The organism is Paenibacillus sp. FSL P4-0184 (assembly GCF_038004625.1).
In the GTDB taxonomy this organism is placed as follows: domain Bacteria; phylum Bacillota; class Bacilli; order Paenibacillales; family Paenibacillaceae; genus Paenibacillus_AQ.
The window spans coordinates 806,905-922,247 of the sequence record NZ_JBBORN010000002.1; the positions used below are offsets into that span (position 1 = coordinate 806,905).

At 43.6% G+C, this 115,343-nt stretch carries 123 protein-coding genes and 2 pseudogenes (2 of these 125 only partly in view); 101 read left to right on the forward strand and 24 right to left on the reverse strand.

Annotated elements, in window-relative coordinates; translation table 11 throughout:
• The 6 genes in view from MKY52_RS25370 to mnhG are tightly spaced (at most 5 nt apart) and all read left to right on the forward strand, a layout consistent with a single transcriptional unit that may run on beyond the window.
• Positions 1–414: the 3' end of a Na+/H+ antiporter subunit A gene (locus tag MKY52_RS25370; protein WP_341055629.1), read on the forward strand. Its footprint begins 2,451 nt before the window's first position; the window shows 414 of its 2,865 coding nt (coding positions 2,452–2,865); its start codon lies beyond the left edge, outside the window; its stop codon occupies positions 412–414.
• Entirely contained in the window at positions 414–752 is a 339-nt protein-coding gene (locus MKY52_RS25375; protein WP_341054307.1) for a Na(+)/H(+) antiporter subunit C, read from the forward strand. The genes MKY52_RS25370 and MKY52_RS25375 overlap by 1 nt, the downstream gene beginning before the upstream one ends.
• Positions 749–2,227, forward strand: coding sequence for a Na+/H+ antiporter subunit D (locus MKY52_RS25380; protein ID WP_341054309.1), 1,479 nt, complete (start codon positions 749–751; stop codon positions 2,225–2,227). The genes MKY52_RS25375 and MKY52_RS25380 overlap by 4 nt, the downstream gene beginning before the upstream one ends.
• Before the next feature lie 5 nt (positions 2,228–2,232).
• Complete coding sequence (locus tag MKY52_RS25385; RefSeq protein ID WP_042187625.1) at positions 2,233–2,706, forward strand: Na+/H+ antiporter subunit E; 474 nt, start codon at positions 2,233–2,235, stop codon at positions 2,704–2,706.
• Positions 2,706–2,999, forward strand: a complete 294-nt coding sequence (locus MKY52_RS25390) for a Na(+)/H(+) antiporter subunit F1 (RefSeq protein WP_042187626.1) — start codon at positions 2,706–2,708, stop codon at positions 2,997–2,999. The genes MKY52_RS25385 and MKY52_RS25390 overlap by 1 nt, the downstream gene beginning before the upstream one ends.
• On the forward strand, positions 2,974–3,378 hold the full coding sequence (mnhG, locus tag MKY52_RS25395) for a monovalent cation/H(+) antiporter subunit G (RefSeq protein WP_076282804.1): 405 nt from the start codon (positions 2,974–2,976) through the stop codon (positions 3,376–3,378). The genes MKY52_RS25390 and mnhG overlap by 26 nt, the downstream gene beginning before the upstream one ends.
• Before the next feature lie 112 nt (positions 3,379–3,490).
• Here mnhG and MKY52_RS25400 read toward each other — a convergent pair whose 3' ends face one another.
• Positions 3,491–3,868 (reverse strand): PilZ domain-containing protein, encoded by a 378-nt coding sequence (locus MKY52_RS25400; RefSeq protein ID WP_042187629.1) that lies wholly within the window; start codon positions 3,866–3,868, stop codon positions 3,491–3,493.
• 119 nt (positions 3,869–3,987) lie between these two features.
• Entirely contained in the window at positions 3,988–4,569 is a 582-nt protein-coding gene (locus MKY52_RS25405; RefSeq protein ID WP_341054311.1) for a TetR/AcrR family transcriptional regulator, read from the reverse strand.
• Positions 4,570–4,798: 229 nt separating this feature from the next.
• Between MKY52_RS25405 and MKY52_RS25410 the strand changes: the two genes are divergently transcribed.
• Positions 4,799–6,058 carry an MFS transporter gene (locus MKY52_RS25410; RefSeq protein WP_445671033.1) on the forward strand — a complete coding sequence of 420 codons (1,260 nt, stop codon included), beginning with the start codon at positions 4,799–4,801 and terminating at the stop codon, positions 6,056–6,058.
• Positions 6,059–6,223: 165 nt separating this feature from the next.
• Here the strand turns inward: MKY52_RS25410 and MKY52_RS25415 are convergent, their stop codons facing one another.
• Together MKY52_RS25415 and MKY52_RS25420 are read right to left on the reverse strand one after the other, a co-directional pair.
• Entirely contained in the window at positions 6,224–7,714 is a 1,491-nt protein-coding gene (locus tag MKY52_RS25415) for a 4-hydroxyphenylacetate 3-hydroxylase family protein (protein ID WP_445671034.1), read from the reverse strand.
• Positions 7,715–7,914: 200 nt separating this feature from the next.
• Positions 7,915–8,694, reverse strand: a complete 780-nt coding sequence (locus MKY52_RS25420; RefSeq protein ID WP_341054315.1) for a ChbG/HpnK family deacetylase — start codon at positions 8,692–8,694, stop codon at positions 7,915–7,917.
• Positions 8,695–8,829: 135 nt separating this feature from the next.
• On the opposite strand from MKY52_RS25420, the gene MKY52_RS25425 reads away from it, so the two are divergent.
• The 11 genes from MKY52_RS25425 (at position 8,830) to MKY52_RS25475 (ending at position 20,092) form a co-directional block, all read left to right on the forward strand.
• On the forward strand, positions 8,830–9,855 hold the full coding sequence (locus MKY52_RS25425; protein WP_341054317.1) for a LacI family DNA-binding transcriptional regulator: 1,026 nt from the start codon (positions 8,830–8,832) through the stop codon (positions 9,853–9,855).
• Positions 9,856–9,974: 119 nt separating this feature from the next.
• A complete protein-coding gene (locus tag MKY52_RS25430) occupies positions 9,975–11,351 on the forward strand; it encodes an ABC transporter substrate-binding protein (protein WP_341054318.1) in 1,377 nt (458 codons plus the stop codon).
• 63 nt (positions 11,352–11,414) lie between these two features.
• The gene (locus MKY52_RS25435; protein WP_341054319.1) at positions 11,415–12,290 is read left to right on the forward strand and encodes a carbohydrate ABC transporter permease; all 876 of its coding nucleotides are present in this window, start codon (positions 11,415–11,417) and stop codon (positions 12,288–12,290) included.
• A 13-nt stretch (positions 12,291–12,303) separates the two neighbouring features.
• Positions 12,304–13,140, forward strand: coding sequence for a carbohydrate ABC transporter permease (locus MKY52_RS25440; RefSeq protein ID WP_341054321.1), 837 nt, complete (start codon positions 12,304–12,306; stop codon positions 13,138–13,140).
• Positions 13,141–13,164: 24 nt separating this feature from the next.
• Positions 13,165–15,282, forward strand: coding sequence for an amylo-alpha-1,6-glucosidase (locus MKY52_RS25445; protein ID WP_341054323.1), 2,118 nt, complete (start codon positions 13,165–13,167; stop codon positions 15,280–15,282).
• A gap of 629 nt (positions 15,283–15,911) precedes the next feature.
• Positions 15,912–16,241, forward strand: coding sequence for a PadR family transcriptional regulator (locus MKY52_RS25450; protein ID WP_042187640.1), 330 nt, complete (start codon positions 15,912–15,914; stop codon positions 16,239–16,241).
• Positions 16,234–16,587, forward strand: a complete 354-nt coding sequence (locus tag MKY52_RS25455; RefSeq protein ID WP_052404266.1) for a DUF1048 domain-containing protein — start codon at positions 16,234–16,236, stop codon at positions 16,585–16,587. The genes MKY52_RS25450 and MKY52_RS25455 overlap by 8 nt, the downstream gene beginning before the upstream one ends.
• An 11-nt stretch (positions 16,588–16,598) precedes the next feature.
• Positions 16,599–17,543, forward strand: a complete 945-nt coding sequence (locus MKY52_RS25460; protein WP_341054325.1) for an ATP-binding cassette domain-containing protein — start codon at positions 16,599–16,601, stop codon at positions 17,541–17,543.
• The gene (locus MKY52_RS25465; protein WP_042187644.1) at positions 17,540–18,304 is read left to right on the forward strand and encodes an ABC transporter permease; all 765 of its coding nucleotides are present in this window, start codon (positions 17,540–17,542) and stop codon (positions 18,302–18,304) included. Before MKY52_RS25460 ends, MKY52_RS25465 begins: the two co-directional genes overlap by 4 nt.
• 233 nt (positions 18,305–18,537) lie before the next feature.
• On the forward strand, positions 18,538–19,791 hold the full coding sequence (locus MKY52_RS25470) for an MFS transporter (protein ID WP_341054329.1): 1,254 nt from the start codon (positions 18,538–18,540) through the stop codon (positions 19,789–19,791).
• 115 nt (positions 19,792–19,906) lie between these two features.
• A complete protein-coding gene (locus tag MKY52_RS25475) occupies positions 19,907–20,092 on the forward strand; it encodes a hypothetical protein (protein ID WP_042187647.1) in 186 nt (61 codons plus the stop codon).
• 23 nt (positions 20,093–20,115) lie between these two features.
• On the opposite strand, the gene MKY52_RS25480 is transcribed toward MKY52_RS25475, so the two are convergent.
• A complete protein-coding gene (locus MKY52_RS25480; protein WP_341054331.1) occupies positions 20,116–22,392 on the reverse strand; it encodes a preprotein translocase subunit SecA in 2,277 nt (758 codons plus the stop codon).
• 538 nt (positions 22,393–22,930) lie between these two features.
• Between MKY52_RS25480 and MKY52_RS25485 the strand changes: the two genes are divergently transcribed.
• Complete coding sequence (locus MKY52_RS25485; RefSeq protein ID WP_341054333.1) at positions 22,931–23,941, forward strand: phosphotransferase enzyme family protein; 1,011 nt, start codon at positions 22,931–22,933, stop codon at positions 23,939–23,941.
• On the opposite strand, the gene MKY52_RS25490 is transcribed toward MKY52_RS25485, so the two are convergent.
• Positions 23,936–25,324 (reverse strand): cryptochrome/photolyase family protein, encoded by a 1,389-nt coding sequence (locus MKY52_RS25490; RefSeq protein ID WP_341054335.1) that lies wholly within the window; start codon positions 25,322–25,324, stop codon positions 23,936–23,938. The two genes, MKY52_RS25485 and MKY52_RS25490, sit on opposite strands and share 6 nt — an antisense overlap.
• 118 nt (positions 25,325–25,442) lie before the next feature.
• Between MKY52_RS25490 and MKY52_RS25495 the strand changes: the two genes are divergently transcribed.
• Positions 25,443–25,589: a hypothetical protein gene (locus MKY52_RS25495; RefSeq protein ID WP_156114792.1), complete on the forward strand. Its 147-nt coding sequence runs from the start codon at positions 25,443–25,445 to the stop codon at positions 25,587–25,589.
• Here the strand turns inward: MKY52_RS25495 and MKY52_RS25500 are convergent.
• Positions 25,586–25,675: pseudogene (locus MKY52_RS25500) on the reverse strand (sulfurtransferase); the annotation flags it as partial. The gene MKY52_RS25495 and the pseudogene MKY52_RS25500 overlap by 4 nt on opposite strands.
• Before the next feature lie 480 nt (positions 25,676–26,155).
• On the opposite strand from MKY52_RS25500, the gene MKY52_RS25505 reads away from it, so the two are divergent.
• Positions 26,156–27,220, forward strand: a complete 1,065-nt coding sequence (locus MKY52_RS25505) for an S-layer homology domain-containing protein (protein ID WP_341054337.1) — start codon at positions 26,156–26,158, stop codon at positions 27,218–27,220.
• 707 nt (positions 27,221–27,927) lie between these two features.
• On the opposite strand, the pseudogene MKY52_RS25510 reads toward MKY52_RS25505, so the two are convergent.
• The 5 genes and pseudogenes from MKY52_RS25510 to MKY52_RS25530 all read right to left on the reverse strand — a co-directional run.
• Positions 27,928–28,068: pseudogene (locus MKY52_RS25510) on the reverse strand (sulfurtransferase); the annotation flags it as partial.
• A gap of 31 nt (positions 28,069–28,099) precedes the next feature.
• The gene (locus tag MKY52_RS25515) at positions 28,100–29,182 is read right to left on the reverse strand and encodes a hypothetical protein (RefSeq protein ID WP_341054339.1); all 1,083 of its coding nucleotides are present in this window, start codon (positions 29,180–29,182) and stop codon (positions 28,100–28,102) included.
• 61 nt (positions 29,183–29,243) lie between these two features.
• Positions 29,244–30,647 carry a sensor histidine kinase gene (locus MKY52_RS25520; RefSeq protein ID WP_341054341.1) on the reverse strand — a complete coding sequence of 468 codons (1,404 nt, stop codon included), beginning with the start codon at positions 30,645–30,647 and terminating at the stop codon, positions 29,244–29,246.
• A gap of 2 nt (positions 30,648–30,649) precedes the next feature.
• Positions 30,650–31,309, reverse strand: a complete 660-nt coding sequence (locus MKY52_RS25525) for a response regulator transcription factor (RefSeq protein WP_341054344.1) — start codon at positions 31,307–31,309, stop codon at positions 30,650–30,652.
• Between the two features lie 503 nt (positions 31,310–31,812).
• Positions 31,813–32,070, reverse strand: coding sequence for a hypothetical protein (locus tag MKY52_RS25530; protein WP_341054346.1), 258 nt, complete (start codon positions 32,068–32,070; stop codon positions 31,813–31,815).
• A 752-nt stretch (positions 32,071–32,822) separates the two neighbouring features.
• Here MKY52_RS25530 and MKY52_RS25535 point away from each other — a divergent pair.
• Positions 32,823–33,506, forward strand: a complete 684-nt coding sequence (locus MKY52_RS25535; RefSeq protein WP_341054349.1) for a hypothetical protein — start codon at positions 32,823–32,825, stop codon at positions 33,504–33,506.
• A 386-nt stretch (positions 33,507–33,892) separates the two neighbouring features.
• A complete protein-coding gene (locus tag MKY52_RS25540) occupies positions 33,893–34,033 on the forward strand; it encodes a hypothetical protein (RefSeq protein ID WP_341054352.1) in 141 nt (46 codons plus the stop codon).
• Positions 34,034–34,239: 206 nt separating this feature from the next.
• Here the strand turns inward: MKY52_RS25540 and MKY52_RS25545 are convergent, their stop codons facing one another.
• From MKY52_RS25545 to MKY52_RS25555, 3 genes are all read right to left on the reverse strand, one after another.
• Positions 34,240–35,076, reverse strand: coding sequence for a sulfurtransferase (locus MKY52_RS25545; RefSeq protein ID WP_341054354.1), 837 nt, complete (start codon positions 35,074–35,076; stop codon positions 34,240–34,242).
• A gap of 99 nt (positions 35,077–35,175) precedes the next feature.
• Positions 35,176–35,547 (reverse strand): hypothetical protein, encoded by a 372-nt coding sequence (locus MKY52_RS25550; RefSeq protein WP_341054356.1) that lies wholly within the window; start codon positions 35,545–35,547, stop codon positions 35,176–35,178.
• A gap of 131 nt (positions 35,548–35,678) precedes the next feature.
• Entirely contained in the window at positions 35,679–36,050 is a 372-nt protein-coding gene (locus MKY52_RS25555) for a hypothetical protein (RefSeq protein WP_076282789.1), read from the reverse strand.
• A 198-nt stretch (positions 36,051–36,248) separates the two neighbouring features.
• Here MKY52_RS25555 and MKY52_RS25560 point away from each other — a divergent pair, with 198 nt between their 5' ends.
• From MKY52_RS25560 to MKY52_RS25580, 5 genes are read left to right on the forward strand one after another with little or no spacing between them, the layout of a single operon-like run.
• A complete protein-coding gene (locus tag MKY52_RS25560) occupies positions 36,249–37,205 on the forward strand; it encodes an ABC transporter ATP-binding protein (protein ID WP_341054359.1) in 957 nt (318 codons plus the stop codon).
• Positions 37,198–37,944 (forward strand): ABC transporter permease, encoded by a 747-nt coding sequence (locus MKY52_RS25565; protein ID WP_341054361.1) that lies wholly within the window; start codon positions 37,198–37,200, stop codon positions 37,942–37,944. Before MKY52_RS25560 ends, MKY52_RS25565 begins: the two co-directional genes overlap by 8 nt.
• Before the next feature lie 2 nt (positions 37,945–37,946).
• On the forward strand, positions 37,947–38,321 hold the full coding sequence (locus MKY52_RS25570) for a GntR family transcriptional regulator (protein WP_341054362.1): 375 nt from the start codon (positions 37,947–37,949) through the stop codon (positions 38,319–38,321).
• A gap of 14 nt (positions 38,322–38,335) precedes the next feature.
• A complete protein-coding gene (locus tag MKY52_RS25575) occupies positions 38,336–39,037 on the forward strand; it encodes an ABC transporter ATP-binding protein (protein WP_341054364.1) in 702 nt (233 codons plus the stop codon).
• Complete coding sequence (locus MKY52_RS25580) at positions 39,031–39,759, forward strand: hypothetical protein (RefSeq protein ID WP_341054367.1); 729 nt, start codon at positions 39,031–39,033, stop codon at positions 39,757–39,759. Before MKY52_RS25575 ends, MKY52_RS25580 begins: the two co-directional genes overlap by 7 nt.
• Before the next feature lie 113 nt (positions 39,760–39,872).
• On the opposite strand, the gene MKY52_RS25585 is transcribed toward MKY52_RS25580, so the two are convergent.
• Entirely contained in the window at positions 39,873–40,253 is a 381-nt protein-coding gene (locus tag MKY52_RS25585; protein WP_042187677.1) for a PilZ domain-containing protein, read from the reverse strand.
• Positions 40,254–40,375: 122 nt separating this feature from the next.
• On the opposite strand from MKY52_RS25585, the gene MKY52_RS25590 reads away from it, so the two are divergent.
• The 8 genes from MKY52_RS25590 to coaD all read left to right on the forward strand — a co-directional run bounded on the left by MKY52_RS25590 (position 40,376) and on the right by coaD (position 45,860).
• Entirely contained in the window at positions 40,376–40,984 is a 609-nt protein-coding gene (locus MKY52_RS25590) for a pentapeptide repeat-containing protein (RefSeq protein ID WP_341054370.1), read from the forward strand.
• A gap of 579 nt (positions 40,985–41,563) precedes the next feature.
• Complete coding sequence (locus MKY52_RS25595; protein ID WP_341054372.1) at positions 41,564–42,373, forward strand: glycoside hydrolase family 73 protein; 810 nt, start codon at positions 41,564–41,566, stop codon at positions 42,371–42,373.
• Positions 42,374–42,393: 20 nt separating this feature from the next.
• Positions 42,394–42,678, forward strand: coding sequence for a holin (locus MKY52_RS25600; RefSeq protein WP_076282784.1), 285 nt, complete (start codon positions 42,394–42,396; stop codon positions 42,676–42,678).
• Between the two features lie 112 nt (positions 42,679–42,790).
• Complete coding sequence (locus tag MKY52_RS25605; protein WP_076282783.1) at positions 42,791–43,213, forward strand: hypothetical protein; 423 nt, start codon at positions 42,791–42,793, stop codon at positions 43,211–43,213.
• 119 nt (positions 43,214–43,332) lie between these two features.
• Positions 43,333–43,437, forward strand: coding sequence for a sporulation protein YjcZ (locus MKY52_RS25610; protein WP_081389784.1), 105 nt, complete (start codon positions 43,333–43,335; stop codon positions 43,435–43,437).
• A gap of 355 nt (positions 43,438–43,792) precedes the next feature.
• The gene (locus tag MKY52_RS25615; protein ID WP_341054373.1) at positions 43,793–44,248 is read left to right on the forward strand and encodes a DUF6773 family protein; all 456 of its coding nucleotides are present in this window, start codon (positions 43,793–43,795) and stop codon (positions 44,246–44,248) included.
• A gap of 501 nt (positions 44,249–44,749) precedes the next feature.
• The gene (rsmD, locus tag MKY52_RS25620) at positions 44,750–45,358 is read left to right on the forward strand and encodes a 16S rRNA (guanine(966)-N(2))-methyltransferase RsmD (RefSeq protein WP_060624086.1); all 609 of its coding nucleotides are present in this window, start codon (positions 44,750–44,752) and stop codon (positions 45,356–45,358) included.
• Positions 45,342–45,860 (forward strand): pantetheine-phosphate adenylyltransferase, encoded by a 519-nt coding sequence (gene coaD / locus MKY52_RS25625; RefSeq protein WP_076282781.1) that lies wholly within the window; start codon positions 45,342–45,344, stop codon positions 45,858–45,860. Before rsmD ends, coaD begins: the two co-directional genes overlap by 17 nt.
• Here the strand turns inward: coaD and MKY52_RS25630 are convergent.
• Positions 45,832–47,058: a nucleoside recognition domain-containing protein gene (locus MKY52_RS25630; protein ID WP_341054376.1), complete on the reverse strand. Its 1,227-nt coding sequence runs from the start codon at positions 47,056–47,058 to the stop codon at positions 45,832–45,834. The genes coaD and MKY52_RS25630 overlap by 29 nt on opposite strands.
• 152 nt (positions 47,059–47,210) lie before the next feature.
• Between MKY52_RS25630 and MKY52_RS25635 the strand changes: the two genes are divergently transcribed.
• A complete protein-coding gene (locus MKY52_RS25635; RefSeq protein ID WP_341054377.1) occupies positions 47,211–48,248 on the forward strand; it encodes a SepM family pheromone-processing serine protease in 1,038 nt (345 codons plus the stop codon).
• On the opposite strand, the gene MKY52_RS25640 is transcribed toward MKY52_RS25635, so the two are convergent.
• Entirely contained in the window at positions 48,238–49,476 is a 1,239-nt protein-coding gene (locus tag MKY52_RS25640) for a nucleotidyltransferase (protein WP_341054379.1), read from the reverse strand. The two genes, MKY52_RS25635 and MKY52_RS25640, sit on opposite strands and share 11 nt — an antisense overlap.
• A 310-nt stretch (positions 49,477–49,786) precedes the next feature.
• Here MKY52_RS25640 and MKY52_RS25645 point away from each other — a divergent pair, with 310 nt between their 5' ends.
• The 12 genes from MKY52_RS25645 to ftsY all read left to right on the forward strand — a co-directional run bounded on the left by MKY52_RS25645 (position 49,787) and on the right by ftsY (position 62,773).
• Positions 49,787–50,299, forward strand: coding sequence for a YceD family protein (locus MKY52_RS25645; RefSeq protein WP_042187699.1), 513 nt, complete (start codon positions 49,787–49,789; stop codon positions 50,297–50,299).
• Between the two features lie 69 nt (positions 50,300–50,368).
• The gene (rpmF, locus tag MKY52_RS25650) at positions 50,369–50,542 is read left to right on the forward strand and encodes a 50S ribosomal protein L32 (RefSeq protein WP_019911234.1); all 174 of its coding nucleotides are present in this window, start codon (positions 50,369–50,371) and stop codon (positions 50,540–50,542) included.
• A gap of 423 nt (positions 50,543–50,965) precedes the next feature.
• Entirely contained in the window at positions 50,966–51,562 is a 597-nt protein-coding gene (gene fapR / locus MKY52_RS25655; RefSeq protein ID WP_042127208.1) for a transcription factor FapR, read from the forward strand.
• Positions 51,546–52,535, forward strand: a complete 990-nt coding sequence (plsX, locus tag MKY52_RS25660) for a phosphate acyltransferase PlsX (protein ID WP_042187701.1) — start codon at positions 51,546–51,548, stop codon at positions 52,533–52,535. The genes fapR and plsX overlap by 17 nt, the downstream gene beginning before the upstream one ends.
• Before the next feature lie 8 nt (positions 52,536–52,543).
• Positions 52,544–53,533 carry a beta-ketoacyl-ACP synthase III gene (locus MKY52_RS25665; protein WP_139328492.1) on the forward strand — a complete coding sequence of 330 codons (990 nt, stop codon included), beginning with the start codon at positions 52,544–52,546 and terminating at the stop codon, positions 53,531–53,533.
• A gap of 37 nt (positions 53,534–53,570) precedes the next feature.
• Positions 53,571–54,494 (forward strand): ACP S-malonyltransferase, encoded by a 924-nt coding sequence (gene fabD, locus MKY52_RS25670; protein ID WP_341054380.1) that lies wholly within the window; start codon positions 53,571–53,573, stop codon positions 54,492–54,494.
• Between the two features lie 52 nt (positions 54,495–54,546).
• Positions 54,547–55,296 (forward strand): 3-oxoacyl-[acyl-carrier-protein] reductase, encoded by a 750-nt coding sequence (gene fabG, locus MKY52_RS25675; RefSeq protein WP_042187706.1) that lies wholly within the window; start codon positions 54,547–54,549, stop codon positions 55,294–55,296.
• A 224-nt stretch (positions 55,297–55,520) separates the two neighbouring features.
• Positions 55,521–55,754, forward strand: coding sequence for an acyl carrier protein (locus MKY52_RS25680; RefSeq protein WP_036686493.1), 234 nt, complete (start codon positions 55,521–55,523; stop codon positions 55,752–55,754).
• A gap of 218 nt (positions 55,755–55,972) precedes the next feature.
• Entirely contained in the window at positions 55,973–57,211 is a 1,239-nt protein-coding gene (fabF, locus tag MKY52_RS25685) for a beta-ketoacyl-ACP synthase II (protein ID WP_341054382.1), read from the forward strand.
• Positions 57,212–57,223: 12 nt separating this feature from the next.
• Entirely contained in the window at positions 57,224–57,928 is a 705-nt protein-coding gene (gene rnc, locus MKY52_RS25690; protein WP_042127220.1) for a ribonuclease III, read from the forward strand.
• Positions 57,929–58,099: 171 nt separating this feature from the next.
• The gene (smc, locus tag MKY52_RS25695; protein ID WP_341054383.1) at positions 58,100–61,669 is read left to right on the forward strand and encodes a chromosome segregation protein SMC; all 3,570 of its coding nucleotides are present in this window, start codon (positions 58,100–58,102) and stop codon (positions 61,667–61,669) included.
• A gap of 105 nt (positions 61,670–61,774) precedes the next feature.
• Positions 61,775–62,773, forward strand: a complete 999-nt coding sequence (gene ftsY, locus MKY52_RS25700; protein WP_341054385.1) for a signal recognition particle-docking protein FtsY — start codon at positions 61,775–61,777, stop codon at positions 62,771–62,773.
• A gap of 127 nt (positions 62,774–62,900) precedes the next feature.
• Here ftsY and MKY52_RS25705 read toward each other — a convergent pair whose 3' ends face one another.
• On the reverse strand, positions 62,901–63,788 hold the full coding sequence (locus MKY52_RS25705) for a DUF1835 domain-containing protein (RefSeq protein WP_341054387.1): 888 nt from the start codon (positions 63,786–63,788) through the stop codon (positions 62,901–62,903).
• Between the two features lie 353 nt (positions 63,789–64,141).
• Between MKY52_RS25705 and MKY52_RS25710 the strand changes: the two genes are divergently transcribed.
• The 4 genes from MKY52_RS25710 to MKY52_RS25725 all read left to right on the forward strand — a co-directional run bounded on the left by MKY52_RS25710 (position 64,142) and on the right by MKY52_RS25725 (position 68,442).
• The gene (locus tag MKY52_RS25710; RefSeq protein WP_042127226.1) at positions 64,142–65,605 is read left to right on the forward strand and encodes a circularly permuted type 2 ATP-grasp protein; all 1,464 of its coding nucleotides are present in this window, start codon (positions 64,142–64,144) and stop codon (positions 65,603–65,605) included.
• 72 nt (positions 65,606–65,677) lie between these two features.
• Positions 65,678–66,631, forward strand: a complete 954-nt coding sequence (locus MKY52_RS25715; RefSeq protein WP_234541173.1) for an alpha-E domain-containing protein — start codon at positions 65,678–65,680, stop codon at positions 66,629–66,631.
• Positions 66,628–67,494 (forward strand): transglutaminase family protein, encoded by an 867-nt coding sequence (locus MKY52_RS25720; RefSeq protein ID WP_042187715.1) that lies wholly within the window; start codon positions 66,628–66,630, stop codon positions 67,492–67,494. Before MKY52_RS25715 ends, MKY52_RS25720 begins: the two co-directional genes overlap by 4 nt.
• Positions 67,495–67,632: 138 nt before the next feature.
• A complete protein-coding gene (locus MKY52_RS25725; RefSeq protein ID WP_042187718.1) occupies positions 67,633–68,442 on the forward strand; it encodes an SDR family oxidoreductase in 810 nt (269 codons plus the stop codon).
• On the opposite strand, the gene MKY52_RS25730 is transcribed toward MKY52_RS25725, so the two are convergent.
• On the reverse strand, positions 68,431–68,910 hold the full coding sequence (locus MKY52_RS25730) for an SRPBCC family protein (RefSeq protein WP_339270909.1): 480 nt from the start codon (positions 68,908–68,910) through the stop codon (positions 68,431–68,433). The genes MKY52_RS25725 and MKY52_RS25730 overlap by 12 nt on opposite strands.
• A 1,208-nt stretch (positions 68,911–70,118) precedes the next feature.
• On the opposite strand from MKY52_RS25730, the gene MKY52_RS25735 reads away from it, so the two are divergent.
• Entirely contained in the window at positions 70,119–70,517 is a 399-nt protein-coding gene (locus tag MKY52_RS25735; RefSeq protein ID WP_341054391.1) for a DnaJ family domain-containing protein, read from the forward strand.
• 115 nt (positions 70,518–70,632) lie between these two features.
• Here the strand turns inward: MKY52_RS25735 and MKY52_RS25740 are convergent, their stop codons facing one another.
• Complete coding sequence (locus MKY52_RS25740) at positions 70,633–71,052, reverse strand: GNAT family N-acetyltransferase (RefSeq protein WP_341054392.1); 420 nt, start codon at positions 71,050–71,052, stop codon at positions 70,633–70,635.
• Positions 71,053–71,208: 156 nt separating this feature from the next.
• On the opposite strand from MKY52_RS25740, the gene hrpB reads away from it, so the two are divergent.
• The 7 genes from hrpB (at position 71,209) to MKY52_RS25775 (ending at position 77,448) form a co-directional block, all read left to right on the forward strand.
• Positions 71,209–73,701 carry an ATP-dependent helicase HrpB gene (gene hrpB / locus MKY52_RS25745; protein ID WP_341054393.1) on the forward strand — a complete coding sequence of 831 codons (2,493 nt, stop codon included), beginning with the start codon at positions 71,209–71,211 and terminating at the stop codon, positions 73,699–73,701.
• Between the two features lie 96 nt (positions 73,702–73,797).
• Positions 73,798–74,382 carry a general stress protein gene (locus tag MKY52_RS25750; protein ID WP_042187728.1) on the forward strand — a complete coding sequence of 195 codons (585 nt, stop codon included), beginning with the start codon at positions 73,798–73,800 and terminating at the stop codon, positions 74,380–74,382.
• 233 nt (positions 74,383–74,615) lie between these two features.
• On the forward strand, positions 74,616–75,482 hold the full coding sequence (locus MKY52_RS25755; protein WP_341054396.1) for an NAD-dependent epimerase/dehydratase family protein: 867 nt from the start codon (positions 74,616–74,618) through the stop codon (positions 75,480–75,482).
• A gap of 26 nt (positions 75,483–75,508) precedes the next feature.
• Positions 75,509–75,637, forward strand: coding sequence for a hypothetical protein (locus MKY52_RS25760; RefSeq protein ID WP_256716254.1), 129 nt, complete (start codon positions 75,509–75,511; stop codon positions 75,635–75,637).
• Positions 75,638–75,661: 24 nt separating this feature from the next.
• Positions 75,662–75,856, forward strand: a complete 195-nt coding sequence (locus MKY52_RS25765) for a hypothetical protein (RefSeq protein WP_341054399.1) — start codon at positions 75,662–75,664, stop codon at positions 75,854–75,856.
• A 188-nt stretch (positions 75,857–76,044) separates the two neighbouring features.
• Positions 76,045–76,983 (forward strand): GNAT family N-acetyltransferase, encoded by a 939-nt coding sequence (locus tag MKY52_RS25770; RefSeq protein ID WP_341054400.1) that lies wholly within the window; start codon positions 76,045–76,047, stop codon positions 76,981–76,983.
• A gap of 102 nt (positions 76,984–77,085) precedes the next feature.
• Positions 77,086–77,448, forward strand: a complete 363-nt coding sequence (locus tag MKY52_RS25775; RefSeq protein ID WP_060624061.1) for a YmaF family protein — start codon at positions 77,086–77,088, stop codon at positions 77,446–77,448.
• Positions 77,449–77,535: 87 nt separating this feature from the next.
• Here the strand turns inward: MKY52_RS25775 and MKY52_RS25780 are convergent, their stop codons facing one another.
• Complete coding sequence (locus MKY52_RS25780; protein WP_341054402.1) at positions 77,536–78,426, reverse strand: GNAT family N-acetyltransferase; 891 nt, start codon at positions 78,424–78,426, stop codon at positions 77,536–77,538.
• 121 nt (positions 78,427–78,547) lie between these two features.
• Here MKY52_RS25780 and MKY52_RS25785 point away from each other — a divergent pair, with 121 nt between their 5' ends.
• The 18 genes from MKY52_RS25785 (at position 78,548) to MKY52_RS25870 (ending at position 95,806) form a co-directional block, all read left to right on the forward strand.
• On the forward strand, positions 78,548–79,123 hold the full coding sequence (locus tag MKY52_RS25785) for a GNAT family N-acetyltransferase (protein ID WP_076298888.1): 576 nt from the start codon (positions 78,548–78,550) through the stop codon (positions 79,121–79,123).
• Positions 79,124–79,393: 270 nt separating this feature from the next.
• Positions 79,394–80,059, forward strand: a complete 666-nt coding sequence (locus MKY52_RS25790; protein ID WP_341054404.1) for a response regulator transcription factor — start codon at positions 79,394–79,396, stop codon at positions 80,057–80,059.
• Positions 80,060–80,062: 3 nt separating this feature from the next.
• Positions 80,063–81,478, forward strand: coding sequence for a sensor histidine kinase (locus tag MKY52_RS25795; RefSeq protein WP_341054406.1), 1,416 nt, complete (start codon positions 80,063–80,065; stop codon positions 81,476–81,478).
• Positions 81,479–81,539: 61 nt separating this feature from the next.
• Complete coding sequence (locus MKY52_RS25800; RefSeq protein WP_042187743.1) at positions 81,540–82,328, forward strand: DUF3919 family protein; 789 nt, start codon at positions 81,540–81,542, stop codon at positions 82,326–82,328.
• A gap of 22 nt (positions 82,329–82,350) precedes the next feature.
• Positions 82,351–83,388, forward strand: a complete 1,038-nt coding sequence (locus MKY52_RS25805) for an ABC transporter substrate-binding protein (RefSeq protein ID WP_341054407.1) — start codon at positions 82,351–82,353, stop codon at positions 83,386–83,388.
• 91 nt (positions 83,389–83,479) lie between these two features.
• Positions 83,480–85,135, forward strand: coding sequence for an ABC transporter permease (locus tag MKY52_RS25810; protein WP_076286420.1), 1,656 nt, complete (start codon positions 83,480–83,482; stop codon positions 85,133–85,135).
• A 23-nt stretch (positions 85,136–85,158) separates the two neighbouring features.
• Positions 85,159–86,241, forward strand: a complete 1,083-nt coding sequence (locus MKY52_RS25815; protein WP_341054408.1) for an ABC transporter ATP-binding protein — start codon at positions 85,159–85,161, stop codon at positions 86,239–86,241.
• A gap of 109 nt (positions 86,242–86,350) precedes the next feature.
• Positions 86,351–87,367, forward strand: coding sequence for an extracellular solute-binding protein (locus MKY52_RS25820; RefSeq protein WP_341054409.1), 1,017 nt, complete (start codon positions 86,351–86,353; stop codon positions 87,365–87,367).
• Between the two features lie 309 nt (positions 87,368–87,676).
• Positions 87,677–88,036, forward strand: coding sequence for a helix-turn-helix transcriptional regulator (locus tag MKY52_RS25825; protein ID WP_042127258.1), 360 nt, complete (start codon positions 87,677–87,679; stop codon positions 88,034–88,036).
• 93 nt (positions 88,037–88,129) lie between these two features.
• Positions 88,130–88,516, forward strand: a complete 387-nt coding sequence (locus MKY52_RS25830) for a DivIVA domain-containing protein (RefSeq protein WP_042187755.1) — start codon at positions 88,130–88,132, stop codon at positions 88,514–88,516.
• A 214-nt stretch (positions 88,517–88,730) separates the two neighbouring features.
• On the forward strand, positions 88,731–89,603 hold the full coding sequence (locus MKY52_RS25835; RefSeq protein ID WP_042187757.1) for a PRD domain-containing protein: 873 nt from the start codon (positions 88,731–88,733) through the stop codon (positions 89,601–89,603).
• Between the two features lie 22 nt (positions 89,604–89,625).
• Positions 89,626–90,132, forward strand: a complete 507-nt coding sequence (locus MKY52_RS25840; RefSeq protein ID WP_042187759.1) for a PTS sugar transporter subunit IIA — start codon at positions 89,626–89,628, stop codon at positions 90,130–90,132.
• Positions 90,133–90,180: 48 nt separating this feature from the next.
• Positions 90,181–91,635 (forward strand): N-acetylglucosamine-specific PTS transporter subunit IIBC, encoded by a 1,455-nt coding sequence (gene nagE, locus MKY52_RS25845; protein ID WP_341054412.1) that lies wholly within the window; start codon positions 90,181–90,183, stop codon positions 91,633–91,635.
• Positions 91,636–91,781: 146 nt separating this feature from the next.
• Positions 91,782–92,099: a hypothetical protein gene (locus MKY52_RS25850; RefSeq protein WP_042187762.1), complete on the forward strand. Its 318-nt coding sequence runs from the start codon at positions 91,782–91,784 to the stop codon at positions 92,097–92,099.
• A 173-nt stretch (positions 92,100–92,272) separates the two neighbouring features.
• Positions 92,273–92,791 (forward strand): sigma-70 family RNA polymerase sigma factor, encoded by a 519-nt coding sequence (locus MKY52_RS25855; RefSeq protein WP_076286416.1) that lies wholly within the window; start codon positions 92,273–92,275, stop codon positions 92,789–92,791.
• Between the two features lie 53 nt (positions 92,792–92,844).
• Positions 92,845–93,966, forward strand: a complete 1,122-nt coding sequence (locus MKY52_RS25860; RefSeq protein ID WP_341054414.1) for a hypothetical protein — start codon at positions 92,845–92,847, stop codon at positions 93,964–93,966.
• Positions 93,963–94,925 carry an ABC transporter ATP-binding protein gene (locus tag MKY52_RS25865; protein ID WP_341054417.1) on the forward strand — a complete coding sequence of 321 codons (963 nt, stop codon included), beginning with the start codon at positions 93,963–93,965 and terminating at the stop codon, positions 94,923–94,925. Before MKY52_RS25860 ends, MKY52_RS25865 begins: the two co-directional genes overlap by 4 nt.
• On the forward strand, positions 94,922–95,806 hold the full coding sequence (locus MKY52_RS25870; RefSeq protein WP_341054419.1) for an ABC transporter permease subunit: 885 nt from the start codon (positions 94,922–94,924) through the stop codon (positions 95,804–95,806). Before MKY52_RS25865 ends, MKY52_RS25870 begins: the two co-directional genes overlap by 4 nt.
• A 91-nt stretch (positions 95,807–95,897) precedes the next feature.
• Here MKY52_RS25870 and MKY52_RS25875 read toward each other — a convergent pair whose 3' ends face one another.
• Positions 95,898–96,224: a winged helix-turn-helix transcriptional regulator gene (locus tag MKY52_RS25875; protein WP_042127276.1), complete on the reverse strand. Its 327-nt coding sequence runs from the start codon at positions 96,222–96,224 to the stop codon at positions 95,898–95,900.
• A 194-nt stretch (positions 96,225–96,418) separates the two neighbouring features.
• Here MKY52_RS25875 and MKY52_RS25880 point away from each other — a divergent pair, with 194 nt between their 5' ends.
• The 20 genes from MKY52_RS25880 to MKY52_RS25975 all read left to right on the forward strand — a co-directional run bounded on the left by MKY52_RS25880 (position 96,419) and on the right by MKY52_RS25975 (position 113,226).
• Entirely contained in the window at positions 96,419–97,198 is a 780-nt protein-coding gene (locus MKY52_RS25880; protein WP_076286411.1) for a GTP cyclohydrolase II, read from the forward strand.
• A 78-nt stretch (positions 97,199–97,276) separates the two neighbouring features.
• Complete coding sequence (locus MKY52_RS25885) at positions 97,277–98,332, forward strand: ABC transporter ATP-binding protein (protein WP_042187774.1); 1,056 nt, start codon at positions 97,277–97,279, stop codon at positions 98,330–98,332.
• A gap of 127 nt (positions 98,333–98,459) precedes the next feature.
• Complete coding sequence (locus MKY52_RS25890) at positions 98,460–99,209, forward strand: ABC transporter permease (RefSeq protein ID WP_042193809.1); 750 nt, start codon at positions 98,460–98,462, stop codon at positions 99,207–99,209.
• 48 nt (positions 99,210–99,257) lie between these two features.
• Complete coding sequence (locus MKY52_RS25895; RefSeq protein ID WP_179085851.1) at positions 99,258–100,001, forward strand: ABC transporter permease; 744 nt, start codon at positions 99,258–99,260, stop codon at positions 99,999–100,001.
• A gap of 114 nt (positions 100,002–100,115) precedes the next feature.
• Positions 100,116–100,745: a hypothetical protein gene (locus tag MKY52_RS25900; protein WP_341054421.1), complete on the forward strand. Its 630-nt coding sequence runs from the start codon at positions 100,116–100,118 to the stop codon at positions 100,743–100,745.
• Between the two features lie 321 nt (positions 100,746–101,066).
• On the forward strand, positions 101,067–102,020 hold the full coding sequence (gene mraY / locus MKY52_RS25905; RefSeq protein ID WP_341054423.1) for a phospho-N-acetylmuramoyl-pentapeptide-transferase: 954 nt from the start codon (positions 101,067–101,069) through the stop codon (positions 102,018–102,020).
• Between the two features lie 47 nt (positions 102,021–102,067).
• Complete coding sequence (locus MKY52_RS25910; protein WP_060624147.1) at positions 102,068–102,379, forward strand: ArsR/SmtB family transcription factor; 312 nt, start codon at positions 102,068–102,070, stop codon at positions 102,377–102,379.
• A gap of 82 nt (positions 102,380–102,461) precedes the next feature.
• Positions 102,462–103,640, forward strand: coding sequence for an MFS transporter (locus tag MKY52_RS25915; protein ID WP_341054424.1), 1,179 nt, complete (start codon positions 102,462–102,464; stop codon positions 103,638–103,640).
• 171 nt (positions 103,641–103,811) lie between these two features.
• Entirely contained in the window at positions 103,812–104,432 is a 621-nt protein-coding gene (locus MKY52_RS25920) for a thermonuclease family protein (RefSeq protein WP_341054426.1), read from the forward strand.
• Between the two features lie 160 nt (positions 104,433–104,592).
• Positions 104,593–105,360, forward strand: a complete 768-nt coding sequence (locus MKY52_RS25925) for a (S)-benzoin forming benzil reductase (protein ID WP_341054427.1) — start codon at positions 104,593–104,595, stop codon at positions 105,358–105,360.
• A 154-nt stretch (positions 105,361–105,514) separates the two neighbouring features.
• Positions 105,515–105,970, forward strand: a complete 456-nt coding sequence (locus MKY52_RS25930) for an NUDIX hydrolase (RefSeq protein ID WP_341054430.1) — start codon at positions 105,515–105,517, stop codon at positions 105,968–105,970.
• A gap of 91 nt (positions 105,971–106,061) precedes the next feature.
• Positions 106,062–107,165: a PRK06851 family protein gene (locus tag MKY52_RS25935; RefSeq protein ID WP_149644340.1), complete on the forward strand. Its 1,104-nt coding sequence runs from the start codon at positions 106,062–106,064 to the stop codon at positions 107,163–107,165.
• A 147-nt stretch (positions 107,166–107,312) separates the two neighbouring features.
• A complete protein-coding gene (locus MKY52_RS25940; protein WP_341054434.1) occupies positions 107,313–108,056 on the forward strand; it encodes an AzlC family ABC transporter permease in 744 nt (247 codons plus the stop codon).
• Positions 108,053–108,364, forward strand: a complete 312-nt coding sequence (locus MKY52_RS25945; RefSeq protein WP_042187788.1) for an AzlD domain-containing protein — start codon at positions 108,053–108,055, stop codon at positions 108,362–108,364. Before MKY52_RS25940 ends, MKY52_RS25945 begins: the two co-directional genes overlap by 4 nt.
• A 33-nt stretch (positions 108,365–108,397) precedes the next feature.
• Complete coding sequence (pdxR, locus tag MKY52_RS25950; RefSeq protein ID WP_341054438.1) at positions 108,398–109,906, forward strand: MocR-like pyridoxine biosynthesis transcription factor PdxR; 1,509 nt, start codon at positions 108,398–108,400, stop codon at positions 109,904–109,906.
• A 106-nt stretch (positions 109,907–110,012) separates the two neighbouring features.
• Positions 110,013–110,987: an ROK family protein gene (locus tag MKY52_RS25955; protein WP_341054441.1), complete on the forward strand. Its 975-nt coding sequence runs from the start codon at positions 110,013–110,015 to the stop codon at positions 110,985–110,987.
• Between the two features lie 87 nt (positions 110,988–111,074).
• A complete protein-coding gene (locus MKY52_RS25960; protein ID WP_341054443.1) occupies positions 111,075–111,344 on the forward strand; it encodes a PQ-loop domain-containing transporter in 270 nt (89 codons plus the stop codon).
• 89 nt (positions 111,345–111,433) lie between these two features.
• Entirely contained in the window at positions 111,434–111,691 is a 258-nt protein-coding gene (locus MKY52_RS25965; RefSeq protein ID WP_341054444.1) for a GNAT family N-acetyltransferase, read from the forward strand.
• A 22-nt stretch (positions 111,692–111,713) separates the two neighbouring features.
• Complete coding sequence (locus MKY52_RS25970) at positions 111,714–112,589, forward strand: serine/threonine protein kinase (RefSeq protein WP_341054447.1); 876 nt, start codon at positions 111,714–111,716, stop codon at positions 112,587–112,589.
• A 103-nt stretch (positions 112,590–112,692) separates the two neighbouring features.
• Positions 112,693–113,226, forward strand: a complete 534-nt coding sequence (locus MKY52_RS25975; protein ID WP_042187799.1) for a hypothetical protein — start codon at positions 112,693–112,695, stop codon at positions 113,224–113,226.
• 3 nt (positions 113,227–113,229) lie between these two features.
• Here MKY52_RS25975 and MKY52_RS25980 read toward each other — a convergent pair whose 3' ends face one another.
• A complete protein-coding gene (locus tag MKY52_RS25980; RefSeq protein WP_076286396.1) occupies positions 113,230–113,664 on the reverse strand; it encodes a DUF4395 domain-containing protein in 435 nt (144 codons plus the stop codon).
• A 162-nt stretch (positions 113,665–113,826) separates the two neighbouring features.
• Between MKY52_RS25980 and MKY52_RS25985 the strand changes: the two genes are divergently transcribed.
• Positions 113,827–114,396 carry a TetR/AcrR family transcriptional regulator gene (locus MKY52_RS25985; RefSeq protein WP_341054449.1) on the forward strand — a complete coding sequence of 190 codons (570 nt, stop codon included), beginning with the start codon at positions 113,827–113,829 and terminating at the stop codon, positions 114,394–114,396.
• A gap of 49 nt (positions 114,397–114,445) precedes the next feature.
• Positions 114,446–115,343, forward strand: partial view of a DHA2 family efflux MFS transporter permease subunit gene (locus MKY52_RS25990; protein WP_341055635.1) — the 5' portion only. 557 nt of this gene lie beyond the right edge of the window; the window shows 898 of its 1,455 coding nt (coding positions 1–898); it begins with the start codon at positions 114,446–114,448; its stop codon lies off the right edge, out of view.

Genomic DNA, 115,343 nt, shown 5'->3' on the forward strand with positions numbered 1-115,343 from the left:
GATGATGTGTTACTGCAAGCGGTAGCTAAAGTAGCATTCGTTATCATTCTGATATTTTCGTTGTTTTTGTTTTTTGCCGGTCATAATAATCCGGGAGGCGGATTTATTGGGGCTTTGATGGCATCTGCAGGTTTGGTGCTACTAGCTATTACTTTTGGGATGGATATGGTTGAGAAGGTGCTGCCTATTAATTATCGTAAGTTAATTGCGATCGGGATTTCGATTGCTTTTCTTACCGGGGTTGGCTCATTTATATTCGACGTACCCTTCCTGAGCCAAACGTTTGGATATTTCCAATTGCCGCTTATGGGCAAAACAGAACTAACCACTGCAATGTTCTTTGATCTTGGTGTTTATCTAGCTGTGATAGGTGTCACTATGAATATCATACTTACGATCGGGAGGGATAGCTAATGGAGCTTGTTGTTGCCTTGGCGATCGGCGTATTGTTTTCCGTAGGTGTTTATCTAATCCTTTCCAAAAGCTTGCTACGCATCCTGCTGGGTACTAATTTAATTACCCATGGTGTTCATTTACTGCTACTGACAATGTCGGGTCTCAAGACAGGTGCTCCACCTTTACTAGGTGAAAAAGCGGAGGCGTATGTAGATCCGTTACCGCAGGCGCTCATTTTGACCTCTATTGTAATTAGTTTTGGAGTAACAGCATTCTTCATTGTTTTGGCATACCGGACTTACCGTTCGACGGGCACGGATGATGTGGAAGGAACCAAGGAGGAGAGACAACAATGAACAACTTGCTAGTGCTGCCTCTGCTGATTCCGGCCTTTACGGCAGTCATACTGATTTTTCTAAAAGAACGAGTGGATCTGCAACGTATTATCAGTGCCGTCAGTGTGTTTTTAAATATCTTGGTTGCTGGAATCATTGTGTACCAGGTAAGTACAAAGGGCATCCAGACCCTATATATGGGTGGATGGCTTCCACCTTATGGCATTGTGTTTGTTGCCGATATGTTTGCGGCCTTACTTGTGCTAATCGGTGCTATTGTTGGTGCGGCTTGTCTATTTTTTTCCTTCGCCAGCATTGGGGAAGAAAGAGAACGGTTTTATTACTATCCGTTTTTCCATTTTCTATTAACTGGGGTGTTTGGCTCTTTTCTCACCGGAGATCTGTTTAACTTGTTCGTCTGCTTTGAGGTCCTGTTAGTTGCCTCGTACGCTTTAATTGTACTTGGTGGCTCCAAAGGTCAACTGAGAGAGACGTTAAAATATGTATTAGTTAACGTGATTTCCTCTTCCTTATTTGTAGCAACGCTTGCTTATTTATATGCCGCGACAGGAACACTGAATATGGCACATCTATCTATGCGTGTAGCAGAGGCGGGACAAGGCGGTGTAATGAACGTCATTGCGGTCCTGCTGCTGATCGTATTTTCGATAAAGGCAGGTTTGCTGCTCTTTTTCTGGCTTCCGGATTCTTATAGTGCACCACCTGTGGCTGTTAGAGCACTGTTTGGAGCATTGTTAACGAAAGTGGGATTGTATGCCATTACACGTACCTTTACATTGATTTTTATTCAAGAACCGGGACTCACCCATTCACTGATTGCTTGGATGGCGGGAGCGACGATGATCCTTGGTGCAATCGGTGCACTGGCTTACAACGATCTGGGGCGGATTTTTAATTATAATATCATCATCAGTGTTGGATTTATTGCTTTTGGGATTTCTGTCGCGACTCAGGATTCATTAAATGGTGTAGTGTTTTATTTAATGCATGACATGGTTGCCAAAGCATTATTATTTTTCCTGGGCGGGATGATTATCTCAGCATCGGGCACCGACCGCTTAAAAGAAATGGGTGGTTTAATCCGACGCTATCCGTGGACCGGCTGGATGTTCTTCGTACTGACTTTGGCGTTGGTTGGTGTTCCACCACTTAGTGGTTTCGCTGGAAAAGTGATGATGGTGCGTAGCGGATTTGGACAGAATCATGTGGCTCTGGCACTAATTGCACTTGCATCAAGCTTCATAGTGTTATATTCCTTGATCAAGGTATTCCAGCAGGTATTCTGGGGTGGCGAGAAAAGGGAAGAACAAGTCAAACCGCTTCATTATAAAGCTATGATGGCACCGGCAGCTGTTCTGTTCGCGATTGTAATTCTGATGGGTGTAGGTGCTGAGACGGTAAACGGATATGTCAGCCAAGCCGGAGCCGTACTGGCCGATCCAGCATTATACATTAACGCTGTCATGAAGGAGTAGATACTATGGCTTTTCAACTATTATTGAATTTCATGATAGCATTCCTGTGGATGTTTCTGCACAATGATTGGACTGGGCCACGTTTCGTCATTGGTTTCCTGCTCGGTATACTCATTCTGCTCGGAATGCGACGCTTTTGGCCCAGATTATATCTTGGAAAAGTGTGGGCGATCATTAAACTAATCCTGTTGCTGCTGCGGGAGCTAGTCGTTTCTAGTTATGTAGTGGTAAAAGCCGTTCTAAGACCGGAGCTTAATATACGTCCAGCTATTCTCAAATATACTACAGAGCTGAAATCGGATTGGGAAGTGGCAACGTTAATCACGATGCTCTGCCTCACTCCTGGATCGGTGGTGCTTGAAGTGTCGGATGATAATCGGACATTGTATATTCACGCTATGGATGTTGATGACCCTGCACAGTTCAGAGCAAATATCCGTGATACCTTTGAGCGAGCGATACTGGAGGTGACCCGCTAATGATTCATTTTATTCTTATGCTATCCATTACGATCATGGCTTTAGCTATAGGCGTATGTGCTTGGCGTTTGGTGAAAGGACCTTCTTTACCTGACCGAGTCGCTGCACTAGATACGATTGGAATTAATCTGCTAGCAATGGTGGCCGTGTTATCTGTCTTTCTCCAAACGCAGGCTTTTATAGAAATTATTTTGTTGATTGGAATTCTTTCCTTTATTGGAACGACAGCCTTTGCCAGATATATCGAAAAGGGAGTGGTGCTAGAAAATGGAAATGATCAAGACTACAGGTGAGTTGCTGTTTGCCTTGTTAATTCTTATAGGGGCATTGCTTAGCGCCGTTAGTGCTATTGGTTTGATACGGCTACCTGATGTTTATCTAAGATCACATGCTGCCGCGAAGAGTGCCACTCTCGGTGTTTTATGTGTCTTGGTTGGGGCATTTCTATATTTTGCATTTTTTCAGAATCATATTAGTGCAAAGCTATTACTAGGAATTGTCTTTGTATTTATAACTGCACCTTTATCCGCCCACCTAACAGGCAGAGCGGCATATCGCTCCGGTGTTCCTCATTGGGATCGAAGAATTCAGGATGATTTAAAAGAGGTCCTGGAGAAAGAACAAGTTATACCGGTAACCCCTGAACGAGATATACCTCAAGAACAAAGGTAGAAGTGTTAGGAATTATCTTGATTTTCAATAACAGCAGCAAAAACTGTAACAAACCCGCGTCTACACGCGGGTTTGTTTTTTATTAATGGAGTACTATTTTTTTGTTAACATCTCAACGAACCAATATTTTGCCTTCTCCAGCGAGCCTGCGTAGCACCCTCGGAAGACACTCAATGTCTGCTTCAGGTATGTCTAATTGAATACCGTAATGGAAACAGTCCTGCTGTTCTCTATTCCATTTTAGAATTCCTTCTAAGTAAATAGATTCATCCGTAAGATTCATTTCCATACCAATCCGTACTAGGTTATTTTCTGGATTGATGTTGAGGGGTAACGATAAGTGGCAGCCTGTTCGACTGATGTTGAACAGAACAGCTCTTACAGGCTTAGAAGGGACCTGGATTCCGTTAATACTAAGAATATGAAGATCAAGGGTTACAGGTTCTTTAAGGGTATATCGAAAAGGTTCAGTTCTGCGATTAGTGTTCATATGCTCCTCCATACTTTTCCATCTACTATAAATTATCGACAGGAAAACAGGATTAGTGAAGAGTTATTAAACATATTAAAGTTTCGGAGTTACAAAAGCTGCATACCTAATTTTTGATTTTATCGTAATAATGTAAGTATTTCTTTTACAGAATTATCTACAAATGATCTTTCAGGACGGGATTTCATGATCACAGTAAGTCCAATTAATGATATGACTAGTGTCTGCGCTAAACTTTTTGCGTTAATAGTTGAATCAAGCTCACCTGAGCGCAAACCTCGATCAATCGTTTCTTGAAATATTACCGAGAGATACATCTGGTGTTCTCTTGTCAGGAGCTCAAATTTCTCATCGTGGGGTGAAAGTTCAACCATCGAATTAATGCAAAAGCATCCCCAGTTCGGATGTTGTCCATATTCTTTTGTTACTATATTTTCGAAAAAGTCACGGAATGCCTCTTTAACAGAAGAATTGTTTTGAAGCTTGTTACGAACATAAGCAGCATGAGAGCTCGTATATTTCCGCAACGCAGCTTCAAATAGTCCTTTTTTATCTCCGAAGGCAGAGTAGATGCTAGGCCGCTGAATACCCATTCTTGTTGTCAGGTCGCTTAAAGAGGTAGCCTCGAACCCTTTTTCCCAAAAAACTTGCATAGCTGCATCCAATGCTTTCTCCTCATCAAATTCACGTGGTCGAGCCATAGTAACTCCCTCTTTTCATATCGAACGGTATGATATTATTTTATGGTTTGAATATTATTATGTCAATAAGAAATGAACGTATAAATAGTCGGATTCTAATCTTTGGTTGTTCTATAAGCTAATCTCTTGACAGTTATCTTTTTTTAGAGTTATATTTGTCAAACGTATTTACGTACTGATTGGTATGTAATGTATGAATTTGATAAAAGTTAATCAGGAGGCGTTATCTTTGGGGGAATCTGTTGAGGAATCGAAAGCTATTATAGCGGATCAAACAGTCAAAAAAGCTGAAAAAGTAAAAGGAGGGCTTAGAGCGTCGGAACCAGTGCCTGTATCAATAATATCTCGAAATGTGGCAGTTTTATTTTCCATCGCCTGCGGAATAGTAGTTGCTAACATATATTATGCGCAACCTTTACTGGACGCTATTTCGAACGAGTTTGGTATTTCTCATTCATTCGTTGGACTTGTTATTACAATCACTCAAATTTTTTATGCACTTGGACTGTTATTACTAGTGCCTCTTGGTGATCTATTAAATCGGCGTTGGCTGATCGCTGGACAGATGCTCCTATCCGTATTGGCTTTAATTGTCGTTGGTACTGCCACCAGCAGTATAGTGTTATTCGTAGGTATAGCAGCGGTTGGGTTTCTTGCCGTAGTGACACAGACGCTCGTTGCATTCGCGGCAACTTTGGCTGCTCCAGCCGAACGTGGGCGTATCGTTGGTGTTGTGACAAGTGGAATCGTAATTGGTATTCTACTGGCGCGAACTTTCGCTGGCGTATTAATGGATTTAGCAGGTTGGCGTTCTGTCTACCTTGTTTCCGCGGTATTAACACTAATCATGGCATGTGTATTGTTTCGGGTGTTGCCACATTATGAGCACAAAAGAGAATCATTATCTTACCTACAGTTGATTCGTTCAATGTTCACGTTGTTTGCTCAGGAACGAACTCTTAGAATCCGTGCTGCACTAGGCATGATGATTTTTACCGCTTTCAGTATATTATGGACGTCTCTAGTATTACCTCTCAGCGCCCCACCGTTTTCTCTTTCACATACAGCGATTGGAGCATTTGGTCTCGCAGGTGTTGCAGGCGCGTTAGCAGCAGCGCGAGCAGGTCGCCTTGCCGATCGAGGTTTAGGGCAGAAGACCACAGGTGTAGCCTTGATTCTTTTGCTCATATCATGGTTGCCAATAAGTTATGTTCAACATTCACTTATTGCATTAATCGTTGGTATTATCCTTCTTGATCTTGCAGTACAAGCCGTACATGTCACCAATCAGAGCATGATCCTTACTTTGCGACCTGAGGCACGCAGTAGGCTTACTGCCGGTTACATGATTTTTTATTCCATTGGCAGCGCCACTGGGTCGATCGCATCTACCAGTATCTATGTTTACTTTGGCTGGAATGGAGTGAGTTTGTTAGGTGCAATTGTGAGTGCTCTGGCTCTTCTTTTTTGGTTATTAACAAAGGAGTAACTGAAGGGATGAGTATTCGTGCTGAAAAAATTGTAATACTGATCTCGCATAATTAGGTGCGATTTCTAAGTCTTAACGCTCCAGCCAGGGCTATAGTATTTCATGTCACCTGGCCTTGGGAGCAATTCGAAAAGTTCAATTCAACATGAAAAATAAACAAAAAGCTCAATTAGAAACTACATCTGTTGTTGAATTAGGGAGGGGATCTTTTGGTGAAATAAATTCGTGAATGATTTGACGGAAGTATTCGTGATTATCATAGCTATTGTACATACGCCAGGCCATTGTTTCTGAATTCCCAAAAAATAACCGCTCAAATTGGGTTTGGCGGCTACCGAATGCACCCGCTCCCAGTTCCCATGCGACCCGGAATAAGGCATTTCGGTACCAAGCATCCGAGACATTACCCTTCAAATACTGATGGAGGTATGAACCGGCACTTGAACTGAAGTCCGATTCAGAGATGATCATGATAAGCCCGCTTGAACTGAGATTTTGAACCATTTCAACCATCTTCGGATAAAACTCTGAAAAGTGAATGGTTGAAGCTAAAAGGGGGCCTTTATCAGGAACAAGAAATCCAAATTTATCGTGGGATGCTCCTACTTCAGAAGCGAGTCTTAACGCTTTGAATGTTTCTAGAAACGTCAGTATTCTTGAAATCGGCAGAATGGTGAAGGGCTCGAGCTCAGCATTTTGTTCTTCTGCCACAGATTCTAGCACACCGAGAAAGAACTCAGTCTTAGCAATATAGCGGGTGATGATTTGGTGACCCATATGGGTATGAAAGTGACTCTCACCGAACAATCGGGCACAGTAGATCTCATCTCCGTAATAAAATATTCGATCATGTGGGATGAGTACGCGGTCAAATATAACAAGCGTATCCATTTCTTCATATCTAGAACTTAAGGGATGGTCGTAAGTAGATGTGGCTGAGTAACTTTCACGGCAAAAAAAAGTCATCCCAGGCAGATCATTAGGTACTGCAAAGGCAAATGCGAAGGGATTATCATCATCTACAAGGGATGGTGAAGGCGTAGGGAATACTAGCATTTCATCGCATGTAGCCCCTTGTGTTGCCATCATAAAAGCACCGGTCACAACCATCCCTTCGTCCTTGATTTCTACGACTTTAGCAGCGATAGAATCCTCTGTGGCATCAACCTGACCGGATATTTTACTTGCTTGTGGCTGAATGAATGCATGGGATAAAGTAATGTCATGATCTCGGCAGTAGGCATAGTATTTCCTGAGGTTCTCGGCATATTTCGGATGAAGGTCCTCAAGGATATCGGCAGCAGTAAACAGGGACATGATTGCCGTATTCATATAATCTGGGGAGCGTCCTAAAAAACCGTGATGTCTGTTTGACCAGAGTTCAATCATTTTTCTTCGACGTTCTAAATCATCAACACTTTTGGGTGGGAGAAAAGATAGACCAACAAGCTCTCCGGTATCAGGTGAAGGGTAGGTCATCTGCGCTAAATAACGCTCATCACACTGCATGTCGTACATTTCGGCTTGTGTTTGTATGAGGCCTTGAAATGCGGGATGTTTGGATAAGGGCCCTTGTATACGCGTTCCTTTGTACCAGATATTGATATTTTGCCGTTCGATTCGTTCGATGTATTGATTACCATTTTTAATAGGCAAAAGTTCCACCTCTTTGAATGCATGTTGTACTAATAAAACATTGTTATTGTTTTAATGTACGTAACCATGATTCCCCTTGTACATTGTCCACATTTGGTGGATATCCTATTATTCATTACATGTAAATTAAACCAAGGATTAGAAAAAACTATTGAAAGGAATCTCATAGTTTGAAGGTTATTAACTGGGTTTTTATGCGATTAGCAATATTTCCAGAGCTCGTCGTAACGAATGGTGCGAATTCCGTTCTGGGCAATATACCGCTTGAGTCGTTCGTCTTGGAACAGTCTGCGGTCGGCGTCTCTCTCCCTAGCGATATGTTCGCCGGTATGCTGCGCGTTTCCGAAATTAAGGATCTCCTCATCCATAAATGTAGGGTGCGTGACTAGGCGATAAATGCCGGAGGGGACGGATTCCAATGCTTGAATGACGTTCAATACGGGATCTTTTCTTTGGCCTGTTCGGTTATAACTAATATTCATGCAAACGTTTCGGTAGGACATTAACCCTTCGCTTTCACACCAATTATCGAATAGGTGAGTGAGCCGTTCGTCGATTCGCTCGAAACCCATATGCGTATCAGCGTAATAAGGTTTGAAGCCCAGCTTTCTGACTGCTTCCAGTTGAGCTTGTAATTCGGCCATCACCTCCGAAATTTCAAATCCCGACGTTTTCCAGTCTGCAGGAGACCGGTGAAAAGTGCCGTCTTCGAGTACTAAGCTCGGAACCTGTTTTGGTGACAACACCGGACCCCAGCGAACACGGTCCCACTCTGCATGCAGGGTGCAATGAAGGCCAATGCAAAATCCATCCTCCTGAGCAAATAGCTTCGCAGCGTCCTGTACCGCTATGCCATTTGCCATTAATGAACCATTGCGGAGCACGCCGTTACGCCACGCCTCGTGGATGGCCTTGTTGGCGGAATAGCTTCCCCCCAAATCGTCGCCTTGCGTGATCAAGTAAATTTCCAGTTTCGGCAATTCATTCAACCTCCGGTTATTTTGTCGTAAATGCGTCCATCCAAAAAGTGCCAATAAAAGATTGCAATCGCTTACATGTGATGCTATATTGATTGTAGCATTACCAAAACGTTTTGGAAAGTTTGAGGTTTTTATATGTCACCTACAATCAAAGATATCGCTAAAGCGGCAGGCGTATCCATTACTACTGTATCCCGCGCGTTGAACGGCTACTCCGACGTCAATGAAAAAACGAGAAACCGGATCAAGAAGCTGGCCGAAAAAATGTCCTACCGGCCGAACGCTCAGGCACAAAGTCTAGTACTGAAAAAAACGAATACGATCGGCGTTATCATTTCGGAGCTTACGCGCGACAGCGTCAAAGCTGCTTTTTCGTTCGAGGTGTTGTGCGGCATTAGCGACCGGTCCAGCGAGCTGAATTACGATATCATTTTGTTCAGTACGAACCCGAACAAACAAATGAATAAAACCTATTCGGACCTTTGTCGGGAGCGCAATGTTGACGGGGTTATCCTGAAGGGGCTAAAGACAACTGATCCCTATTTAAGAGAGGTCACCGATCAATCTATGTTCCCTTCCGTGTTAATCGACATTCCTGTCGCCGGCGAGCGGGTCGGCCACGTCACGACTGATAATGTAAGTGGAGTCAGGGATGCCGTCCGTCATTTGATCCAGCAGGGACACCGCAATATTGCTTTCATAAATGGTTATAAAGAAGCGGCTATCTGCGCAGATCGCTTGTCAGGATACATGCTGGGCTTGCAGGAGGCTGACATCGCCTACGATGTTAGCAGGGTTGAAGACGGCCGCTTTTCGGAAGAGGGGGGGGCGGATGCCATTGGCAAAATCCTGTCGCGCCACCCCGAAACTACAGCTGTCGTATGCTCCAGCGATATTATGGCGCTGGGCGTGATGAAAGAATTGGAGCAGATGGGAAGGGCAATACCTGATTCCATTTCAGTGATCGGCTTTGACGACATCTCGATAGCCTCCTACAGCACGCCCAAACTGACCACTGTACGTCAGGAAAAATACGAGATGGGCTATCAAGCAGCGCAGATGCTCATCGACATGATAGAAGGGCGCAATGTCAAGCATAAAATCGTGCTTGAAAATCGGCTCATTATCCGTGAGAGTACGGATCGGTTGCAAAAAGGCTAATGGCTTTTTTGCATCCTTTTTCCGAAACGTTTTGGAAATCTCCGTCAGACACCGTTTTAAGGATTTCCTTCGGAAATCTTTAAATAAAAACTACTGACTAAAAGGGGAGAAATGGGCTTATGAAGAGATTCAAAATCGTATCGATGCTGTGTTTGACCATGGCACTGGGTTTAACAGGATGCAGGTCCAACAACGAAGGAGGGAACGCATCGGGTACGCCAAGCTCGTCGGGGGAAAGCACCGACAAACCGGCGGAAACCGCCGTACAAGAAAAAGTTGTACTTAAAATTCCACATTATAAGTCAGGTCAGAACGTAGGGGCAAAATTTTTCCTACCGCAAGTAGAGCGCTTCAACACAAAGTATACCGACAAATATGAAATTCAAATCGAAGAAGTGCCGAACGATGACTATAATGACAAAATCAAGCTTCTTTGGCAGCAAAAAGAGCTGCCCGCACTTATCGAAAAAGGAGCCAATGAGCTTGTCGAGACTCTAATCGAAAAAGACGAGATTTACGACCTGAAGCCATTTTTGGATTCAAAGCCGGAATTGAAAGCGACTCTGATCGAGGATTCCGTCGCATTCAATACTAGAGATGGTAAGATTTACACCATGCCGTCTTCCGTAGTTCGTCCGATCGGCTTGTTCTACAATAAAGAAATGTTTGCAGACGCGGGAATTACAAAACCAATCGCGCAAATGAATTTCGAAGAATTCGATCAGGCGCTTCAAGCACTTAAGGACAAAGGGATCACACCGCTTTCACTGATGACAGGGGAAAACGCCTGGACCACGATGCTTCTTGCATCCGCTTTCATGGCCAACGAGCCAGGAGCTGAAGAAGTGCTGAAGAGCAACCGCGCAGACAAGGAATTCGATTATACGAGTCAGATGTGGGTCAAGGCATTTGGTGAAGTACAAAAGTGGCTCAAGGAATACACGACGGACAATGCGCTCGGCGCCGCTTACGCGGATTCCGCCAACAACTTCCTGAACGAAAAAACGGCGATTATCGCGAACGGGACTTGGATGGTCGGTGACTTCTCGGATACGACGAAAGCGCCGGAAGGCTTTGACAAGAAGGTCGGCGTTTCTCTCTATCCCGGCGGCATTGGGCTGGCTACGACAGCCGAGTATTCTTGGTGGATTCCGAAGGGGCTAAAGCAGGAGGAGACGGAAGCGGCACTTGCGTTCATCGAATTTATCCGTTCTCCCGAGGAAATCGAAGCATATATGGTTGCCGAAGGCGGGCAAGCTCCAAATATTCAGACTTCCGCCGAGTTCACCTCCAAGCTGAATCCGATTTTGGCTGAGATGAATCGGTCCGTGACCAGCGATTTGAAGATGATCGCTCAATCCATGGCGGATGTGTGGCCGGATCAGATTTCGTCCAAAGAGTTTAGCGGCTATCTACCGCTGCTGGCACAAGACAAAATGACGCCGGAGGAATTCGCCGAGCATTTAACGAAGAAAGCGCAACAATTCAAAAAATAAGCCACAACGGATGAGCCCTCTCCTCGCAGTGAGAGGGCTCATTGCAGAAAAAGAGGTGAAAAAATGAAAATCAAGTGGTTGAATGTATGGATTGCGGCGTTCTTGGCGCCAACGGTTCTTGTGCTGGCTTTGTTTTATATCGTCCCGATCGGAACGGTGCTAGTGACGGGATTTATGGAGTGGGACGGTCTGCGCGCCCCCGAATTTAACGGTGTAAATAATTACATTCATCTTATTACGTATGACAACACCTTTTTCATTGCCTTGCGTAATATCCTGCTATGGTCGCTTATTGCGGCTACGATGCACGTCGGATTCGGCACACTGGTTGCGTTCGTTTTGTACAAGAAACATATCGGATGGAGATTCGTTCGGGGCGTGTTTATGGTGCCGATGGTTATCTCCGCCGCTGCTTGGGCGATCATTTATAAACTGTTCTTCAACGATGAAATCGGCATTTTGAACCATATAATCAGGAGCATTGGCTTTTCGGATTTTCATGTCAACTGGTTTTTCGATTCCCCTGCCTCTTTTTTCGCAATTACGCTCACTTGGTTATTTTATGCGGTGTACGTTACCTTGATCGTCTATAACGATTTGATGGCCATTCCCAAGGAAGTACATGAAGCTGCGCTGTTGGACGGAGCGAGCGAGTGGGGGATGATCCGGCACATAAACCTGCCGCTTGTCAAAAAAGCGATCGGAACAGGCATCATATTGTCTGTCACTGCGCGGATCGCCGGATTCGAGGAAGTGGCACTTACCTCCCGAGGTGGGCCGGGCAACGATACCTATAACATAACGCTGATGCTCTATGACGGCATCGTTAATTACAACTATGGTTACGCCAACGCGGCAGCAACGATCATGATTCTGCTTGGCATCCTGGTCCTTCTGCTGATCAACAGGCTGTTCAAGATGAACGAGAGTACTTATTGAGGGGGGTGTGAAAGTGATAATAAACATCCGAAAATGGCCTGAACTCATCGTCTCTTACAGTGTCATGACGTTTACGGTCTTGGTGTCGATATTCCCGATTTTATGGATTCTGTTTTCTTCCTTCAAATCAAACAAAGAAATATTGAATGATCCTTTTTCACTGCCGAAAAAAATTGATTTTCAAGCATACATGGATGTTTTCACACAGTACAACTTTTTGGGGTACTTTATGAATTCCATGTTCATTGCGATAGCCTCGACTTTGATTGCGCTGTTCATTTACACGATGGCTGGTTATATTTTCGGGAAATTCAATTTTCGCGGTAAATCGTTCTTATTTATCCTTTGTACCATTACGTTGCTGATCCCGGGATACGCCCGCGCGCAGCCTATCTTCACGATCATCATGAGCCTCGATCTCTATGATACGAAGGCCGCATTGATCCTAGTCTATGCGTCGTTCGGCATGGCGCTGGCATTGTTCATCCTGCGGTTATCGTTTATCGCAATTCCCAAAGATCTTGACGAATCAGCTTTAATCGACGGCGCGGGCTTCTGGAGAATCTTTTGGAACGTAAATATGCCGTTGGCCAAATCGGGCATCTCGACAGCCGGCATTTTAATGTTCTTGAACAATTGGAATGAATACTTCTACGCGCTGATATTGACTACCAGTGAGAAGAACAGAACATTGCCGGTGGCACTGGAATTTTTTAATGAAGCATTCTCCTACAATTATACAAGAATGTTCGCTGCGCTAATGATGGTGATTCTCCCGGGGATTGTGATTTACGTGCTTGTTCAGGAGCAAGTGCAGCAAAGCGTAGCTTCTTCCGGGGTTAAGGGATAATAAACATACGAACGAGGTGCAGAAGTGGCATATAGCGTCATAAAAGAAAACGATTTGTTTCTCGTTACGGATTTATCCGGCGATATATCGACTGATTCTACGGAAGGCTTCGGTTTATATACGAAAGATACGCGGTTTCTCAGCCATTTGAAGTTGACCGTTAATGGGGCAAAGCCGATTGTCCTTGCATCTGAGTCTGACCGGAACTATGTCTCGAATATTGTGCTTACGAATCCGGATATCAAAGATGGAGAAAAGCTATGGCGTGAATCCGTCGAGATTAAGCGGACGCGATTTATCTATAAGGGCATTCTCTATGAAACGATTCGCGCAACCAACTTCAACCCACATCTTCAACGTTTCAGCATTGAGCTGGAGATTGATGCCGATTTCCAAGATATGTTTGTCATTCGCGGATTTCAAGAGGGCCACTTCGGACAGAAGACAGGGGTCCGACAACTGGCGTCGGGGTTTTCTATCGATTACGGTGGGGTTGACGACGTAAAGCGGTCGCTACTCGTCGAGTGGATGGAAGCGCCGGGCCAAGTCACTGTTTCGAATGACGGAGCGAGGATCGCTTATTATATGGATTTGGAAGCGGGGCAATCGGCATCGATCGATCTGTTCTTTGTTCCGGTCATCGATGAAACCTACCCCGAGCGCCATTCGCATGCTGATGCTATACAAGAGCTACAGCGCATGTATGCGGATTGGGAGCAAAGATCGACAGGGGTGGCCAGTAATCATCCGGTTTTCGATAGCCTCTATCGGCGCGGTTTGTCGGATATCAGGGCGTTGCTCACGGATCTCGGTTTTGGCTTGTTTCCTGTGGCCGGCTTGCCTTGGTATGCTGTACCGTTCGGACGCGACAGCCTGATCACGGCGTTGCAGTTACTACCTGTTCATCCCGAAATCGCCAAGGGCACCATTATGACGATGGCTCGCTATCAAGGTGAAAAGTCGGATAGCTGGCGCGACGAGCAGCCGGGAAAAATTATGCACGAGATACGCGATGGCGAGCTAGCGAATACGAACCAGGTGCCGTTTAAACCGTATTATGGTACGGTAGACGCAACGCCACTGTTTCTGATCCTGATCGGTGAATATGTCAAATGGACCGACGATATACCATTGTTTGAAGAGATGATGCCCAACATCAGGCGGGCGCTGGAATGGATCGATACATGTGGCGATTTGGATGAAAGCAGCTTTGTGACATATAACAAAGAATCCGCCAAAGGGATTAAGAATCAGGGGTGGAAGGACTCGTCCAATTCCGTAGTACATCGCAACGGAGAATATGCGCAAGCTCCAATCGCTCTCGCCGAAGTGCAAGGATATGTCTATCAGGCTAAGACGACGATTGCGGAGCTTCTCCGCACGATGAAGCCGTATTCGAACGATAACAAAATGATCGCCTGGTCCAGCAATCTTATCGCCGAAGCTGAGGAGCTGTCGAAGCTGTTCGAGAAGGAATTCTGGGTGGAAAGCGACCGATTTTATGCGCTGGCACTCGATTGCGGCAGAGAACAGGTTGAAACTGTTACTTCGAATCCTGGACACGTGCTCATGTCCGGCATGTTGAATCCGGATAGGGCAGCAGCAGTCGCCGACAAACTACTATCAAAGGAAATGTTCAGCGGTTACGGAATTCGGACGATGGCAGAGGGCGAAAAGGGCTACAATCCGATCAGCTATCATAACGGAAGCGTTTGGCCGCACGATAACTCACTGTGTCTAATGGGACTGAATCACGAAGGCTTCCATAAGGAAGCGGTGACCGTTATAGAGGGCTTACTTGCCGCCAGTTCTAGCTTTGAAAATCATCGCCTGCCGGAACTGTTCTGCGGTTATTCCGCGGATAAGGGCACGCCGATTCACTATCCTGTCGCATGCTCCCCTCAGGCGTGGGCAGCCGCTACACCTTTCGTGTTTATTGAAGTTATGCTCGGTATGCAGCTTGATTATATGACGCGACAAATATCGCTTCATCCCATGTTGCCTGTGGGAATGGACTGGCTCTCCGTCCGCAGGCTTCGTCTTGGTAGCGGTGTACTGGATGTGGACGTTAAACGGCGCAAGGAAACATGTGATTATCACATTTTGGAAAATACGACAGGTTGGACTGTCGTTTCGCATTAAAGAACGAAGTGTTGCAGGCATGCAGATCGTCTACCAGCGTTTGAAGTACACCCTGTCAAATTGATAATACAAATAATATAAGACGGTTAAGCGGCCTTGGTCCATGGGACTGAGGCCGCTTATTTTTTGCCTGAAGTCACTCATTTTTGTGAAAATTGATGTAAGTATCCTACAACCCAAATAACTACAAGAGCCGGTAAAACCTACCCCAAGCGCGTCCGTTCCTGTTTCAGCTAACGTCTTCTCCGCTGAAATGATGCTGCCGCTATACGACGTGACGAAGGTCAAACCAAGAGCCAATACTATAGACCTGTAAAGAGATTTGTTGTTCATAATCATTACAACCTGCCTTTTTAAATTATTTTTTGTCATTTACTAAATGTCTTTCTAAACATAGCATTATTTAGATGTTCAAATATTAATGGATATATACAATGTCACTATCACTTGTTGACTACCCGTTGATATCATATTCCTCGATCGTAAACCAATCACGATGTAAGCGATCCAGTCACCTCAACGGTCATAATATTATGAAAAAACTCCCTTTTCTCCCTATTTACAATTCCACTACTCGGTGTTACTATATAGTGGTACTAAGCAATACAGAGTAGCATTGGAGGATTTAAATGGATAACCTAACAGAAATGCTGAAAGGAGTTTTGGAAGGCTGTGTACTTGAAATCATCAGCCGGAAAGAAACCTATGGGTATGAAATCGTAAAAACGCTAAATGCGCTCGGTTTCGAAGATGTTGTTGAAGGAACGGTCTACACCATCTTGATACGGTTAGAAAAAAATAAACTCGTCGATATCGAGAAAAAACCGTCCGAAATAGGACCACCAAGGAAATTTTATAGTTTAAATGAGGAGGGATGGCGGGAACTGTCCATGTTTTGGGAGAAATGGGGATATGTTTCGTCAAGACTTACCCAACTGAAGGAGGATAGCCGTGTATAAGAACATGCTCGCTAAATTTAAAGATTTACGTGAACAAAAAAAGGCTTATAAAGAATGCGTGAAACGTTCAAAAGCGCTTCCGAACGATTACCGAGAAGTTTACAATATCGCATCGCGCTACATGCTGAACTTCTCAACTAACGATTCTAGCGTCATCAACCTGTTTCCCGAAATGCTTGACATGTTTGAGATGGGAGCTGCTGAAGGTCGAGATGTTCTGGAGATCGTAGGGAATGACGTAATGGCGTTCTGTGACGGGCTGCTCGAGGACGTTTCCGCTCAGACTTGGACAGGGAAAATGCGAGCCAAAATGAACGAGTCCATTCACAAAAAACTTGGAAGATAGGGGGGATTAGGATGACATCGAACAATTGGGCGATTGAAGTAATAGGCCTCAAAAAATCCTATAAAAACGTGGAAGTGTTGCGGGGGGTGGACTTCACTGTTCAGAAGGGTTCAACTTTTGCGCTTCTAGGGTCCAACGGCGCGGGTAAAACTACTATGATCAAAATTCTTGCCACCCTGCTCCAGCCCGACAACGGAAGTGCAAAGATTAATGGAGAAGATGTAACTAAGCAACCAGAGCAAGTACGTAAGGAAATCAGCCTGACAGGACAAAGCGTCACCGCAGACTATATCCTGACCGGACGCGAGAATCTGCGAATGATGGCCAAACTCCGCCATTTGCCCGATCCTGACAAACAAGCCGAGGAGTTATTACGTCGTTTTGACTTGCTCGATGCCGCCGATCGCCGAATCTCCACGTATTCCGGAGGGATGTGTCGGCGCTTGGATTTGGCCATGAGCTTACTGGGTAACCCTTCGGTCATTTTTCTTGATGAGCCGACCACCGGACTTGACCCGCAAGCGCGTCTTGCTATGTGGGATATGATCAAGGATTTAGCGAGATCAGGTGTCACTGTTTTTTTAACTACGCAGTATTTAGAGGAAGCTGACCATCTAGCTGATCAAATCGCGATCTTACACGAAGGTCATATCGTGGCAAGCGGCAGTCCCGCGGAGCTAAAAAATAGATTGCCTAAGGGTCATATCGAGCTTCGATTCGACAATGAAACAACGCTAAATCAAGCACAAGATCTGTTAAAGGAATTTAACGCGACTGCAGATTCGAACAATCTCACGCTCTCCGTCATTACAGACGGAAGTACGAGACAGATGATGCGTCTGCTAACGAAAGCTGCGGAAGCTGACATAGAAATTGCCGAGTTTGCGCAGAAACTGCCCTCGCTTGAGGATGTTTTTCTCGCGATCGTCACAAGCAAAAAGGAGGACTCCCGATGAAATTCATTCATTTTCTAGGCGATACCGCCGTTATGAGTGGGCGTGTCATTCGCCATTCCACACGTAGCATCGACACGATTATTACCGTCATCGCCATGCCGATCATGATCATGCTGCTCTTTGTTTACATCTTTGGCGGAGCGATGAACACCGGTGATGTAAGCTATATCAATTATATTGTGCCCGGAATATTGCTCTTTTGCATTGCCAGTGGCGTGGCTTATTCTTCTCTTCGTATCAATAACGATCTCACGAAAGGCATATTCGAGCGTTTCCATTCCATGCCGATTGCAAAAGCCTCTATTCTAGGCGGTCATGTGGTTGCTTCATTAGTTTTTAACGTCATTTCCTTGCTTGCCATTTTCCTTGTTGCCTTCGGAATGGGATTTCGGCCGAAAGCAGATGTGCTCGGTTGGGTATTAGCCATTGGTATTTTGTTGCTTAGCGTACTTGCGTTTACTTGGATTGCCGTCACCTTCGGCTTGCTTGCTAAATCATTCGAAGGAGCAGGAGTATTTTCTTACATTTTGATGTTACTTTTATTCGTTAGTTCTGCCTTTGCGCCGACCGACAGCATGCCTTCGGCTATACGCGTATTCGCAGAATATCAGCCCATGACACCGCTTATCGAGAGTATTCGTTCTCTTTTACTCGGAGGAACGGCAGATAAAACTACGCTTGTGGCGGTATTATGGAGTTTAGCAATACTTGCGTTTTTCTGGGCTTCCGCAATGCGAGTGTATAAACGGAGAATGAAATAGACGTAAAAAAGAGCCGGTGGCTTCTCGAAAGAGGGGGATACCGGCTCTTTGTGTGCACAGGCTAATTTTAAGATGCTGGCTGAATGGTGGGGTGAATATTTCTGTGCTATTCTAGAAATGTGATTTATATAAAATTTTTGTACATAGAATTAGAAGTACCGGTTTTGGTAATTAATTTTAATAGGCGAATGGGGAATGAATGATATTTTTTTAAAATGGGGGAGTAAGTTATAGTGATACCAAACGAAGCACAAAACAAAAAACATTGGAAACGGGATATAATTATCTTTCTAAGTAGTCAAACATTTTCGTTATTCGGTTCTGCTTTAGTTCAATATGCTATTATGTGGTACGTTACGCTTACAACAAAATCAGGTATGATGATGACATTATTTATTATTTGTGGATTCATTCCTACCTTTTTATTATCACCGTTTGCAGGTGTATGGGCAGACCGTTTCAACCGGAAATATCTTATTATGATAGCAGATGCCATGATTGCCTTTGTTACACTGATTTTAGCCATTACATTTTTGCTTGGTTATGATGAGATATGGTTGTTGTTCGCCATTGCTGCAGTTCGTGCGCTCGGAGCTGGGGTTCAATCGCCTGCGGTTGGGGCAATATTACCTCAAATTGTACCAGAGGATAAGCTGACGAAAGTAAATGGAATTAACGGAACTCTTCAAGCACTAATGATGTTTGTTGCACCTATCGTTAGCGCGTCATTGCTTTCATTGGCAACAATTGAGGTCATTTTCTTTATCGATGTTATCACAGCGGCGATAGCGATCTTTACATTATCTTTCTTTTTGAAAATACCGTTGCATAAAAAAGCGACTGATAAACAAACGACAAGCTATTTGGACGATTTTAAACAGGGATTAAGCTATATTAAAAACCACAGCTTTCTCAAAACTTTTTTCATTTTTTTCGCCTTTTTCTTCGTATTGATGGCACCGGCTGCATTTTTAACACCGCTACAAGTGACACGCAGCTTCGGAGATGATTATTGGCGATTAACAGCCATTGAAATTGCTTTTTCTATCGGTATGATGGCTGGCGGAGCAATTATTGCTTCATGGGGCGGCTTTCGAAACAAAGTATATACAATGACTTTTGCTAGCTTAATTATGGGTGTATGTACGTTCGCTTTGGGTATTGTACCTGTTTTTTGGATCTACTTGGTTATGATGGCTATTTTCGGCGTAGCTATGCCCGTCTTTAATACACCGACAACCGTAATGCTACAAGAGAAGGTAGATCCGGATTACTTGGGACGCATATTCGGAGTCTTTGGTATGATATCGACTTCCATGATGCCAATTGGAATGCTGATATTCGGTCCGCTCGCGGATGTAATTGAGATTGAATGGCTCCTTGTTGGAACAGGGGTGTTAATTGTAATACTGTCCATTATCTTCATTCGAAACAAACGTTTAGTTGAAGCTGGGATGCCTTTAATACAGGAAGCATCACAAGAGTAGAATTTTGCTAGAAGCGAGAACTTGAAACCCTTGTGTAGATAAAAAAAGAAGCTCTCCTAAAGTTCGATTGAACTTTATGGAAGGCTTTTCTTAATTAGAAAAAAGGAGACCGACAATGACTTATTCACAGATGTGGAACAACGCAGGAAATGAAGCTGAAATTCTTTATTTGGAACAGCAGATTATGGCCATCAAAAAAGAAATAAAACGAGCAAAAACCGCAGAACAACAGGAGATATTGGATCAAGCGAATCGCAAGTTGGCTGAATTGGAAGCGAAGCTGGATGAGCTAGAGGAGTAGGGGCTAACCGCCCCATCGTTGCATCAATATTTTGACAGCTTGAATATCGGCCTCGCAACCGTGCGAAGCCAATAAGCAAATACGGTCGTTCCGGTCCATGAGGTTCGCTTATTCTGTAAGTATTGATCGTTGATAATATAAGTCCGGGTGGAAGCAGGGCTTTTCAAACCGAACTTTTCCCACTCTGCAGGATCATTCGAACCTCCGAGCTTTTCAAGCATATTTTCCGACGCGATATTTATTTTAGAAGGAATTTGCTCGTAGGCTTCAGTGATTTGCGCATGAAATTCGTCGATTGGATTGCGGCTGGCAAGGCTCTCCAAGTGAATGCCTTCGCGAAGGTAAGAAACGTAAGCAAGATGGTCAGCCCAGAATTCGTCGATATAAAAAAGCCGTACCCGCTGCTCCGCTGGGCTCAACGGCTGCTCACCTTTCAAAATTCGCAGCCGCTCCGCGTATAGAATTCGCCTCTGATCCTCCACCATATCCGAATAACAGTTCAGTTCCTTGTGGATATCAAAGTTTTGGCCCATAACAATCCGCTGAATACTTGTGATCTTGCTGCTGAGCCCCGTCTCTTCAAGAGCCTCTTCCTGCCTGGGAGCGCGAACTGCTTTATGGATGCCGAAGCGAAGCAGTAACTCGTCCTCCAAGCTTACATAAAAAACGGAAGCTCCCGGGTCGCCTTGGCGACCGGATCGCCCGCGCAACTGGTCGTCGATCCGCACGCTTTCGTTCACATGGGTGGCAATTACGTACAACCCGCCTAGCTTTGCGATTACCTCCGCTTGCGCGGGGTCGACGCCGCCGAGCCGGATGTCGACCCCGCGTCCCGCCATATTTGTAGACACCGTCACTGCACCGGTTTCTCCCGCTTTGGCGATGATGTTTGCCTCTTCCGCATCGTTTTTCGCATTTAGAACATGGCAAGGTACGCCAGCAACCGCTAGTGCCTCTGCCAGTATGGCAGACTCTTCGACGCTTGACGTACCAATGAGAATTGGACGTCCCGTCCTATGGACGGAAGAGATTTCTTGTACGAGTGCCTTAAGTTTGGCTTCTTTATGGGTATAAATCCGGTGCAGATGGTCGATCCGGATGTTTGGCCGGTTCGGCGGAATTTGCAGCACCTGCAGCGCATAAATATCTTCGAAGTCCATTGCGGATGCATGAGCGGTAGCCGTCATTCCGCAAATTTGTGGATACAGGCTGATGAAGTGTTGAATGGTGATCGTCCCGAGGATTTTCCCGCCGGCTATGGAGTACAGCCCTTCTTTTGCCGTAAGCGCGGCTTGAAGCCCGTCCGGCAAATACCGGTTCTCCGCCACTCGGCCGGTGTATTCTTCGATCAGCTCGATTTTTCCGTCCCGGACGATGTAATCGACGTCTTTCTTTAATAACGATTCTGCATGCAGCGCGCAATTTAATGATGTCAGCAAGTGACTGTTATGGCTATCGTACAAATTGCCGCATCCCATCAGCGATTCCGCTTGCGCAGCGCCTGTTTCATTTAAGTAAACGTTCCGCTGGAACTCGTCGAAGTCGTAATGCTCATCTCGCTTGAGCTGCCGAGCTACTTCTGCGAAACGAAAGCCGTCGCTCCTGGAAGAGGGAGAATCACCGCTTATGACTAGTGGCACCCGAGCTTCGTCGAGAAGCAGCGAATCCGCTTCGTCGACGATGACGTAGTGGAAAGGACGATGCACGGTATCGGCTTCGTTTAGTGCAATTGTGTCGCGCAAGTAATCGAATCCCGCTTCTTTGGCCGTAACATAGGTTATATCCTTCGCGTATGCTTCCTGTTTCTCGGACAGGCTCATGCCCGCTTGAACCGAGTTTACCGTTAATCCGAGGAAACGATAGATCGGGCCCATCCATTCCGCATCCCTTTTGGCTAAATAATCGTTAAAAGTCAGCACATGAATGCCTTTGCCAGTCAGTGCATTTAGATATGCAGGCATAACAGCAGAAAGTGTTTTTCCTTCACCGGTATGCTGCTCGATCAAGAATCTCTCGTGCAGAGCGATGGCAGCCATGATCTGGACATCGTATGGATTTAATCCAAGCTTTCTCTTCGCTGCCTCGCATACTAACGCATAAGCAGCGATAAGCAGCTCATCCAAAGGTGTACCTGATTTTGCTTCCTTTTGTAGCCGGAGGGATTCCGCTAGAAGCTGCCCATCGTCCCATGCTTCCAAATTCCGTTTTCTGATGAGCTCCACTTTATCCTGATAAACTTTCAGCTTATTCTGGGTATCGCGGTCTTTGAATTTTTGCATCAATTTGACGGCTATATTCATAGAAATCTGATCTCCCCTCGGTAGAAAGACGCTTAGTTTTGAACAATATTTGCGCTGATCAGTCGGTTAACAAGTTCCTGGATTCAATCTACCAAAATATTCTATTAAATGCAATTTGGACAAAGGATAGAGACTATCGAAAACGTAAATCGGTTGCTATCGGGTGCATACATCTAGGTACTCTGTGATCTATTTTCTTCGAGTTCTTGGTTGTAGATTGTTGACTTACGATAATCTCAACCTCTGGAATATGCTCTAGTCTGTAGGCATAACGTCAGCCTCAGGTTTAACAAACGTAAACCGGTAACTCCACTTGCTCTGCTCCGGTTCATATAACCTTGCCGGCAGCCAGCGTTTAGAAACGGTAGCTCCTATTCAATCCCATCCGTTGCATTGAGATATGAATAGCATCATTATAGAGGTAAAGTACAAGAGGTACATGCAGGCTCCTGAATCCGAGTTAGGGGATTTGACACACGCATAAGCTGCTTTTACAATTGCCTATGAGTTGATAGACAGATGAGAGGAGGCATACGATATGGAAGCTATAGTAATTCAAGCCTGGCCGGAATGGAGCGGAACGCTGCGGAAGCGGAGCGGGGGGTGGAACAACACCACTTATTTTGTGGAAAATAGCGGTAAATGTGCAGTCCTTCGCATATATGATACACATAAGGACAGAAACAAGATTGAATTCGAGCATGCTGTGCTGCGGCAGCTTGGAACACGAGCTTTACCTTTCAAAGTACCTGTTCCTATTCTAACAACTACCGGTGAAACTATGATTCAGTTAGAGGAGAATGGTAAATTCGCCTGCTTGTTCCGATATATTGATGGAGAATCACCTGTGGAGGAAGAGGTTTCTTACTTAGAATCCTTTGGAGAGGTAACGGGTATTTTATCTGAAGTGCTGTCAGCTATTGATCCCGGCCTTACCCCGGTGTACCGGCCATATTATGAATTGCGGTCGTCCTATCCGTTATGCAGTGCAGAGGTCATCCGGGAACTGTGCCTGAATCCGCCGGAACCTTTTAAGGATCTGGGGGCTGAGCTAGTGATGCTCTACAGAGCTTATAGAAATATTACAGGTTCTCTGAATGAACTGGAGGGACTGCCTCACCAACTGGTACACGGTGACTTGAATGCCTCTAATCTTTTGGTAAATATAGAAGACCCGGGGAAGGTATCCTCGCTGCTTGATTTTGAGTTCTGTACATATGATTTGCGGGTCATGGAGTTAGCGGTTATTCTATCCGGGCTGCTTGGGCATGCGGAGGAGAAGAAGATGATTCGTGATTTCTGCAGGGGCTTCAGCCGTAGTATCCGCCTCACCCCAGCCGAAATCAACGCGATTCCAGTGTTGATGCTGCTAAGAAAAATCGATGTCTTTCTTCATTTTGTCACCCGTTATCTGGAGGGTACCGATGAATCCCGGGTACTTCATGAGCAGACAAAACTGCTGTCCGTAGATTTAGTCCAGCTGTCTGCAGGAACAGCAGAAATTCTAGTGATATTGCAAGAAGAGCAGGGAAGCGCATGCAGGCTATAGCTCATTTCCGTTATTAGGATGAACCGCCGCTCCCTTGCTGTTCAGGATTTCTTTATACACCTCAATCGCCAGCGCCCGTGACTGCTTAAGATCAACGATGGCATATGGTCTAGGCAGATGGATAGCTTTATCGGACAAAACTGCCAGCTCTGGCAGCCAGGTGCGTATATAATCTCCGCTCGGGTCATGAGTCTGGGACTGGGTTACCGGATTCATGATCCTGAAGTAAGGGGAGGCATCGAATCCGAGCGAGGAGCTCCACAGCCAGCCGCCACGGTTCAGCGCATTATCATAATCGCTCAGCTTCAGCCTGAAGTAACGCTCTCCGTAAATAAATGGACAGCCCAGATTTTTGGTAAGAAACATTGCGGTAATCATTCGCAGCCGGTTCGGCATCCATCCGGTTGTGTTCAGTTGGGTCATGGCGGCATCGATTACAGGAATGCCAGTTCTGCCCGAAGACCAAGCCTCAAAGTATTTCGTACCTAGCATGCTCAAATCATACACCTTCTCATAGCTGAAGAAATCAGCATCGAGCCGGGCTTGATACAGATAGAAATCCCGCCAGGCCAGCTGTCGCAGCCATTCTTCCCCGCCGGTTTCTTCTTCCGCCAGCCGAGTATACACAGTACGTGCTGAAATGGTACCCGTATTGAGGTACCGGCTGATCTGGCTGGTGCCCTCCTGTGCATACCTGTCACGGTTCACGTGATAATCCCGTAAATGCAAGTCTATAAATTGCTCAAGAGTATCGTTTACATCCATCTTCTTTCTTGAAGGCACTAGCTTTTCAAACTGAAGTTTAATCTCCTCAGGAATCTTGAAATCTTCGGCAATCTTGTCGTCCAGTGTAGCCGTTGACAGATCAGCCAAGGTCGAAGAATAAGGCGGATGAAAGCGCTCTGCCAAGTAGCTGCGCCAGCGGCGGTAGAACGGTGTGAATACCTTGAAGGGCTCTCGACGCCCGCACCAATCCATGAAATCTTCCAGATCACAGAGCATGCTGTCGTGAAAAATTTTGAAACGGATGCCGAGTGCAGCCGATGTATCACGCAGGCTCATGTCTCTTTTTAATGCATAAGGGGTGTAATCGGCATGGACCATCAATTCCTGTATTGGGTAGGTTTCGCTCAGCCTCTTGACAATAATATCAGGCTCGCCATAAAGAATATGTAGCTGCTTGCCCTCAGTGGCGTATTCCTGCTGAAGTCTTGAGACCTGCGTCAGAAAGTTTACCCCGCTATGCTCAAGATAGCGTTGTTTTCGCAGTAGAAAAGGCTCCAAAATCAACAGATGAAGGCTGCGAGAGCCAGAAGAACGTATAGCCTCAAAGACCGGAAGATCGCTAGTCCGCAGATCCTTGCGGTGAATGTTGAGAATCATCAGAAGTATTTCCTTTCTGTAATCTGAGGGAATAACCTCCTGTCCATAATACGATAGATTTGAAGTTTTGGCGATGAGCTGTCTATAGTGAACCAATTGGAGTCAGGAGATTCTGGTCATGGGCAATGCATCCACCATGGAAATTGTAGCAGGAGCTGTTCGAGCAGGGACGGACCAGCAGGATATAACCCAAAATGCGCATATACACCATAACTTAAACACAAAAAGCCTGCGCCAAGCGCAGACTCTTCATGTTTATTCTTAACCAATGGCTATCGGATTCCTGATATACGAAATCCAATCACTCCAGCTTCCTGCGTACAGTCGAACTTTTTTGTACCCGGTCTTCTTGTCGGGGGTCTCATTCTGACCGTGACACATGTCGAGCCTTATAATCGGCTTCGAATCATTTGGGATTTTGCTGCAACTATTGGATGCTTCGGTACTAACGATGTTCAACCGCAGGCGGGGGAAGAAAGTTGTAAAAATCTGATCTAGTAAACTTCGTGCATAGTGAGCATGCAAGGCAAATGAAGCTTCGTTTTGGCAGGCACAATCTCTGATACCCGGCGTTTCGATGCATTTATATGAGCTAAGCAGACTGAACAATAAAGAGTACATGTTCGGGAAGGACTTGCTGCAAGCCAAGTTGAAGAGAAACCATTTATTTTCTAAAAAGATTAAGTGTATACTGATTTATCCTTTTAATGTAGATAAAATGAATTTTTTTATTGTTTAAATTTTTTCTTCTTTATTTAAACTTTTTTCTGGTATATTATGCAATTATGAATTAAGAGTCTAATAAGTCTAAAAAAGGGAGTGGTAGAAGAAATGAAGAAAATTGTAAGTACTGCGATCGCTTTAATCCTATGTTTAAACAGTTCTATTAGCCTTGCGCAAACGGCGGTGAAGACCTCTGCCGATTTTACTGACCTAAAGGATCTGGATGCTGCGACGAAAGCCAAATTCGATGCCATGATTTCGGCAGGTATATTTGACGGCGTAACCGATACGACATTCGGGATAAAAGATGAAATGAACCGTGCACAGTTTGCCAAGGTTGCCGCGTTGATCACGGGTCTTAAAGTCGAGACTTCGTTGAAGACGTCCAGTTTCTCAGACGTTAAAGCTGATGACGCCGCCAATGGATATGCACTACCTTACATAGAAGCACTTAAAAAATCCGGAATTACAGATGGCTATGGAGAAGGTATATTCGATCCGGCCGGCAAGGTGACAAAAGAACAATTAGCTACATTCTTGGTTAGAATGTTAGGAAAAGATACAGAGGCAAAAGCCCTAACAGGAACTGATGTAACGGTATCCAATTGGGCGCAAGGTTATGTCGCAGAGGCATTATTATTGAAATTGTTACCTGCAGGTACTAATGGAACTTTCGGTGGAAAAACGAATGCAACGCGCGATCTGCTCCTTACAGGAGCGTATGAAGCCAAACAACAGTATGTAGCGCTGACAACACCAACACCAACAGCAACACCAACACCAATACCAACACCAACACCAACACCAATACCAATACCAATACCAACACCAACACCAACACCAACACCAACACCAACACCAACACCAACACCAACGCCAACGCCAACGCCAACGCCAACGCCAACACCAACACCAACACCAACACCAACACCAACACCAACACCAACACCAACACCAACACCAACACCAACACCAACACCAACACCAACACCAACACCAACACCAACACAAGAACCAACACAAGAACCAACACAAGAACCAACACATGAACCAACACATGAACCAACACAAGGACCAACACAAGAGCCAACAGAAGAACCAACACAAGAGCCAACACAAGAACCAACACAAGAACCAACGTTTAACATCGATGCCGTTGTGTTCGGACAATGAGCTATTACCGAATTGTCCTATCTCTTGATCGGGATACACCGAAAGGTCTAAACGAAGCAATGATGCCCTAAATAAATTTATCTATATCTTGTCCGTTTGCATTTTAAGATTTTAAAATCTTATTTTATGTATAGGTTTGTTGCCGCCATCCTTTGGCGGCTTTTTTGTACCCATTTTGAGAGGGGTGATTCATAAGCCAAGGACAAAAACAGAAAAACGACTGATTTTCGCTGCGATCACAATGCAAATTAGTGAAAATGATAACCGACATAAATTGAAGTTAACTCTTTGTTGATTGAGTGAATTTATTAAAGAATCATGGATTTTGTAATGGGTTCAAACATTTAGGGGCACCTTTAAATCTCATAATACAAAAAGGGGACTTTGCTAAGAATCTGAAAGTTTTGTACCTCTTACCTCAGATCTGAATTAGAAGTGTAAGTGCATGAATACCCATGGAAAGGGGAGAAAGAGCCTCGCCTTTTCAGCTTACATCGGCATGCGGTAACAAGCCGTACGACTCCTACTCGTCCATCTTAGGGATCGGCAAAGTCTAAGTCACTCGTACATCTGGCCGAGCAACAGTAGCCATACTTTCCACGATGTAGAATCCTGCGCTATTGGAAATATTCCCATTACTCTGTACTAATCCAACAAAGGTACAATCCCAGCACGAAGAGCCCGTGCAGGACGCGGGCTCTTCGTATTTAGTCTTTCCCAGTAGCCACCGGATTCTCCTCATACGAAATCCAATCACTCCAACTACCCACGTACAACTTCACATTCCTAAACCCAGCTTTTCCGAGCGCGAGCACATTCGGGCAGGCACTAACACCTGAACCACAGTACCCCTCTTACGAGATGAACGCCAGAATGATCCTATTTAGCAGCTTCTGCTTCTTCATAGATGAGGCACCGAAGAGTCTGATCTGGGTAGCGTAACTCTGCGGTATAACTGCTGCCGTCTTCGAGTAACATTTTGACCGCTACCATACCGCGCTTATTATTTACGTCAGTGTCTGTAAGGGAAGCCGTGGCGATTTTCCGGGTTTCTCCTTGTCTGTCTGTAACTATTTTTGTAGCCTCGTTAATCCAGGTTGCATCCTTTTGGATAGCGATGGCAGCTTCAGCATTGATTGGGGTTCTTGTGAGTGAAAAATTAGCTGCGGTCGTATCTACTACCGTGCGGGTGGAGGGATCAATAATTACGGTATATTGCCAAAATTCCTTACCTTGTCCTCTTAAGGTGTTGGTTTTATAAGGGGTGAATATTACCATCCAGGTCTTTTTCTTTGATAGCATGGATTCTCCTTGGCTTGCTTTTACTTCAAGCTTGGAGACGTCAGCTCCGAATATTTTTCGCACACTTGAAGCGGCCATGGCAACGGCGTCGGTCTGGCTCAAATTCCTTGTGTCTGGAGGGGTTACAATATTCCGCTTGGACAAGGCATAGGCCTCCCGGTAGAACCAGTCGATATATTGTAACAATTCCTCGTCAGTCAATGTCCGATTCGGATACTTGAGCGTGTTTTTCTCCAAGTCAAAATAAAACTCCGCTTGTCCCGATTTTAACGGGAACAGCTGCTTGGGACGAAGGCCGTCATACACATACTGGTCTTCCAATATCAGCCTCCGGTTTATTTCATCCTCGGTCATCTCCCTTCCGATGGTGATAATTTCGTTATTGGGCTTGTCCGCAAAATCATAAATTTGCTGCATTTCTTCTTGGGTCATCAGCTGCTCTAAATCTCTGTTCACAGTAGATACCGGAGCTTCTGCTTCTACTTTTAGTACGGGTGCCTTGCTGCTGTTCAAGGTTAGATTGCCCGAGTCTTGTACTGCAGAAATGCTCTTGGCGGCGGTGGTGTTCACAAATCCTGGGACAATCATTGCGCTCACCGCCAGCACGCTTCCAGAGAACAAGAGTACAGCGAGTGTAGCGGAAATCTTGTTGTTCTTCATTTAACTTAACCTCCATTGGGATCGGATGATGATGAATCTTCCTAACCTTAATCCAAAGATGTTATAGAGTAGGAGGGCAGTTGTTATAGAGTTGTAAAAAGAGTCTGATGCTAGTTCCCTCGCCGAGGACAGAGTTTAAGGACAGTCTGGCCTTATGCGCTTCAGCAATTTGCCGACATAAGGATAATCCTAGGCCAGCGCCGCCATATTCACGTGAACGAGCCTGGTCTCCCCGATAGAAAGGTTCAAACACACGTTTAGCCATCTCTGCGGTGATTCCGGTTCCCGTATCACGGATTTCTAGCACGGCTTCTCCATCCAGCTCATAGGCCAGCATGTGGATTTCGCTGCCTTGCTTGGAGGCATGAATCGCATTCTCAACCAGATTTACCAATAATGTAGCTAGTAAATCGGGATCTCCCCAGACATTTGAAATCGTATGTTGGACATGAAATCTTATGCCAGAATCCGTCAATTTTGGGCGCTCCGTCTGTTGGATAGCTTGAAATAGTTCCGAAATATCCACCTGCTGAAGTGCCAACGGCTGATGCCGGAGGACAGACAAATCCAGCAGCTTGAAGGCCAGATTCTTGAGACGAAGGGTTTCACTAAGAATATAGCCGCCTGCAGTTTGCTGTTCTTCCTGTCCAATATTGGCCGTGGTCAGAAACTCGGCGAACCCCTGCATGCTGGTCAAAGGCGTGCGCAACTCGTGGGCCAAATTATCCACCATCCTTTGTTTCTCTTCAGCCATGTCCGAGAGTTCGGTAACCCTCTGTTCCACGGCCTCCGCCATCCGGTTGAAGTTCAAGGCCAGTTCGCCAAATTCATCTTTGCTGCGCAGCTGCACCCGTTTCGTATAGTCGCCTTCGGCGATTGTTTTGCTGGTCTCTGACAGGAGCTTTAGCGGCTTGCTTAGATGCCGGATTAGAAGATAAAGAAGTAGTAGCAGAACGGGTCCCACGACCCAGTTAATCATTACAAAAAAGCGGTTCAGTTCCTGTTGCTTGTTGAAGAGCTCACTGATATCACGCTGATAGACAAGCAGCAAATGCTGGTAAGGTGCAGGAAGCTGAGTGGAGAGCTGAATAGAGCGTTCGTCTGAGGATACAGGCTGATCGCCTTTTCCAAAATTAGATTTCCCAAATTGTCCTTTTTGGGGAGGGTAAATCATTCGGTCGTTCTCCCAAAGCTGCAAATAGATTCCCTGCTTACGGTAGTAATCGCCATAGGACTCAGAGACGCTGGCCAGTAGAATAGGGGTCAATGCCGTCCCCCGCGCTTGGATAGAATTAAGGTTCTCATAAATATTGTTGGCGATTAACAATTGCTCACTGGATGCTCTCTGCATTTCACTGTCCATGTTTAGCTGCCAGCTTTTTTTCATCACCATAATGACACTTACATCCAGAGCAGCAATAAAGAGAGCGAGTACCGACAGCAGAATCTTATGCCAGAATCTCATGATTAGCTCTGAACTTCCAGGCGGTAGCCTAGTTTGAAAATGGTTTTGATCCGTTCTTCCCAGCCCAGCTTTTTACGTAGCTGCCGGATGTGAACATCCACGGTGCGGGTGTCGCCCTCAAAATCATAGCCCCACGCCAATTCCAGCAGCTTTTCCCTCGACAATGCAATATTCCGGTTACGAATTAATACCTCAAGCAGCTCGAATTCCCTAACGGTCAAATCAACCGGTGTCTGATCTACTAAAACTTGCCGTTCCAGGTAACGCACCTCAACATTATCGCAAATGAAGCTGGAAGTGCCTTTTTCAGCCCTGCGCAGGACTACATTGATTCTTGCCAGCAATTCAAGGATTTCAAAGGGTTTAATGATATAATCATCCGCGCCCAGCTCGAAGCCTTTAATGCGGTCAGCCAAAGAATTCTTGGCGGTGATCAAAATCACTGGAACCTGCATATGTGCAATCCGCTGCATCACCTCAAAACCATCCAATTCCGGAAGCATAACATCCAGCAGAATCAAATCAGTCTTTTCACGCTCCAGTATTTCGAAAACCTCCGGTCCACGGTAAGCCTTGCTATATGTATGTCCAACCAGCTTGAGATTCATTGTAATTAAATCATTAATCGCTCGTTCATCTTCTACTACCAATATATTTGCCATTTCGTATTTCTCCTCCTAGTACCTTGCTCACTAAGTGCCACTTTCGTTATACACTATATACAACTAGAGGAAGGATTGTCCAGAAGGTTGATAGTTTCATCAAGCGATAAACCAATTAGAATAGGATAGTATGTGCTGAACTGTTACCTTAACAGTACAAACTGTTGTATTGGTCTTCCATCTATCATGAAAATATTTACAAATATAAACTGTTGATTTCGAATACATCTGAGAAACTCCAGTGTGAGGTATACGGGCCACCTCCAGCACCGCCAGCACATTCGGGCTGTCGTGACACACAGGAGCTAGCCCTGTACTCTAATGGTTTACTTGGCACAGACAAGGTTAGCGTCATAGAGCGATATCCTCATGTTGCTGGATTATACGAACGTCTGGATTTTAGAGCGTTTGCTTCGGAGGCCGGCAGCGAACGGATTGTACGTAAAAAGCTGCCCAAACTTCCTGGGCAGCCTCTCATATTCTTACGCGTACGTCTTCTGAGATCAAGCCGTTTGCGCCTCATGTTTGCGAGCTGTTACAGTGTCTTCTTTTTCCGTGGACCCGTTGTCCTGACGCTTAACTACTTCCTCGTCTCGTACCCCATTCAATTCATGTTCGTTCTGATGAAATTCCTTGAGTATATTCTGGTAAATATGAGCCTCTTGAAGGTTCAGTCCGTCGCGATTTTCTTTCAAAACCCAGTTCTCGACCGTTTTCTTCAAGATTTCGCTCTTCCGTTCCAGCAGTTCCGTATAACTCAATTTACTTCATCCTTTCCGGTTCATGGTTTCAAACGTTGGATGGACTTTGTTTACTTGTCATTTCGTTCGTTTAACATCACATCCGACGTAACGTTTACCATTATACAGAAAATCCTGGTCGAACCCAACGCGGACCAACCGTCCTCAGATAGGGTGAGCACTACTCAAGAATGGAACGGGAGTCCTCAGCGGACCGTTTCGCAGAAGTGCGACCAGATACTCCGGTATGCTGACAGTTGCTTCTCTTTCATATAATCGTTTAACCAGATATCAAGCATGTGATTTTAACTTTAATCTACCTCAAGAGCAACCGTAATCTCCATACGAAACCCAATCACACTAACTTACTGCATACCTTTATATATTCGTTTATCGGGCCTTCTCCAGCCTCTTCCAGCGATAATTCCCTCGGGCGGCCAGCTGATGAAAACGGAAAGTGAACCCAAAAATAGAAAAGGTGGAAATATGCCATATGAAAATGTATTAATAGTGAAAATATTAAAAGAAAAGAGGATATAAATATAAAAATAAATGGAATAGAGAGTGATAGAATTTTTGGGGGATTTTACTGGGCTTATTTATTTTGAATGATCCTGCCGATTTCCTATTGTGCATTCTAATGATAATGTGGCACACTATGTATAGATAAAACCAAACGAGGCAAAGAATGCCCCGTCTCCTTTCCTTTTGGAATAGAGGCGGGGTTTTGTATGTTTCGAAACATATTTCGTTGCAGAGCGAGGGGATAGGTAATGGGTTTCGAGAGGGAGCATAATGAATGGTTATGTAATCATCTTAAACAAAGGAAGGGAGAGCGGCTCGATGCACTTAAACGCGGTCATGGTTACGGAAACCGCTTGTTTGTCGAGCGGGTGTGGTGGCCTCTAGCCGGACATTTTCACGGATTACACCCAGAATATGAAGTTAAGGACTGGCGCGGCAGATCCTATTTTGTGGATATTTTGTGGGAGATTGGAGCCTCGCGTATTGCATTTGAGATCATGGACTATGGCTCACATGGAACGGATCGTAGCAAATACCGGATGGACTTGAACCGCGGGCTTTTTCTACAGTCTCAAGACTGCACGGTGCTCTATATCTCGCTGGATGAGCTAAAAGAAAATCCATCCTTCATTCTCTCCGCGCTGCGGAACATTCTCTTTTCTTATTTGTTAGCAGAAAAGTCTGCAAAGACAACCGCTGAGAGAGCCTATTCCAGAATCGAGCGCGATCTGATGCGGGTAGCCATCCGGCACCATCGAGTCCTTCGCCCGGCTGATGCCGCGAGAGAACTGGAATTGCACACGATGACGATCATTAAATACTGCCGTCAGCTGGTGGATAAAGGAAAATTTCGCCCGGTGGCAAGAGGTTCATCTCAGCGAATCATTTACTATGAATATATTGGTACGCTACAAAGTCCTGATTTGGTTTGAAGATGAAGTCCGTCGTGAGAATGTGAATGAAAAATCGAATACAATGTGCCGCCGGCAAGTTGAAGGAGGCATGTGTATGCGAAAAACCGAATACAATGTGCCGACGGTAGGTAAACGAGCAAAATGTATGCCGGAAAAGTGAATACAATGTGCCTCCGGCAGGTAAACGAGCCAAATGTATGCGAAAAACCGAACACAATGTGACGACGGAAGGTAAACGAGCCAAATGTATGCGAAAAACCGAACACAATGTGCCAAGGGCAAGCTGAACGAGCCAAATGTATGCGAAAAATCGAATACAATGTGCCGTCGGCAAGCTGAACGAGCCAAATGTATGCGAAAAATCGAATACAATGTGCCGTCGGCAAGTTGAAGGAGGCATGTGTATGCGAAAAACCGAATACAATGTGCCGCCGGTAGGTAAACGAGCCAAATGTATGCGGAAAACCGAATACAAAGTGCCGCCGGTAGGTAAACGAGCCAAATGTATGCGAAAAATCGAATACAATGTGTCACCGGTAAGCTGAACGAGCCAAATGTATGCGAAAAATCGAGTACAATGTGCGAACGGTAGGTAAACGAGGCAAATATATGCGAAAAATCGCATACATGTGCCACCGAACCATGAACGAGCCAAATATACACGAAAAATCGAATACGATATTTTCCCAGTCTGGTAAATCGGGTCTTTGATTTCCAGGGAATCACAAGAATCCGCGAACGGGTTCTTATTCTATTCTTCTCCTATCGCCACCGGATTCTCCTCATAAGAAATCCAATCACTCCAACTACCCGCATACAATTTCACATTCCTATACCCAGCTTTTCCGAGCGCGAGCACATTCGGGCAGGCACTTACACCTGAACCGCAGTACACGATAATCTCTTGCTCAGGATCAATTCCCTCATAATGCTCTTTCAGCACCTCAGTTGATTTCCAGCGTCCTTGCTCATCCAGTACTTCTTTCCAGAACTTATTGATCGCCCCAGGAATATGACCTGCCTTCGGATCAATCGGTTCTTCCAGCCCTTCATAGCGACGGGACTCGCGGGAATCAATCAATAGTGCGCCACCGTCGTTAACTACATTTTGCACATCTTCCATGCTAGCAAGCATCTTCTTCTGAACATCTGCTTCATACTGGCTAGGAATCCTAACCGCTTGATGATCACTGACGGGGAAGGATGCTTTTTTCCAAGCAGAGTAGCCTTCATCCATTACAAACACACGTTCATGTCCCAAATATTTAAGCATCCACCACAGACGGGAAGCGTAGGCACCACCTTGATCATCATAAGCAACGACAATACTATCTCTGTTAATACCAACCTTGCTAAGAGCGGTGGTTAGCTTCGAGATTTCAGGTAGGGGGTGGCGCCCCCCGTGTGAGCCTACTGGAGCGGAGAGTTGTTCTTCTAGATGAAAATAGATTGCGCCGGGAATATGATCTTCCGTATAGGCTTTACGCCCAGCTTCCGGATCCGTAAGTAAAAAACGGCAATCGACTATAACCAGTTCAGGTTCGTATAACCGAGCAAGCAGCCATCGGGTAGAAACGATTGGTTCCATAAAGATACCTTCTTTCTATTAATATGTATGGAGTCATTATAGCGGAAAATAAATGAGGACGCACCTTAAGCTTATAGCTTAAACTGCGTCCGCAAGTAATTAGATCAAACGGTATCCTGAAGGCAAGCTACCAGTGCGCTGTATGGCGCGAACCTGCGCCGGAGTCAGCCGCTGATTGCTTGAAATGAGCGATTCGACATCTCCTCTACGGAGAAAGTCATCCAGTTCGCGAATGCTGCGGTTACCACGAAGAATTACGAAATTGTCACGGAAGCGAGAACGATCGAACAACACAAGCGTAGCGTTCGGATTCGTGGAGAAAAAGCGTAAGCTTTCTATTCCAGTAAGGACTGCATCAATATCTGCAATGCCTAGGTTGCCGCGATAGGTTCTGCGGAGCCCACGAAAGTTCTCCTCACTATATACTCTTAATCTGGGATAGAGTACGGACGCTGCTTTTATGGTTACCATATTTCATCTCTCCTTGTTGGATTGATTTAGCAGGTAAATTTACTAACTATTTAACCTCAGAAGATAAGTTGGGAAAAAGGAGTAACCTGGGCTCTTTCTCCAGATTGCTCCTTTCTAGTTGAATGGAAATGTTAGATCAAGCGATATCCCGCAGGCAAAGTACCGCTGCTGCGGATATTGCGAATCTGTTCGAGAGTTAATCTTTGATTAGTTGAAATAATGGATTCCACATCATTACCGGAAATGAAGTCGTCCAAATCACGGATGCTGCGGTTACCACGGAGTACGCGGAAGTTCCCTCTAAACCTAGTTCTTGTGAACAGTACCAGTGTTGCATTGCTGCTGGTAGAGAAGAAACGAAGACTCTCAATACCATCGAGGATGTTGTCCGTATTACGAATGCCTAGGTTGCCAGTATAGATTCTACTGTTACCCCTAAAGTTTTCTTCATCGTAAACAGTTAAGCGTGGATAAGTCTGTGATACATGAACTTCTTTTTTCATTTGTCATTCCTCCTTTGTAATCTAATCTATGTTTATTTCAATTTTTGGTTTGGCAGATAGTCTAATAGAAAGCCCTTATTTTGTGTAATCCATAATTTCGAGCTTTACATCAACAATATATTAGTGTACTATTCAACTATAACACCGACACATTAAAATGAATTCATCAATAATAAAAAGATGGCAGGGAGGATTACCATGAAGCAGGGAAGTAACGAACGCATGCAGGATTCAATCGTGCTGCAAATGAATGGGGTAAGCAAGATCATTAAAGGGAAATCCATTGTGGATAAGCTGACATTTGATATCCGTAAGGGAGAAATTGTTGGGCTATTGGGACCCAATGGTGCAGGGAAGACAACAACGATCCGGATGATGACGGGTCTTATACGGATGAGTGAAGGCGATGTGATCGTTCAAGGACACAGTGTGAAGAATGATTTTAATAAAGCTATTGGACATATTGGAGCGATTATTGAAAATCCAGAGTTCTATCCGTATATGACAGGGCTTGATAATCTAAAGCAATACCAGAGAATGACAGATAATATTGAGGCTGGAAGAATTAATGAGGTTGTGGAATTGGTAGGACTTCAGGAAGCGATGAATAAGAAAGTGAAGGCCTATTCGCTGGGTATGCGTCAACGTCTTGGGATTGCTCAGGCGTTACTGAACCGACCAAAGTTATTGATTCTAGATGAACCTACGAACGGCCTTGACCCAGCAGGCATACGAGAAATGCGTGATTATATGCGTAGGATTGCTGAGGTTGAAGGGATTTCTATTCTAATATCCAGCCACTTACTGACTGAAATTGAACAAATTTGTCACCGGGCCATCGTGATTCAGAACGGCAAATTGGTGACCGTTACAGCGATTGGTGGGGAGCAGGAGACAGCTTCAGATGTGAAACTAACCATTCGTGTAGGATCAGTAGAATCAGCAATTAACATCTTGGAAGGACTAGAATACGCAGAGTTATTGTCTATGGATAGTGCTCGTTCTGAGGTGACGATAAATCTGCATGACAGTAAAGTACCGGAACTAGTGTCGACTTTTAGTAATAAAGGGGTAGGTATTTACCGGATTGCAGAGAATAAACAAAGCTTAGAGGAAGATTTCTTGAAATGGACAGGAGGGAACCGAATTGCGTAGCTTTAATAATTTGGTTGTTAATGAATGGCTCAAGCTCTCGAAGAAACGTACGTTTTTTGTACCTTACCTGATATTAATTCTATTATCCCTGCTATTAGGTTATATTGTTCATTCTGCCTCACCTGATATGTTTGGATCAGCTTATGACTTTTCAGCAATGATGCTGCTTTCACAAGGGATTGGGCAAGTGATTACCATTCTCGCAATCATCGGAACAGCGGGTATTGTCTCAAAAGAATATAGTCAGGGCACCATCAAATTCCTTCTAATCCGTGCGAGAAGTCGTACAGCAATACTTGCGTCCAAATATGCTGTTGTGTTGATTTACGCGTTCTCAGTGGCAGTGGTCGGCATGTTGGCGGTTTTTGCATCAGGAGCTTTATGGTTTGGCTTGAGTGGTGGTGAGGCTGGTATTCGTGAGATGTTAACCAGTATAATGTATAACTCAGTTAGTACAGTTGTATATACAACACTTGCTTTTATGATCGGGATTTTGACAACATCTACGGGTGTTACAATTGGTGCTACAATGTTTATGCTGATGATAGACAAATTGGTTATTTTTCGTGAATTTTATAAATATGTATTATTCCCCAACCTAAATTTAGCTGCTTATGAAGGTGGAGGAGCACCTATGCCTGGAATGACGCTGACCTTTTCCATAGTAATGCTAGTTTTATACACAGCTGTCTTTCTACTCATAGGCTTCTCCGTCTTTAGACGAAGGGATGTTGCTTAATCATGACAATCGAATTCGATAACAACCTGCCGATTTATATTCAGATCATGAATTATATCAAAGGAGAAATCGTCACAGGTAAGTTAAAACCAGGAGATAAAATTCTCTCGGTACGAGAGCTTGCCAATGAACTGCAGATTAATCCGAATACAGTACAAAGAACCTTTCAGGAACTGGAGCGTGAAGAAATCGTGGAGACCCGGCGTGGAATGGGAAGATACGTCACTAGTAATGAAGGAACTATTTTCACCATCAAAAAAGAAATGGCAAAGGATGTACTGGATCGTTTCATTCGTGGCATGCAGGACCTTGGTTTTCAAGGTGAAGATATTTTAGCGGCAGTTGCAGAGAGTATCCGAAACAAGGATGGAGAATAAGGGGGGGAAGCAAGTTGGAAAATATACTTGAGATTCATGACGTTACAAAAAAATATAGATCCAAGCACGCCCTCCGCGGAGTATCCTTTAATCTGAGTGCGGGTAAAATCACGGGACTGCTGGGCAGTAACGGCAGCGGTAAAAGTACACTTATGAAAATCATCGCCGGGCTGACACAGCCTACTTCTGGTCGTGTATCCATTATTGGAGGGGCTGTAGGCATAGATAGTAAAGCAGTAGTGTCATTTATGCCCGATAAGCCGCTTACAGAATCCTGGATGAATGTTAAGGATGCTCTAAAGTTCCAAAGTGATTTCTATCCGGATTTTGATCAGACTAAGGCTTCTCGAATGTTGGAGTTTATGAAGCTAAGAGCTCAAGATAAGGTGAAGGATTTGTCCAAAGGGATGAATGAACGTCTACAGCTTACACTTGCTTTATCACGCCGAGCTAGCCTGTATTTACTGGATGAGCCAATTGGTGGTGTTGATCCAGTAGCTAGAACTAAAATTCTTAATGCGTTAGTAGAGTTTTATGAAGAGGACAGCACCATTCTCCTTTCTACTCATTTAGTATCGGATATCGAGCGGATCTTTGATGATGTGATTTTTATAAAAGAGGGAGAAATTGTGATGCATACGGCGGTAGAAGATATCCGGCTGCGCCAAGGTAAAAGCATAGACGAATTGTTCAGAGAGGTGTACGCAGAATGCTAAAGCTAGTGAAGTATGATTTTAGACGAGATAGGGATAAGTTTCTTGCTGTTTTTGTAATCACCATTCTTGTGCAGTTTGTGATAGGATTTACTGTTCAATCAGATCAAGATATGTTCTTGATGAACATCACTTCCTATGCCGTAGCAGGTGTAGTGCTTCTCTTTTTTAGTCTGCGCACCTTCGGTCAGAACCTGAGATTATTCAATCGGAGGCTTGTGCCAGTACCAGTCCTGTATACCGTTCTCTCACCGGTAATGCTGTTTTTAGGGTCGTTACTCGGTTTATTTCTAGTCGCTTATATTCATTTAGCAGTAGATATTATGATGTTTTCAACTTCGTTTTTACCGGAAAAATTTTGGCAGATTTCCGCATATACAGTGCTAATAGTCTTTTGGGCTTCCGCCTACTCTATGTTGCTCGTGATGTTCTCCATGACCGTTGCAATGAGTGTGAGAGTGAAAGGAAGAGTATGGATTGGGATAGCCGTTTTTTTTGTAATACAGTATATAATTTCTTTATTAGAAACATCGATGTTCGATCATAAAAATATCACTTTGGAAAGAGCTTTTCGATTTGAAGTGTCGGATGAGGCTGATAAATTAAATAATATTGAGATCTCTCAGTATGTTCTAGGCTTACTTCCTACCCTGTTCGAAGTTGTGATTATTGCGATACTAGTATTTGCTATTGTTAAGCTCGTTAAAAAAAGAGTGGAGTCCTAGGCACATGGTGAAATAGCGTTTTTTAGAACGGAGGCAGAGCGATTAGCTTTGTCTTCGTTTTTATGCAAAAAAAAGACGCCTTTCCATGAGAAGGGCATCTGTTATGTAGAATTCTACAGGCCCTCTACATTTAGAGAGGCTGTCCATATATCGAGTTCTCTATGTAGCTGTTCTTCTTCGTCCTCGTTCAATTTAAGTTTAACTCCATATTGGTATTGGCCGAGTCCGAACATCCAGCCCCAACGGACGCTGCCCACGAGTTGAAGCTTTTCTTCGTTTAATTGAAGATGAATCACTAGCTTTGTATCGCCCGCCGTGAATCGAAGATTCAGGGGGGTACGCACTTTGCAGCCAGATCGGCTAAGATCGAGCAACACAGCTTCTGTTAGCTTTCCGGCACCCGGACCGCTACTACTTATTGGAACTTCAATCCAGCATTCAAGCGGCTGGTTCATTACATAGCGAAATGGTTCTTTCCTGCTGGACACATCCATAATTTCCCTCCATATCGTTTATTTGCAATTATATCGAAAGAGATTGTTGAGAACAATCTACTAAAGTGCTATTTTTAATAAGAATAAATTATTTAATCCTATTGAAGGTGATGAGACTTAACATGTACCAATACCTTAATGAAACGTTCCAAAAACACAATTTTGACCAAGGAAGTCTACAGGACGGGGAACTAAATAACTGTACATTTGAGCAGTGTTCCTTCAAGGGAAGCTCTATGGAAGAGATGACTTCCATCGGCTGCCGATTTATAGATTGCGATTTTACTGGAGCCATGCTCAATGCATCACATCATAAAGGCTCGGCTTTTACTAACTGTAAGTTCACGGGTGCGAATCTGTTCGTATCGAAATTTGAAGATTGTAAAATGGTAGGGTCTGATTTCTCAAATGCTTATTTGGACGGGATCACACTTATCGGCGGGGACTGGTCCTACACGAACCTGAGACATACCAATCTTAGCAGACAGGATCTGCGCGGGATTCGATTTACTGAGGCCGATCTCATGGGTTGTAATTTGCAAAAAAGTGATCTTCGAGGGGCTGATCTGAGCCGTGTCCAGCTGTCTCAATGCAAGCTTAAGGGGGCTGACCTACGGGATGCTATAGTTGATGGAATTGATTTGAAAAGTTTGGATCTGCAAGGTGTTCGTATGGATATAGATCAGGCTGTACTGTTAGCACGTTCTTTTGGGGCTAAGGTAGGAAACTAGGAATAGGGGCATCAGCTGCTAATGTTGTAGCGGTTGATGCCCCTTTAGATTGTTATCAAGAAATACATATGCACATTGTATGAAACTTCTTATGTATATTTGCTTGCTTAACGGTTAACGCAGTCTTTTTCTGGGTTTGGCCCACCATTTAATCCAAAGAAAACTTTCGTCATCACGGAAAAATTTAATGCCTACCCAGCGTAAGGGTGTCCATAGTTCTCTAAAGTAATATGAAGGCATAGTCTATTAGACCCTCCTATATAGTCAATTAATACTATATGTTACGCTAGTTTTAATGAAACTTCAAGACAATTTTACTTATAATTACATATTATGAATCTACGAGAAGAAAATTGCTCATGTGAGCAGGACCAATAGCCCTATGTGAGTTGCATGCTTCATTTATTTCTTTTCAATTACTTATTTCACATTCGAATTATCAAATAATAACACGCGCTCTTTGGGCGCGTGTTTTGACGTTTATTTTGAATGGAATCTAGCAACGACGCTCTATTAGTAGGGATATGCACAAGCATTTCAGTATGCTCAGCATTTAATAAAAGGAGAGGAAGTGATGAAATGACGGAGTCCGAGTTTATTGCGAAGATCGCAAATTTTGCTGTGAAGGACATGCAGATCAGCAAGGTTCCGGCATCGCTAACGATAGCTCAAGCGGCGCTGGAATCGGGCTTTGGCAGCAGCGGATTGACTGTTAAGGCCAACAATTTGTTTGGGATTAAAGGTAGCGGACCAGTCGGTAGTATTACTGTGCAAACTACTGAATATGTTAATGGTAAAGCTGTTAGAGTAGAAGCTCTTTTTCGGGCCTATAACAACTGGGGAGAATCTGTCGCGGATCATTCCGCGTTGATTGTGAATGGTGTTTCGTGGAATCATAATCTTTACAGCAAGGTACTTGGTGCTAGTGGCAAGGTAGCCGCACAAGAGATTGCTGCCGCTGGCTATGCTACCGACCCAAACTATGCTGCTAAGTTAATCCAAATCATGAATACTTACAATCTGTATAAATATGATGATGAAGCCAAGGAAGGTGATGACGAAATGTCGGCAGAGGATAAACAAAGGCTGGCTAGTCTGGAAACGGAAATAAAGGAATTGCGTGCCCTTATTGTGAGCCTTACGGATAGCAAGGATACGCTAAAAACAGGTATGCAGGAACAAGGCCAGTCGATTACTAAGCTTTCGGATCGTGTGACTTTAATCGAAGGCCGAGCAGTGATGAATGTACCCCCATGGGCTGAAGCGGCAGTAAAAGCAGCGAGTGCTGCAGGGCTGCTGGATACACCGTCAGGTGGCAGTTATGACTTCTATCGCATAATAACAGTGCTGAACCGTGCAGGCTTACTTGCTCCTGGTAGTGGAAAATGAAATAAGGAGGATTAAACACCATGTATAATGATGCTCTCAACAGTGTGCTTGCCTTTGCTTCCGTGCTGGCTGTTTTTGTAATGGCACTTGTACAACTTGTGAAGAATAGCGTGCAACTTCCGCGGAATATTGTACCGGTTGTTGGATTAGCTATTGGCTTGCTGGTTGGAGCAGTGGCCTATCCGTTCACTGATATGAATCTGATCCTGCGGCTATGGGCTGGAGGGCTAGCAGGACTTTCTGCGACGGGGTTATTCGAGCTTGCTTTTAACAAAAGGGATGGAACTAAAACAGACGATAAATGATTCTGTCGTATTCATTTTTTTAAAATCAATCCTTTCTCACTGGTAAAATGACCGCGCATTCTATCAAGATGACTAATATATTATGGTATGAAAAGAAAAAGGAGGTGTAACTATGGGAACCTATCTTGACGCTAGAACATCACAAAATGCCAGTCTCGCCAATTCGATAGCTATCCCGATTACAGCAATTAACACGCCACAGTTGTTTGGACAAATTGGTTTGATAACTGCAGGAGTGACTACGAACCCGCGTGTGCTGCTAAAAGGGACGATATCTGTTACTCTACCGCTGTCATTGGTGGGTATTACAGTTACGATTGTAAGAGGAACTTTGCCTACGGATCCGAAAGTGTATTCTGCTACTTCAACTTTTGGCCTTAGTATACTGGCACCGCAAGTGATAACCTTCTCGGCAGCAGACTTCTTACCTGCAATCACACCTCAACTCACTTATACAGCATTTGTTTCTTCTAGTCTTCTTGGAACAGTACGTGTGGGTCCAGAAAGCTTTGACGGAATATTAGTTTCTGATTAGACATCTTTACACTAACCTCGCGCAATTGGCGGGGTTTTATTTTTAACCGTTCGCCCAATCTTTTAATGGGGTTAATACATATCCTGTGGTGTATTCTAAAATACGGAGGAGGTCTTCACATGGGAGCTGAATTTGGTCATGTTGGTGGTGCTTTTACTTCTACAGGAGCAATCTTAGTATTATTCATCTTGTTAGTAATTATTACGAGCGCATGCATATTCTAGATATATAAAAAAGTCTGCTTCTGGCATTTATGCTGGAAGTAGGCTTTTTTTATGGTGTTATGCCGATTTAGGCTACATTAAATAACAGTCAAAAAGATACCAATCTTTCATCCGTTTTATACTATTAATCATTGTCGTAACAATTGGGATTTTTTTTATATGGTACATGCTCTATATGAGAATAGTCCAGTGGAGAAGGAGCTATATATCGTTCCTAAAGGCGGTCCTTTTATGTTTGATATACTTTTTAGCAAACTTATTGCTCATGTTTGCTTTTTAGTCACATTTAAATGCAATATATAAATTGCATTATGTAATAAATATATTATAATTCGGATTATAGGGAGTGATAATAATGAAGAACAGCAAAATGAATGATGAACGAATAGTGTCTCAAAGAAGAAAAATTCAAAGTGATGCTTATCAAATATTAGTGTATTGTTTGCTAATATTAATTCTGATTCAACAATTCATAATGAATGCTCCATTTGCACAATTTGCAGTCGAGGTTTTCTGTTTGATTGGTATTGGAATATATATAACTATACGGCACTTGTCTGATGGTGTTGATATTTGGGATTCCAAAAGTCACACAAACAAAAGACTGCTCCTAAACAGCATTATTTCAGGTGGGATTTGTGTATCGTTGCTTATTTTTTTGGCGGGAGAAAGAAATGTATGGAGCATTATTTTAATCTTTGTATCTTTTATAATTGTTTATTTTCTTACACACCTAGTGTTACGGAATATAAATAAAAAAAGACAACAGCAAATCGATAATGAATTAGGTAGTGATGACACAGTTGAATGAAATGCGCGGATGTTTAATAGATTCTAAAGATTGCGAGGAATCAAACCAACGAACCTACGATCTAATGGGTTCCAGACAGGACAACATTAAGCGAACCCGTCAACCTTAAGGGGTCGGCGGGTGTCTTTCAATGTCCGAAACTAGTAATTTTGTATTGGTTATTCCATATATAATAATAACTTTTAATGTCTTTAAACATAAATTCGGGGCCCTATCTCTAGGGCCCCTTTCATGGGAGAGGAGAAACCGGACGAAGAGCTTATGGGGAAACGTAAGCCTGCTCCGCGGTTGTCTACGACATTTGTGGTGTCGATAATTACATGATGTCCCTGGAAGCCCAGTCTTATACATAAGGAAGACTTATTTATCAGAATAGTCTTGATCTTTCCATTTTTCATATCTAGACAAATTTTTTATTTCATCGCGCAAATGTGTTACGATAGGCGTGGACTTATGCCCTTTTGGGTATAACAAACAGAGACATAGAGCGGGTGATTGACGGTGAGAGTGGTATCGGGAAGTGCAAAAGGAAGACCACTAAAAAGTGTGCCGGGAAGTGGAACAAGACCTACAACCGATAAGGTGAAGGAAGCTGTATTCAGTATGATCGGTCCATATTTTGAAGGTGGAGCGGTACTGGATTTGTTCGCAGGTACAGGTGGTTTGGGTATCGAAGCTTTAAGCAGAGGGATGGAAAGTGCCGTATTTGTAGATATGGATCCCAAGAGTATTGACACCATTCGTGCCAATTTGAAAGCGACAAATCTTGAAGCGAGTGCGCAAGTGTACCGAAATGAAGCAGGAAGAGCGCTGAGTGCATTGGAGAAGCGTGGACGTGTTTTTGATTTAGTCTTTCTAGATCCTCCCTACCGATTGAAGCACGGTGATGAGCTGATGCTGTCTATGGTAGAAAAAGGAATGCTGCAAGAGGACGCAATCATTGTTCTGGAGCATGAATCAAGTTATGCCTATCCTGAGGATATCCCAGGATTTTATAGGCTGCGTCAGGCCGTATACGGAGAAACGACAATTTCTATTTATCAGTATGAAGCTAATCCTTCTGTGGAAAGCGAGACTGGTGAGGAGGTAGAGAATGAGTCAGCAAATTAGAAAAGAACGTGTTGCCATTTATCCAGGCACTTTTGATCCCGTGACTATGGGACATATGGATATTATTCGGCGCGCATCCAAGCAATTCGACCGTTTAATCGTAACGGTGCTTAATAATTTGAGTAAGAACCCGCTGTTTACTGTAGAAGAGCGGACAGAGCTTTTAAGACAGGCGACAGCTGATATTCCCAATGTGGAAATCGACAGCTTTAGGGATCTATTAGTCAATTATGTTCGTCAAAAAGATGCTCAAGTCATTGTACGTGGTATTCGTACCGTAACTGACTTTGAATATGAACTGCAAAACGCATCCATCAACCATAGTCTGGATCCGGATGCGGAAACGATCTTTATGATGACTAATCCGAAATATTCCTATTTAAGCTCCAGCGTTGTAAAAGAAATTGCCCATTTTGGCGGGAATGTGTCTGACTTCGTGACGCCTGAGGTGGAACAGGCGATGAAGCTTAAATTTAATCGAGCCGATGGCGAAAAGCGCTAACGAGATATATCGTTGCGGATAATGCCAATAGGATGATTAGCAGAAGCGATTGCAAACTAAGCAACTGTGGAAAAGAGCTCCATATGGCAGTTACATTAATGGTTCTGTTTGGTATGGATTGTGAATCAGCGAGCGCAGGCAAGGCAGGCTCACTTATTACTAAAAGTGGTTTCCATAGTAGCAGTGTTAATAAAAAAGCATAAACGCCATGCATCAGGCGAACGACAGCATAGGGGAGGAATCGTACATTTGCTTGTTTAAGCAACGTCAACACCTGTAGCTGCGCGCAGAGCCCGCTCCAGCCTAGTGCAGCAGAGAGCAAGGCTAAGCCTAGTACACCTGATGCTCCGGCTCCGATGCTCGAGAGCCCTTTGCTTATAGCGTCGGCTCCTAAATGAATCTCGAGCAAGCTCGCTGGCAGAGCGGCTGGCAATGCAGGAAGTACCGTAGTAATGATATTGATGACCACGGCGAACATAATCATGTAACCGCCCACAACCATCAAATTTTGTACCGCTGTAGCTACTGACTCCCCAAGAAGTCTACCGAAGCTTCGGCCATCTCTTGATCTGGCTTCAGTGGCTGCAAGTTGGACACGACTATATAAAGAAGGTCGTTTGGTATTCGTGCTTTCTTTTACAGAAGGCTGCGGATTGTCTAGCCGGCCATTTAAAAGAGCGTCTGTATAACTGGCCAAAAGTCCTGAAACCCAGTGGATAGCAAGTAGAAAGTAACCTGCTGTAGGACTATGTAGGAAAGCTACACCAATCACAATGAGCAGGGTTACTGGACTGGCGAAATGCGTAAGTGAAGCAAGACGAGCGGCTTCCTTGTCCGAAATGCTGCCCTGCTTATGAAGCTGCATTACACCTCCAGCCCCGCCGGGGAATCCAGCAGTGATTCCAAGCGCCAAAGTCCAACCACTCGCACCAGGCAGTCGAAAGACCTTTTTCATCAATGGTTCCAGGAGCACTCCGAAACCATGCACGAAGCCCGAAGCGGTTAGCATCTCAGACAGCATCAAGAAGGGTAGAAGTGCAGGGAATACGAGTGTCCACCAGAGCTTTAACCCTTGGAGAGAAGCCTCAAAAGAGCTTTCTGGTGAGATGATGATTGCAATGGCTAACAGGATTGCGATCACCCCAGATAAAAAAGGGGTGGAGCGACTAGCTAGCCGGCGTATTTTAATATTGTTCATTTCTAGAATCACCTCTTCATAACTTAAGGCATAGCGGATGTGTTATCAATTTATGCAGAGTAGACAACCATCATGCCAAACCACTAGTCGAAGCGGTAATGAAGTTCAAACATTCATATCCTAAATGTGCCGTGGGAAAGAAGGGAAGAGTAGTGAAGCAGTTGAAGCATCGGCCGGGATTCCGTGCCACAGCTTACCTCTTTACGTTCGTAGTTATCGTGTATGTATTTGTTTTTATGAACACCCCGTACATTGTATATCAACCGGGTAGTGCATCTGAAGTTGCCCCTATGATTAAAGTGGAAAATGCTGATCCAGCTGAAGAAGGAACCTTCATGATGACTACAGTATCCGCTAGTTACGCTAATGTGGCGTTGCTGGTCGCCTCTGTTTTTAACTCCAATTCAGAGGTTGTGCGGAAAGAAACACGGTTAGGAGATAAGTCTGAAGATGAGTATGCTGCGGAGCAGGTTTTTTATATGAACAGCTCGCAATCCTACTCCGTTCAGGCGGCCTATCATGCTGCAGGAATTCCGTATGAGGATGTTGTGGATTATTTGTATGTTTTTTCTGTTCCGGTTGCCAGTAATAAAGGACAATTCCAGCCGGGTGACAGAATCATAAGTGTAGAAGGCCAGAAGGTACCCGATCCAGAAGCACTTTCTGCTTTACTTTCAACAAAAAAAATCGGTGATCAGGTCGCTGTTGTTTTACAAAGAAACAGTAAGGAAGTAAAGGAACAAGTGACACTTGTCGAGATCAAAGATAAAGAAGGTACTGCAGTTCGACCTGGTTTTGGAGTCACTATAGCCGCAGTTCAAAAGGTAAAACCTAAAGAACAAGGCAAAGCGGTCAGCTTTGTGAATACGAATGTTGGTGGACCTTCTGCAGGACTGATGTTCACTATGGAGATTTACAACCGGCTTACGCCTGGTGATTTAACCAAAGGTCATAGGGTTGCAGGAACGGGCACGATCGACGCTGAGGGTGTGGTAGGTGCTATCGGTGGAGTGAAGCATAAGATTGTTGCAGCGGATCGAGAAGGGGCGGAGATTTTTTTCGTTCCTGTTAAGAATTACGACGAAGCCAAAACGAAAGCTGATAAAACCGGCACATCTATGAAGTTGGTACCCGTATCGACACTGGATGAAGCACTGAAGTATATGGAGGAACTACCGGTCAAACCATGACCGGAGGTTCCAAATAATCGCGATACATATCGGTTCTGTGAGGTTCTCGAAAAGCTCCTGCGAAAGCAGACGCGGCTTGAAGGTCTCGTTCAAGTTGTGGATGGGAGCACAGTGACGGCCGCATGACGATGGGTAAGGTTGCTTTTTGTTTCATCTCTTTAAGGAGAGCTCGTCCACTTTCTCTAAAACCAAGGATTCGAATATATCCGGGCCCCTCCGCTAGTACAGAAGGGGTCATTTCTTCCTTTGTATGATTTAGCAAAATGTGTAGTAGTAGACGTTGCAGTCGTGTATGTGTATAACGCTTGCTCTTAAGGGCTTGAAGCAAACCCGAGACAGAGAATTGCTCAAGATCGGGCATAATACGAAGGATTCTATTCTCCAAGCCTTCATTCATGTCTTGGATGGTTCGTAGCTCGGCAGCGGTACGTGTAGAGAGCAGGTGACGGAGGGGACCTCGGAAATGCTCCAATTCCAGAGGACCTCTACCTGCTGCATGCTCTCTTTCTAATATGGACACGCTATATTCCGGCATGTATGCTGCTGGAGAGCCGCCTTTTTGCAGTAGCTTGCGAATAGCAGTGGCGCTTGCGATCGATGAGCCAACTTGCAAAGGATCATGGAATCCGGCTGCCGTTCGCGGAACGGTTAGCGGCTCGATCTTGCTATTTAGCCGCTGCAAGGCGATAAGATAATGCAAGCCAAGGCTGTTATTCGGCTGGCGCAGCAGCTCGCCAGCATCGCCGGGACTTTCCTCTTCATGGAGAGTTCCTTCAAAGGCCACCGCCGCCGCTGCGCTGTATGCGGCGGGGAAGCTCGCTCCGAGCGCCATGCGGCGGCGGATCTCGCTCTGAAGTTCGCTGCTTTCCTCTGCCAGATACTTGGCCAGAGGAAGCAGCGAACCCAAAGTGCCGGCTTCGGAGCCGAAGCACAAGCTGTCCACGACTCCGGTCGCTTCCAGCAGTGCAACTGCTCCGAAGGCGAACCATTCTGCCGGCTGTACAGCATAGGCCACCGGCAGCTCAATGACGAGGTCGGCGCCCATTCGTAGCGCCATCTCTGTCCGGGCTTGCTTGCTTACCGCCGCCGGCTCGCCGCGCTGAGTAAAGGGACCGCTCATGATGACAATGACGCGCTCAGCGCCAGATAGTCTTTTGGCTTCGGTGAAGTGATGGACGTGTCCGTTATGTAATGGATTGTATTCTGCTATTATTCCAACTGTTGTCACTGCTGCTTCCCTCCGTATGTAACCATTATTTAAAATATAAGAAGGTATAAGATATGCACCTATCCTTTATGTCTTATATTTCACGCTTTAACGCTTATCGTCCTTATGAAGATGCTGTAGTCTTTTATGCTTGTAGAGATTAGTAGGATTAATATTTAGAAACTCAGTTCGCATATGCTGTCATTTTGATTTACACTAATAGTTATATCATAATTCTCTCCAATTCCTGAAACAATATAAAGGGAAAATGGTTGACAAAGGTATATAATACTAGGTATAATAAATTTTGTTTGTTTGGGAGTGATAAGTTATGCAGATTCACTTTCGCAAATTAGCGAATGCCGACGAACCGTTACATATTCACGATGTTGTGGATGTCAGCGAGGTAGTCAAAGGGCGCAAGGATATTCTAGCTGTTGCTCCGCTCTCAGTGGACCTTAAAGCGCTGCCCGCGGGAACCGATTGTGTGAACGTGGTGGGAAAACTGAGTGGAGATGTGGACATGTTATGTTCACGTTGTCTCACGGAGGTCAAAAGTGATTTGAACATTCCTTTTGCTGAGACTTTCAAGTGGCTTAAGCAGCCAGTTCTTCCAGATGATGACGAAGATGAGGAACTCATTTACGTCAAGGATGAGGTTGTGGATCTTATTCCTTATGTGGAAGAAAATTTCGTACTGCACTTACCGGATTCGGTATTGTGCAAGGCAGACTGTCTTGGTCTTTGTCAGAAATGCGGACAGAACTTGAACGAAGGCACCTGCAGTTGCGACAACACAGTGATCGATCCTCGACTCGCTGGGTTGAAAGACTTTTTCAAATGAAACATTACAACAAAACACATTCTGCTCTGAGGAGCAGGCTGACAGAAATATCACAAGGAGGTGGAACACATGGCAGTACCACAACGTAGAACGTCTAAAACACGCCGTGACAAACGTCGCACCCACTTTAAGTTGGTTGTGCCGGGCATGGTGAAATGCGAACAATGCGGAGAGTTGAAATTGGCTCACCACGTATGTAAAGTTTGCGGAACTTACAAAGCAAGAGAAATCATCAAACAATAGTTTCGGAATAAATAGTACTTCACTATCGGTGAAGTACTATTTTTTTTGAAAAATAAGAATATATAAGTTTCACGCTATACATTATCCTTATATTTTTTGCACAAACGCTTACCGTCTATTAGGGACGCTGAGGCGTTTATGCTTATCCAAACATAAGCCGCCCAGAAGTCAATGCTTTATTTTTGGTGCGGCATGCTTTATACTACATATTAGTACCTGGTTCTAAATAATGTTTAAGGTTATTTGACCTAATATAACAGCGGCCATTCAAACGGCCGAATGCTTTCTTTAAAATATAAGAAAGTATAAGTTATGCACCTATACTTGATGTCTTATATTTCTCGCTTAAACGCTTATCGTCCATAAGGACACCGAAGGCGTTTATGCTTGGCACGTGCCAGGAGGTGAGCCGCAATCGAGCGGATGTCCAAGAAAGAACGTCAGCAACAGCTGCTACATATAATCGCAGGTAATCCTTTTGTAACGGATCGGGAATTGACTCGTCAGCTAAAAGTTAGCATTCAGACGATTCGGTTAGACCGAATGGAGCTGGGGATACCGGAACTGCGTGAACGAATGAAGCAAATGGCAGAGCACTCCTATGATCAGGTGCGCTCTTTGCCTGCGGATGAAGTCATCGGAGATATTGTGGATTTACAATTGGACAAGAGTGGGATTTCGATATTTGAGATTCGCGAAGACCATGTGTTCTCTAGAAATGGGATCGCTCGTGGTCACTATGTGTTTGCTCAAGCGAACTCGCTTGCGGTTGCCGTTATCAACGATGAAATTGCTCTGACTGCTTCAGCCGATATACGTTTTGTACGCACAGTTCAGCTAGGTGAGAAGTGTATTGCCAAAGCACAGGTGCGCTCACTCGCCGGTAGGGGTGGCAAAGCAGAGGTGGACGTATTCACCTATGTCGGAGAAGAACTAGTGTTTCAGGGCCATTTTATAGTGTATCGGTCCGCAAATGATGAACACAGTGAAGGGGGTAACCATAGTGCTGATCGCCATTGATGCCATGGGCGGGGACAACGCTCCTGAATGTAATGTCGAGGGGGCGTTGTCCGCGGCCGCGGAATGGAAAGATACGCAGATTGTGCTCGTTGGTGACGAAGCCAGATTAGAGCCACTACTCAAAGACAAGCCATCTAATCTGACAATACGTCATGCAGGAGACGTCATTGGTTCTGATGAAGAGCCGGTTAAGGCAGTTCGTCGTAAAAAAGACTCATCCATGGTTGTAGCTGGACGAATGGTGCGTGAAGGTGAAGCAGATGCTATGATTTCGTCGGGTAACACGGGTGCGCTAATGACCACAGGACTCCTCGTAGTTGGTCGAATGCAGGGAATTGAACGTCCTGCACTGGCGCCTATGATTCCAACGCTTGACGATGTTGGCGTACTGGCTCTTGATCTTGGTGCTAACATGGATGCGAAGCCTGAACATCTGGTACAATATGCGCTGATGGGCAGCATTTACCGGAGCAAGGTTCATGGTATTGCTAAGCCGCGTGTGGGACTTCTGAATGTAGGGACGGAGCCTGGAAAGGGTAACGAACTGACGAAAGAAGCTTATCCGCTGCTTGAGAACTTGCCAGGCATTCATTTTATCGGTAATGTTGAGGCGCGTGACGTACTGACAGGGAATTGCGATGTGCTTGTCTGCGATGGATTTGCCGGTAATATTTTGCTAAAGTCTCTTGAGGGTACGGCGGGTGCTTTGTTCTCTTTGCTCAAGGAGCAATTTAGTCGTTCTCTGAAGACTAAGCTTGGCGCGGCTATGCTGATGCCGGAGCTTAGAGCTTTAAAGGGTAAAATGGATTACAAAGAGCACGGTGGTGCACCACTACTCGGTCTTAGCGGATTGGTAGTTAAGGGCCACGGATCTTCTGACGGAAATGCAGTTAAGAATGCGGTAAGACAAGCGCGGATTGCTCTACAAGCCGATCTTGTGCCAAGTATATCCAAGGAAATTAGCGGGAAGTGAGTGACGACATGAGACAGTTGCGACCGGTTGGAATTATAGGAACTGGGAAATATGTACCTGAGAAAATATTGACAAATAGCGATCTGGAAAAAATAGTGGAGACTAACGATGAGTGGATCGTCAGTCGGACAGGCATTCGCGAGAGACATATTGCTGCGCCTCACGAGGCAACTTCTGATCTAGCGTATGAAGCAGCACTCAAGGCACTTGATTCCGCTGGAATGAAAGCCGAAGATTTGGATCTTATTATTATTGCAACAGTAACACCTGATAGTGCTTTCCCTTCTACAGCCTGTATTTTACAGGATAAACTGGGTGCTAAAGGCGCTGCGGCTTTTGACTTGTCAGCAGCCTGCTCTGGTTTTGTATACAGCTTAGCTACTGCGGTTGGCTTTATTCAGAACGGAATGTACAATAATGCACTTATTATAGGTGCGGATACTTTATCCCGCATCACAGATTATACAGATCGCAATACTTGTGTCTTGTTTGGTGATGGAGCAGGTGCAGTTATCATTGGTGAGGTTCCGGAAGGTCGTGGTTTCCAATCCTTTGATCTGGGTGCTGAAGGCTCTGGAGGGAACTTGCTTAAGTTAGAAGCCGGCGGTTCGCGCTTGCCTGCCTCTCAGCAAACCGTTGAAGATAAGAAGCATTTCATTTATATGAATGGCCGTGAAGTCTTTAAATTTGCTGTTCGTGTAATGGGCTCAGCTACAGAACGTGTGCTTACTAAAGCTGGTCTGGGTAAGGAAGATATCGATTTGTTCGTACCTCACCAAGCGAATATTCGTATCATTCAATCCGCTATGCAGCGTCTTGATTTGCCACCAGAGAAATGTGTAATCAATGTTGATAAATATGCCAATACTTCGGCTGCCTCCATTCCACTAGCGCTTGTTGAAGCGGCGGAAGAAGGACGTATGAAAGAAGGCGACACCGTCCTGATGGTTGGATTCGGCGGTGGATTGACTTGGGGCGCATCTGTATTGATCTGGTAATAAGCTAAGACCGTTATACGGGAAGGAGTTCATACTTATGAGTAAAATTGCATTCGTCTTTCCCGGTCAGGGAGCACAAGCAGTTGGAATGGGCAAGGATGTTTATGATGCTCTTCCAAACAGCCGTGCAGTGTTCGAGAAAGGGGATGAAGTTCTCGGATTTCCACTAAGTAAGCTGATTTTTGAAGGACCGGACAGTGAGTTGAAGCAAACGGTAAACACGCAACCAGCGCTTCTTACAGCAAGCGTAGCCTATCTTGAAGCTCTACGTGAACAAGGTTTGAAGCCGGATTATGTTGCTGGTCATAGCCTTGGTGAATACAGTGCACTAGTAGCTGCGGGTGTGTTGTCATATGAAGATGCTGTAACACTTGTACGCTTGAGAGGCCGTTTCATGGAAGAAGCTGTTCCAGGAGGACAAGGTGCAATGGCGGCAGTGCTTGGTGCAGAACGTGAAGCGCTGGCAGCATTATGCCAAACTATCTCTGAAGAGAATGGTGTTGTAGAACTGGCTAACGTTAACTGTCCAGGTCAGATCGTTGTTTCCGGATCTCAGGAAGGCGTTAATGGTGTTGTGCAGCGTGTTAAAGAAGCTGGCGGCAAGCGGGCAATTCCGCTAGAAGTAAGTGGACCTTTTCACTCTTCTATGATGAGAGCTGCTGCAGATCGTTTGGCAGAAGAGTTGAAGAAAGTAACCTTCAACACTCCAAATGTACCGGTCATCGTTAACGTCACTGCATCACCGGTAACAGATCCCGAAGAAATTTGCGAACTGCTTGTTCGTCAGGTGTATTCTCCTGTGCTTTGGCAAGACAGTATTGAATGGTTGATTGCGGATGGTGTTGACACTTTTGTTGAGATTGGTTCTGGCAGTGTTCTGGCAGGTCTGATCCGCAAAATAGATAAAACAGTCAAAGTAATCAACATTAACACACTTGAAAGTGTCCAAACTGTTTTGTAAGAAATGGTTTAACATTTTGACAACAGCATCATGATTGAAAGGGGATTAGACTATGTTCTCAGCATTGCGGGGCCAAACGGCCCTTGTAACTGGCGGCTCACGTGGCATTGGTCGTAGTATCGCGCTTGCTCTTGCAGAACACGGTGTAAAGGTGGCCGTGAACTATGCTGGAAGTGAAGCGGCGGCACAGGAGACTGTGGCTCGTATTGTCGAGCTTGGCTCGGAGGGTATTGCACTCCGTGGAGATGTCGGCAATAGTGAACAGGCCGAGAGCCTTGTAAAAGAGGTTCTTAATACCTGGGGACGTATTGACATTGTTGTCAATAATGCCGGCATTACTAGGGACAACCTGATTATGCGCATGAAAGAGGAAGAGTTCGATCAAGTGATTGAGACGAATCTGAAAGGTGTGTTTAATTGCCTTAAGGCAGCAACACGTCCGATGATGAAACAGCGCTATGGCCGAATCATTAATATTTCCTCGGTTGTGGGTGTGACAGGTAACCCTGGTCAGGCTAATTACTCTGCAGCTAAGGCTGGTGTCATCGGTTTAACGAAGGCATCGGCTCGTGAGCTTTCTTCGCGGGGCATCACCGTCAACTGTATCGCTCCTGGGTTTATTGATACAGATATGACGCGTGAGCTCTCTGAAGAGGTTCGCAGTGAGCTAGAGAAGGGCATTCCACTAGCTCGCCTTGGGCGTCCGGAAGAAGTAGCTATGACAGTTGTTTTCTTAGCTTCTGAAGGCGCCGCTTATATGACCGGCCAGACACTACACGTGGATGGCGGGATGTATATGTAATTCTCCTTTGAAAATATAAGAAAGTATAAGTTTCACACTATACTTTATCCTTATATTTCTTGCATAAACACTTACCGTCCTTATAAGGACGCCGAAAGCGTTTATGTTTGGGAGAAGTTACACTGTTTTAAAGATGAAATGTGAGGGATCAGGAAAGCGTTTTTTGCGGTCTATGGTATTTTGACCTCATATCTCGTATAATACCAAAAGAGGAGGTGAACCGGATGTCCGATGTATTAGAGCGTGTAAAACGCATTGTCATCGACCGCTTAGGTGCCGATGAAGCTGAGGTAACATTAGAAGCGTCTTTCAAAGATGATTTAGGTGCTGATTCTCTTGATGTAGTAGAATTGGTTATGGAATTGGAAGATGAATTCGACATGGAAATCTCTGATGAAGATGCAGAGACGATTACGACCGTGGGTGAAGTTGTGAAGTACATACAATCTCATACCTAGAGTCATATGATTGAGAGTCCCGTTCCAACTTGGGCGGGGCTTCTCCTCATTTATACAGCATTAAAGTTGTATTACAGGTTGCCATGTGCAGCTTCATAGGGATTATAACAGAACCGCGGAAGCTTTAATGATGCGGTGATCGCTGTTCATATAGTAATAATTTGCAGTATATAAGTACTGAATATAATGTATACAGCCTATAGATGGGGTGATTGTGTTTGAGTCATAGAGTGGTTGTAACCGGGATGGGCGTAATTACGTCACTGGGGAAAGACTTGGAGACGTTCTGGGATAATCTGATGAGCGGTAAATCAGGTGTATCGATGGTTGAAGCGTTTGATGTCAGCGAATACACTACGCAAATTGCTTCATCAGTTAAAGACTTTGATCCGGAGGCGCTTTTTGGCCGCAAGGAAGCCCGCAAAATGGACCGTTTTGTACAATTTGCAGTGGCTGCTGGTGAAGATGCATTGAGAGACAGTGGACTTAAGATCGGTGAAGATATCGATGCTGAACGGATCGGTGTATCTGTTGGTTCGGGTATCGGTGGTCTTGGTACTTGGGAAGACAATCATAATCTGTTGCTTGAAAAAGGGCCAAAACGGGTTAGCCCGTTCTTTATCCCGATGATGATCGCTAACATGGGTTCTGGGCAGCTGTCCATTAACCTCGGTGCAAAGGGACCGAATACGACTACAGTGACGGCCTGTGCTACAGGAAGTCATTCCATTGGGGAATCATTCCGTCTGATTCAACGTGGAGACGCGGATGCTATGATCTGCGGTGGTTCGGAAGCGACCATTCGTCCAACAGGAATGGCAGGATTCTGTGCAATGAGAGCGATGTCCACTCGTAATGATGAGCCGGAGAAGGCTAGTCGGCCATTTGATGTAGATCGCGATGGTTTCGTTATGGGAGAGGGCGCTGGGATCTTGATTCTGGAATCCCTTGAACATGCTGAGAAACGTGGAGCGAAGATTTATGCTGAGGTAATCGGCTATGGTCTAAGCGCTGATGCTCACCATATGACTGAACCGGATCCAGATGGTGCAGCACGCTGCATGAAGATGGCAATCCGTGATGCTGGTATCTCTCCTGAAGATATTGATTACATCAACGCACATGGTACTTCAACGCCTGTAGGAGATCGATCAGAAACGGCTGCTGTTAAGAAAGCATTAGGCGAACATGCCTATAAAGTAGCTATTAGCTCAACGAAATCCATGACAGGTCATCTTCTGGGTGCAGCTGGTGGAGTAGAAGCTATTATCTGCGGACTCTCTTTGCAAAATGGCATGATTGCTCCAACGATTAATTTGAACAACCAGGACCCGGAATGTGATTTGGATTATGTACCAAATGTTCCACGTAAAGCGGATCTTGAAATTGTAATGTCGAATTCGTTTGGATTCGGGGGACATAACGCAACAGTTATTCTAAAAAAATATAATCAGTAAGGGGACAGCGCGGTGAAAGGAGAACTGAAGCAGTTACAACAGCAACTTCAAATCCAATTTCACGATTCTGTGCTTCTGAAGCAGGCCTTTACCCATGCATCTTATGTGAATGAACACCGTTTCAATCAGCATCAGGACAATGAGCGTCTCGAATTTCTAGGGGATGCTGTACTGGAGCTGACGGTTTCTGAATATTTGTACAATCTGTTGCCAGATCGACCTGAAGGGGAACTGACCAAGCTACGTGCCGCTATCGTATGCGAGCCTTCGCTGGTTAAGTTCGCTGAGAGTTTAGGTTTTGGCCGTTATGTACTGCTGGGAAAAGGGGAAGAACTTACGGGCGGACGTACTCGCCCGGCCCTGCTGGCTGATGTGTTCGAATCCTTCGTGGGAGCGCTTTATCTTGACCAAGGGCTGGAAACTGTACGGTCTTTTCTTGATAATCATGTATTTCCACTTGTGGAGACGGATGGGAAACTGCAAATGCAGATGACCGATTATAAGACGGAACTGCAAGAGCTAATTCAGCAGCACAATATGGGTACGTTGGAATATCGGATCATTGAAGAACGGGGACCTGCGCATGAGCGTGAATTCGTCTCTGAAGTGTTAATGACTAACCGTTCACTTGGTAAAGGGAGCGGCCGCTCGAAGAAGGAAGCAGAGCAGCAGGCTGCAGCAGCTGCACTGTTGCATCTGAAAGAAGATGGTGCCTGAATTTTGCATCATGTGGACAAGCGGAGGAGAGCAGCAAAGGTCTGAATACCGGCGTTTAGGCGGAGCTCAGACCGTTGCTGCTCTTTTTCGAAAGAATAGCCAAGCTTCATTTTGAAGCTATTTTAGGCGAATAAACGCTATGGTATAATGGGTCAGAGGTGATAGGCAAGTATGTTTTTGAAACGGATAGAATTAGCTGGTTTTAAATCATTTGCCGACAAAACAGAAATGGAATTTGTGCGCGGAATAACGGCCGTAGTAGGTCCGAACGGAAGCGGCAAGAGCAATATTTCTGACGGCATACGCTGGGTACTCGGCGAACAGAGTGCTAAATCACTGCGTGGCGGCAAGATGGAAGATATTATTTTTGCCGGTAGTGACGCGCGTAAAGCTGTGAATTATGGTGAAGTATCACTTACGCTCGATAATGAGGATCACACGCTTCCATTGGATTTCAGCGAAGTTACAGTGACTCGGCGTGTTCACCGTAGTGGTGAGAGTGAATATTTAATTAATAAGCAATCCTGCAGACTGAAGGATATCACAGAGCTGTTCATGGATACCGGTATCGGGCGTGAGGCTTATTCGATTATCGGACAGGGTCGGATTGAAGAGATTCTGAGTACTCGTTCCGAGGATCGGCGAGGCATCTTTGAAGAGGCATCGGGTATTGTAAAATATAAATCGCGCAAAAAAGATGCAAGTCGAAAGCTTGACGACACGGAGCAAAACCTGCTTCGTATTCACGATTTGATTAGTGAGCTTGAGGATCAGATTGGTCCCCTTAAGGATCAATCAGAGAAGGCCATTCGCTTTAAAGAGCTTCGGGAACAACTGAAGCATCAGGAAATTTCAGTCTATGTGCATCAGATTGAAGGCATTCATACAGCTTGGCAGGAAGGTAACGCTAAGCTCGAAACTTTAAAGGATGAGCAACTGGAGTTATCTACAGTTGTCTCAGCCCATGATGCCAAGCTGGAAAGCGGACGTGCTGAACTGCGCGCGTTAGAAGAACAGATCGAGAAGCAGCAAGAGCAATTGCTCCGTTATAGTGAAGCTTATGAGAAGAGCGAAGGTTACGGGGAAGTGTTGAAGGAACGCAAGCGTAATCTTGAGAGCAACCGTGAACAGTTAATGCTCACATTAGGTTCTGTAGGTGAGCGTTCTGCGGACCGACAGCGTGAGCTTGGGGATTTAGAAGCTAAGCTCGAAGCGTCCCGGCTTAAGCTTGTTGAGCTTCGGAAACAGATCGAAGCGGAAGAGGCAAGACTCGAAGGTGTCGCTGACGGTATTAGTCAGAGCCAGGAGGAGAAGCTGAAAAGTGCTCTCCTGGAGTTAATGAACCTTATGGCGAATGCACGTAACGAAATTCGTTACGCGGATCAACAGAAGGAGAACCTGGAGCGTCGTATGAGCCGCAGTGAAGAAGAAAGCGGCAAATGGACTGCACGGCATGATGAGCTGTCTGCTAACCAGAAAGGGCTAAAAGACAAGATTGCCCAGCTTGGAAAAGAACTAAGCAATCTTCGTGGTGCTTATATTACTGAAAGTGAACAACTTAGTAAACGTCAGAAGCTGATTGAAGAGACGCAATCAGGTCTGAGAAAGTGGGAACAGAAGCGGGAAGCACAAGTCTCCCGTCACGAGACCATGAAAGAAATGCAGGATGATTTCGATGGCTTTATGCTTGGGGTTAAAGAAGTTCTCAAAGGAGCTCGTAAAGGACAGCTTAACGGTGTGCATGGTGCGGTTGCTGAACTCATCTCCGTTCCGGAGAAGCTGGAAATGGCTGTTGAGACTGCGCTGGGTGCATCGCTGCAACACGTGGTTATGGATAATGAGAGCGTGTCTCGTCAAGCGATATCTTTCCTGAAGCAACGTCAATTGGGACGAGCTACTTTTCTACCACTCGATGTTATCCGGCCACGCCAAATTTCCGGTAGTGACCGAGGAATGGTGGAAGATGCTGAAGGTTTTGTTGGAATTGGTTCCGAACTCGTTGGATACGATGATAAGTATGCAAGTATTGTTGGCAGTTTGCTTGGCAATGTAGTTATTGCTGAGAGCCTGGAGCAGGCCAACCGCATCGCCGCAAGATGCCAGTATCGTTATCGTGTGGTTACGCTAGAGGGTGATGTAGTCAATGCCGGGGGCTCCATGACTGGTGGTAGCCAACATAAGAAGAACAATAGCTTACTTAGTCGTAAACGCCAGCTGGATCAGCTGAGCAGTGAGATCGAAGAGAGCGAGCGTCAAATTGTTAAGCTGAAACAAGGCATAGCCAGACTTCGTGAAGAGCAGGAGAACGCTAGCGTGAAGCTAGAGGACCTGCGCCGTGATGGTGATGAGAAGAGACTGGAAGAGCAACGTGTTTCTGGCGATTTGAAGCAGCTTGAACAAGAGCTTCGGCATGTACAGGAACAAGTGGAGAGCACAGGCGCGGAACGTAGTGGCTTTGAGAGTGAGGTCCGCACGCTTGAAGAAACTCGGAAACAAGCCTCTGCTGAGCTTGAACGTCTCGAGAAGGAAGAGAAGGACGCTCATGAGGGTATCCGTAATGCCGAATCGGCGCGTAAAGCGAATGAATCCGCTAAGGAAGAGTTGCAAGGTAAGCTGACCAGTATGAAGGTTTCGGAAGGCAAGCTCGATCAGGAGATCTTCTCCTTGGAGGAGCAATTACGTCGTCTAAGACAAGATGCGGGATCACAGGATAAAGAGCTGCGCCAGAATCGTAATCTGTTACATACGATCGAACAGGATTTGGCTAGTAATGCTTTGGAAACCGTGAAACAGAAAGAAGATTTGAATAGTTATCGTCTGAAGAAGGAAGAGACAGCCGGTACTTTGGATCTAGCTCGGGCGGAACGTTCAGCGTTAACCCGTAAGCTTGAGCTAGAGGAGGGCAAGACCAAGGATCAGCGTCAGGCACTTAGAGTCGTGGAGGACAAGCTGCGTTCTACTGAAGTTTCTGTGGGTCGTCTCGATGTTGAACTTGATAATATTCTTCGTAAGCTGAGTGATGATTACGAGCTAAGCTATGAACTAGCGAAGCAACGTTATCCTGTGCCCGAAGATGTGCCTGCCGCACAAGCGGATGTACAGCGTCTGAAACGTAGCATTTCTGCATTGGGCGAAGTGAACTTAGGTGCGATTGAAGAATATCAGCGTGTTCATGAGCGTTATACCTTCCTTAGTGGACAAAAAGATGACCTGGTCGAAGCCAAGACTACCCTGTATCAAGTTATCCGTGAGATGGAAGATGAAATGTCCAAACGCTTCAAACAGACCTTTGATGCGATCCGTAAACAATTCGGCACGGTATTCTCGAAGCTGTTCGGAGGCGGTCGAGCTGATCTCATGCTGCTGGATCCAGAACATATGCTTGAAACAGGTATAGATATCGTAGCCCAACCACCGGGTAAAAAGCTTCAAAACCTGCAGCTCCTCTCTGGTGGGGAACGCGCCTTAACTGCGATGGCCCTCTTGTTTGCCATCCTGCAAGTGAAGCCGGTTCCGTTCTGCGTACTGGATGAGGTAGAGGCTGCGCTAGATGAGGCGAATGTCGTGCGTTTTGCACAGTATTTGCGTGAGTTCTCAGAACAAACGCAATTTATCGTCGTTACACACCGCAAAGGAACGATGGAAGAGGCGGATGTGCTCTACGGAGTAACGATGGAAGAAGGTGGAGTATCCAAGCTTGTCTCTGTACGTTTAGAGGATGAGGAAGCAGAGATCGCTTAACGGCTTGCCGAAATGGTGATTTTTTTAAGTATCTGCTTTCGAAGCGAGTTTTGTACGAAGTTAAATCAATGAAGTGTCGCTCACAAAACTTTTAGGAGGAAACAAATGAGCTTTTTCAGGAAGTTAAAAGAAAGCATTTCCGGCAAAACGGAAAGTGTAACCAAACAATTCCGCGACGGATTAGAGAAAACCCGTAAAGGCTTTGTCGAAAAGGTAGCAGACCTGATTATCCGCCGTAAAAAAATAGATGAAGAGTTCTACGAAGAGCTGGAAGAAATCTTGATTGGTGCGGACGTAGGTGTTAATACAGTAATGACACTTGTCGAGGATCTGCGCGCCGAAGTGAAACAAAAACGAATTGAAGATGCAGCTGAACTGCAACCCATTTTGTCTCGTAAGCTCATGGAATTGTTGCGCGGCGATGACGATAACAGCCTGAAGGAAAATCCGGATGGCATTACAGTTATCTTGTTCGTTGGGGTAAATGGAGTAGGCAAGACGACTACGATCGGTAAATTAGCACATCGTTACAAACAAGAGGGTAAAAAAGTTCTTTTGGCCGCAGGGGATACGTTCCGTGCCGGAGCGATTGAACAGCTCGAAGTTTGGGGTCAACGTGCTGGCGTAGACGTAATTAAGCAACAAGCTGGCTCTGACCCAGCCGCTGTTATGTTCGATGCTGTTCAAGCGGCTAAGCAGCGGAATGTAGATATCTTGATTTGCGATACGGCAGGCAGACTTCAGAATAAGAGCAATCTGATGGAAGAGCTCAACAAGATTTTCCGCGTTATTCAAAGAGAAATTCCTAGTGCTCCGCATGAAGTACTGATGGTGCTAGATGCGACCACAGGTCAAAATGCGCTTACTCAAGCCAAGCTATTTGGTGAAAAGAGTGGGGTAACAGGGCTCGTCTTGACGAAGCTGGATGGTACAGCTAAAGGCGGAATTGTAGTAGCCATTCGTCAGGAAATGAACTTACCAGTGAAGCTCGTAGGGCTCGGAGAAAAGATGGAAGACTTGCAGCCATTTGATTCTCAGCAGTTCGTGCATGCTCTTTTTGCCGGATTAATTGCTGAGGAAGATTCAGAAGAATCGGAAGAGTAAGTGTAATCCATACCTACACATGATCTTAAAGAAGTCATATTTACAAGGAATGTCCTCGAAGCTATATTTAGTTTATGAGGGCATTCCTTTTTTATAAAATGATTGTTAGTTGTTAATGTAGTGACCTCTAAGGAATTCTTAAAAAGTACAAATGCATCGCGTAGGGTATCCCTTTAAATAACAGCTTTCCCTCACTAATAAGCCTCCAGAAGCGATATTCTATAAATGAGGTACTGATAAATAAATTCCACTGCCCTATAATTGCACCTACAATAAGCCCTGCATTTACGAAATGATCTCCCTGTTCATTCTTTTGCAGTTGCAGAATTAAGGATAGAATATCTTCGTCATAGTATGTTTCGGGAACATTCGTTAGCTGACCTTTGAACCATACTCGAAGCATATCCTCAGTGTTGCTGATTTCTTGCCACTCCAGTTCATACTGTTTTCTCTTCGCGGAGGTAAGGGGTTGCGTATTTTCGGTGTTTTTGATAATAGTTTGCACAGCTTCGTTTGGGAGCTGACCCAGAGACTGGGGAGATAAGCCCATGCTAAATTGTTCAGCAATCCCGGGAAGCTCCTCATAAGCTTCGACTGGATTTATAACATGAATAGGTTGCTTCCTCTCACTAAGAACAGAAAGTGTAAATCGTAGACCTGTCTGATCATGGGAGTTGTTTCCGCACCAAATAGTGATTTTTTTGTCCTCGGGAATTTCTTTTAAGGTCTGAATCATGGCTCCCAGTTTATGCTGGGGATTGAGATGATAACCCTGATCCGGAAATCGTTCTTGAAACCATAACTCACGGGCATGACACCCTTCATCATTATGTAATTTGCACAGCGGTCCAGTAGAGAACGTCTCATTAAATGAAAGTACTCTTATTAAATGACGATTGCCTACACGACTAAGTGCTACCTTCATCGTACCAGCTTCTGACAAGCCAAATAAAAGATAAATATGATTCCGCATAGCCTCTTCCTGCTCCATGGTCATAGTATATTTGTGATCCATTTGTTCACTCTCCTAACGCTCCAAATTATACCATATAACTGAAATCACTTTCCCAGACAACTATATAAAAAAAACAACATATGAAAAATTCATAATAGTAATGCTTGTCACTACTCCTGCATACAATTCAATGAAGAAACTACATTTCAGCACCGGCAACCTATATAAGAGAGAAAGGAAGCGATTCCAAAACGAGGAAATATTCAGAGGTCACATTTCTCTGTTATATATATTGACATCGGCAATAGATTTTACGTATTATGGGAATACAAAACAATATTTTCATGGATATTTTCAGAAATTAAAGTATAGGTTGTTAGTAAAGATAACATTTATCGAAAGGAGTCGGGCTCATGTCCAAATTAGATCCTCTGCCAGGTCTGTCTCCGTATCCGCTGCAACATTTTTTCGATGAAATGTATGCAGATAAGAGAAATGTCCGGCCGCATTACAGACATGTGAATCGCATGTTTTCCGGAATGAGCTCCGAAGAGCTGCAGGGTAAGCAGAATTTGATGCAGCGCAGGATGATGGAGGAAGGAATTACTTTTACGCTATACAATCCGGCTCAGGATCATCCCATGGAGCGTACGATTCCCTTCGATATGATTCCACGCATTATTCCTAAGAATGAATGGGAGAGGCTAGAGGCTGGAATTATTCAGCGTATCACGGCTTTGAATCTGTTCATTCATGATATCTACCATGAGCAGTACATCGTAAAAGATGGAATAGTCCCAAGGCGTATGATCATCTCTAACTGTTATTTCCGGCCAGAAATGGCTGGTCTAAGGGTACCTGGTGGAGCCTACATCACTACCTCGGGAATCGATCTGATCCGCCATCATGATGGGCAATATTATGTGCTTGAAGATAATCTACGAACGCCTTCAGGTTTTTCATATCTTTTTAAAGGCAGAACTCTTATGAATCAGTTGTTTCCTGAATTGTCCTTTGCCAGCTCCATCCGAGATGTTGATCATAGCTTGAATCGTTTCTTATCCGTTCTTCGCAGTCTATCACCCTCACGAAAGTCAGATCCGGTTATAGCACTCCTTACACCTGGGGAATACAATTCTGCTTATTATGAGCATGCTTTTCTAGCACAACAGATGGGTATACATTTGGTTGAAGGACGAGATTTGGTTGCAAAGGATCACAAAATATATTTGAAAGAAATGAACGGACTTCGCCGCGTAGATGTACTATATCGCCGTTTGGATGATGATTTCATCGATCCGTTAGCTTTTCAGCCGGATTCACTTCTAGGGGTGGCGGGTCTGATGAATGCGTATCGGGCAGGGAATGTAGCGATTGCTAATGCCCCGGGGACTGGTGTTGCTGATGATAAAGCGATGTATGTCTATGTACCGGATATGATTCGTTATTATCTGAATGAAGAACCGATTCTTGGGAATGTCCCGACCTATTTGCTAGGCAGGCCTGATGAACGTTTATATGTCCTTGAGAACCTATCTGAAATGGTTGTTAAGGAAACCTCTTTATCCGGGGGTTATGGAATGTTGATCGGAAGCGAAGCTACGAAAGAAGAACTCGCTGAATTTCGAATGAAGATTATCGCAGATCCAGAGCGTTATATTGCGCAGCCGATCATGTCTCTATCTAGAGCACCGGTATTGTCAGGAGGAACAATGGCACCGAGACATATCGACCTTCGAGCTTTTGTATTAATGGGTGCTGACCGTAAGCCACATGTTATACCTGGGGGATTGACACGGGTGGCTATGAAAGAAGGGTCGTTGGTCGTAAACTCCTCGCAAGGTGGTGGCGTAAAAGATACTTGGGTCATGGCTTGATACAACCTAGTGAGGCTAGTTGATGATTAACAAAATGCAGCATCAATTTGTTAAATAAGGGAGTGGCTGGAGATGCTGAATCGAAATGCTGAAGCTTTGTTCTGGATCGGCAGATATATTGAAAGGGCAGAGAATCATGCGCGGCTAATCAATGTTCATTATCATATCCAGCAGGAAGAGGATTTTCATGAAGAAGGACATAAATGGTCAAGGTTAATCGATGCGCTAGGCGTTCGAGGTGAATATATGCAGCAGTTCGAAACCTTTTCCGAGCAGGATGTCCTATCTTTCATCACACTTGATTTAGGCAATTCTAATTCATTATTCTCTTGTGTACATCATGCTAGAAATAATCTGCGAACACTCCGTCAGCAGCTTCCAAGTGAATTATGGGATGTTGTCAACAGCTTCAACCTATGGCTTGGTGAGCGGTCTGTTGCAGATATTATGAGCGGCCCACATCAGTTCTATCAGCAGGTTAAGGAGCGTACAGCCATGTTTCTCGGAGCAGAGCAGTCGGTAATGCTTAGAGGGAATGAGTGGCATTTCATTGAAAGCGGACGGTTTCTAGAGCGGGCAGAGAATACAACTCGTATCTTGCAGGCGGTCATTGCCTCATGCCGATTTAAGGAGCTTAACGCGGTTTATACTCAGTTGCAGGCGGTGCTTAAATCCGTTAGTGGGTACCAGGCGTTTCGCCGTTATTATGCAGATGCTATGTCCCCGGAGAGCATTTTAGATTTCTTGATTGCGAATCCCAAATTTCCGCGTTCCATTCGTTTTTCTTTCCATCAGCTGGAAGAGCATTTAGCAAAGCTTGAACTGGATTCCTCAGAGAAAGGTTCAGGCCATGAGAAGGTTATCCGGCAAGCGGGTAAGCTAAAAGCAGAGCTGGATTATATGGAAAAGGAAGAAATGTCCGGCGAGCTAGTGGAAGATGTGCTTAAATCGCTGGTGATATCCTGTCAAAAACTTGGTAAAACAATGGAGGGCGCCTTTTTTCGGCGAGAAGGAGTGTCTGTATGAAGATTCAAATCAATCATACCACCACATACAGCTATCCAGAGCCGGTTACGGACAGTGTCAATGAGATCAGACTCACGCCACGCACGAATTATCGCCAATCCTGTTATCACCATGAAGTGGATATTTACCCGCCAGCAAATCTTTTAACCTATGAGGATTTCTTCGGGAATCGGGTCCATGCCTATTCGGTTAATAAGCCGCATACGGAGATGGTCATCCACACTAAAGCTACTGTAGTTACACTGGATAAAGCTCAGGGGACAGATCTCCCGAGAACATCTCTTGAAGAACAAATTAGATTGTTAAATGACGAGGGATTTCAGAACCGATATATTGAGTTTATTTTGCCGACACGTTATACCGAGGTGACGCCTGAATTAGTGGAGTTTGCCTCACAGTACCCTTTTAATGAAGCAGAGGATATGTATGAATGGATTCTTAAATTATCTGCGACGATTTATGAACAGTTCACCTATGACCCTGAGGCTACAAGTGTAAATACTACGGTAAAAAAAGCACTGAAGCTTAAACGCGGTGTATGTCAGGATTATGCTCATCTAATGATTGCTGTCTGCCGTAGTGTCGGTCTGCCGTCCAGATATGTAAGTGGATATCATTTTGTTGGTGATTTGCAAGGGAGTAATGCTAATTTTGAGCAAGCCTCACATGCTTGGGTGGAGACTCACATTCCGGGTACAGGTTGGCTTGGTTTCGATCCGACGAATAATGTTGAGGTCAATTGGCGTTACATTAAGTTAGGTCACGGACGGGACTACAAAGATATTGTACCTGTAAAAGGTGTATATCGTGGTGGAGCAGGCACTCTGACCGTGAAAGTGGATGTGCGGAAGCTGGACAATTAGATGTATAGATCTAGATGAAACTCTCAGTTCAAGCTTTTGAACGGGGAGTTTTTTTGTGAAGATGATTCCAGTGTACATGTATTTGGGTAATCTTGATCCATAGTACATCACTAAGAGATCTTAAGGGAGAGATTACATATGAGTCCAAACATAGCTAAGAAACAAAGATTTATTGGAAAAACAGCAATTATTACCGGAGCGGGCTCAGGAATTGGTCGGGCTACCGCTATTAAGCTGGCGAGGGAAGGTGCTAATGTAGCGCTTTTTGATTTGAATCTTGAACGTACCTCATCTTTGGCGGATAAGCTGAACAAGTTTCGCAAAGATTGCGCATTGGCCATAGAGGTAGATACTTCAGATGAAAAAGGGATGGAGGAAGCCGTTCGCAGGACTGTCGAACAATTCGGCGGCTTAGATGTAGTATTCGCTAACGCGGGAATCAATGGTGCGGTGGGACCAATAGAGGAGCTGAGCCTGAGTGATTGGGAGCGCACGATGTCGGTGAACTTGACGGGGACCTTTTTGACCTTGAAATATACGATTCCTCATCTGAAGGATAAAGGGAAAGGTAGCATTATCATCACTAGCTCCATCAATGGGAATACTAGATTTGCCAGCTTTGGGTGGTCTACGTATAGTACTACCAAAGCTGGACAGGTAGCTTTTGCCAAAATGGCTGCACTTGAGCTGGCTAAGTTTAAAATTCGAGTGAATGTGATCTGCCCCGGGGCGATTGCTACCAATATAGATGAAACCACTGAAATGAACGAAGAAGTAGAAGCGATCGTCATTCCGATTGAATTTCCCGATGGTGCGCAGCCGCTGGCGGATGGGCCGGGTAAACCGGATAATGTTGCCGATCTAGTTTCTTTTTTGGCTTCCGATGAATCTATTCATATTACAGGTGCGCAAATTGTGATTGATGGAGCAGAATCCTTATTGTCCTAATTTAGAGATCGCTTCTCGGTATCGTTCATACCAAACATTCCATTCAGCTTTTCGTGACTCCAGCGTCGTACCATCCAGAAGATGCTGGATCACGTCCAGACATACATGCCAGCCAGCTAAATCTCGGGGTGTGTGTGGCGTGAGCGTTCGGATTGTTTCATTCAAGACGAGTAAACATCCTTCTGAATTAGGATATAGCTCAAAGCGAACGGAATCTTCAGCCCACGTAAATTCAAGAACAGATTCATGTTGCAAGGCGGTAATCGTCATTTCCTCAAAGGTTCCGTCTTGCATATCAAACTTGATTAATCCACCTTCACACAGGTCTTCAACACGTAATTCAGTGAACCATAAAGCAAGCTTCTCATTCTCTGTCAGAAAGGACCAGATTTCTGATGCGGGATGTTTTAATTGACGTTCGAAACGAGCGACATAATGATCATCTGTTTTTTTGAGGTTAGCTATCATGTTATATTTCTCCTTTGGACTACTGCTGTAGTCCTTTTTTTATTGTTTAGGAAATTATACAATACAAAAAAAATGTGGATAACTCCGAAGAAAGAGGAAGGAGGGGTGAACGTGAAGAAGCAGGAGACATGAAATAAACGAGGAGTCATCCGTCAGATTCTAAAAACCGAGCGGACCTTATATCCTCCGAAATGCATGTTTTAGTCGAGCCTACGGACAAATGTATGCGAAAAACCGAATACAAATGTGCCGCCAGTAACGTAAATGAGCCAAATGTATGCGAAAAATCGAATACAATGTGCCGACGGTAACATAAACGAGCCAAATGTATGCGAAAAATCGAATACAATGTGCCGCCGGTAACGTAAACGAGCCAAATGTATGCGAAAAACCGAATACAATGTGCCGCCGGTAACGTAAATGAGCCAGCGCTGTTATTCGCCCAGATCACCCAGGAAAGGGGCTTGTTATTAGGGAATAAGTGCAATACGGTCCGTCCCTAATATATGTGCTCATTTCATCGAAATAAAGCCATTCGGTCCGTAAGCGGAACCTCACTACGAAGGTGTATATGGATACGAGTATGGAATTACGGATGTACTCAGCTTGTAACTCTACCTCCAAGGACGACGTCAGGCGTTTTTCTTGTTGAGTTGAGGCTTATTAGAACGAGTATAACAATTGTTCGCATGAAAAAAACTATTGTACGGTTTGGTTAGGCGTCTGTAATATGTTGCTGACAGGGAGCAGAGAATGATGGCGTAGCAGAATGAATTGAATTTGCGGAATGGGGACTCTTGAGTCCTGAGCGATCTGCGAAGGCGAATATGAGGATGCGCAGACTTTTCGGACTGCATTGCAGCTATTTGAGCTTTTTAGTGCTTATTTTAGCGGTATCGGACTGCATAGCTCTTATTTCCACAATTTTTATTAAAAATAGGGTGTATTTGCGTGAATAGGTGCAACTGAGTCCGATAGTGTAGCAAAATAGCCTGAAATTGCGAAATAAGGGCTCCTTAGTCCGAACGATCTGCGATGACGAGGAAGATTCATAGAACGGAGAAGGATCGCCTTTTATAAGAATGCATTGCGGCAGTTTGATGTAAATCTACAGTTATTTATGCTAAAATAGACGCAATTCTGCTTACCATACTTTTGCTTAGGCGGGATAGATCATAGTAGTGGTATTGGTGAAGGAGGCTGCGTATATGGGGATGATGTCCTGGCTGGTTGAGCAGCGGATTCAGGAATCTATGCGTAATGGGGAATTTGGAGATTTACCTGGGTATGGCAAGCCACTGGAGCTTGAGGATTTATCGGGCGTGCCAGAAGAATTACGCATGTCTTTCAAAATTATGAAGAATTCCGGGCTGGTGCCCGAAGAAGTATCTTTGCGTGCAGAATGCGTTACCCTCGAAGGGCTGCTTGCTGCCTGCCACAATAGCGGAGGCACTGAAACTAGTGAAGGCAAGGCAATCCGGGCAAAATTGTCTTTGAAAAGGCTGCGTCTGCAAGAGCTTCTGCGTGAACGAGGCTTAGATAGTAATCCTGCTTTTATGCAATACAGTGTTCAAATACATGAACAGATAATTAGGGAAGAAGAATAACGCTTATTAGGGTCCTGTTGTATGGACATGAGGATAAATAGTGTGAAATAAAAGCAGCTCTTAGTCCATAAAGAGACGAAAGAGCTGCCTTTTTGCGTGCTTCGTTTCACAAGTGTCATTTTACTTGCTTGAAATATACCCATTCTGGATCACCATCGTCTAAATTCTCAATGATTCCGCTTCTTACAAATCCTAGAGAAAGACACACTTGCTGCATGATCGTATTGGATTCATTGGTGGATGTAAACAGCTTTGGGGTTGGAGAGTGTTCTTCAATGTAACGAATAAGTGCACCGGCAATGCCAAGACGTCTGAAATTGGGATTCACAATTACGAGCTGAATAAAACAGCATTCGAAAAAAGTGGTATCGTAACAAGCAAAACCGACAGGCTCACTGTTAATCGATGCTAGAACACATTGCTCATTTAGAATATATTGTTCGATTTTAGGTTTGCGAATTTCGCTGCCAATGACCATGCTATCGATCTTGCTGAGTATAGATAAATCTGAAATAGTGGCTTTAGTTACGAGCATTTTAGAAAGTCTCCTTTTTTATAATATAAGAAAGTTATACTTGAAATGGTAAGTACAGATTGTCTTGATCTTTGAAGTTTTTTCGCACATGATGAATAGGGTTTAGACCACATCAAAGGAAATCATAACATATTATTACAACGATGGAGAGATATAATGAAACAGCTTCCAATTATACAGGTGCTTCCAGACCTGAAACACATACTTCGCTCAACAAGGGCGGCTGTTCTGATCGCAGAACCCGGTGCGGGAAAAACAACTGGAACGCCTCCGGCATTTCTGGACGAGCCATGGATGGCTGGTAAAAGCATTCTTATGCTTGAGCCTAGAAGACTTGCCGCTAGATCAGCTGCAACTTACATGGCGTCCAATCTTGGAGAAAGTGTTGGACAGACGGTAGGTTATCGGATGCGGAACGACACTAAGGTAGGCAAGAATACACGAATTGTTGTAGTGACTGAAGGTGTCTTAACGAGGATGCTTCAGAGTGATCCATCGCTAGGGGATGTGGGTCTGATTATTTTTGATGAGTTCCATGAGCGTAGTCTACATGCGGATCTGGGACTTGCTCTGGCGCTGGAAGCACAGGCAGTACTGCGTGATGATCTTCGGATTCTGATTATGTCAGCAACATTGGATAGTGAACGGGTCTCGGTTATGCTGGGCGATGCGCCAGTGATTGATTGTCCAGGACGAACCTTTCCGGTGGAAACTATCTATACCCCAACTACAGGAAATCTTCCGATTGAAAAATCGGCCACAGCCGCAGTGAGACGTGCGCTTGCTGAACAGCCGGGAGATGTACTTGTATTCTTGCCGGGTGAACGGGAGATTCGCAGAACCCAAAATGAGTTGGAACATGGAAAACTGCCTGACGGAATAGTGCTTCGTCCTTTATACGGACAATTACCACAGGCTATGCAGGATGCTGCAGTGGCTCCATCCATAAACGGCGAACGTAAAGTCGTACTAGCGACCTCCATTGCGGAGACAAGCTTGACGATCGAAGGTGTGCGAACGGTAATTGATACAGGGCTACGTCGTACGCAGATTTTCTCTCCGCGTACGGGAATGCCAAGTCTTACGACGGTTCCGGTTTCGAAAGCCTCTGCCGATCAACGGCGAGGACGGGCCGGGCGGACAGCTCCAGGCGTATGCTACAGGCTGTGGAGTCAGGAGGAGCATAATCGCCTTCCGGATGACAATGTGCCGGAGATTATGGAGACGGATCTTGCGCAGCTCGCTTTGGAGCTGGCGCTGTGGGGCGTGCGCGATCCTGCCGCGCTAGCTTGGCTTGACGCGCCGCCAGCTGCGCCCTATGCGCAGGGCACCGCGCTACTGCGCCAGCTCGGCGCGCTGGACGCCGGCGGCGCCATCACGCCGCACGGCCGCAGCATGGCCGCGCTTGGCGCGCACCCGCGAGCCGCGCATATGCTGCTGCGCGCGGCAGAGCTTGACGCAGCACCGCTCGCCTGCCGGCTGGCGGCGCTGCTGCAAGAGCGGGACCTGTTCAAGGGTCCCGCGGCACTAGATTGCGACCTCACGCTCCGCGTAGAGGCGCTGCTCCGGTTCGAACGCTCCGCCGATACGGGCGGAGCGGACCCTGCGGCTCTGCGCGCGGTGGTGCGCGAGAGCCGCAATTTCCTGGCGCAGCTGCAAGCAGCGCCGGGCGGGACCGTGAACGACATCAGCCTCTGCGGGCTGCTTCTGTCGTTCGCCTATCCCGACCGTATCGGGCAGAAACGCGGTGATGGCGCGTTTCTGCTATCCGCCGGTCGTGGCGTGGCCATGCGGGTAGGGCAACCGCTGGCCCGATCCGCTTATATTGTGGCCGCGTCTGTTGACGATCGAGCCACACAAGGTGCAATCTTGCTGGCAGCTGAGCTAGAAGAAGGACAACTGCTTAAATATCATATAGATCACATCACAGAGGATTCTGACGTGCATTGGGATAAAGAAAGTGGAAGTGTGAAGAAACGCCGCCGAACGATGCTTGGCGCTCTTGTCTTAAAAGAAACGTCACATGAAAGACCCTCTGCTGAAGAAACAGCGAAAGTACTGCTAAGTGTAATCGCAGAGGATGGGATTGATATCTTACCGTGGGAAAAGGGACCTCTGCAGCTTCGTGAGCGGCTAATGTTTATGCACGCCTTACGTTCAGATTGGCCGGATGTCTCTGATGAAGCATTAATTGAGACGCTTGATGAATGGCTTTTACCTTACATTCACGGTATGCGTAACTTGCGCGACCTTCAGCGAATCCCGTTATCCCGTGCGCTTGAGGGGTTGCTGGACTGGAATCAGCGACAGCTTCTTGAACAGGAAGCGCCGACACATATAACAGTTCCTAGTGGTTCGCGTGTGCCCGTGGACTATGCTAATCCAGCTACTCCCGTACTGGCGGTACGATTACAAGAGATGTTTGGACAGATAGACACCCCTAGAATTGGTGGGGGAAAGGTACCTGTCTTGCTTCATCTTTTGTCACCGGCAAGAAGACCGATGCAGGTGACTTCTGATCTTGCAAGCTTTTGGCGTGGTACTTATTTTGAGGTTAAAAAGGATCTAAAAGGACGTTATCCTAAGCACTATTGGCCAGACGACCCCTTGCAAGCAATTCCGACCAATCGAACACGTCCCAAGAAATAATAGGGTCCTTCGTGCACTTGAAATTTTAATTAGATGTTTTGTCTTCAGCTTACAGGGTAATTAACTAGCGAAGACAATTACTAAGGAGGGCTTCAAGTGACTAAAAAAATCGTAGGTATCTTTGATACAGAACAAGAAGCAACCAGAGCAATTGAAGGACTTCACAATCAAGGGTTCAGTAATGATGAAATATCAGTAATCACACGTGATCGTGATGAGCTAAGACATATTTCGGATGATACAGGCACAAAAGCTCCCGAGGGTGTTGCAACAGGTGCAGCTACAGGCGGCGTATTGGGTGGTGTTACCGGACTGCTAGCAGGTATCGGAGCGCTCGCAATTCCGGGGATTGGACCTATTCTGGCAGCGGGACCTATTGTGGCAACGTTAACAGGTGTAGCCGTGGGTGCAGGTGCAGGTGGCTTAGTTGGCGGCTTGATCGGTCTTGGCATTCCTGAGGATGAGGCAAAAGAGTACGAAGGATACGTTGAAAGTGGCAAGATCCTTGTGCTTGTTGAGGATAATGGACGAGGGTATCAAGCGCATGATGTGTTCCGAGACAATCGCTCACTAAATGCTCAGCGTTACGAAGGCGTCTATAACGAAGACACTCGACTAGGTAATTCGATGGCTAACAGAGCAGACCGAACGGCTGAAGTCTACAACCGCGATAAAATCTAAAATGTTAATCGACCTGCTTTTACTATAAACAATCCATTAAAGACTGCACCTCCTAGCGATAAGCTGTGAGGTGCAGTCTTTATTATACATGTGGTATGATATAGATAATAATCCAAATTATAATTGGGGTTTTGAGAAGTAACTGAAAAATGCAGAAAGCAGATACCATGGCAGTTATGTCTGATGTACATAGCAATGTTTATACTTAGAGGCTGTTCTTAAGGAGGGCTTAGATGAAGATATTTGTAGCCGGTGCAGCGGGCGTGATTGGACGGCTATTGCTACCTAAGTTATTAGAAGCGGGACATGAGGTTGTCGGAATGACCCATAAGGAAGAAAATAGAGCATTTATTGAGAAGTGTGGAGCACAGGCGGTAATCGCGGATGTCTTCGATCGAGAGGCCATATTTGCGTCCATTCACAAAGCACAGCCAGAAGTGGTTATCCATCAGCTAACTTCACTAAGTCAGCGGAATTTCTCAGATAATTCCAGGATAAGAATAGAAGGAACACGAAATATTGTGGATGCATCCCTTGCAGCTGGCGTGGAGCAAATCATTGCACAAAGTATTTCATGGGCTTATGAAGCTGGAGAGGTGCCAGCTACGGAGGAAACTCCTTTAGATCTTAAGGCTTTAGAGTCTCGGAGAAGAACGATTGAAGGTATATACTCACTAGAGAAAGCAGTTGCCGAGATCCCCAATCATGTGATCTTGCGGTATGGAATGTTGTACGGCCAAGGAACATGGTATGACACTAATGGCTATATGGCAGAGGAAATTCGTCAAGAACGAATGACAGCGACAGATGCAGTTGTATCATTCCTACATGTGGAGGATGCAGCTAACGCAGCGGTGTTTGCTCTGAACTGGCCTTCAGGCCCTGTGAACATCGTAGACGATGAGCCTGCTAAAGGTTTGGATTGGTTATCAACTTATTCAGATGCCATAGGTGCTCCTGCTCCTAATGTTCAAGAAGGCAGAGAAGGATGGGAACGCGGAGCCTCCAATACGAAAGCTCGAATGGATTACGAATGGAGTCCACTGTATCCGTCATGGAGATCAGGATTTGCTCGAAGCTTGAATCTCCAGAGTGAATGAATTCAGCTACTGGAAGGAAGTGCAGTATGAGTTTACTTCTTGTGATTTTGTTCTTTATTGGTTTAATCATGATGATTAGCAATCAATATGCGATGATCAAGAAAATGGACGAAATGAATGAGTCACTAAGTGAAATTAATAATAAACTTGGTTAGCTAAAGTTGAAAAGGAGTGATGACGTGGGGTTAATAAAAAACTTCTCTCTAGTGGTCGTGAATTTAATCGCAGATCTATGGTTTGGAGTCGTACGAAAACCTGAATTTTATGATAATCACACGGTTACTACAACAAAGAGAGGGTATGTCCTATTTGTATCATTAGCAGGTATTATCGCTGTGGGAACCGCCATTTGGCTATGCTCTAGAATTTATTAAGGAAAAGACTGCCAATAGGCAGTTTTTTTATATTATAAGGTTTCTTCTTATATATTGGACTTCCAGATGCAATTACACTTGCTGTAGTTTAGTAAATAATCATTATAAGTGTTTATTACCAATCATTTACTTTAAGAAGTGATACTATAGAAAATAGAAGGTGAAATAGCAGCGAGGAGGAATTGTACATGCAATTAATGGGATGGTCTGAGGATGAAATATCTTATGAGTTAAGTAATGATTATTCAATTCATAGGGCTGATTCGAAAGAGTGGGGAGTGTATTGCTCCATTTATTATAATATTCAATATATTGGCTTTTTTAGAGAAGATGGGTTCAATTCTGCCCAAAAGAATGCTTTTTGGATCTATAAAGGGGAGGCGAAAATAGGTGGAGTAAGGATGTCACCTAATCGGATCTATCATTTATTTGTTATTCCACCTTTTAACGATACATTTGTGGTGCTTAAACTTCTAAAAAAGCTTTTGATATATTGGTCTGACCGAACGGAGCCTATAAAAACCTTCGAGGTTCTACCGGATCAAGTTCATTTATTTGCGCGGGCAGGATTTTGGCCTGATGAGTTCAGATGCCGCTGGATGCAGCGTCCTACAGATCATTTCGAGGTGGAATGGAACGAAGAATTTAGAATTGAAAGTCCACAGATCGAAGAGGATGGAAAAGGCGCTAAACGCTTTATTCTTGAAGATCAGATCGCCGAATGTAGCTACGCTAGCTTTGCCGGAAGTCTCGAAGCGACTAGAAGAAAGAAATTTTCCTATGAAGATTTTATTCCAAGTGAAGAACCGAATTATACGAATGAAGCATTACTTACCGCGTCAACGCTTGTGTATGATAGGAAATCGGGACAGTTAATTGCGAATTGTCTCTTGGGCTTACAAGGAGATTACGCAGCAGTTTATAGTATTGGTGTAATGCCCGGTTATAGAGGCAAAGGGATAGCGACACTGATGTTGAAAAGAGGACTAAGCCTCCTTAAAGATAAGTATCCTTTCCTTAGATTATATGTCATGGAAGGTAATGATGCGGAGTCTGTTTATACGAATCTAGGATTTGTTCCAGGAGTACAAGAGATACAGAGCATGTATATTCCTGTAATGGATTAGCGAACAAAACATAATACTTACTTAGACACTTGCCTAGAACTTAAAATGTGATTTCTTAATAGAATGTTGTGAAGTCCAGGTTTATAGGGAGGTTCACAACAGATGGTAAAGAAAAAAGCTACTCTTAAGAAGAAAACATTATATTCTCAATACGCGCAGAGACATGTACATGAATTTGAAGGTAGTACGAAATTGGCTGAAGAAGGTGCAGATCGACATAACCATCGCTTTGCAGGTGTTACTGGGCAGGCGATTAGAGTAGGTAATAGCCATATTCATGAAATTGATCTTAGTAGAACTGATTTCGTTAACCATTTTCATAATCTTAAAAAGATAAGAACAGGCCCGGCTATTTCAGTAGGAAATGGCAAGCACGTACATTTTGTATCTGGCCAAACTACATTAAATGATGGTCATGTCCATCGATTCAATTTCGCAACATTGATTCAAGCTCCACTTGTTTAATGAATAAATCTGGTATGAAATGAAGCTCTCAAGGAATGAAAGAGCAAATAAAAAAAGGCTGCCGGATCGCAGCCTTTTTCATCCCATCTAGGCATGTGAGGTTATGGGGAACATGAAATGTTTAGGTAGTTCTTTTAAAAGTGGACGCACAAATAACACATCCTCACTCTGGGGAATTAATGCTGACTCTATATGATCTATGGCATAATCAGGTGTGAAATAAAAATGTATAGTCTCCGTTTCAGGAGAAATAATGCTGTTCAATATCGCGTCGATATCCATACTTGTAGTACTAATAATATCGAAAATATGAAGCTGATGCTCCTCATGTCTAAAGATCACTACGACGTCAGCTTCTTCAATATAGTAAAAAGAATCATGGAAAGGAAGGATAAAATAAAACAGCAGCTGATGTTCATTGTTTACAACGCTGAGTATAGAGGACACCGGAACTTTTCCTTCAGCGAATTTTTTTATCATGTTGAAATCAACGGAGTTATTCATAGATAAGGGACGCACAGAGAAGATTTTAGACGTTTGATTTCTAAGATTAGAAGCGTTAATCGAAAAACTGCTTTCTTGCACACGTTCAAATCCGAATTTAGGATAAAAGTCCAAAGCACTGTCGTTTGCAAATAAGTAAATGAAGTCATATTCATGTTCGTATTTCGCGATAATATGATCTATTAATTTCCTGGATAATCCTTGCATACGATAATCAGGATGTGTCATTACAGTGCCAATTTGAATGGCGTTATACTCTTTTTGATTTATGAGAATCGTCATTTTGTTTATGGACGCATTTGCGATCACATGGTCCCCATCGATATAGGAATAACAAATATATTTGTCACTCCAGCCTCCTTGTTCATACCATGGCGAGAAATCAATCCCGAAGATCGATTTAGCTAAGGCATTAAAGCTATCTTTATATTTTTCGATATGCTTATAATCACTGACCAATTGGTAATCGCTCATAAGTATGCCTCTTTTCCAAAGTGTTTTTCATAGTCGCGTTTAATGGTTATATCTTACTACACCGTTCTATAGTAATGTTTATTATAAAAAAATAATCCCGAAATTATTTGGAGGCTAGAAAATGAGAGAGATAGATTATAGTAATTATTACTGGAAAGACGAGAAAATAAGATTACGATCAATACAAGAAGGGGATTGGGAAGGCTATTATACGAATCGTTTTGATACCCCAGCACGGAGACTCTTACAATGTGCAGTTGAACTACCACCCACCATTGCCGAAGCTAAAAATTTTGCGGAGACTTACGCTGAATTCTCATCGAATAGACTAATGTTTACGATCGAAGATTTGCATGGTGAAAATGTCGGAGGCGTAAATCTAAATAGCATTGATGAGAAAAATGGTACGTTCAGCATTGGTGTGCAGGTGGATAAAGATCATCGAGGTAAAGGGTATGGAACGAGAGCTATAACCATCCTCTTAAAATATGCTTTTTTCGAGCGACGGCTAAATAAATTCAATGAATGTGCGCTTGAAGGTAATGAAGGTTCTATAGGGATGTTAAAGAAAGTCGGCTGCGTGCAAGAGGGCGTGCGACGGAAAGTCATTTACACGAACGGACGATATTATGATTTGATATTGTTTGGATTGACGAAGGAAGAATTTATGGAGAAAAACAGAGATGAACAATCATGAGCTCAATCGCTCGATTAAGGGATTTTCGAGTAATATAGTCCGTTCCACAACATCCCGCACTACTCCCATTATGTGGGAGTTTTTTTGTGGATTTTACTTACTATACTAGAGACATAAAATGTAAGTTTATAGTCAATTATTTGATTTGTATTTTTAATTGTAGATATTTGGAAAGCGTTTTCGTATTGAACGATATCCGCTATTATAAGAGGATAACTAAAAATATGAAAGTTCAGTGTAAAATAGCATCTAAGGAAAAGAGGGCTACGTATGAATATTTTAATTATTGAAGACGATCCCAGCATTCAAATGCTGCTAAAATTGAGCTTAGAGGTGGAAGGGTATCAGACGAAAGCTGTAGGAACGGTGACTAAGGCGTGGGATGAACTTGCAAGATGGTCTGCCGATTTAATTCTGTTAGATCTTATGTTACCTGACCGTTCCGGGTTCGAGCTTCTTCAAATGCTTCAACAACAGTATAAGTCAGTACCGGTAATCGTGCTCACCGCTAAGAATGAAATGAATGATAAAATCCTTGGCTTTCAGTTGGGAGCAGATGATTATCTAACGAAACCTTTTGAGACAAGGGAACTTATCGAGCGCATTAAGGCAGTTATGAGACGAATGAAGATGGTGGCGCCTCCTGAAGTGATCAAGATTGGACCTATTGAAATTGATAAGAATGGACGTACCTGTAAGATAGGGGAACAATGGCTTAAGACAACTAGTAAAGAGTTTGACTTCATGTGGCTCTTATGTGCTCATCCTAAGAAAGTTTTCACTCGCGAAGACTTGCTTGATCAGGTCTGGGGTTATGATTATTATGGGCATACAAGATCCGTGGACATGGTGGTAAACCGTCTTCGGGAGAAAATGAAACCCAACGAGCATCTGATCGCCACTATACATGGGACAGGCTATAAGCTGGAGGTATAGAAGATGGGGCTGCGAAATAAAATGTTTATTCAGCATGCCGTTACGATTGTTATGCTGCTCACAGCGATGTTTTTTATCGTTAATTATACGCTTAACCAAAGTATGATTAAACGGGATACTCAGACGTTAAGTCAGTATTTTGGCTTGCATCGTATTGAGGCATTGAAGATTGTCAGTGATCAGAAAATTAATATAGATCAATTATTTTCAGGTAAGTACGCCCCCTTTATTGCGTCACATTTGGCGTCAAACAGCAATTTTCAAGTACAACTATTCGCACTAGATGAGACGATTGTTGGGAGCAGCAGTGATAAAGAAAACTTACTGAAACGTAACGATATTGAGAAAGCGCTTACCGGGAATGCTGCAACGGTCATAACTGCAGGTGAAGGTACACAATATCTAATCTACTCAGTTCCCTTCTGGTATGAAGGAGAAATTGTGGGTGGATTTCGATATTTATTGGACCTCCATGAGAATTTACAGACATTAAACCAGATGCGTACATGGTTCATCGCTGCAGCTGTAGGATGTTTAATTTTTTCGCTTATGGTCAGCTATTCATTCTCATCTTTGTTGGTAAGGCCTCTACATGCCTTGCAGCAGGCGCTTAAGCTTGTATCCATTGGCGACTTTAGCAGAAAGATACAGGCGAGTAGTCAGGATGAGGTAGGAGAATTAGCCAAGGATTTCAATCATATGTCGGATGCGCTGCAACATCATATCAAAATGTTAAAGTATGAACAGGGAAAGCAGAAAGCTTTCTACGACAACATAACTCATGAATTAAAAACACCATTAACTTCGATTATCGGGTTTTCGGATTTAATTGAAAGAATGAATAAGAAGGATGATATACAGGAGTGTAATACCTATATCCGTAAAGAGAGTACTCGGTTGTTAAATATGGTTGAGGATTTGTTACAGACCTCACTGATTGGTGATGAGGCTTGGCGTATCAAGCTGGAGTGTACTGATTTAGGGGCTGTCATTATGGATAGTCTACGAATCTTAGAGCCGACCCTTCAAAAATCCGCGATTGTTACCACGCTAAAGATCTCATCTTGTGAAGTGAATTTAGATCCCAAGAGAACTCAGCAAGTTCTATTTAACGTGATTGATAACGCTATTAAGCATAGCGAATGCACAAATCTCTATATCGAGTTAACGGAGCATGAGGGCTTTGGGCTGGTTCGTATCATAGATAACGGGAGAGGGATATCGCAACAATTGCAAAGTATATTATTTCTACCCTCGGCAGAAAAACAGGATCGTATTATTTCAAACGAATCACATGGGTTAGGATTACCTCTATGTAAACAGTTTATGGAACTTCAAGGAGGGAGTATCGTCATTACTAGCTCGGAGAAGAAGGGGACAGAGATTCAGCTGAGATTCCCCTTAACACAACAAATGTAAGCGCTGTTACAAAACTGATACAAATTTAAAATTTTTCTGATATATGAGGAGGTTAAAGTAAGTGCCAGAGGATAAGAAAGGGCTTTCATGGTTTCGCCTCATCTTGTTACAAGTCATCATAGGCAGTCTGCTAATCGGCATGTGCGCTTACACTTTTCGAATACCTCTTGATGAAGTGCATGTTGTACCTCGACAGGAGGATCAACTTGACCGCATTGCTGGCGTTCCGATGCGCGTGGATATTACGTATCCAGGCCTAGGGACGATATCCATTGAGGATCCGAAGGAATTGCTGAAATTGAGATCTACTTTTTCTGGGTTGTTATCATCAGGAATGCAGCGTCCACAACAGTTGGTTCCGAGACTTCTGTTGACGGGAACGATGGCCTATCTGGATCAAGAAGATATTCCTTTTCAAGTGGAAACGAATGCGTTTCACTTCGGTGCGGAGTCAGTTAATTCGCTTAATGTAAGTGCTACTATCCGCAAGCTGCAAAGTACACTCATCGATAAGATGTTAACAACGTCGAGTATTGGATCTGCTGTGGAAAACAAGATTAATGATGTGTTCACACTACAGCAGGGAGTACTTACAGCTCTCACTCAGGTTGAGAGGAAGGCGTTGATATCGCAGATTCGTGCAGCAGAGCGTATTATCGATTTCAGCCATTTTGATGACTTACAACGTACACCCGATGCTCACTTTGTCATTCAGCTCACGAATGATTATCGAGTGAAAAAGCACTGGATCCATGTGGATCGGTATAACGGTGCTTACTTCGTGGTCTATGACCTTCTGGATGAGACCAATCAAAGAGTCTATTTCAAACTAAATAATGCCTCATACTGATCTTGAAGGGATGGTTTAGTCAATGGCGAGAAAGAAAAAAAACAGTAAGTCAGTCATTTTATTGTCAGTCATAGTAGTTGTGTTGGTAGCGGGGTTCTTCATGTATAAATCAGGAGTATTTGGCGGTAAAGAAATCAAAAAAATTACCGTATATTCCATTTTTCAAGAGGAAGAGGCTCGTAAAATTCTGGATAAATTCAAAGCTGAAACCGGAATTGACTATGACATCCTACGTTTGCCAAGTGGAGAAGCGGTATCCCGTGTACAGAATGAAATGTCGAATCCACAAGCCGACTTTCTGATGGGAGGGCCAGCAGATTCGCACCAAGTACTGAAAGAGGCAGGTTCATTGGAAGCTTACGCTTCTCCGAATGCTTCTGACATCGCTGACAATATGAAAGACAAAGATGGCTTCTGGACAGGGTTTTATCTAAATCCAATCGCTATAGGTATTAATGAAGAACGTTGGAAAGAGAAATATGGTAGTGATCCATACCCTGAAACTTTTAAGGATTTACTCGATCCTAAATTCAAAGGTGAAATCGGTATGTCTGATCCAGCAACATCGGGTACAGCATATACAGCAGTAGCTTCTTTAGCCCAAGTATGGGGTGATGATGAGATGTTGAACTATATCAAACAGTTGCTACCTAACCTTAAGGAAAGACCTAAGTCTGGCATTGAGCCAATTCAGAAAGCTGCTAAAGGGGAGTATACAATTGGTGTGACTTTCCTAGGCGATCAATTGAAGATTAAATACCAAGGCAACCCAATTGTTAGTGTTGTTCCAGAAGCAGCAGGTTATGAAGTTGGAGCCTTATCCATTGTTAAGGGTGGACCTAATACAGAGGCTGCGAAGAAGCTTATGGACTATATGCTTACCAATGAACCGGGTGAGTTGTATACGCAATCTGCATACGCAGTATCCGTTAAAGCATCAGTACCGATTCCTAAAGGTGGCATTGATATTGAAACAACGAAATACAACGATGCTTATGATTTGTTAAAAGCAGCATCGCAGCGTAAAGAGTTGCAAAATGCATTAAAAGATTTGAAATAAAAGAGCCAATAGGGGTATTGCATGGCTGTACCATATATGGTGACTGTAATGCCCCTCAAATTGGATGGCAGAAAGGTGGGAGTCGCCCCCTATGAAAGAAAAAAAAGGCATTGGGGAGTCGATCAACAGGCTCTTTAAAGATCCATCGTCACTCGTACTTGTACTGACTAGCTTTGCATTTCTCATTCTATTTGTTATTTATCCGCTGGTAGTCGTTGTGTTTACATCTGGATTTGATAATTGGGCAACGTTTTTTAGTAAACCCCGTTATGGAAAAGCGCTATTAAATACGGTAGTTAGCTCATCATTATCCGCTTTTACAGCAACAGTGTTTGGATTTATTTATGCGTATGCGATTCACTACAGTAACATCAGAGGAAAGAAGTTCTTTCGATTTATAGCCTTTATTCCATTATTAGCTCCTTCGGTTATGAGTGGTTTAGCATTCCTATTGCTTTTTGGACGTGGGGGAATGATCTCACAATGGTTAAATACCAACTTTAATTTTGAGCTTGATTTGTATGGATTACCGGGGCTGTGGATTGTTCAGACGATATCCTATTTTCCACTTGCCTACATGACTATAACAGGTGTGCTCCGCGCTATATCACCGAATCTGGAGATAGCAGCACAGAATCTTGGGGCTAGAGGGTTTAAATTATTCAGGACGATTACGCTGAAACTTGCACTTCCAGGTGTTATTAACGCATTCTTGCTGGTAGCGATTAACTGCTTCGCTGACTTCGGAAATCCAAAGCTAATTGGTGGTAACTATTCACTTTTAGCAGTTGAAATTTACGGAGAAATCATTAATAACGAGGCAGGACTAGCTTCGGTCATGGGGATTATCTTAGTAATTCCTGCACTGATTGTATTCTGGGTTCAGAATAAGATTTTATCTAAAGGCTCCTACTCAACGATAACTGGTAAGCCGGTATCTGGTTTGAAACGGATCACTACATCTAAGAGGACAGATGCATTACTTTTCTCTTTTAACAGTTTAATCTCATTGTTCATTATTTCGATGTTTGCGATCACCATTCTTTTCGCCTTTACGAAAAACTTTGGTCGAGATAATACGTTCACACTGGATCATATTATGAAAGTTGTCTTTAGTTCATCTAGTCCAGCCGTTTTGAACAGCTTAGTGTTATCGCTAATTAGTGCGTTGCTGGCGGTGGCTCTTGCATTAGTGCTCGCCTATATAGTAGTTCGCAAACCTTTTCCAGGTAAAAAATTACTAGATTTCAGCGCGGTTCTTCCAATTGCGCTTCCAGGAACATTCGTTGGTCTTGCACTGATTGTTGCGTTTAGTAAAGGTCCGATTGTTTTGCAGGGATCTGCAGCATTGATTGTCATTGCGATGTTACTTAAACAGATGCCTGTAGGTTATCGGGGCTTGACTGCGTCTTTTAAACAAGTGGATAAATCGATCGAAGAAGCAGCCACCAATCTGGGTGCGAGTAGCCGTAAGACGCTAACAACGATTGTATTTCCAATGTTGCAAAAAACCGTCGTAGCGAACTTTGTCTATGCGTTTATGAAAAATATGAATACTTTGAGTACGATAATCTTCCTAATTACCCCTAAATGGGTTGTTGCAGCAGTATCGATCTTTAACTATGCCGAAACGGGAACCTATTATTGGGCAGCCGCTGTGGCAGTGGGTTTGATGGGTGCAACGCTTGGAACACTGGGAGTAATCAAGTTGATCTTCCGTTCCAAAGTGAAAATATTTGATTTCTAATGATTTTGAAGGGAGTGGGCACGATGGAATCCAACATACTACTAGATTTGAAAAATGTGAATAAAGTGTTCGGCAATAACCATGTCTTGAAAAATATCAACTTAAAGATTGAACGGGGGAAGTTCATCACCTTCCTTGGTCCGAGTGGTTGTGGGAAGACGACTTTATTACGTTCCATCGCGGGTTTCTATACCATCGATGATGGTGAGGTGTGGATTGATGGGAATTTGGTTAATGAATTACCTCCATATAAAAGGGGCACTCCAATGGTGTTCCAGGAATATGCCTTGTTCCCGCATATGACGGTATTTGATAATATTGCTTATGGACTAGATATTAAGAAAAGACCTGAAGCAGAAGTACAGGAACGGGTAATGGCTGTTATGGCCCAGGTCAAATTATCCGGACTTGAAGAGCGATATCCCCATGAAATGTCTGGTGGACAACAGCAACGTGTAGCTATGGCTCGTGCCTTAGTGATGAATTCACCGATTATTCTCCTGGATGAGCCACTAAGTAATCTAGATGCTAAATTACGTGAAGAGGTACGCGTTGAACTGCGAACAATTCAACAGGAACTTGGACTAACCGTAATATATGTAACGCATGATCAATTGGAAGCTTTGTCGATGTCAGATCAGATCGTTGTTTTTAATAAAGGAGCTATTGATCAGTACGGTACGCCGCACGAAATATATTATAAACCTCGTACACAATATGTAGCTGATTTTATTGGTTCTACCAATTTTATTGAGGCAGTAGTCATGCAAAGTAAAGAGGGTACGGCAACAGTTAGCTACGGCTTTGGAGGGGATAACGTTACTATTACTACAGAAGAGAAGCTGACAGAGGGTGAGGAAGTTCTTCTGAGTGTTCGCCCCGAATCATTGCGACTAAATCATCCGGACATTAGCGGATTTAACATCATGGGAGTAGTCCAATCCTCGATGTTTCTAGGAGAAAAGGAAAGATATTTCCTTGCAGATCAATGGGGCAAAGAATGGATTGTCGATGCTTATGATATTGGTCAAAAGACTTTCGATGGTCAAGTTCGGATGAGTGCGGCAATAGACAAAATTCATATTATTAAAAAGGTTAGTCCGTAAACTGAAGTAGATGTTCCAAAAAAGGAAAACAGTCGTTTTCCTTTTTTGGCGTATCGTTTTTTTATAGAACGGCGGCTATAGGCTAGTTTAGCGGGAGGAGACGTTCTAATTGAGAATAAAGGTAATTATCATGTCATTGGTTGCGGTAACAATACTTCTTCTAATATATTTCTATCCTGGACAGAAAAGCAATCAGCCTCTCAAAGTATATGTAATTTTTCAAGAGGATGAAGCGCGTATTCTGTTGGAAAAATATAAGAAGAAGACGGGACAGTCTTATGAGCTTATTCGCATGTCTGGCGGTGAGGCAAGCTACCATTTGATGTCGATCAATAAGACTGGCATTGATGTTGTTCTCGGTGGGCCTGCTGATCTTCATGAGCAGCTCAAGAACAAAGGGAAATTAATTCGCTATTCATCACATGTTGCTGATGAGATCCCCGACATTTATAAAGATAAAATGGGCTATTGGACAGGTATATACATGGGTGCATTGGCTATTGGTGTAAATGAGCAGGTCTGGAATCAAGATCCTCAGCTTGTAGCTTTACCTCTTCCGGAACGCTACGAAGACTTATTACGTCCCGAGCTCAAGGGGAAAATTGAAATTCCGGACCCAGAAACCTCAGGTACAGGATACACATTGTTAGCCTCTCTTGCACAAGAACGTGGGGAGGAGCAAGCTCTAGCATTGGTGAGTGCTCTTAAGAAGCAGAGTTCATCAACTACATTCTCAGGAATTAGTTCTGCGCAGCGGCTTGCAGTAGGTGAAGTTGCTGCTGTTATCAGCTTTATGGGCGACCAGCTTCGATTTAAGAATTCGGGATATGCTATACAATCTTCTATTCCTCCACAAGCTGGATGGGAGATAGGTGCAGTGTCGATCTTGAAAGGTGGGAACAACGTGATTGCTGCTAAGCAGCTGGTGGATTTTGTACTGTCAACAGATGCTCAAACAGATTATATGAATTCCGCATTTTCCTTACCTGTGATGCCGAATATTAAGATCCATCCGCTATTGTCTTCTGTTAAGCTGGAAAAATTAATGATTACGTATCGATTCGATATCGCTGCTGCGAACCGGGAGGAATTACTCACTAAATGGCACGAGGCCAATAAACGCTAAGGTATTGTTCAATCATTATTCAGCGGCCATCGAGAACTTTATGGGGTTAAGTTCTCGATGGCCGTTATTTATTACTCAAGAAAACCAACTTTCATCATATGAAAAATTCACAATAGAAAATCACAAAATAAACAACTCTATCTAGTTACTTTCAATAAATTCATCATCTATCCCTATTAAATTTCTATACAAATCGGAAAAAGTGAACCCACTACCACATTTCAGGTTGTGAAAGTTGGAAAATAGTGCTTATACTAGAGTTATAGAAGGTAAGATTAACCAAAAAAACACAACATGAGGAGGGTTTATATGGCGTTTATGATTGCTCAACGGGCTTTTATCAAAGTATATCTTATAACAATGGTAGAACAACATCGCGGGTATGGATACCAGATGCTTGAGGATTTACGTAGAGATTTCAAGGCACATGGATATTCTCCCCCACAGAGCGAAATCTATCGCGCCTTGCATGAGCTGGTACAGCAAGGGATTTTATATCGTACTAAACAGCTAAAAGGGAATGACCCGAAGGTGGATTTTCAAGAAATCGTCTTATATCATTTTACTTCCGATGGAGAAGAGAAAGCGAAGCTATATAAGAAGCAGGTGAAGACTGATCTTGATCGCTGCTTAGGTATTTTAAACAAAGCGGTTGCGGATAACTTCTAGAACTGGAACTTTAGTTATATTTTCAGGATGCTCTCACCCTGTTATAATGGTTACTGCCGGATAATTGCAGTATATACTTGGAGGTAACAAATGATGGATGAACATATGAAACGTCGATTGGACAAACAACGTAAGCTATTCAGCCAACTTGGCATCACTCTAGATGCTCTAACCATACATGAAAAAGAATTCAGTATGAAGCTTCGTGGTTACGATGCGGAGGAAGTGGATACATTTTTAGATAGCGTAATCAAGGATTATGAGCGTTTTTATGCGACAATTGCTGATCTGATGGATAAATGGCAAGAACAGCAGCTGGAGATGCGAGAATTAAAATCAGAAACAAAAGCCACAGAGGTAATTCAGGTTCCTGTACTTCGAGGCATCGACCCTAAGGAATTAGAAGAGGTCATTCTAAAACTGGAGACCAATGTCCGTCAGCTTAAAGAAAAGCTTCCCCAAATTGAAAGCTATTTATAACTCATGAATTTTTGAGTTCAGGAGCTGCGCTTGACATTTATAAATTTACCATTGACGAGTTAGCAGTTCATGATTTATGATATGTTCATAAATGATCATTTATATTTTAGTGGCGTGTTACCGTTAAGGGCATGAGCCAAGGATTGTCTTCATCTCGATGAGACATTTCTTGGCTTTTTTTGTTCCTAATTGACGATAATATGGGAAAGGAGTGATGAGCTTGTCGCGGGAGATCGAGCAATTTCAAGTACAGCGTGTGATTGGGAACAACGTTGTAATGGTTCAGGGAAGCAAGAACGGCAAGGAATATGTCATCATCGGTAAAGGCATTGGTTTTGCTGTGAAAGGTTCAGGTGTGATTGAAGGAAACGATCCTCGTATTGAGAAATTGTTTCGTCTAGAAGACCGCGAATCCTGGAGTCAGTATCAAATATTGCTGGAAGACATAGATCCCAAAGTGATGAGAATAACTGATGAAATAATTGCTGATATCCAAAGTCAATTTCCTGACAAATTAAACGACAAGATTTATTTGGCACTCCCGAGCCACATTCAGTTCACCATTTACCGTCTGCGCAACGGGATGGATATTATTAATCCTTTTTTACAAGAAACTAAGATGTCTTTTCCGAAGGAATTTGATATCGCTTACAAGGCATCAGAGAAGATCAATGCTGAATTTCAGGTGCAAATTCCCGAAGACGAGGTTGGATTTCTAACTTATCATGTGTACTCCGCAGTTAACAATGTATCGGTGGGTCAGTTAGTAAAAGCATCTAATATTGTAAGTGAACTTCTGGACATGATACAGCAAGAACGGAATATAACTTTTGAGCATGGCAGTATGAATCATATTCGATTAATGATCCATTTACGGTTTTCACTGGAACGTATTTTGAAGGGATCACTAATAGATAATCCTTTTGTGAAACATATTAAGAAGGAATACAAGGAAGAATACAAGTTATCTCAAAAGCTCGGTAAAGTGATGCAAAAATCTCTTGGTGTAGATATCCCGGAAGAAGAGCTGTGTTTCCTGGCGATGCACTTACACCGATTATTTCAGACTTTAGTGAAACAAAACTAACATCTTTAGAGGAGTGGAGCATATGTTTTCCAAATGGAAATCAAAAAAAGAAGAGAAACATACTGGACATACAATCGAAATCATGGCACCAATCAGCGGAGAAGCAGTTTCATTAACAGAGGTTCCGGATGAAACCTTTGCTGGTGGTCATATGGGTAGCGGAGTTGCAATCAGACCTTCCGAGGGGATCCTAAAGGCTCCTTTTGATGGCACGGTTGCTCATATCGTGAAATCGAGTCATGCAGTTATTCTGGAACATTCCTCCGGTGTGCAATTGTTGTTACATATCGGAATCGATACTGTCAGTCTTAAGGGCAACGGATTTGTCAGTCATATTGCCTCTGGAGATCAAGTGAAGGCAGGTCAAACCTTAATCGAATTTGATCTGGATGTTATTCGCGCAGCAGGCTGTGACACAATTTCACCTGTAATCGTGACTAGTACGGAGGAAACACCACCTCAAGTGAACGGACATTATGGTCAGGTTACAGCAGGACAGGATCTGATTCTTACAGTGGCTTCAAAGTAATAGGCTGATAGAGCATTACTACTATTGAATCGAAAGGATGATATTGTTATGTTGGCTTTTCTACAAAAATTAGGTAAGTCGCTTATGCTTCCAGTTGCTACTATGCCAGCGGCAGCTATTCTTCAAGGGTTTGGATTGCTTAACTATGAAAAAGATTTGCATCTAGGAGCTACAGTAGGGGGATTCCTGAATCAATATTTTGCTCCATTCCTAAATGCCGGTGCGAATGCGATCTTCGGAAATCTTGCTTTGATATTTGCTGTCGGGGTTGCCATTGGATTTGCCAAGGACGCTGTAGCAGCCTTGTCAGCTGTAATTGCATATATGGTACTGACTAAGATACTAGCTGTCGTACCACTTCAATTCTCCTTCATCAATGATGATGTAGTGTTGAATATGGGTGTGCTTGGGGGTATATTTGCCGGTGCCTGGGCAGCATTTCTATATAAGAAATATCACAATATAAAGATGCCAGATTGGCTCGGGTTCTTTGCTGGTAAACGTTTTGTTCCAATTATTACCGCAGCATCCACGATGGTTCTTGCCGTATTAATTGGAATGATTTGGAGTCCGATTCAAGACGTAATTAGTGATTTCGGAAACTGGGTTGTATCCCTGGGTGCAGTTGGAGCTTTCATCTTTGGTACAGCTAACCGCTTGTTGATTCCGATTGGACTTCACCACGTACTTAATACGATTGCTTGGTTCCAAATTGGTGACTTTACGAATGCAGCTGGTGAATTGGTACACGGTGACTTGTATCGCTTCTTCGCTGGAGACAAAACAGCTGGGATGTTTATGACAGGCTTCTTCCCAATCATGATGTTTGCGCTTCCAGGTGCAGCTCTTGCATTTATTCATACAGCTAAACCAGAAAAACGTAAAATGGTTGCTTCCATCTTTATCGGTTCTGCTATCGCTTCCTTCTTAACAGGGATCACAGAACCCCTTGAATTCTCCTTTATGTTCTTGGCACCAGTACTGTACTTAGTGCATGCTTTACTTACTGGTTTCTCTATGGCGTTAATGTACATTCTAGATGTTAAGCTTGGTTTCGGCTTCTCCGCTGGTTTGATTGACTACCTGGTGAACATGAAACTATCCACTAATGCATGGATTCTTATCCCTGTAGGTCTGTGCTTCTTCGTTCTGTACTATGTGTTGTTCCGCTTTATCATTACGAAGTTCAAGCTTAAGACCCCTGGTCGCGAAGATGATGATGATGCGCTTGTAGCACCTACTGGAGGTAACGGAACAGGTTCAGCTGTTTCTTCCAAGGCTGCTCAAATTCTTGAGCACATCGGCGGACCTTCAAACATCGAAAATATCGATGCTTGTATTACACGCCTTCGTCTGATCGTTAAAGACGAAAAAGCCGTTAAAGATTCCGCTCTGAAACAACTCGGTGCTTCGGGTGTAATGAGACTTGGTCAAGGTGCTGTACAAATCGTATTTGGTCCGAAATCGGAGCAATACAAAGAGGAAATCGAGAAGTTACTATAACTTAACGTACTCCGTTTAAATTTATTAGCAAGGGCTAGTCCGCATACTAGCCCTTGTTTTTTTGTATACTTACAGGTATAAAGTGTTGCAATATATATAATACCTAGTATAATACTTGGTATAACCATACAAAGGAGTCGGTACATATGTCAGTCGACGATTATCTGGACCTTTTAAATTATGCCAAAGCAATTAACGATGGACAGTGGCAGGCTGACATCATAGAGAGCTTAAAGAATCTTAACACAGTATCGGAAGAACCTCAGGTTCAAGAAGAAAGTGTGATAGAATTATGGTCACGGTTTGATTCCGTTAACATATTGATCATGAAGTTGTTTGAGAAGCTGCGTAAGAATGAAGAATCAGATGAAGTGTTACATTGGAAAGAACAGCTGCTGGAGCTTAAGCTGGAGCGGAGTATTTTGTCCAAAAAGATTCTTAACCGATATATTCGAATTCGATAATTGGAATCAAAACAGATAGGTAAGACCAATAATGAAGACAGTTACCTTATTAATTAGGGGCTGTCTTTTTGTATGTTTTATAATGGATTATGATAATTATGAAGAATTCTGATACAAAAATGTACTGACAGTCGTCTTACTTATAGCTGCAGCTGATAAGGAGGATTTACACGATGGAAATTCCGGAATCTGAAATTTTTAAAACAATATTTTATGAACATTACCCTGTTGTCCGCCGTAAGCTTGCCGCTTTGGTACGTGATGAATCGGCGGCTGATGATTTAGCTCAAGAAGTTTTTCTGAGATTGTACCGTAATCCACCAGATGATCCAGCAGCGCTGGGTGCCTGGCTTCATAGAGTCCTAACTCGTATTGGATATGATTATTTGGACAAAAAAGCAAGGGAACGGCGACTGCAGAATAAACAAGAGCAGCTTTATGATGCTAGTGAATCTCCCCCTTCAGGTGAAGAAGTCATAATTAGTAAGCTAGATCAGGAAGATGTACACATCTGGCTGAATGAATTGCCTGAAAGAGACAGACAAGCGCTTCTTCTTCGCTACTCGGGGTACAGTTATGTGGAAATCGCGGGAGAGCTTGGAGTAAGGCCTCCAGTAGTAGGGACCCTGCTTCACCGAGCGACAGAGAAACTAAGACAAAATGCAACGAAGGCGATACCCCAGACGAAGTAGACTTCTTTTGATGAGAAGTTACGAAGTAATCTTTAAAATCAGGAGGTATAATAATGAGTAACTATTCAGGAAAGCAAGATAAAGATAAGCAAAGTACAGACGAAGCCTGGGTCAAGCTGCAGAGTAAGTTAGAGAATGAGCCTTATAATCCTCAATGGGCAAAATGGAGTCAAAATACGGAAGCCCAAGTTGAGGATTCTGTTAACTTAAGTCAGCCAGAAAATCTAGAGAACCTTGAATCAGAGTCAACTCCAACGGTAGTACAGGACATACTTGAAACTACCCATGATAAGAAAGTACAACGTCCGCGTCGACTGCGTATGAACCGTCGTCGGAAGCTAGGAGTTGTAGCTGCGAGTGTAGCTGTTTTTGCAGTCATTCTCGCGACCCCAATTGGAAACACAGCAATGGCATCCATTCTGAATCAGTTCCGGATGGAACAGGTTACGGTTGTTCATGAGAGTGATCTGCGTAATATTTTTACACAGGTGGCTGAAGACGGTGAACTTAATCGATCAATTAATCAATTCGGTGAGTTTACAAACGCTAGCGGGGCTTACATTGGTGAGTTGCCTGCGGATCAACTGAAGGCTACCCTAGGTTATCCAGCGAAAACAGCTGCTTTAGTGGAAGGGCATAATTCAGTTACGGTGGGTGCTTCACAAGATATCACGCTTAATCTGAAAGTGGACGAAGTGAACAAAGCCCTGAAAAAAATTGGAGCAGAACATCTGCTGCCCGAATCGATTGACGGTAAACCAATTACACTTCATATCCCGGAATTTGTGAATTACAATCTCTCATCTGACGAAACGCATTGGGCAAGTCTGTCGCAGATGAATGCACCTGTACTTAACGTTGATCCTTCTATTAAAGTGGAAGAGGCTTTGGAAGCTGTAATGAATTTCCCACTGCTCCCAGATTACTTGAAGACTAGCTTAATGCAAAGCAGAGTCTTATCCGGAGAAATCCCAATGCCGTTAATCGCTGGTGAAAATACGGAGCAAATAACTGTGGGTGACACTTTAGTCATCGTTGACAATTATGAATACAGCCGCGGTCCTGTATATCAAGCTACATGGATTCAGGATGGACAGCTATTCAATTTGTCAGGTGAGCTCTATTCGAGTAAAGAGAAGCTTATGACCAAGGTTCAGGAGCTGATTGAATCATGAGTACTGCAGCAATAGAAGCCAAGTCCCTAACTAAAGAATATGATAACGGGCGCGGTTGTCGAGATGTAAGTATTACTGTAGGGAAAGGGGAAGCCTTTGGCTTCCTCGGCCCTAACGGTGCAGGTAAAAGCACCTTTGTAAAAATGCTTGTAGGACTTATACATCCATCAAGTGGCAGTGGAACTCTGTTCGGGCATAAGATTGGTTCGCTAGAAGCTAAATCGCTAATCGGTTATTTACCCGAATTGTACCGTTATCAGGAATGGCTAACGGGTGAGGAGGTTGTGAGGCTGCATGCAAGACTATGCGGAATGCAGCGGTCTGTAGCAGATAAGAGAATTCCACAACTTCTTGATGAGGTTGGAATAGGTAAGCGTGGACGTGACCGAGTGAAGCATTACTCTAAGGGAATGCAGCAAAGACTGGGTTTAGCTTGTGCACTTGTTAATGAGCCGGCTATCGTATTTTTGGATGAGCCCTCATCGGCACTAGATCCAATCGGACGTCAGGAAGTCCGGCGTATATTACAGAATCTAAAAGAAAAAGGGGTTACGATATTTCTAAACTCTCATCTGTTAGAGGATGTTGAAGTACTTTGCGACCGAATGGCGCTACTAAATAACGGAGTTATTCTCCGGCATGGTAAAGTGTCCGAGGTGTTAAACAAGCGTATGAGCTGGCGATTTAAAGTAGGCGGCTATGCGCCTATTTTATTGTCGTGGCTAAAAGATCAGACAGGCTTGCAGATCCGGGTGTCTTCCCATACCGAAGAATCCATAGACAGTAGTAGGGTTTGGTTGGAAGCGGAGCTGGAAAGTGAAGAGCAGGTGGGTTGGCTGAATACACTGATTATAGAACAAGGGATGACCTTATATGAAGTTTCACATCAGCAAGAACGTCTAGAAGAGTGGTTTATGAATGCTGTATCAGGACTAAGCCACAGAGGTGAACATGAATGAGAATTATAATGGGTATGACCTGGAAAGAACTGATGCGCAAAAGAGTAATGGTGCTGACATTAATTATGACCGTGGTCTTTCTTATTGGGTTTTGGTTTATTGCGGGTACGATCGGGCAAAGTTCTATGTCTCACGGATCGAGTTTTCCTAGCGGAGAAGAACTCCTTATTCGTTTTACAAATGGTTTATTTATTTTATCGTTTGGATTTTTCTTCGGAGCATTTGTAATTGCTTTTTTAGCTATTTTTAGTTCGTTTTCCGCCATTTCAGGTGAGGCAGAGCAGGGAGTGATGCAAGCCTTGCTTCCAAGACCAATTCCACGATGGAAATGGTACGCAGGTCGCTGGCTTGGTTATGTAACACTAGGAATAGGTTATGCACTTATTTTATTTGTTTCTATATTGCTAATTACGCAAGCCCATACCGCAATTCCAAGAGATGGATTAGCGTTATTCAAATCATTTTTGCTCTTTTCTTCCATCGTACCGTTGCTAATAACTGTTTCTATGCTGGGTTCAGGATTCTTCTCAGCCCTTGGGAATGGAGTCTTTATGACGATGCTTTATGGAGCAGGATGGCTAGGAGGAATGATTGACAAGGTAAGTAGTTCATTATTATCTAAGCCCGAAGCACTTAGCACTCTAAATAATATGACGGGTATAATGTCCTTACTTATGCCTGTAGATGGGTTACAGCGCAGAATGACTGCTGAACTGTTTAGTATTAACGAAATGAACGGGATGTTTAACGCTTCCAATAGTCTATTTGGGCTAGATAACTTCACCTCAGTCCCATCTAATTCATTTATCGTCTATGCGATCCTCTATACACTAATAGCGTTCTTAATCGGATTGTATCGTTTTCAACGGAAGGATCTATAGCAGTTTAACAATATTTCGAAGAACTTAAAATGCCCTTTTTGTTGCCGGATTTACGGAACAAAAAGGGCTCTTCAAGTTAGTATAAGTCGGATTAATTTGTAACACCAAGCTCAATCCAGTCTGTTGACCAATTTCCAATTTCACCAAGTATAGGAGCCAACGCGGTTCCTTTTGGAGTAAGGGAGTACTCAATGCGTACTGGCATTTCTGGATATACGGTTCGCTCAATAATACCTTCGATTTCCATTTCTTTTAATCGGTCAGATAACACTTTACCACTTAGATTGGACAGACAGCTTTCTATTTCGCCAAAACGACGTGGACCTGGCATAAGCACGAAAACGATCAGCGCGACCCAACGTTTACTTAGCAAGTCTACCGCTTTTTCAAAGCGAGGACACATGTTGAAATCATTCATAATATCACCTCGACATTCATTATATCATAAACTTACATAAAGTAATTATAAATATTTAAAGATATATTATAACTTGACGAAGTTATATTACAATGATAAACTTACTTACAAATAGTTACTTATATTTTAACTAATATTCGATCCTTAAGTTTAGCTACTGCTAAGCATCGATGGACATTGAGGAAGGTGTACCCATGATTAAACCAGATATTATTTCTATCCTACAAAATAAAATTACTCGAATTCCTTTAGAAAACAGTACAAATATATTAGTTGGACCGATTACTTTACCCGTGAATTTAGACGGAGAGACTGTTACTTTTAAATGGTACAACTGGCTGAACACTACGGATGCAGAGCTTCTTGGTGATAATAGTGAAGCAACAGCCGCTTTGATTTCAAAGTTACCATCCATGAGCCTCGCAGATGGTCAGCAATCCAGTGTTTTAGTATATGGTGATTTCGAAGGCTCAGATGAAGCATTGATTCGGATGCATAGCATTTGTCATACCGGCGATATTTTTGGCAGCAAACGTTGTGATTGTGGCTTCCAACTGCATCAGTCCATGAAAATGATCGTAGAGCACGGTTCAGGTGCGTTATTCTATCTTGCTAACCATGAGGGTAGAGGCATTGGACTGTTTAGCAAATCTTTAGCGTATCTTTTACAAGAAGAAGGATACGATACAGTTGAGGCTAATTTAGAGCTGGGTTTTTCTGATGATTCAAGAAATTATGAAGAAGCGATTAGCGTTCTACAACATCTACGTCATAAACCAGTCACGTTAATTACGAACAATCCGAAGAAACTGGAAGCACTCAAGACTGCAGGTATGAATGCTGTGAAAAGAGTACCGCTGTGGGGAGATGTATCTTCTTTTAACGAGAAATACTTACGCACCAAAGTGGCTCGTTCAGGACATTTAGAGGCAGTGAAAGAAGCGAATCCAATTGTAGGAAGACTGGCTAAGTAAAAATTGAGGTAGTGCTTTTGCACTTCTTCAATTATAATGGGTTACTGGAACCCAACTTTAAGCTTAGTGAGGTACAATATGACTGCTATTCAAGTACAAGACTTACGCAAAACATTCAAAGTACAAAAAAACCGCGAAGGTCTCAAAGGGGCCTTCGCTGATTTGTTTAAAAGGGAGTATACGGAAGTAACTGCTGTGAAGGATATTTCCTTTTCCATTCCCGAAGGTGAGATTTGTGGTTATATCGGCGAGAACGGTGCTGGGAAATCAACCACGATCAAAATGCTCACGGGCATTCTCGTACCCACTTCAGGAAATCTTACGGTGGGTGGGTATGTTCCTTATTTGGAGCGCGAGAAATTCGTGAAGAATATCGGTGTAGTGTTCGGGCAACGCAGCCAGCTATGGTGGGACATTGGGGTCATTGAATCCTTCCAGCTGCTGCGCAAGGTATACCGGGTATCTGAACAAGACTTCAAGAAACGGCTGGATGAATTGGTCGAACGATTGCAGTTGCAAGAACTACTGAATCGTCCTGTTCGTAAGCTCAGTCTCGGTCAGCGGATGCGTTGTGAATTAGTCGCAGCATTACTTCATAACCCTTCGATTGTATTTCTGGACGAGCCAACCATTGGTTTAGATATTGTGGTGAAGTCAGAGATCCGTGAATTCCTTAAAGATATGAACCGTGAGCATGGAACGACCATACTGTTGACTACACATGACCTGCAAGATATTGAAGCCCTTTGCTCGCGGGTGATTATGCTTGATGATGGTCGAATTATTTATGACGGCGGACTAGAAGATCTGAAACAGCGCTGGGGAACCGGACGTGAAGTTCAATTTCAATTCGGAAATGCAACGAAACGGCAATTACTTGAGCTTTGGACTGAAGGGATGCCGGTTACTTGGTCTGCAGACAACGATCTTGGAGCATCGGTTTGGATACCACTGGATATAAATGTATCCGATGTTTTGGGACGGGTAGTAGGGAAAGCCGACATTACTGATATCAAAATCATTGAGACGAATACGGACGATATTGTTCGCAGTATTTATCAATCCGGGTCTGCGGATAAACCAGAGAAACAAGCTGCCGCTCTGAAGGATGAAAGAGAGGCTTTACATGTCTGATAAGCTTAATGCTTCAACAGCTATGTCCTCGTCCTCAGGAAGTTCGTCTTCAGGTGGTCCTCCAGAGAATAGTCGTAGATTACTATTTGGGGCGTACTTAGATTTTATACGAATCCGGTTCCTTACCATGCTTGCTTATCGAATTAACTACTATTCAGGTATTCTTATCTATTCACTGAATATAGGGGTTAACTATTTCACGTGGATGGCAATCTATGGTAATGGGGATTCACTTGGTGGTTTTACCGCAACACAAATGACGTCATATGTAGCTGTTTCTTGGATGGCTCGTGCGTTTTATTTTAATAATCTAGACCGTGAGATTTCTACGGATATACGAGACGGAAGTATCGCTATCCAGTTTATAAGGCCCTATAACTATGTCTTAGTCAAAATGATGCAAGGACTCGGAGAGGGAATGTTCCGCTTTCTCTTGTTTATGATTCCGGGTATGGCTATAGCGATGTTGTTGTTCCCGGTTCAATTACCGACAGCACCATCTGCTTGGGCGGGTTTTCTTGTAATGCTCTTTTTCAGCTTTTTGATTAATTCACAGATCAATATTATTACTGGGCTCTCGGCTTTTTTTGTTGAGAATAATGAGGGCATGATGCGTATGAAGCGGGTAATTGTTGATCTGTTCTCTGGTCTGATCGTGCCGATCAGTCTGTTTCCTGACTGGCTATCTTCTATACTTAAGGTGCTGCCGTTTCAGGCGATTACTTACTTGCCGGGTTCTGTATTTACAGGACGGGTGCAAGGGGTTGGGATTTGGAATGTACTGGGGATACAGATTGTTTGGTTCCTGGCATTACTGATTCCAATTGTCTGGTTATATCATGCGGCGCGGCAGCGTCTCTTCGTGCAGGGAGGTTGAGGAAACGTGTATTACCTTGGATTATTAATTGAATACATTAAGAACTATATGAAGTCCCGGCTCACCTATCGCGCCGATTTTTGGGTAGAGGTCATATCAGATTTGCTCTTTCAGGCTACAAATTTTATCTTTATACTAGTAATCTTCATGCATACGGATAGCCTTGGCGGCTGGAATCAGAACGAAGTAGTGTTCGTTTATGGGTTCTTTATGGTGCCTTTTGGGGTGTTTAGTTGTTTTGTGAATCTATGGGGATTCAGTGAGCGTTACATCGTCAAAGGTGAGATGGACCGTATTTTGACACGTCCGGCGCATAATCTGTTCCAGATCTTTTTGGAAAATGTTGATCCACCAGCACTAATGGGCTCATTCATAGGTATTATTATTATGGCCATCAGTGGTAGTAATCTGGGTCTTCCCTTTGAATGGTGGACGATACCGGCTCTGATCATTCTTACATTAAGTGCCGTCGCCATCTATACTGGAATTTATACAACATTGACTTCGTTGTCTTTCTATTCCGATGCACCAACGGGTATTCTTCCTCTAATGTACAATATTCAGACCTATGGCCGTTATCCGGTAACGATTTACAATCGTGCTATTCAGGTACTTCTAACTTGGATTATCCCGTTTGCATTCGTCGGAGTTTATCCAGCAGCGCTCTTCCTGCAGCGTGAAGAAATGACGAGCCTGGCGCTGATGACACCTGTTGTAGGTGCGATATTCCTTGGGATTGGTCTGTTAGCTTGGAGTTATGGAGTTAGAAGATATAAGGGCGCGGGATCTTAAGCTAAGCTAGTGTCTTCTTAAGTTGGAAAGGCTACCTTCGGGTAGTCTTTTTTTTCACTCCTAATTCATGAATATGCTAAAATCATTAATAACTACAATGGGGAGGAATCATAAATGAATGTGTTAAATATTTTACCATCACCCGAAAACTTAAAAAAACTCATGAAAATATTTGCTTCTCTAAATATTGTCCTATGTCCAGAGGAATGGCTTCGCTATCATAGTTTTGTTTCTGAATTCGATAAGAATGTTTCCTTAGCATCGATTGACAATGGATCAGGTGATCATTTGTTTATTATTTTTTCACCTCAAGGAACGATAATTAAAGGATTTGATCATGAGTCAGAAGTAAGTCCATATGCGCGCGATGAACATGAAGTTTGGCCAGGAATCTATGAAGAAGTCCCGACCTCACTATTGTCTTTACTGGAAGATGAGGCGATAACTAAGGATGATGTTACTTTTTGTTTTTGGCGTGGAAATAATGACTTGACGTGGCAAAAGGGGAAGGTAGAGATTCCAGCGGGGACAGAAGATGGTTCGGACTTTTTGCTAGGAACTATTTTCCGCACAGCTGAGGATTTTGTGGAATTTGCCGAAGGTTATTTTGAACTCACACTCCCCTTAGAGGTTGTTGCACAAGTTTATGAGGGTGCAGCTATTACGAAAGAGATGATTAAAGCGTTAAATCCTGATGGTGATATTGAGAAAATCCTTCAGGAATTAGCAGAGCTAGACTCTTAGGTAATTATCGATTTGAAAACAGAGAGGGATGCGAAAAAAATGAAGGGCTGCCGATAGGCAGTCCTTTATTTTTTGATCGGAAGTATTTCTTAATGAGGAGCAAAAATAGGAAATAAAAACAGAATACTTTCTCTTTATCAAAGTTTTATTTACATATATCATTTTACTAAAGATACAAGTGAGAGGGATAAAACTTTACATAATTCAAGCGATCTTAATAACTCTCAAATCAATTTCGTGAGTGTGAGTTAGGTTCCAGAGTAGAGTATTTGGAGTGGAAGTTTTAAAATATTGTTTTTCAAAGAGGGGGCAGTTTATTATATGTTTGGAATTATGGCTATTTCCGGCCTGTCTTTTCTTCTAGTGGCGATATTTACGCCGTTGTTGATCTGGACACTGCACAGGCTGAGGCTAACGCAGCCAATTCGCTCCGAGTTACCAGCGGATCATCAGGCCAAACGTGGTACACCGCTTATGGCAGGGTTGGTCCTGCTTATCGGGATAGCGATCTCGTTACAGTTTCATCCCGGACCTCTAATGTTACTCTTATGCGTCACGTTTTTGTTGTTCAGCTCAGTCGGATTTCTCGATGATTTCAAAAAGGCTTTTTGGCAAAATCCGTCCGGCATCACCGGTCGCTCAAAGCTAGTGTTACAATTTATTTTTACTGGAACCATTTTGTATGTGTTGTTCCATTCGTTCGGCCTGACGAGCGATATTGGGTTATTTCAAGGGCACTATTTGCAATTGCCTTTGTACCTTTATGTCGGAATCATTTTGCTGTTTGTGGTGGGCTCCGCAAATGCCATCAATTTTACGGACGGTCTTGATGGGCTACTGATCAATGTAGCCATTCCAACGTATTTTTTCTTTTTTATGATTTCGGACAAACCTGAAGTGCAGACATTTTCCCTTGTCATGATTGGCTGTCTGCTGGGGCTGTTCCTTTACAATATTTACCCGGCAAGAGCGTTTATGGGCGATACAGGATCGCTGGCGATCGGTGGCTCTCTTTCCATTTTAGCTGTCATTGAGAAGGTCGAGCTTTTGATTCCGATTTTGTTTTTCGTCTATTTTGCGGAGCAGTTGTCGGTCATATTACAAGTTTGGTACTATAAACGAACTAAGCTGCGGCTGTTCCGAATGGCTCCGATTCATTACCATTTCAGCTTAAAATATGGATGGAGCGAAAACAAAATCGTGATTATATTCGGTTTCATTTCGTGGGTATCCGTACTGATTTGCTGGTTAATTTGGAAATATCTCATGCACTAAATAAATTTTGCATTTACAAATCTATAAAAGTAGATATAATAAAATGCATGGAACCTTTAGTGATATTTAAAGCTTTGTCTAACGAGACGCGTAGTCAGATTATGATGTGGTTAAAAACTCCAGAGGAATTCTTTGATGAGAAGCCTTATTTACAACAAGGCCTTAGTTTTCGAACTGGAATATGCGTGGGAGATATTCAAGCTAAAGCGGGACTTGCACAGTCTGTTATCTCGAGTTATTTGTTGACAATGCAAAAAGCTGGTTTGTTGGAATCTGAGCGAATTGGGAAGTGGACGTACTATCGTCGGAACGAGAAGACAATTCAGGAATTTTCCGAGTATATTAAACAGAAACTATAAATGAGAGGAGGGAAGACTTTTTTTTGATAATACATATCTACAAATCTGTATATGTAAATATAAATGGAGGATTATTTTAAAAATGAAAAAGATTAACCCGTTGCTTATCATTATTCTGGCTTTAGGTGTATTTGGTATTATCACTACGGAAATGGGAATTATAGGTGTTCTTCCGCAGATAACTCAAAAATTTAATATATCGACTTCACAGACTGGATGGCTTGTAAGTATATTTGCTTTAGTTGTTGCCATTTCTGGTCCATTTCTAACATTACTGGCTTCTGGTATTAATCGTAAAGTTATTCTATTAACGGCTGTACTTATTTTTGCAATTTCAAATGTTGTGTACGCTTATACAACAATGTTTGAAGTAATGCTGATTTTTCGTATTATCCCTGCTATTTTTCATCCTGTCTTTTTTTCAGTTGCTCTTGTGACCGCTGCTCAACTTGTCCCACCAGAAAAGAGTACTAAAGCAGTTACAAAGGTTTTCGCCGGAATCACAGTCGGGTTTGCTTTTGGTGTGCCTTTGACTTCTTATCTCGCGGACAAAATATCATTAGAAGTTGCTTTCCTGTTTGGTGCTGTTGTAAGTATAATTGCCTTTTTAGGGATACTCGCTTGGCTTCCTTCCATGCCTGTTAAAGAAAAAATGTCTTATGGCAAGCAGCTTGGTATACTACGCAAACCCCTATTGTGGTTAAATATTGTGACTGTTATTTTTATCTTTGCAGCTATGTTTTCTGTATATAGTTACTTCGCTGAGTATCTTGGTCAAGTAACACATATGAATGGATCATGGATTAGTATCATGTTGATGGCCTTTGGTATAGTCATGATTTTTGGGAATTTTTTATTTGGGGGCCTTTTGCATAAAAGCATTCCAAAGACCGTCATCATGTTTCCTCTGCTATATGCGGTAACTTACCTCTTCGTTTATTATCTAGGATCTTATTTCATTCCGATGGTTATTATCATAATCATATGGGGGGCAGTGCATTCCGGCGGACTCATTGTCAGTCAAGCATGGTTAACGACCGAGGCAAAAGAAGCTCCCGAATTCGGTAACAGCTTGTTTATTTCATTTTCCAACCTTGGAATTACTATAGGGACTGCTATCGGTGGTTGGTTTATTTCTCATGAAGGAATACATCAACTCATCTGGATCGGAATTATGTTTTCCCTGCTTGCTTTCTTATCGATCATAATCAAAATAAAAATTTCTAACTTAAACGTAACAGAAGCTAAGCTGGGTGATTAACGGAGATTATGAATTTATTAAAACAGCGACAGCCATGTATCTTATTTTTCTGATACATAGCTGTCGTTGTTTTCAATATTAAGTATTACAAACTTGTGTTTTTTACTATTTTGATTTATTTTAATTAGACCCCATGAAGCTATTACATATGTATAAGAAAGAGGTTTATCCATGAATAAAACGTATCTATTAAAAATCTGCTTAGCCATCACCCTCATACTCGGAACAGCTACCGCTTGTACTTTCGCCGAGCAGTCTACTCCAGATCAAGCTCAAGCTCCATCTCCATCTATAACAACAAGTCCTAGCCATACTGCAAAGAATACACAAGAGGATAACAGACGTTTATTAGATGCTAAGGTAACACGGGTAGTTGATGGTGACACCATGAAGCTGACTATCGACGGTAAAAAAGAAACAGTACGCTTGCTACTAGTCGATACCCCTGAATCCGTTAATCCGAACATTCCTGAGCCACAGCCATTTTCGATAGAAGCCTCTGATTATGCCAAAAAGATGCTTACTAATAAAGATGTGCAAATTGAACTAGATGTATCAGAACGAGATAAATATGGTCGTCTACTCTGTTATCTCTATATCGATGGCAAAATGTTTAATGAGCTTCTGCTAGAGCAGGGTTATGCACGTGTGGCATATGTATTTGCACCTAATACGAAATACGTAGATCAATTTAGAGCTATACAGGATAAAGCAAGAGAGCAGGGAATCGGCATCTGGAGTATTGAAAATTACGCGCAAAACAATGGTTTTCATGTTCCAAAAACGAAATAAATATCAAGTAATCAGGATTTATAGAGCTACCATGAGGTAGCTTTTTTTATATTAGGGAGAACATACACAGAATGGATGTATTTGACAAGGCGATTCTTTAAATGGGATACTCTAGTAGTTGGTATTAGTATCAGGTTACAATTCGAGGAGGATTGCCCTTATGAAATACTTCATTATTACAGGGACTTCAAGAGGAATTGGAGAGTCAATAGCAGAACAATTAGTCTCTCCTGATCACTATCTGTTTTGTATCTCACGTGAAAGAAATGAGAGTTTAGTGAGCAAAAGTAGTAATATAACCTACTATGAGTTTGATTTGAATCACATTCATCTGATTGAATCTCTGATGGGGAGTATTTTCAATTCTATTGACGTGTCAAAAGCGGAGGGAATCTACCTTATTAATAACGCTTCAATGATTGCTCCTGTCTCATTTATTGATACAGCTAGGGTTGATGAAATAATGGGAAATATAAATGTGAATTTATTAGCTCCCATTATACTAACCTCAATGTTTATAAAGCATACAAATGGTCATCTAATCGACAAAAGGATCTTAAATATATCATCCTCTTCTGCTAAAAATCATCATCCTGGCATGAGTCTGTATTCAGCAGCGAAAGCTGGACTAGATGTTTTTTCACAATGTGTGGGACTAGAACAGAATCACTCCAAAACACCAGTTGGAATTGTATCGATCTGGCCAGGAATGATTGATACCAATCTGCAAAAAGAGGCTAGAAGCCAGGATAAATCAACATTTCCATCAGCAGAGATATTTGAGGTGGTTAAGGATACTGGGATGCTCACAACAGCACAGGAAACAGCACAACAAATCATTGAGTTTTTGTTTAAGCCTAATTTTGAACACGGTGCAGTTGTGGATATTTATGATTACTCAAAACTTCAACAGCATTTAAGTATATAAACAGACTAAAATAACTACTTTTCGGAGTGTATTATGCGAGATATAGATTACAGCATTTATTATTGGCAGGATGATGATCGGATCTGGACTTACTGAAGATGAATTTCTGGAAAAGAACAAAAAAACAAGCCATTTAGGAAAAGGATGCTGTGTAATGAGCAATTATATTATGGAGCTAAGAAAACTAGTAGGTAGCAGGCCGCTTATTATGGCAGGAGCCTGTGTTTTGTTGTGTAGCGAGCAGCAATTACTATTACAACGTAGAACGGACAACGGTTGCTGGGGGTTGCCAGGTGGCTCGATGGAGCTTGGGGAGACTTTGGAAGAGGTTGCTAAAAGGGAACTTTTTGAGGAGACAGGTTTACAGGCCAAGGAACTTGAATTGTTCGACATGTTTTCTGGACAAGAGCTTTATTACAAATATCCAAACGGTGATGAAGTATATAATGTTGTAGCCGCTTATCTATGTACGGAATTTGACGGTGCGCTTAAAGAAGATGGAGTTGAAGTGCAAGAAGTCCGTTTTTTTAATTATGGAGAATTGCCTAGCGAGTTGTCACCTCCTGATGTTTCAGTCATTAAGAGATTTATGGATCGTTTTATGAAGTAAGATCACATCTCACTTAAAGTGTCACCTTTCCCAGGGAACCATAATACGATGAAATATGAACCATGACATTAGCCCGGAAAGGTGTGCGATTATGAACGGAACAATCCTCAATTTCTTTGCTGGCGGGAATACGGCTCACGGCTTTTACAGCCTCTATGAGTCGTCATTGCAAAATTTAACGCGTCTATATGTTTTAAAAGGAGGCCCAGGTACGGGGCAGACCAAACTGATTAGAGAAATTGGAGAGCAGTTGAATCAACAAGGTTATGAGATCTGGTTCATCCACACTGCATCAGATAACGATTCATTCGACGGTGTGATTATTCCCAAATTAAATATAGGAATAGTGGATGGAACAGCTCCGCGAGTAATAAACCCTGAACTGCCTGAAGAGTCCATCGTATTCGTAGATTTGGAGCAGGCCGCTGATCAGTTCCAGTTGTGCCAGCAGAAGTTGGAGATCGATAATTTAGTCGGAGCCATTAAACAAGAACATGAATTGGCTTATGCTGGCTTTGCTGAAGCTCTTCGCATTCATGACGAATGGGAAGCAATTTATATCGCGAAAATGGATTTTCAAGCAGCCGACGAGCTGACACAGGAGTATATTAAGCTTTTGTATGGTGATCAGAAATCTGAAAAATCCAGCCGGGTAGATCATCGTTTTTTAGGTGCGGCGACGCCTAAGGGGGCAGTGGATTTTGTTCCTAATCTAACCTCAGGACTAAAAAGATATCTGGTTAAAGGACGTGCGGGCTCTGGAAAATCTACACTATTGAAGAAAATAGCGGCTGAAGGCATCAAACGTGGTTTCGATGTTGAGATTTACCACTGTGGATTCGATCCTAATAGCCTTGATATGATTATTGTGCGTGAGCTTGGCTTTGCTATTTTTGATAGTACGGCTCCACATGAGTACTACCCAGATCGGGCAACCGACGAGATCGTCGATATGTATTCCCGCTGTATACTGCCTGGTACAGATGAAGAATATTCCGAAGCTATAGCCGGCATTAAAGAGCGATATTCGAGTACCATGAAACAATCCACACAACATCTTACAGACGCAAAAGTATTCCTAGTTGCATTAAAGCAAATCTATACTTCTACCCTGAATTTTGATCGAGTAGACCAGATTAAATCGCAGATTTTAGAGGAAATCAACGAGATTGTTGAAAGTCCACTGGAGGTTTAAACCTACATTTAAGATCGCTCTCTAGAGGGCGGTCTTTTTTTGTGAGAAAAGAAATTGGTATGGTACATACGCACCAATGTGGTTATTTCCACTGGAACTGTATCCAAGTATGCTCTCTCTAGTAACAACGATAAGGGAGAGAAACTTATGAATGATCAAAAAGTAATGTTTAGAACAGGGCTAAAAGATTCTATCGCAATTGTTGCAGGATTTATCCCAGCTTGCTTTACGTTTGGATTGGTCGGTAAGGGGTTAGGTCTAGGAAGTCTGGAAGTATTCTTATTGTCAGCACTCGTATTTGCGGGGGCAAGTCAATTTATCGGTGTAAAAATGCTTGCCGCAGGAGCCGCCGCTCCAGTGATTTTACTGCTTACTCTGATCATTAACTTCAGATATTTGTTTATCAGCTTATCCTTTGGAGGGCAGTTAAATCGTAACATCAGGGTACTAGCGAGAACTTGGATTGGCTTCAGTTTAACAGAAGAGGTATATGCCGTTAGTATGATCCCTCGAGAAGGAGTAAATCGTAAAACGGAGAATGAAAAAATGAACCAGCCATTAGGACTTCCTTATCTGCTAGGCCTACAAATCCCTCCCTATGTCGCTAACCTGATAGCAACAGCTTCGGGGATCACCCTTGCCTCCTATATCCCAGCTTTATATTTACCGGCGCTAAACACGTCATTATATGCCTTACTAATTGCACTTGTTGTACCTCAATTGAAAGGCAGCTTACGGAATATGGCTATATGTATATCAGCTGCAGGATCATCTTGGCTACTGAATCCTTTGCTGGGAAACTCTTCGATTCTTATAGCTATGTTGATCGGCATGGCAGTGGGCTCCTTAATTAAAGGGCAAGTCAAAGCGGAGAAGGGGGTATCCGTATGACTATATTAATCATCATAGGTATGGCTGTTATTACATTTTTATTTCGTTTTGTGCCTTTACTGCTTACGAACCATACAAATGGTTCTTCCAAAGTCCAAGCGCTACTGGAGTATTTGCCCATAGCGGTTCTTAGTGCGTTAACGGTGCCTGGAATCATTCAGGTAGACCCAGATGTTAATCTTGTGGGTATCGCATCAGGGACTGTCGCTGTTATACTGGTATTAATTAGAAAAATTCCGCTGCTCTTCGTGATTCTAGGCTCTGTTTCCGCAGCAATACTCGTAAAAATGCTAACCCTATATTTTTAAATCAAAAGTCGGAACAGAAGGGGAGGACCTCTTATGAAGCATGATTTGCTGATCACACTCGATAAAGAACGACAGATACCATTTAGCCGTCAAATTTACGAGCAAGTTCGAAATGCTATCCATTCAGGAGCTTTAAGCGGGGGGGACCCCCTGCCTCCGTCTAGAACTTTGGCCAATCAGCTTGGAGTATCCAGAAGCGTGGTCCTTCAATCCTATGAGCTACTACAGGCAGAAGGGTATCTGGAGATGAGAAAAGGGGCGGGAACGTTTATTGCGGAGTTGACGTTGGAGGAGAAAGTTACAAAAGATTATGAGAGCCCTTACAATTTTATAACGAAGGGACCTGATATCCTTACGCTTAATCCTCCTTCTACTAGAGAAGTTGATCATTTGAACCCGGTATTTTGCGATTTTCGACATGGTGTACCTGCTTGGGATGCGTTTCCTATGGATCAATGGCAAAAAGCTCTAATGAATGCTTGCCGCCGCGCTTCACCGGATACTTTAGGCTATGGCCCTGCGGAGGGTTCACTGGGACTACGCCGAGAAATTGCTCGTTTATTACGTTCCACGCGGTCTATGCCCGTTGTTCCAGAACAAATCGTGATTACTTCTGGAGCTACCCAAGCTCTTGATATTTTATCGAGGATTTTCTTATTTAAAGGTGATCAAGTCATTGTTGAAGATCCTTCACATAGCGTTGTGCGTGAAATATTTTCTTTTGCTGGGGTAGAGGTCATACCTGTTAAAGTAGATCAAGATGGCATCTGTGTGGAAGAGATCCAGACAAATAGTGATAACGATAAAGAAGGTAATCTTAAAAAATCGACAAAGCTAGTCTATGTTACGCCTTCTCACCAGTTTCCTTTTGGGACGACACTGTCCTTGAAACGAAGAGTTCAGCTGTTGGATTGGGCGAAAGCTAATCATGCTTTTATTATTGAAGACGATTATGACAGTGAATATAGGTACGAGGGTCCGAAATTATCCGCGCTTGCTGGTCTAGATGTTGAGGGTCGAGTCATTTATGTAGGCAGCTTTAGTAAAGTATTATTTCCTTCTCTGCGGATAGGTTATGTTGTGCTGCCTCCGGCTTTGCTTCAACCTTTTTTAGCTGTTAAATGGATTACAGATCGCATGTCTTCTGCTTTGGATCAGGAAGCGTTAGCTGAATTTATTCAGAATGGTCACTATGCAAGGCATGTTACACAGATGGGTAAGCTGTATGCCTCTCGTAGAGCCTGTCTCGTAAATAGCTTGAATACTGAATTTGGGAGTCGAGTGCGATATTATGGCGAGGAAGCGGGGCTGCACTTACTGATTGAGCTGGAGTCGGATGCCGAAGAGAATCGTATAGCTGAAGTGGCGCTCCGTTACGGAGTTCGTGTATATCCTGCATCCTCTTATTTTCTGGAGAGTAAACCTAAGGGACCAGTGTTTCTACTAGGCTATTCTAATCTTACTGAGAATCAGATTAAGATGGGTGTGAACAGATTGATGTTAGCCGAAGTAGAAGCGACAGTTAGTAGTAGTCATTTGTAATAGAAATGTTGGAACTTTATCATATAACTTGTATGTTCCCTCTATAGTTTCAGCCTTCAGACATTCATAATGAAAGGTGAAGTTATTTCTAATTCTGGAGGTTCTTATGAAACGCTACATTATAGGAATTGATCTCGGTGGAACGAATATCAAAGCAGGAATTTACGATTTCGATTTTATAGCTGTAAAAGAAATATCTACGCCTACAGAGGCAGCTAAAGGCCCGTTACATGTACTAGAACGGATTAGAGAAGCTGTACGTTTGATTACGGTTGAAGCGGATATTTCGTTAGATTTAGTAGAAGGTATGGGAATCGGAGTGCCCGGATTACTTGATCCGGTAGCCGGTATTTCTTTTTTCTCACCTAATTTTCCGGGGTGGGAGCAAGTACATGTTGTTGACGAGATGAAGAAGTTTTATGATTTCCCTATTTTCATTGATAACGATGTAAGGGTTAATCTGTATGGAGAATGGCAGCAAGGTGCAGGCAGAGGTTACAACAATCTAGTTCTGATTACTTTGGGAACGGGTTTAGGATCGGGTATCGTGAACAACGGGAAAGTAATCTACGGCACGTCTTATAGCGCTGGTGAAATTGGGCACATGAATATGTATAGAAACGGACGACCTTGTAAATGTGGGAGCTCGGGCTGCTTGGGACGATATGTCTCCGCGCTTGGCATGGTGAACACTTTTAAAGAGAAGCTGAAGGAAGGCCAAACCAGCATGATTCAGACCTGGACAAATAATCAAGAAGAGCAAATTACCGCGCTAATGATATCTGAAGCCTACGAACTCGGAGACGCTCTCTCTATGGAGGTCATGCAGGAGACAGGGACTATACTTGGCTTTGGATTAGCGAATGTAGTGAATATGCTCAACCCTGATCTTATTATTGTAGGTGGGGGGATGGCAGCAGCGGGCGATAAGTTGCTCCAACCTGTAAGAGAAACTGTAAGCCAGCATGTGTTGAAGCTATCCGGCAGTAAGTGTGAAATTGTTCAAGCAGAGCTTGGGAGTCGGGCCGGAACGATTGGAGCCGCCTCTTATGCATATAGTAAGCTTAAAGAAGCAGAGTAGCTAAAAATAGTTGTTAATTTAGTATGAACTGGAACCAGATGGAGCCGCCCGGAATACAACAGTAATAAAATCCGTGGAGGTGCTCATATGTTTGCAATCATGCAATTAATAGGTGGGGTGATCCTGTCTTTGGGATGGATTCCTCAAATTATTCAAATCCTTAAATCAAAATCCGTAGCCGATTTAAATTTGAAGTCGTATTTACTTATGCTGCTCGGGATTAGTCTAATGGAAGCATACGCGATAAGTTTGGCGATTACGGGAGTAGGTTTAGCTTTTTTGATTACGAATACGATGTCCTTATGTGTTGTGTTGCTGGTTATTATTCTAGTGCTTAAATATCGAGCAAGATCATGATTGAAGTTAAGAAGGAAGGAAACGGAATGACGTACAGTTATCGAAAAGCCGCATCTACGGATTATGCCGCAATATGACAAGAACAAGATTTGTACTGGCTAGGAAATGTTATTGTTTCACCCGATTATAGAGGTAAGGGAGCCGCGGAGTATTTGATTCGTACCATGCTTGTTGCTGCTAAAGAGGACTTACAGCTTCAAGCGTTGCATCTAGCTTGTCATAATGTGAATACTAAAGGGATGTTATTATACTCCAGATTAGGGTTTAAGCCGTATGAAATTGTCAAAAGAACAGGTCCTCATGAAACAATCATCGCCCGAATCTTTATGAAAATAGAGCTAACTTAGGTTAGTAAATGCGGAGGTACATTTGAGCGAAAAATATTTTACATACGAAATCGATGCAGTAACTTTTCAATTGCAAGAGCCTTGTGATTTTGCTTGGTTATCTAAACTTGGCAGGGTGTTCAAAGTGTTCGATCAGCAGGACTCGGGAAATCTTTCTTTTGGTGTGGAGAAGGAGGGTCAGAAGTATTTTGTGAAATTTGCTGGTGCAAAGCCTTTGACTTACGATGGGAACCTCTCGGATGCTGTTGATAATTTGATTAAAGCTATTCCGTTATATAATGAGCTTAAATCTGAAGCGCTGATCTCTCTGGTGTCACATTTTGAAGTTGGAGCGGGATATGCAGCGGTGTTTGAATGGTTTGAAGGTGAATGTTTACATTCGCATTGGCTGTTTACGGGAGAAGCTAAGCTGAACCATCCGGAATCGCCTTTTTACCGCTATAAGCAATTATCTATTGAAAAACGTTTAGCGTCCTTAGACGTAATCTTTGCATTTCATGAACATGTTGAGTTGCAGGGTTATGTCGCTGTCGATTTTTACGATGGAAGTATTCTTTATAATTTCGTGAACGATGAAACAAGGATTTGTGATATTGATTTTTATAGAGCTAAGCCAACTGTAAATGACCTGGGAGATAACTTCTGGGGCTCATCGAGATTCAAGTCACCGGAAGAGTTTATCTTGGGTGCACCGATTGATGAAGTTACCAATGTATTCAATATGGGCGCAACAGCATTTGTTCTTTTAGGAGGAGCCTCCGACCGGTCATTTGCAAAATGGGAAGCAAGCCAAGCGCACTACGATATTGCTTTACGGGCGGTTAGACTGGAGCGTGAGCAGCGGTATCAGAGTGTAGCGGAATTTAAATTAGCTTGGGATAGAGCAGGAATTGTTTGAGGTAGGTGGGAAGTGAGAACTGCTTAAGTTGCAAGATAAGAATGATAGCCCTGCTATTGTCACATGATATGATTTATAAATAGAACAAGCAGGAGGGATTTCATTGAAAAGAGACATTCAGCATGTTCCCTACGGCTATGAGCCACCGGTTGAACAACGTAAAGGGACGTTAGTGTTTTACGATTCTTTTGAACATATAACAGATCAGGAGCTTGTAATCGCGGCAAAAACGGCCACCGATCGGCGTTTCACTAAGCTAGTGCTGTATCCGCTTCATGAAGAAACGGTCAGACGGATGACCAAAGAGCCGGTGAGCGCTTATTATAAGCGTGAGGACCGGCTGCATGAATGGAAGAGGGAGCAAGGACTTAGCTTCATCACGGTTGAGAGTTTGGAGGGAAAGCGAAAGAAATATACTCCGCTTGATTCCGCGCTTCGGCATCTTGCAGAAATCTATCCTTCGCCGATTTTTCTGTATTTAACACCTGAGGTGGCAAATCAGTTTGCGTCTTACTCCTCTTTTGAAGAGTGGATTGTAAAAATCCGCTTATTGTTGCCATCTGCACCTTCATCACTTCATCCAAGGCTACTAAAATTTCGCCATCGCTGGGATGTTGTTGGAGAAGAAAAAGATTAAGATTTAATGTGTGCTGCTCTGTTTACGTCTGTAATTGTACATTCTCCACTGGTAATGGATAAAACATCCGATGCAAAAACCAAGTATCGCAACAGTGGCTGCCACTGCAACTAGCGCTGTGAAAATATAAGCAGCAATCGTCCACCCTGCGATGAAGCTGATCAGACCACCTGTGAGGCAGAAGACAGCAATCGTTTGGTTAAACTGTTGCTGTGACCAGTCTTCGAGTACATAGTGCGAACGTTCTTTTGTCAGAAACTTAGCAGCCAGTTTAATGATGGGATTATAACCGAACAAGAGTCCGAGCAATCCGGCAAACAAGGGCAGCGCAAGAATCCAGTGCTGTCCTGTTAGCCATGTTAATATTACAGAAATGACGATAAACGCCTGATTAGTCTTTACTAATGGTCGTGGAATTCCTTTGGGCACGACATGCATTTTATTCACACCTTTCTCATTGGAATAATTATAGTATACGCTGAGGTTGAGGGAATGGGAAGTAGATTACTTTGAATTTAAGTAATTTATATGTTGACATATCTCTTAAAAATATGGTTTTATTATGTAGACCAATTGTTATAATGCAAAGGAAGTGTCAGCTTGTCGAACAAGCCGAATACGCGTGAGGCGATTCTGGACACCGCTTCGAAATTATTTTTTTCTCAGGGATATCATGCAACAGGACTAAATCAGATTATTAAAGACAGCGATTCACCGAAGGGATCTCTTTATTATTACTTCCCCCACGGTAAAGAAGAGCTGGCTTTAACATGCATTAACCGGACTAGTCTAACAGTCGCTCAGAAACTGAACTGTCATATAGAGAGCAGCAATAGTGCAGCTGAAGCAATGGAGGAATTTATTCTAGGCATGGCTATGGATGCAGTGGAATCTTCATTTGAGGGGATTGTTCCATTTAGTTTTTGGTTAGCGGCGGAGACCTCTTGTATTAGTGAGGAGCTGCGGACTGCATGTAAATCTGTGTTTATGGATTTGCAGGATGTGATCAAGAAACGCCTTCTGGAAGAAGGTGTGGAGAGTAACACTGCAGCCGATAAGGCTTCAGTAATAGTCTCATTATTTGAAGGAGCGCTTCTCCAGACGCTGACTTTACGGGATGAACAGCCGCTTCTCGCGGCGGCGAAGATTATCCCAGCAATACTTGGTTAGAGATAGACAATAGATAAGAACATCAGGGGGATTAAGAGTGGAAGCAACTATGCAAGGAAAGCAACAAAAGGAAGTAAAGAAGTTTAAAACCATTCCGATTCTAGTCTCTTTACTACTTGCAGGATTTATCGGAATGTTCAGTGAAACCGCACTGAATGTAGCTTTAAGTGATCTTATGAATGTCCTTCAAATTACTCCAGCAACAGCACAATGGTTGACGACGGCTTATCTGCTTACACTGGGAATTTTAGTACCGATTTCGGGTATGCTGCTTCAGTGGTTCTCGACTAGACAGTTGTTTGTTGCTGCTTTATGTTTTTCAATACTTGGAACGTTTTTAGCTGCAGTATCACCTAGTTTTGAGTTCCTATTAACAGCGCGTGTGGTACAAGCAATGGGTACAGCGCTTCTTTTACCACTTATGTTCAATACGATCCTTATTATCATTGCTCCTGAAAAACGGGGTGCCGCGATGGGGATGATAGGGTTGGTTATCATGGTAGCACCAGCGATCGGTCCTACTATTGCCGGTCTTCTAATTGAAAGCCTTAGCTGGCACTGGATCTTCTGGCTGTCACTGCCATTCCTGGTGATCGCTTTGATATTCGGGATCCTCTTCATGCAGAATGTAACGAAGGTTACGAAGCCGAAGATCGACATCCTCTCCATAGTGTTATCTTCAATCGGGTTTGGTGGGATCGTGTTTGGTTTCAGTAGCGCTGGTGAAGAAGCCGGATGGGGAAGTCCTAAAGTGATCATAGCTATAGCAGTAGGTGTGGTATCACTCTTATTGTTCGGTTTGCGCCAAATGAAGATGAAGCAGCCTATGATTAATCTGCGAGCTTTTAAATATCCAATGTTCTCCATTGGTGTGGCTATGGTGTTTATTTGTATGATGGTTATCCTGTCATCCATGTTGATTCTTCCAATGTATCTTCAACAGGGTC

Coding starts and splice junctions, on each gene's coding strand:
- rpmF (WP_019911234.1), top strand. CDS start 50,369: ATGGCAGTACCACAACGTAGAACGTCTAAAACACGCCGTGACAAACGT.
- MKY52_RS25720 (WP_042187715.1), top strand. CDS start 66,628: ATGAAGATTCAAATCAATCATACCACCACATACAGCTATCCAGAGCCG.
- MKY52_RS25520 (WP_341054341.1), bottom strand. CDS start 30,647: ATGAGATTCTGGCATAAGATTCTGCTGTCGGTACTCGCTCTCTTTATT.
- MKY52_RS25895 (WP_179085851.1), top strand. CDS start 99,258: ATGAAGTCCCGGCTCACCTATCGCGCCGATTTTTGGGTAGAGGTCATA.
- MKY52_RS25490 (WP_341054335.1), bottom strand. CDS start 25,324: ATGATTCTCAACATTCACCGCAAGGATCTGCGGACTAGCGATCTTCCG.
- MKY52_RS25805 (WP_341054407.1), top strand. CDS start 82,351: ATGGCGAGAAAGAAAAAAAACAGTAAGTCAGTCATTTTATTGTCAGTC.
- MKY52_RS25580 (WP_341054367.1), top strand. CDS start 39,031: ATGCTAAAGCTAGTGAAGTATGATTTTAGACGAGATAGGGATAAGTTT.
- MKY52_RS25870 (WP_341054419.1), top strand. CDS start 94,922: ATGAGAATTATAATGGGTATGACCTGGAAAGAACTGATGCGCAAAAGA.
- MKY52_RS25790 (WP_341054404.1), top strand. CDS start 79,394: ATGAATATTTTAATTATTGAAGACGATCCCAGCATTCAAATGCTGCTA.
- MKY52_RS25390 (WP_042187626.1), top strand. CDS start 2,706: ATGATTCATTTTATTCTTATGCTATCCATTACGATCATGGCTTTAGCT.
- MKY52_RS25755 (WP_341054396.1), top strand. CDS start 74,616: ATGAAGATATTTGTAGCCGGTGCAGCGGGCGTGATTGGACGGCTATTG.
- MKY52_RS25465 (WP_042187644.1), top strand. CDS start 17,540: ATGAAATTCATTCATTTTCTAGGCGATACCGCCGTTATGAGTGGGCGT.
- MKY52_RS25725 (WP_042187718.1), top strand. CDS start 67,633: ATGAGTCCAAACATAGCTAAGAAACAAAGATTTATTGGAAAAACAGCA.
- MKY52_RS25825 (WP_042127258.1), top strand. CDS start 87,677: ATGGCGTTTATGATTGCTCAACGGGCTTTTATCAAAGTATATCTTATA.
- MKY52_RS25400 (WP_042187629.1), bottom strand. CDS start 3,868: ATGAACACTAATCGCAGAACTGAACCTTTTCGATATACCCTTAAAGAA.
- MKY52_RS25610 (WP_081389784.1), top strand. CDS start 43,333: ATGGGAGCTGAATTTGGTCATGTTGGTGGTGCTTTTACTTCTACAGGA.
- coaD (WP_076282781.1), top strand. CDS start 45,342: ATGAGTCAGCAAATTAGAAAAGAACGTGTTGCCATTTATCCAGGCACT.
- MKY52_RS25560 (WP_341054359.1), top strand. CDS start 36,249: ATGAAGCAGGGAAGTAACGAACGCATGCAGGATTCAATCGTGCTGCAA.
- MKY52_RS25630 (WP_341054376.1), bottom strand. CDS start 47,058: ATGAACAATATTAAAATACGCCGGCTAGCTAGTCGCTCCACCCCTTTT.
- MKY52_RS25480 (WP_341054331.1), bottom strand. CDS start 22,392: ATGAATATAGCCGTCAAATTGATGCAAAAATTCAAAGACCGCGATACC.
- MKY52_RS25980 (WP_076286396.1), bottom strand. CDS start 113,664: ATGCATGTCGTGCCCAAAGGAATTCCACGACCATTAGTAAAGACTAAT.
- smc (WP_341054383.1), top strand. CDS start 58,100: ATGTTTTTGAAACGGATAGAATTAGCTGGTTTTAAATCATTTGCCGAC.
- MKY52_RS25375 (WP_341054307.1), top strand. CDS start 414: ATGGAGCTTGTTGTTGCCTTGGCGATCGGCGTATTGTTTTCCGTAGGT.
- MKY52_RS25860 (WP_341054414.1), top strand. CDS start 92,845: ATGAGTAACTATTCAGGAAAGCAAGATAAAGATAAGCAAAGTACAGAC.
- MKY52_RS25865 (WP_341054417.1), top strand. CDS start 93,963: ATGAGTACTGCAGCAATAGAAGCCAAGTCCCTAACTAAAGAATATGAT.
- MKY52_RS25810 (WP_076286420.1), top strand. CDS start 83,480: ATGAAAGAAAAAAAAGGCATTGGGGAGTCGATCAACAGGCTCTTTAAA.
- MKY52_RS25830 (WP_042187755.1), top strand. CDS start 88,130: ATGGATGAACATATGAAACGTCGATTGGACAAACAACGTAAGCTATTC.
- MKY52_RS25615 (WP_341054373.1), top strand. CDS start 43,793: ATGAAGAACAGCAAAATGAATGATGAACGAATAGTGTCTCAAAGAAGA.
- MKY52_RS25735 (WP_341054391.1), top strand. CDS start 70,119: ATGGGGATGATGTCCTGGCTGGTTGAGCAGCGGATTCAGGAATCTATG.
- MKY52_RS25680 (WP_036686493.1), top strand. CDS start 55,521: ATGTCCGATGTATTAGAGCGTGTAAAACGCATTGTCATCGACCGCTTA.
- MKY52_RS25780 (WP_341054402.1), bottom strand. CDS start 78,426: ATGAGCGATTACCAATTGGTCAGTGATTATAAGCATATCGAAAAATAT.
- fabG (WP_042187706.1), top strand. CDS start 54,547: ATGTTCTCAGCATTGCGGGGCCAAACGGCCCTTGTAACTGGCGGCTCA.
- MKY52_RS25930 (WP_341054430.1), top strand. CDS start 105,515: ATGAGCAATTATATTATGGAGCTAAGAAAACTAGTAGGTAGCAGGCCG.
- MKY52_RS25605 (WP_076282783.1), top strand. CDS start 42,791: ATGGGAACCTATCTTGACGCTAGAACATCACAAAATGCCAGTCTCGCC.
- MKY52_RS25775 (WP_060624061.1), top strand. CDS start 77,086: ATGGTAAAGAAAAAAGCTACTCTTAAGAAGAAAACATTATATTCTCAA.
- MKY52_RS25770 (WP_341054400.1), top strand. CDS start 76,045: ATGCAATTAATGGGATGGTCTGAGGATGAAATATCTTATGAGTTAAGT.
- MKY52_RS25935 (WP_149644340.1), top strand. CDS start 106,062: ATGAACGGAACAATCCTCAATTTCTTTGCTGGCGGGAATACGGCTCAC.
- MKY52_RS25570 (WP_341054362.1), top strand. CDS start 37,947: ATGACAATCGAATTCGATAACAACCTGCCGATTTATATTCAGATCATG.
- MKY52_RS25955 (WP_341054441.1), top strand. CDS start 110,013: ATGAAACGCTACATTATAGGAATTGATCTCGGTGGAACGAATATCAAA.
- MKY52_RS25730 (WP_339270909.1), bottom strand. CDS start 68,910: ATGATAGCTAACCTCAAAAAAACAGATGATCATTATGTCGCTCGTTTC.
- MKY52_RS25815 (WP_341054408.1), top strand. CDS start 85,159: ATGGAATCCAACATACTACTAGATTTGAAAAATGTGAATAAAGTGTTC.
- fapR (WP_042127208.1), top strand. CDS start 50,966: ATGTCCAAGAAAGAACGTCAGCAACAGCTGCTACATATAATCGCAGGT.
- pdxR (WP_341054438.1), top strand. CDS start 108,398: ATGAAGCATGATTTGCTGATCACACTCGATAAAGAACGACAGATACCA.
- MKY52_RS25495 (WP_156114792.1), top strand. CDS start 25,443: ATGGGCAATGCATCCACCATGGAAATTGTAGCAGGAGCTGTTCGAGCA.
- MKY52_RS25855 (WP_076286416.1), top strand. CDS start 92,273: ATGGAAATTCCGGAATCTGAAATTTTTAAAACAATATTTTATGAACAT.
- MKY52_RS25665 (WP_139328492.1), top strand. CDS start 52,544: ATGAGACAGTTGCGACCGGTTGGAATTATAGGAACTGGGAAATATGTA.
- MKY52_RS25595 (WP_341054372.1), top strand. CDS start 41,564: ATGACGGAGTCCGAGTTTATTGCGAAGATCGCAAATTTTGCTGTGAAG.
- MKY52_RS25795 (WP_341054406.1), top strand. CDS start 80,063: ATGGGGCTGCGAAATAAAATGTTTATTCAGCATGCCGTTACGATTGTT.
- ftsY (WP_341054385.1), top strand. CDS start 61,775: ATGAGCTTTTTCAGGAAGTTAAAAGAAAGCATTTCCGGCAAAACGGAA.
- MKY52_RS25525 (WP_341054344.1), bottom strand. CDS start 31,309: ATGGCAAATATATTGGTAGTAGAAGATGAACGAGCGATTAATGATTTA.
- MKY52_RS25760 (WP_256716254.1), top strand. CDS start 75,509: ATGAGTTTACTTCTTGTGATTTTGTTCTTTATTGGTTTAATCATGATG.
- MKY52_RS25885 (WP_042187774.1), top strand. CDS start 97,277: ATGACTGCTATTCAAGTACAAGACTTACGCAAAACATTCAAAGTACAA.
- MKY52_RS25540 (WP_341054352.1), top strand. CDS start 33,893: ATGCGAAAAACCGAATACAATGTGCCGCCGGTAGGTAAACGAGCCAAA.
- MKY52_RS25840 (WP_042187759.1), top strand. CDS start 89,626: ATGTTTTCCAAATGGAAATCAAAAAAAGAAGAGAAACATACTGGACAT.
- MKY52_RS25850 (WP_042187762.1), top strand. CDS start 91,782: ATGTCAGTCGACGATTATCTGGACCTTTTAAATTATGCCAAAGCAATT.
- MKY52_RS25875 (WP_042127276.1), bottom strand. CDS start 96,224: ATGAATGATTTCAACATGTGTCCTCGCTTTGAAAAAGCGGTAGACTTG.
- MKY52_RS25385 (WP_042187625.1), top strand. CDS start 2,233: ATGGCTTTTCAACTATTATTGAATTTCATGATAGCATTCCTGTGGATG.
- MKY52_RS25425 (WP_341054317.1), top strand. CDS start 8,830: ATGTCACCTACAATCAAAGATATCGCTAAAGCGGCAGGCGTATCCATT.
- MKY52_RS25450 (WP_042187640.1), top strand. CDS start 15,912: ATGGATAACCTAACAGAAATGCTGAAAGGAGTTTTGGAAGGCTGTGTA.
- MKY52_RS25940 (WP_341054434.1), top strand. CDS start 107,313: ATGAATGATCAAAAAGTAATGTTTAGAACAGGGCTAAAAGATTCTATC.
- MKY52_RS25900 (WP_341054421.1), top strand. CDS start 100,116: ATGAATGTGTTAAATATTTTACCATCACCCGAAAACTTAAAAAAACTC.
- MKY52_RS25925 (WP_341054427.1), top strand. CDS start 104,593: ATGAAATACTTCATTATTACAGGGACTTCAAGAGGAATTGGAGAGTCA.
- MKY52_RS25960 (WP_341054443.1), top strand. CDS start 111,075: ATGTTTGCAATCATGCAATTAATAGGTGGGGTGATCCTGTCTTTGGGA.
- MKY52_RS25505 (WP_341054337.1), top strand. CDS start 26,156: ATGAAGAAAATTGTAAGTACTGCGATCGCTTTAATCCTATGTTTAAAC.
- MKY52_RS25515 (WP_341054339.1), bottom strand. CDS start 29,182: ATGAAGAACAACAAGATTTCCGCTACACTCGCTGTACTCTTGTTCTCT.
- fabD (WP_341054380.1), top strand. CDS start 53,571: ATGAGTAAAATTGCATTCGTCTTTCCCGGTCAGGGAGCACAAGCAGTT.
- MKY52_RS25585 (WP_042187677.1), bottom strand. CDS start 40,253: ATGGATGTGTCCAGCAGGAAAGAACCATTTCGCTATGTAATGAACCAG.
- MKY52_RS25475 (WP_042187647.1), top strand. CDS start 19,907: ATGACTTATTCACAGATGTGGAACAACGCAGGAAATGAAGCTGAAATT.
- MKY52_RS25555 (WP_076282789.1), bottom strand. CDS start 36,050: ATGAAAAAAGAAGTTCATGTATCACAGACTTATCCACGCTTAACTGTT.
- MKY52_RS25550 (WP_341054356.1), bottom strand. CDS start 35,547: ATGGTAACCATAAAAGCAGCGTCCGTACTCTATCCCAGATTAAGAGTA.
- MKY52_RS25740 (WP_341054392.1), bottom strand. CDS start 71,052: ATGCTCGTAACTAAAGCCACTATTTCAGATTTATCTATACTCAGCAAG.
- MKY52_RS25880 (WP_076286411.1), top strand. CDS start 96,419: ATGATTAAACCAGATATTATTTCTATCCTACAAAATAAAATTACTCGA.
- MKY52_RS25715 (WP_234541173.1), top strand. CDS start 65,678: ATGCTGAATCGAAATGCTGAAGCTTTGTTCTGGATCGGCAGATATATT.
- MKY52_RS25535 (WP_341054349.1), top strand. CDS start 32,823: ATGGGTTTCGAGAGGGAGCATAATGAATGGTTATGTAATCATCTTAAA.
- MKY52_RS25485 (WP_341054333.1), top strand. CDS start 22,931: ATGGAAGCTATAGTAATTCAAGCCTGGCCGGAATGGAGCGGAACGCTG.
- MKY52_RS25705 (WP_341054387.1), bottom strand. CDS start 63,788: ATGGATCACAAATATACTATGACCATGGAGCAGGAAGAGGCTATGCGG.
- mraY (WP_341054423.1), top strand. CDS start 101,067: ATGTTTGGAATTATGGCTATTTCCGGCCTGTCTTTTCTTCTAGTGGCG.
- MKY52_RS25460 (WP_341054325.1), top strand. CDS start 16,599: ATGACATCGAACAATTGGGCGATTGAAGTAATAGGCCTCAAAAAATCC.
- MKY52_RS25590 (WP_341054370.1), top strand. CDS start 40,376: ATGTACCAATACCTTAATGAAACGTTCCAAAAACACAATTTTGACCAA.
- MKY52_RS25945 (WP_042187788.1), top strand. CDS start 108,053: ATGACTATATTAATCATCATAGGTATGGCTGTTATTACATTTTTATTT.
- MKY52_RS25910 (WP_060624147.1), top strand. CDS start 102,068: ATGGAACCTTTAGTGATATTTAAAGCTTTGTCTAACGAGACGCGTAGT.
- MKY52_RS25380 (WP_341054309.1), top strand. CDS start 749: ATGAACAACTTGCTAGTGCTGCCTCTGCTGATTCCGGCCTTTACGGCA.
- MKY52_RS25645 (WP_042187699.1), top strand. CDS start 49,787: ATGCAGATTCACTTTCGCAAATTAGCGAATGCCGACGAACCGTTACAT.
- MKY52_RS25435 (WP_341054319.1), top strand. CDS start 11,415: ATGAAAATCAAGTGGTTGAATGTATGGATTGCGGCGTTCTTGGCGCCA.
- nagE (WP_341054412.1), top strand. CDS start 90,181: ATGTTGGCTTTTCTACAAAAATTAGGTAAGTCGCTTATGCTTCCAGTT.
- MKY52_RS25430 (WP_341054318.1), top strand. CDS start 9,975: ATGAAGAGATTCAAAATCGTATCGATGCTGTGTTTGACCATGGCACTG.
- MKY52_RS25835 (WP_042187757.1), top strand. CDS start 88,731: ATGAGCTTGTCGCGGGAGATCGAGCAATTTCAAGTACAGCGTGTGATT.
- MKY52_RS25920 (WP_341054426.1), top strand. CDS start 103,812: ATGAATAAAACGTATCTATTAAAAATCTGCTTAGCCATCACCCTCATA.
- MKY52_RS25405 (WP_341054311.1), bottom strand. CDS start 4,569: ATGGCTCGACCACGTGAATTTGATGAGGAGAAAGCATTGGATGCAGCT.
- MKY52_RS25785 (WP_076298888.1), top strand. CDS start 78,548: ATGAGAGAGATAGATTATAGTAATTATTACTGGAAAGACGAGAAAATA.
- MKY52_RS25890 (WP_042193809.1), top strand. CDS start 98,460: ATGCTTGCTTATCGAATTAACTACTATTCAGGTATTCTTATCTATTCA.
- MKY52_RS25915 (WP_341054424.1), top strand. CDS start 102,462: ATGAAAAAGATTAACCCGTTGCTTATCATTATTCTGGCTTTAGGTGTA.
- hrpB (WP_341054393.1), top strand. CDS start 71,209: ATGAAACAGCTTCCAATTATACAGGTGCTTCCAGACCTGAAACACATA.
- MKY52_RS25545 (WP_341054354.1), bottom strand. CDS start 35,076: ATGGAACCAATCGTTTCTACCCGATGGCTGCTTGCTCGGTTATACGAA.
- MKY52_RS25600 (WP_076282784.1), top strand. CDS start 42,394: ATGTATAATGATGCTCTCAACAGTGTGCTTGCCTTTGCTTCCGTGCTG.
- mnhG (WP_076282804.1), top strand. CDS start 2,974: ATGGAAATGATCAAGACTACAGGTGAGTTGCTGTTTGCCTTGTTAATT.
- MKY52_RS25710 (WP_042127226.1), top strand. CDS start 64,142: ATGTCCAAATTAGATCCTCTGCCAGGTCTGTCTCCGTATCCGCTGCAA.